This is a genomic window from Pontibacter rufus, from assembly GCF_015694705.1.
Taxonomy (GTDB): Bacteria; Bacteroidota; Bacteroidia; order Cytophagales; family Hymenobacteraceae; genus Pontibacter; species Pontibacter rufus.
Genome location: NZ_JADQDR010000015.1, coordinates 1 through 100,609, shown reverse-complemented (window position 1 = coordinate 100,609; position 100,609 = coordinate 1). Strand labels below are relative to the sequence as shown.

76 protein-coding genes are annotated in these 100,609 nt (G+C 49.7%); 34 read left to right on the top strand and 42 right to left on the bottom strand.

The window, feature by feature from the left end; translation table 11 throughout:
- The 8 genes from I2I11_RS20120 to I2I11_RS20085 all read left to right on the top strand — a co-directional run.
- The coding region (locus I2I11_RS20120; RefSeq protein WP_196269551.1) for a methyl-accepting chemotaxis protein at positions 1-2,008 on the top strand (2,008 nt) is incomplete at its 5' end.
- Entirely contained in the window at positions 2,008-2,601 is a 594-nt protein-coding gene (locus I2I11_RS20115; protein ID WP_230680492.1) for a chemotaxis protein CheW, read from the top strand. The genes I2I11_RS20120 and I2I11_RS20115, both read left to right, overlap by 1 nt.
- A 38-nt stretch (positions 2,602-2,639) precedes the next feature.
- Positions 2,640-3,008 (top strand): response regulator, encoded by a 369-nt coding sequence (locus I2I11_RS20110; protein ID WP_196269550.1) that lies wholly within the window; start codon positions 2,640-2,642, stop codon positions 3,006-3,008.
- A gap of 57 nt (positions 3,009-3,065) precedes the next feature.
- On the top strand, positions 3,066-4,175 hold the full coding sequence (locus I2I11_RS20105) for a chemotaxis protein CheB (protein ID WP_370583026.1): 1,110 nt from the start codon (positions 3,066-3,068) through the stop codon (positions 4,173-4,175).
- Positions 4,172-5,806, top strand: coding sequence for a chemotaxis protein CheA (locus tag I2I11_RS20100; protein WP_196269549.1), 1,635 nt, complete (start codon positions 4,172-4,174; stop codon positions 5,804-5,806). The genes I2I11_RS20105 and I2I11_RS20100 overlap by 4 nt, the downstream gene beginning before the upstream one ends.
- A gap of 42 nt (positions 5,807-5,848) precedes the next feature.
- Positions 5,849-6,484 carry a chemotaxis protein CheC gene (locus tag I2I11_RS20095; protein WP_196269548.1) on the top strand — a complete coding sequence of 212 codons (636 nt, stop codon included), beginning with the start codon at positions 5,849-5,851 and terminating at the stop codon, positions 6,482-6,484.
- A gap of 307 nt (positions 6,485-6,791) precedes the next feature.
- Positions 6,792-7,862 carry an agmatinase family protein gene (locus I2I11_RS20090; protein WP_196269547.1) on the top strand — a complete coding sequence of 357 codons (1,071 nt, stop codon included), beginning with the start codon at positions 6,792-6,794 and terminating at the stop codon, positions 7,860-7,862.
- 171 nt (positions 7,863-8,033) lie between these two features.
- On the top strand, positions 8,034-8,369 hold the full coding sequence (locus I2I11_RS20085; protein ID WP_196269546.1) for a phage holin family protein: 336 nt from the start codon (positions 8,034-8,036) through the stop codon (positions 8,367-8,369).
- Positions 8,370-8,456: 87 nt separating this feature from the next.
- Here the strand turns inward: I2I11_RS20085 and I2I11_RS20080 are convergent, their stop codons facing one another.
- Positions 8,457-8,792, bottom strand: a complete 336-nt coding sequence (locus I2I11_RS20080; RefSeq protein WP_196269545.1) for a four-helix bundle copper-binding protein — start codon at positions 8,790-8,792, stop codon at positions 8,457-8,459.
- A 181-nt stretch (positions 8,793-8,973) separates the two neighbouring features.
- On the opposite strand from I2I11_RS20080, the gene recQ reads away from it, so the two are divergent.
- The 3 genes from recQ (at position 8,974) to I2I11_RS20065 (ending at position 13,005) form a co-directional block, all read left to right on the top strand.
- Positions 8,974-11,109 carry a DNA helicase RecQ gene (gene recQ / locus I2I11_RS20075; RefSeq protein ID WP_196269544.1) on the top strand — a complete coding sequence of 712 codons (2,136 nt, stop codon included), beginning with the start codon at positions 8,974-8,976 and terminating at the stop codon, positions 11,107-11,109.
- A gap of 180 nt (positions 11,110-11,289) precedes the next feature.
- Positions 11,290-12,069 carry an XRE family transcriptional regulator gene (locus I2I11_RS20070; RefSeq protein ID WP_196269543.1) on the top strand — a complete coding sequence of 260 codons (780 nt, stop codon included), beginning with the start codon at positions 11,290-11,292 and terminating at the stop codon, positions 12,067-12,069.
- A gap of 216 nt (positions 12,070-12,285) precedes the next feature.
- Entirely contained in the window at positions 12,286-13,005 is a 720-nt protein-coding gene (locus I2I11_RS20065; protein WP_196269542.1) for a pirin family protein, read from the top strand.
- A gap of 176 nt (positions 13,006-13,181) precedes the next feature.
- Here I2I11_RS20065 and I2I11_RS20060 read toward each other — a convergent pair whose 3' ends face one another.
- The 6 genes from I2I11_RS20060 to I2I11_RS20035 form a co-directional block, all read right to left on the bottom strand.
- The gene (locus I2I11_RS20060) at positions 13,182-15,014 is read right to left on the bottom strand and encodes a M2 family metallopeptidase (RefSeq protein ID WP_196269541.1); all 1,833 of its coding nucleotides are present in this window, start codon (positions 15,012-15,014) and stop codon (positions 13,182-13,184) included.
- Between the two features lie 90 nt (positions 15,015-15,104).
- Positions 15,105-16,442 (bottom strand): DNA recombination protein RmuC, encoded by a 1,338-nt coding sequence (locus I2I11_RS20055; protein ID WP_196269540.1) that lies wholly within the window; start codon positions 16,440-16,442, stop codon positions 15,105-15,107.
- Between the two features lie 157 nt (positions 16,443-16,599).
- Positions 16,600-17,436, bottom strand: a complete 837-nt coding sequence (locus I2I11_RS20050; RefSeq protein WP_196269539.1) for a histidine phosphatase family protein — start codon at positions 17,434-17,436, stop codon at positions 16,600-16,602.
- A 250-nt stretch (positions 17,437-17,686) separates the two neighbouring features.
- Positions 17,687-18,673: a zinc dependent phospholipase C family protein gene (locus I2I11_RS20045; RefSeq protein WP_196269538.1), complete on the bottom strand. Its 987-nt coding sequence runs from the start codon at positions 18,671-18,673 to the stop codon at positions 17,687-17,689.
- 89 nt (positions 18,674-18,762) lie between these two features.
- Complete coding sequence (locus I2I11_RS20040) at positions 18,763-20,142, bottom strand: DEAD/DEAH box helicase (protein WP_196269537.1); 1,380 nt, start codon at positions 20,140-20,142, stop codon at positions 18,763-18,765.
- Between the two features lie 334 nt (positions 20,143-20,476).
- Positions 20,477-23,260, bottom strand: a complete 2,784-nt coding sequence (locus tag I2I11_RS20035; RefSeq protein ID WP_196269536.1) for a TonB-dependent receptor — start codon at positions 23,258-23,260, stop codon at positions 20,477-20,479.
- A gap of 454 nt (positions 23,261-23,714) precedes the next feature.
- On the opposite strand from I2I11_RS20035, the gene I2I11_RS20030 reads away from it, so the two are divergent.
- Positions 23,715-24,215: a DUF2062 domain-containing protein gene (locus I2I11_RS20030; protein WP_196269535.1), complete on the top strand. Its 501-nt coding sequence runs from the start codon at positions 23,715-23,717 to the stop codon at positions 24,213-24,215.
- Positions 24,216-24,337: 122 nt separating this feature from the next.
- Here I2I11_RS20030 and I2I11_RS20025 read toward each other — a convergent pair whose 3' ends face one another.
- The 3 genes from I2I11_RS20025 to I2I11_RS20015 form a co-directional block, all read right to left on the bottom strand.
- Entirely contained in the window at positions 24,338-25,216 is an 879-nt protein-coding gene (locus I2I11_RS20025) for an OmpA/MotB family protein (RefSeq protein ID WP_196269534.1), read from the bottom strand.
- Positions 25,217-25,478: 262 nt separating this feature from the next.
- Positions 25,479-26,222, bottom strand: a complete 744-nt coding sequence (locus I2I11_RS20020) for a tetratricopeptide repeat protein (RefSeq protein WP_196269533.1) — start codon at positions 26,220-26,222, stop codon at positions 25,479-25,481.
- Positions 26,223-26,415: 193 nt separating this feature from the next.
- The gene (locus I2I11_RS20015; protein ID WP_196269532.1) at positions 26,416-27,144 is read right to left on the bottom strand and encodes a tetratricopeptide repeat protein; all 729 of its coding nucleotides are present in this window, start codon (positions 27,142-27,144) and stop codon (positions 26,416-26,418) included.
- 186 nt (positions 27,145-27,330) lie between these two features.
- On the opposite strand from I2I11_RS20015, the gene parS reads away from it, so the two are divergent.
- Positions 27,331-27,753, top strand: a complete 423-nt coding sequence (gene parS, locus I2I11_RS20010) for a type II RES/Xre toxin-antitoxin system antitoxin (RefSeq protein WP_196269531.1) — start codon at positions 27,331-27,333, stop codon at positions 27,751-27,753.
- Positions 27,750-28,214 carry an RES family NAD+ phosphorylase gene (locus I2I11_RS20005; protein WP_196269530.1) on the top strand — a complete coding sequence of 155 codons (465 nt, stop codon included), beginning with the start codon at positions 27,750-27,752 and terminating at the stop codon, positions 28,212-28,214. The genes parS and I2I11_RS20005 overlap by 4 nt, the downstream gene beginning before the upstream one ends.
- Positions 28,215-28,504: 290 nt before the next feature.
- Here I2I11_RS20005 and I2I11_RS20000 read toward each other — a convergent pair whose 3' ends face one another.
- Positions 28,505-29,896 (bottom strand): MBL fold metallo-hydrolase RNA specificity domain-containing protein, encoded by a 1,392-nt coding sequence (locus I2I11_RS20000; protein WP_196269529.1) that lies wholly within the window; start codon positions 29,894-29,896, stop codon positions 28,505-28,507.
- 237 nt (positions 29,897-30,133) lie between these two features.
- A complete protein-coding gene (locus I2I11_RS19995) occupies positions 30,134-30,721 on the bottom strand; it encodes a hypothetical protein (RefSeq protein WP_196269528.1) in 588 nt (195 codons plus the stop codon).
- Positions 30,722-30,962: 241 nt separating this feature from the next.
- On the opposite strand from I2I11_RS19995, the gene I2I11_RS19990 reads away from it, so the two are divergent.
- Positions 30,963-31,493: a hypothetical protein gene (locus tag I2I11_RS19990; RefSeq protein ID WP_230680490.1), complete on the top strand. Its 531-nt coding sequence runs from the start codon at positions 30,963-30,965 to the stop codon at positions 31,491-31,493.
- 149 nt (positions 31,494-31,642) lie between these two features.
- On the opposite strand, the gene I2I11_RS19985 is transcribed toward I2I11_RS19990, so the two are convergent.
- The 4 genes from I2I11_RS19985 to I2I11_RS19970 all read right to left on the bottom strand — a co-directional run bounded on the left by I2I11_RS19985 (position 31,643) and on the right by I2I11_RS19970 (position 37,454).
- Positions 31,643-32,692: an N-acetylmuramoyl-L-alanine amidase family protein gene (locus I2I11_RS19985; protein ID WP_196269527.1), complete on the bottom strand. Its 1,050-nt coding sequence runs from the start codon at positions 32,690-32,692 to the stop codon at positions 31,643-31,645.
- A gap of 296 nt (positions 32,693-32,988) precedes the next feature.
- On the bottom strand, positions 32,989-33,396 hold the full coding sequence (locus I2I11_RS19980) for a DUF4625 domain-containing protein (protein WP_196269526.1): 408 nt from the start codon (positions 33,394-33,396) through the stop codon (positions 32,989-32,991).
- Positions 33,397-33,880: 484 nt separating this feature from the next.
- A complete protein-coding gene (locus I2I11_RS19975) occupies positions 33,881-36,787 on the bottom strand; it encodes a PD-(D/E)XK nuclease family protein (protein WP_196269525.1) in 2,907 nt (968 codons plus the stop codon).
- 238 nt (positions 36,788-37,025) lie between these two features.
- A complete protein-coding gene (locus tag I2I11_RS19970; protein WP_196269524.1) occupies positions 37,026-37,454 on the bottom strand; it encodes a VOC family protein in 429 nt (142 codons plus the stop codon).
- A gap of 341 nt (positions 37,455-37,795) precedes the next feature.
- Between I2I11_RS19970 and I2I11_RS19965 the strand changes: the two genes are divergently transcribed.
- Positions 37,796-38,656, top strand: coding sequence for an alpha/beta hydrolase (locus I2I11_RS19965; RefSeq protein WP_196269523.1), 861 nt, complete (start codon positions 37,796-37,798; stop codon positions 38,654-38,656).
- Positions 38,657-38,939: 283 nt separating this feature from the next.
- Here I2I11_RS19965 and I2I11_RS19960 read toward each other — a convergent pair whose 3' ends face one another.
- From I2I11_RS19960 to I2I11_RS19950, 3 genes are all read right to left on the bottom strand, one after another.
- Entirely contained in the window at positions 38,940-39,491 is a 552-nt protein-coding gene (locus I2I11_RS19960; protein WP_230680488.1) for a COG4315 family predicted lipoprotein, read from the bottom strand.
- Positions 39,492-39,699: 208 nt separating this feature from the next.
- Positions 39,700-43,101 (bottom strand): UvrD-helicase domain-containing protein, encoded by a 3,402-nt coding sequence (locus tag I2I11_RS19955; RefSeq protein ID WP_196269522.1) that lies wholly within the window; start codon positions 43,099-43,101, stop codon positions 39,700-39,702.
- A gap of 277 nt (positions 43,102-43,378) precedes the next feature.
- On the bottom strand, positions 43,379-43,921 hold the full coding sequence (locus I2I11_RS19950) for a hypothetical protein (RefSeq protein WP_196269521.1): 543 nt from the start codon (positions 43,919-43,921) through the stop codon (positions 43,379-43,381).
- A gap of 661 nt (positions 43,922-44,582) precedes the next feature.
- Between I2I11_RS19950 and I2I11_RS19945 the strand changes: the two genes are divergently transcribed.
- On the top strand, positions 44,583-46,406 hold the full coding sequence (locus I2I11_RS19945; protein ID WP_196269520.1) for a DEAD/DEAH box helicase: 1,824 nt from the start codon (positions 44,583-44,585) through the stop codon (positions 46,404-46,406).
- Between the two features lie 528 nt (positions 46,407-46,934).
- On the opposite strand, the gene I2I11_RS19940 is transcribed toward I2I11_RS19945, so the two are convergent.
- From I2I11_RS19940 to I2I11_RS19930, 3 genes are all read right to left on the bottom strand, one after another.
- Positions 46,935-47,387, bottom strand: coding sequence for a ferritin-like domain-containing protein (locus I2I11_RS19940; protein WP_196269519.1), 453 nt, complete (start codon positions 47,385-47,387; stop codon positions 46,935-46,937).
- Positions 47,388-47,425: 38 nt separating this feature from the next.
- Positions 47,426-48,691: a BaiN/RdsA family NAD(P)/FAD-dependent oxidoreductase gene (locus I2I11_RS19935; protein WP_196269518.1), complete on the bottom strand. Its 1,266-nt coding sequence runs from the start codon at positions 48,689-48,691 to the stop codon at positions 47,426-47,428.
- A 128-nt stretch (positions 48,692-48,819) separates the two neighbouring features.
- On the bottom strand, positions 48,820-49,638 hold the full coding sequence (locus I2I11_RS19930; protein ID WP_230680486.1) for an SDR family oxidoreductase: 819 nt from the start codon (positions 49,636-49,638) through the stop codon (positions 48,820-48,822).
- A gap of 109 nt (positions 49,639-49,747) precedes the next feature.
- On the opposite strand from I2I11_RS19930, the gene I2I11_RS21350 reads away from it, so the two are divergent.
- Together I2I11_RS21350 and I2I11_RS21345 are read left to right on the top strand one after the other, a co-directional pair.
- Positions 49,748-50,314: a phytoene desaturase family protein gene (locus I2I11_RS21350; protein WP_230680484.1), complete on the top strand. Its 567-nt coding sequence runs from the start codon at positions 49,748-49,750 to the stop codon at positions 50,312-50,314.
- Positions 50,271-51,197 carry a phytoene desaturase family protein gene (locus tag I2I11_RS21345; protein WP_230680480.1) on the top strand — a complete coding sequence of 309 codons (927 nt, stop codon included), beginning with the start codon at positions 50,271-50,273 and terminating at the stop codon, positions 51,195-51,197. Before I2I11_RS21350 ends, I2I11_RS21345 begins: the two co-directional genes overlap by 44 nt.
- A 134-nt stretch (positions 51,198-51,331) precedes the next feature.
- Here the strand turns inward: I2I11_RS21345 and I2I11_RS19920 are convergent, their stop codons facing one another.
- Positions 51,332-51,757, bottom strand: coding sequence for a nuclease A inhibitor family protein (locus tag I2I11_RS19920; RefSeq protein ID WP_196269516.1), 426 nt, complete (start codon positions 51,755-51,757; stop codon positions 51,332-51,334).
- Positions 51,758-51,960: 203 nt separating this feature from the next.
- Between I2I11_RS19920 and I2I11_RS19915 the strand changes: the two genes are divergently transcribed.
- Together I2I11_RS19915 and I2I11_RS19910 are read left to right on the top strand one after the other, a co-directional pair.
- A complete protein-coding gene (locus I2I11_RS19915) occupies positions 51,961-52,833 on the top strand; it encodes an SDR family oxidoreductase (RefSeq protein WP_196269515.1) in 873 nt (290 codons plus the stop codon).
- A gap of 158 nt (positions 52,834-52,991) precedes the next feature.
- The gene (locus I2I11_RS19910) at positions 52,992-54,452 is read left to right on the top strand and encodes an AAA family ATPase (RefSeq protein ID WP_196269514.1); all 1,461 of its coding nucleotides are present in this window, start codon (positions 52,992-52,994) and stop codon (positions 54,450-54,452) included.
- Between the two features lie 310 nt (positions 54,453-54,762).
- Here I2I11_RS19910 and I2I11_RS19905 read toward each other — a convergent pair whose 3' ends face one another.
- From I2I11_RS19905 to I2I11_RS19890, 4 genes are all read right to left on the bottom strand, one after another.
- Positions 54,763-57,966, bottom strand: a complete 3,204-nt coding sequence (locus I2I11_RS19905; protein WP_196269513.1) for an efflux RND transporter permease subunit — start codon at positions 57,964-57,966, stop codon at positions 54,763-54,765.
- 26 nt (positions 57,967-57,992) lie between these two features.
- Entirely contained in the window at positions 57,993-59,144 is a 1,152-nt protein-coding gene (locus I2I11_RS19900; RefSeq protein ID WP_196269512.1) for an efflux RND transporter periplasmic adaptor subunit, read from the bottom strand.
- A 17-nt stretch (positions 59,145-59,161) separates the two neighbouring features.
- Complete coding sequence (locus I2I11_RS19895) at positions 59,162-60,493, bottom strand: TolC family protein (protein WP_196269511.1); 1,332 nt, start codon at positions 60,491-60,493, stop codon at positions 59,162-59,164.
- A 436-nt stretch (positions 60,494-60,929) separates the two neighbouring features.
- A complete protein-coding gene (locus I2I11_RS19890) occupies positions 60,930-61,958 on the bottom strand; it encodes an aldo/keto reductase (protein WP_196269510.1) in 1,029 nt (342 codons plus the stop codon).
- 421 nt (positions 61,959-62,379) lie between these two features.
- On the opposite strand from I2I11_RS19890, the gene gltB reads away from it, so the two are divergent.
- Complete coding sequence (gene gltB, locus I2I11_RS19885; protein ID WP_196269509.1) at positions 62,380-66,894, top strand: glutamate synthase large subunit; 4,515 nt, start codon at positions 62,380-62,382, stop codon at positions 66,892-66,894.
- A gap of 8 nt (positions 66,895-66,902) precedes the next feature.
- Positions 66,903-68,372: a glutamate synthase subunit beta gene (locus I2I11_RS19880; RefSeq protein ID WP_196269508.1), complete on the top strand. Its 1,470-nt coding sequence runs from the start codon at positions 66,903-66,905 to the stop codon at positions 68,370-68,372.
- A gap of 95 nt (positions 68,373-68,467) precedes the next feature.
- Here I2I11_RS19880 and I2I11_RS19875 read toward each other — a convergent pair whose 3' ends face one another.
- The 3 genes from I2I11_RS19875 to I2I11_RS19865 all read right to left on the bottom strand — a co-directional run bounded on the left by I2I11_RS19875 (position 68,468) and on the right by I2I11_RS19865 (position 70,454).
- Complete coding sequence (locus I2I11_RS19875; protein WP_196269507.1) at positions 68,468-68,992, bottom strand: hypothetical protein; 525 nt, start codon at positions 68,990-68,992, stop codon at positions 68,468-68,470.
- A gap of 65 nt (positions 68,993-69,057) precedes the next feature.
- A complete protein-coding gene (locus I2I11_RS19870) occupies positions 69,058-69,660 on the bottom strand; it encodes a hypothetical protein (protein WP_196269506.1) in 603 nt (200 codons plus the stop codon).
- Positions 69,661-70,007: 347 nt separating this feature from the next.
- Positions 70,008-70,454, bottom strand: coding sequence for a YkvA family protein (locus I2I11_RS19865; RefSeq protein WP_196269505.1), 447 nt, complete (start codon positions 70,452-70,454; stop codon positions 70,008-70,010).
- 199 nt (positions 70,455-70,653) lie between these two features.
- Between I2I11_RS19865 and I2I11_RS19860 the strand changes: the two genes are divergently transcribed.
- Together I2I11_RS19860 and I2I11_RS19855 are read left to right on the top strand one after the other, a co-directional pair.
- Positions 70,654-71,211, top strand: coding sequence for an SRPBCC family protein (locus I2I11_RS19860; protein WP_196269504.1), 558 nt, complete (start codon positions 70,654-70,656; stop codon positions 71,209-71,211).
- Between the two features lie 354 nt (positions 71,212-71,565).
- Complete coding sequence (locus tag I2I11_RS19855) at positions 71,566-72,099, top strand: DinB family protein (RefSeq protein WP_230680478.1); 534 nt, start codon at positions 71,566-71,568, stop codon at positions 72,097-72,099.
- Between the two features lie 163 nt (positions 72,100-72,262).
- Here I2I11_RS19855 and I2I11_RS19850 read toward each other — a convergent pair whose 3' ends face one another.
- Positions 72,263-73,705: a PhoH family protein gene (locus I2I11_RS19850; protein WP_196269503.1), complete on the bottom strand. Its 1,443-nt coding sequence runs from the start codon at positions 73,703-73,705 to the stop codon at positions 72,263-72,265.
- Positions 73,706-74,005: 300 nt separating this feature from the next.
- Here I2I11_RS19850 and I2I11_RS19845 point away from each other — a divergent pair, with 300 nt between their 5' ends.
- Positions 74,006-74,461 carry a toxin-antitoxin system YwqK family antitoxin gene (locus I2I11_RS19845; protein WP_196269502.1) on the top strand — a complete coding sequence of 152 codons (456 nt, stop codon included), beginning with the start codon at positions 74,006-74,008 and terminating at the stop codon, positions 74,459-74,461.
- 109 nt (positions 74,462-74,570) lie between these two features.
- Here the strand turns inward: I2I11_RS19845 and I2I11_RS19840 are convergent, their stop codons facing one another.
- Both I2I11_RS19840 and I2I11_RS19835 read right to left on the bottom strand, forming a co-directional pair.
- Positions 74,571-75,209, bottom strand: coding sequence for an AlbA family DNA-binding domain-containing protein (locus tag I2I11_RS19840; protein ID WP_230680475.1), 639 nt, complete (start codon positions 75,207-75,209; stop codon positions 74,571-74,573).
- A 210-nt stretch (positions 75,210-75,419) separates the two neighbouring features.
- Positions 75,420-75,797: a DUF3127 domain-containing protein gene (locus I2I11_RS19835; protein ID WP_196269501.1), complete on the bottom strand. Its 378-nt coding sequence runs from the start codon at positions 75,795-75,797 to the stop codon at positions 75,420-75,422.
- Positions 75,798-75,977: 180 nt separating this feature from the next.
- Between I2I11_RS19835 and I2I11_RS19830 the strand changes: the two genes are divergently transcribed.
- Positions 75,978-76,919, top strand: coding sequence for an isoaspartyl peptidase/L-asparaginase family protein (locus I2I11_RS19830; protein WP_196269500.1), 942 nt, complete (start codon positions 75,978-75,980; stop codon positions 76,917-76,919).
- A gap of 23 nt (positions 76,920-76,942) precedes the next feature.
- On the opposite strand, the gene I2I11_RS19825 is transcribed toward I2I11_RS19830, so the two are convergent.
- Positions 76,943-77,836: a cyanophycinase gene (locus I2I11_RS19825; RefSeq protein ID WP_196269499.1), complete on the bottom strand. Its 894-nt coding sequence runs from the start codon at positions 77,834-77,836 to the stop codon at positions 76,943-76,945.
- A gap of 344 nt (positions 77,837-78,180) precedes the next feature.
- On the opposite strand from I2I11_RS19825, the gene I2I11_RS19820 reads away from it, so the two are divergent.
- Positions 78,181-78,672: a YciE/YciF ferroxidase family protein gene (locus I2I11_RS19820; RefSeq protein WP_196269498.1), complete on the top strand. Its 492-nt coding sequence runs from the start codon at positions 78,181-78,183 to the stop codon at positions 78,670-78,672.
- Positions 78,673-78,809: 137 nt separating this feature from the next.
- Here I2I11_RS19820 and I2I11_RS19815 read toward each other — a convergent pair whose 3' ends face one another.
- Complete coding sequence (locus I2I11_RS19815; protein ID WP_196269497.1) at positions 78,810-80,612, bottom strand: M1 family metallopeptidase; 1,803 nt, start codon at positions 80,610-80,612, stop codon at positions 78,810-78,812.
- A gap of 400 nt (positions 80,613-81,012) precedes the next feature.
- Between I2I11_RS19815 and I2I11_RS19810 the strand changes: the two genes are divergently transcribed.
- The 5 genes from I2I11_RS19810 (at position 81,013) to I2I11_RS19790 (ending at position 86,464) form a co-directional block, all read left to right on the top strand.
- The gene (locus I2I11_RS19810) at positions 81,013-82,758 is read left to right on the top strand and encodes a L,D-transpeptidase family protein (protein WP_196269496.1); all 1,746 of its coding nucleotides are present in this window, start codon (positions 81,013-81,015) and stop codon (positions 82,756-82,758) included.
- Positions 82,759-82,771: 13 nt separating this feature from the next.
- Positions 82,772-83,392 (top strand): plastocyanin/azurin family copper-binding protein, encoded by a 621-nt coding sequence (locus tag I2I11_RS19805; RefSeq protein WP_196269495.1) that lies wholly within the window; start codon positions 82,772-82,774, stop codon positions 83,390-83,392.
- Positions 83,393-84,084: 692 nt separating this feature from the next.
- Positions 84,085-84,510: a helix-turn-helix domain-containing protein gene (locus tag I2I11_RS19800; protein WP_196269494.1), complete on the top strand. Its 426-nt coding sequence runs from the start codon at positions 84,085-84,087 to the stop codon at positions 84,508-84,510.
- 56 nt (positions 84,511-84,566) lie between these two features.
- Positions 84,567-84,965: a FixH family protein gene (locus I2I11_RS19795; RefSeq protein WP_196269493.1), complete on the top strand. Its 399-nt coding sequence runs from the start codon at positions 84,567-84,569 to the stop codon at positions 84,963-84,965.
- Between the two features lie 155 nt (positions 84,966-85,120).
- Entirely contained in the window at positions 85,121-86,464 is a 1,344-nt protein-coding gene (locus I2I11_RS19790) for a DUF2254 domain-containing protein (protein ID WP_196269492.1), read from the top strand.
- A 172-nt stretch (positions 86,465-86,636) separates the two neighbouring features.
- Here I2I11_RS19790 and alr read toward each other — a convergent pair whose 3' ends face one another.
- From alr to I2I11_RS19765, 5 genes are all read right to left on the bottom strand, one after another.
- Positions 86,637-87,788, bottom strand: a complete 1,152-nt coding sequence (alr, locus tag I2I11_RS19785; RefSeq protein ID WP_196269491.1) for an alanine racemase — start codon at positions 87,786-87,788, stop codon at positions 86,637-86,639.
- A 5-nt stretch (positions 87,789-87,793) separates the two neighbouring features.
- Positions 87,794-88,960 (bottom strand): amidohydrolase, encoded by a 1,167-nt coding sequence (locus I2I11_RS19780; RefSeq protein ID WP_196269490.1) that lies wholly within the window; start codon positions 88,958-88,960, stop codon positions 87,794-87,796.
- Positions 88,961-89,119: 159 nt separating this feature from the next.
- A complete protein-coding gene (locus I2I11_RS19775; RefSeq protein WP_196269489.1) occupies positions 89,120-93,400 on the bottom strand; it encodes a PAS domain S-box protein in 4,281 nt (1,426 codons plus the stop codon).
- 413 nt (positions 93,401-93,813) lie between these two features.
- Positions 93,814-95,172 (bottom strand): sigma-54-dependent transcriptional regulator, encoded by a 1,359-nt coding sequence (locus I2I11_RS19770; RefSeq protein ID WP_196269488.1) that lies wholly within the window; start codon positions 95,170-95,172, stop codon positions 93,814-93,816.
- Positions 95,173-95,411: 239 nt separating this feature from the next.
- Entirely contained in the window at positions 95,412-96,251 is an 840-nt protein-coding gene (locus I2I11_RS19765) for a DUF1206 domain-containing protein (protein ID WP_196269487.1), read from the bottom strand.
- 743 nt (positions 96,252-96,994) lie between these two features.
- Here I2I11_RS19765 and I2I11_RS19760 point away from each other — a divergent pair.
- A complete protein-coding gene (locus I2I11_RS19760; protein ID WP_196269486.1) occupies positions 96,995-97,597 on the top strand; it encodes a DUF4136 domain-containing protein in 603 nt (200 codons plus the stop codon).
- 79 nt (positions 97,598-97,676) lie between these two features.
- Here I2I11_RS19760 and I2I11_RS19755 read toward each other — a convergent pair whose 3' ends face one another.
- Positions 97,677-99,665, bottom strand: coding sequence for a monovalent cation:proton antiporter family protein (locus I2I11_RS19755; RefSeq protein ID WP_196269485.1), 1,989 nt, complete (start codon positions 99,663-99,665; stop codon positions 97,677-97,679).
- 318 nt (positions 99,666-99,983) lie between these two features.
- Positions 99,984-100,609: HD domain-containing protein (locus tag I2I11_RS19750; RefSeq protein WP_230680472.1), on the bottom strand; the 626-nt coding region annotated here is incomplete at its 5' end.

Below are 100,609 nucleotides of genomic sequence, written 5' to 3'. Positions count from 1 at the left end.
AGGCGACCTGACGCAGAAAATTACGGTAGAGGCAAGAGGGGAGATTCTCGACCTGAAGGAGAACCTCAACCAGATGGTGGACTCGCTCAACATTTTTGCCGATGAGGTAACCAGGGTGGCCCGTGAAGTAGGCACGGAAGGAAAGCTCGGAGGACAGGCAGCGGTGCCAAAGGTACGGGGCACCTGGAAGGAGCTTACTGACAATGTGAATACCATGGCCAGCAACCTGACGCTGCAGGTACGCGATATTGCCAAGGTATCTACGGCTGTAGCCAAAGGTGACCTGACGCAAAAGGTATCAGTGGATGTGAAGGGAGAAATGGCGGAGCTGAAGGAAAACATCAACCAGATGGTGGATTCGCTCAACATATTTGCCGGTGAAGTAACACGTGTGGCACTGGAAGTGGGAACGGAAGGAAAGCTGGGCGGGCAGGCCAATGTGCCAAACGTAGCCGGTGTATGGAAAGACCTGACGGATAATGTAAACACCATGGCCAGCAACCTGACCATACAGGTACGTGGTATTGTAAAAGTTGTAACAGCCGTATCGAAAGGCGACCTGACGCAGAAACTAACGCTCGAAGCGAAGGGAGAAGTGGCCGAGCTGGCAGAAACAATCAACTCGATGGTAGTGGATCTGAACCGACTGGCAGGTGAAGTAAGCCGCGTGGCCAGAGTTGCCGGTGTGGAAGGAAAACTGACAGAACGTGCAACCCTGCAAGGTGTGGGCGGCAGCTGGAAAGAACTCGTTGACACGGTAAATGACATGCTGGAATCTATCGTAACGCCGATGCTGGATGTATCACGGGTGGTACGCGCTATCTCTGAAGGTGACTTAACGCAGAAAGTGGAAACACAGACAGCCGGAGATATTATGGACACGGCCAACGCGCTGAACCTGGCGGTAGAGAACCTGAATGCGCTCCTGGGCGAAATTAATGATTCGTCGCTCATAGTGGGTGGTTCCTCAGAAGAGATGGCCGGCAAAGGGCTGGAGATGAACAAAGTGACACTGGATGTTGCCCTGGCGATGCAGCAAATGGCGGAGGGTGCGCAAAACCAGGCCCTTAAAACCGACCAGGCCTTTAAGCTGATTGAGGAAATCATGAAAGCTACCAAAGAAACCGCCAATCGGGCAGAGGTAGTGAACAAGTCCGCTAAAGTGGGTGAGGAAACTTCCCAGCTGGGTCTGAAAACGGTAGCCGAGGTGGTGCGCAACATGGAGGAAATATCCAGTTCTGCGGTTCTCACGGCAAAAACAATTGAAGTATTGAGTACCCGTTCGCAGGAAATATCTAAGTCCCTGGGTGTGATTACGGATATCGCTTCTCAAACCAACCTGCTGGCCCTGAACGCTGCCATAGAGGCGGCCCGTGCCGGTGAAGCTGGCAGAGGTTTTGCCGTTGTAGCCGAAGAAATCAGGAAACTGGCAGAAGGTTCCCGTAAATCAGCGAGCGAGATTGCTACACTCGTAGAAGATGTGAAAAAAGATACTGCATCTGCTGCTACAGCGATCTCGACCATGGAAGGCCGCGTACTGAAAGGAAAGAACGCAACCTTTGAAGCCTCCGGGGCCTTTAAGAACATTGCCGCTTCCAGTGGCGAAACCTTGCGCACCGCACAGGATATCCTGACAGCGACGGAGGTGCAGAAATCCTCTATTGGCGATGTGGTGAAGTATGTGGAGGAAGTAGTGGCCATTGCCGAACAAACGGCCTCGGGCACGCAGCAGGTGGCCGGTACGGCAAAGCAACTGTCGGCCTCCATGCAGGAGCTGACCTCGTCTTCGCAGAACCTGAATGATATTGCTGCCGATCTGCAAATCAGTATTTCAGCCTTTAAGCTGATTGATGGTAACCTGGTCTTTAATAACGGCAAAGATCGCCGTTTGACCGCTGTACCTGTTAAGCAAAAGCAGCTGAAAGCATCGGCAGGCAACAGCAGACTGGCTACCAATTCCAAAGGGAAAGTTACATCTAAATACTCCGGGGAAGAAAGATCTAAATAATGACAAAGCAGATGAAGCAGGGAGGGGAAACTGCGGCAAAAGCTACACCAGGCCCTTCCGACACGCCCGCACCTGTCCACGCCGCAGACACAACCCCGGCAGAGGCGGCAAAACCGGCTGTGCTGGAGGAGATGGTGCATCTTATCGTGTTCAGGCTGGGCACAGAAAAGTATGGCATTAAAATAGAGCAGGTAAAGGAAGTGACAGTTACACCCAGTGTAACCCGTATGCCGCGCACGCCTGCTTTTATAAAAGGTGTAGCCAACATCCGGGGGGATATCATCGCGATCATGGATTTGGAGGAGCGCTTCGGCATCCGTCCGGCTCCCCTGTCGCCTGAAGCGAATCCCAATATTACCTATACTTTGGTGATCGAGGCAAAAGACTACAAAATAGGTGTGGTGGTAAAAGAAGTGCCGCAGTCGCTTAACCTGGCCATGTCCAAAATCAACAAGACCCCTGCCTTTCTGCAGGACATTAATATACAGGAAAGCTACATCGAAGGGATTGCAAAAGTCGGGGGCCGCCTGATCATCGTGCTCGATATGCTGAAAATCCTGACCAGTGACGAAGTGCAGCAGCTTGCCGGTTAGGCAGTTTACAATTAGAAGTTATACTTATACTTTAAAGTATGAAAAGAATATTAATAGTAGATGACTCCTTCTACATGCGCACCATGTTGAAGAACATGCTGACCGATGCCGGTTATGATGTGGTAGGCGAGGCACCTAACGGACAGACAGCCTTGGAACTGGCAAAATCCACCAATCCTGACCTGATTACGCTTGACGTAATTCTGCCGGACAACACGGGGCTGGATGTGCTGAAAGGCATAAAGGCCGAGCAGCCGGACATGAAGGTAATTATTGTAAGCGCCGTGGGGCAGGAGGTAATCATGAATGAGGCGATGGAGTATGGCGCACTGTCGTACATCGTAAAGCCTTTTTCTGAAGAGAAGGTGCTGGAAGTAGTGAGCAAAACGCTCGCCAGTGACGGGTAAGCGCAAAATCACAGCAGGTATACCGGATAGTATTGTTCAGAAACTATTGTAGAGCAGGTGCAGGCAGAACACATAAAAGTAGTTATTGCTGTCGAGTCGGGCTACAGCCGGTTAATGCTGGATGATATTATAAACACCGAGGCAGACATGCTCACGCATAGCCTGGCATCGGACGGAAGCGAACTGTTGCAGACGTTGCGCGATAATGCGGCGGACGTGGCTTTGGTTGACAATGACTTGCCGCTGAACAAAGAATTCCTGCTGCTTAAGCAGATTTTCAGTGAAGTGCCGGTACCTGTTGTACTGCTGGTAACCCGTTCTATGCTTTCGCTGCAACTGGTCAAGCAGGCAACAGAACTGGGTGTATACGCCATTATACTTAAGCCCGGCAGGGGCCAGTACATCAACTACAGAGGCATTGCGCCGGAGGTAATCAGCAAAGTCAGGGCGGTGCGGCAAACGTTGCACTGGGACACGAAAACACGCCTGGCACAACTGCAGCAGGAATTATTTGCCGGACCGCAGCTCCCCTTCCCGCACCTGCAGGCTACTGCCGGCACAGTAGTGGTAATTGGTGCTTCCACGGGCGGCACACAGGCACTTGAGATTATTGTAAAAGGACTTTCGCCGGCGTTACAGGCATCGGTGCTGGTGGTGGTGCATCTGCCAAAAAGCTTTACCAAAACGTTTGCAGCACGCCTGCAGGAGCTTACACAGCTAAAAGTGGCAGAGGGGCGCGAAGGCATGACGCTGAAGCGGGGGAAGATTATTGTGGCGCCGGGCGGCAAAAATATGGTAGTGGTACCGGTAATGGGCAATACCGCAAATTTAAAAATTGGCTTTTCCAGCGAACCTGCCGGTTCTTTTGATCAGCCGAACATCGATCTGGTGATGCAGACAGTGGCGCAGAGTTCTGTAAAGCAGGTGTTGGGCGTTATCCTGACCGGCATGGGCAAAGATGGTACCGCGGGCGCCGCTTACATACGGCGCAGGGGCGGGCTCATTGTTGCGCAGGACGAAGAAACATCCCTCATTTTCGGGATGGCCAAATCTGCCATAGACAGCGGCCTGGTCGGCAGGATATTGCCATTATCTGCGATACCGCATTACATCAACCGGTTAGCAGCGCAGCAGCCATCCGTCAGTGCAACTGACACAAGTGTATGAAATCGAGAGAAGAGGAGTATAAAGAGATATTTATTGCTGAGGCGCTCGAATACTACGATGCGCTGAACAGGCATATCAGCGTATTGGAAAAGCAGCCGCAGGACGATCATACCCTGGCTGAAATTTTCCGTTTGCTGCATAACCTGAAAGCAAATGCCAAAGCCATCGGCTACCTGCAAATCTCGGACGTGTCGCATAAGCTTGAAACAGCTTTCAGCCTTATACGCAACAAAGAACTGAGCTTTAGCGATGAAGTGGTAACCGTGCTTTTCGACGGCATTGACATGCTCGGCGACCTCATTCATAATATTGACAATACAACTGCCGGAGATCCGGATCCGGTGCTGTTGCGCAACCTCGATATTATTGTAGACAGCCTGGCTGACAATACGATAGAACTGGCGAAGGTACAGCGGTATCATACTTCCAAAAACCTCTCGCTGTCGGATTTGATCTATATTCAGATTAAAAAGCTCGACAACCTGATGAACCTGGTTGGCGAGCTGATAATAGATCGCGATCGGATTCTTTCTATCAGCCGCGAGCTTGACAACGATGAGCTGAAGAACGTGAGCTCTCACCTGTATCGTATTACGGACGATTTGCAGTACAGCGTGATGGATGCGCGGCTGGTAAGTATAGGTACCCTGTTCAACAAGTTCCCGCGGATTGTGCGCGATATTGCGGTGGCCGAAGGCAAGGTTATAAACCTGGAGCTGGCAGGGCAGGACATCCAGATAGACAGGAACATCCTGCAGATTATAACCGACTCGCTGCTGCACCTGGTACGCAATGCCATAACGCACGGCATTGAGCGGCCGGAGGAACGGGAAAAGAAAGGCAAACCCGCCACCGGTAACCTGAGCCTTGCCGCGCGGAGCGATCGGGAGAATGTGCTTATTACGCTGACGGACGATGGCAAAGGTATTGATCTGAAGCAGGTAAAGCGTGCGGCGATAGAGCGGCAACTGATATCGGCAGAGGCAGCTAAAGGGCTTCGGGATATGGATGCGCTCTCCTTTTTGTTTGAGCCGGGTTTTTCGATGGCCAAAGAGGTAACCGAGTTTTCGGGCAGAGGCGTGGGGCTGGACGTGGTGAAGAATGCCATTGATTCTATTGGCGGCCGGCTGCAGGTACATTCTGAAAAAAACAAAGGAACAACTTTCAGCATGCGCCTGCCTACCTCCATTGCGGTAAAAGGCGCTTTGCTTTTTGAAGTGGCCGGCATTTTCTTCGGTATTCCGCTGATACACACCGATCACGTAATTGCCATGGATATAGATGAACTGCATGAAGTAGGTAACGTATTGGTAGCAGACATCAAAGGAGAAACCGTAACCGTCGTATACCTGCACGAGCTTTTAAACGCTCCGGAAGCAGATATGCGGCTCGGAGACAAAAGCCGACTGAAAGGTATTGTACAAAATATTATTGTGGTAACGTATAACAACCGGAAGCTGGGGCTGATAGTAGACAAACTCTACAGGCAGCAGGACATTGTGGTAAAGCCACTCAGCAAGCCCCTCGACAGCATCGATTTGTATGGCGGGGTAACGCTGCTGGGTACCGGCAAAGTATGCCTGGTACTGGATGTGCCGGCAATTACGCGCAACTTTATTAACCGAAGATAATGGGCAACGGCGATGGGAAAAGATAAGAACAACCAGACAACTATGATGGAACCTTACATTTCGGAATTAGAGCGGGATATCGTTAAAGAAATCCTCAACATCGGCCTGGCCCGTGCAGCAGATTCCTTTGCTGTGATAGCCAGAGACAAGGTACTGCTTCGTGTGCCGGATATTGAGCTGATAGAAGTAAAAGATCTGCTGCTGCTCGTTGCCAAGTATGAGGATACGCATACCATTATTCAGTCCGACATCAGGGGAGAGTTTAACGGCTCCACGCTCATGCTTTTCTCCGATGACCACATTGCCCGCCTTTCCGAAGTATGCCTGAGTATGCTGGATGTGCAGAAGGGAGAACTTTCTGTTATGCAGGAGTCGCTGCTGCTCGAAATCAGCAACATTATAACGGGCGCCCTGGTAACACAGCTGGCCAACATTCTCAAAGCCGATATATACGGTTCCCCGCCCAAGCTCCCCAAAACCCATATCGCCGATTCCTTAAAAGATATTCTGGTGCAGCACCCGCTCTTTCAGCCGCTGGTGTTTACGGTGGTTACGCAGTTCACGCATAACTTTAAGCGCGTGGAATTGCCCCTGCTGTTGTTCTTCGATACGTCTACACTGCTGAAGATATTGGACATCATCCGCGCTTTTGGCAACGATAAAAACGGGTTGCTGTAAACGGAAGCAGGTATAAGCCATACTGCTGAGAATACCCGCAAGGCCGTAGTGTAGCGCCCGCAGTATGTGCCACTTCTGCCAGTGCCTGTATTGATAAATCGTGAAGTATAAAGCATTCCTGCGAAGTATAACGGCTCCTAAAACATTGCTTTTAAGTATAAAGGGATTTCCTTACAAGAACCAAACAGTTAGTATACCGACAGGCTGAGAAAGGGCTGTCAGCTTATCGCTTTGCAACTATCACGTTTTACCTGAAGTATAAAGTTTAACACAGAAGTATAATCAACCGCCTTTTCAGGTGCAGCCAATGAGTAGCAAAGAAGAAAAAATAGCCGGTTTCGATCCGAATGGTATGGGCGATGTGAGCGGCGGCCTGTTCGGGCTGCCGTTTGGTATAGACGAGGCGGAAGTCGTGATTATCCCCACTCCCTGGGAGGTAACTGTTTCTTACAGTGCCGGCACCGCGCAGGGGCCACAGGCCATAAAAGAAGCTTCGCCCCAGGTTGACCTGTTCGAGCCATGTATAAAAGACGCCTGGAAGCTGGGTATTGCCATGGAAGAGGTTTCGGAAGAATGGGCAACAACCAGTGAAGAGTTGCGGCAGAAGGCCGAACAATACATTGCGTGGCTGGAAGAAGGAAGTCCGGAAAACGGCAGAGCACAATTTGCGCAGCTCCCGGCTGAAATTACGGCCAAAGGCGCCCAAATGCTGCAGTGGCTTAAACAAAAAGCGCTTTATTACCTGGAACAGGGCAAGATTGTAGGTGTGCTGGGCGGCGACCACAGCACGCCGCTAGGCCTGATGCATGCACTGGCAGAAAAGCACGAAGAGTACGGTATACTTCAGGTCGACGCGCATGCCGATTTGCGGGAAGCTTACGAAGGATTTGAATTTTCGCATGCCTCCATCATGTATAACGCCCTTAAACTGCCGCAGGTAAAAAAGCTGGTGCAGGTGGGTATTCGTGACCTTTGCCAGGCAGAAGCCGAGCTGGCCCAGCAATCGAATGGCCGGGTAACCATTTTCTATGATGCCTCTCTGAAGGAAAACATGTATGCCGGCGACAGCTGGAAGAAAGAGTGCAAAAAAATCATCGCGCAGCTGCCGCAGAAAGTATACATCAGCTTTGATATTGACGGCCTGGACCCGAAACTTTGCCCCGGCACCGGCACCCCCGTACCCGGCGGACTGGAGTTTGAGCAGGCCGTTTTCCTGATAAAGCAATTGGTAAAGTCCGGCCGCGAGATCATCGGCTTTGATTTGTGCGAAGTAGCGCCCGGCGACAGCGAATGGAACGGAAATGTAGGCGCCCGCCTGCTGTATAAGTTGTGTAACTGGGCAGCTGCATCGCAGAAAAAGCTGGAAGCGCAGCTATAGTCTTCAATTCTTTCGCCGGAAGCCCGCAACCTTTTTGATTGCGGGCTTCTGTTATTTAGATAATGCGCCCGAAGTATGGCCTCGCTTTCTATCTTTCTTTTTATACTTCGCGTATGTATAGACTTATCAGAACAATAAAATCATACTATATATTCTTAACTCTATAAAACTATGGGATTCATCATCAGATTATTGGTAGTAGGCGCGGCAGCCATGCTTGCGGCTTATATTTTACCCGGCGTCACCATCGACGGCATTGTAACGGCTCTGATACTGGCGCTGGTACTGGCCATCCTGAATGCCATTGTCCGCCCTATACTGGTTTTCCTCACCATTCCGGTTACCATTCTCACGCTCGGGCTGTTTTTGTTGGTTATCAATGCTTTAATAATATTGCTGGCCGATTGGCTGATAGCGGGTTTTGCCGTAGACGGTTTCCTGTGGGCCCTGATCTTCAGCCTGGTGCTTTCTATTATTACCGCCATACTCGACGCTATTTTTGACTAAGTTTCTACAGGTATTATCTAAATAAAAGCCCCTGGAGCACCATATGGTACCAGGGGCTTTTGCATTTCAAAATTAAGGGGCTAAAAGTTATTTCTTCTCCATCCAGTTCTGGCAGGCATTGGCGGTTTCGGCACAAATGTCGGCGCAGTGCTGGCAATGATCTGTATGGTGCTTGCGGCATTCTTCGGCACATTTCCGGCAAATCTCGATGCACTCTTTCATCACGTGTTTGGCGTGGGCTGAGTTGCGTGCTACAAACTGCGCGGTAAGTATGCAAATGTCCGCACAGTCGCGATCAAGCATGATACATGGTACCATCATCTTCACATCGTCTTCCTGCAGGCAAAGCGTGGCGCAGGTTTCGCAGGCAGTCATACATTTTACCAACTGGTGTTCCAGGTTGTCTGTTATTTCTGATTTCATAGTTTTTTAGTATAGGTTTAATTCCGATCTATTCATTAAGGTACGGGAGCTATCTCTCATGGTTATTTGTTGGCCACGATAGCCGCTGCACAGCCTGCCTAAGCCGGATTTTATGGCTATCTTTGTATGAAGGAATAAAAGAGCGCAAGGCAGGCAAGGCCAGAAAGCGGGAAAATACAAAATGGATATACGAGCGGCACGCGAAGCACTTAAATTATACTTTGGATACGACCAGTTCCGGCCCATGCAGGAGCAAATCATCAGCAGTGTGCTGCAGAAGCAGGATGTGGTGGTGCTGATGCCGACCGGCGGCGGCAAGTCTGTTTGTTTCCAGGTGCCGGCCGTGGTGCTGCCGGGCATTTGCGTGGTAGTGTCGCCGCTGATTGCCCTGATGAAGGACCAGGTAGAAGCGCTGCAGGGCAACGGCATACCCGCAGCCTACATGAACAGCTCGCTTTCTCCCGAAGAACAATACAATATCGAGAACAAGTGCCTGGGCAACGAACTTAAGCTGCTGTACGTGTCGCCGGAAAAGCTGCTGTCATCTGGTTTTCTCTCTTTCCTGAAACGCCTCCATATTTCTCTTTTTGCGATAGACGAAGCACACTGTATTTCGGCGTGGGGCCACGATTTCAGGCCGGAGTATACGCAGCTCAAAATGCTTAAGCAGCAGTTTCCGCAGGTACCCGTCATCGCGCTCACAGCCACTGCCGACAAACTCACACAAAAAGACATACAGGAGCAGTTATACTTACAGAATCCGCAGGTATACGTTTCCTCTTTCGACCGGCCGAACATTAACCTGACGGTGAAGCCGGGCCAGAACCGCTTCAACCGCATCCTTGAATTTCTGGAAAATCACCCGGGGCAGCCCGGTATCGTGTATTGTCTCAGCCGGAAATCGACTGAATCAGTGGCTGAGAAGCTGAAAAGCAAAGGCTATAAAACAACCTGCTATCATGCCGGCATGAGTGCACAACTCCGTTCGCGGGCGCAGGAGGAATTTCTGCGTGACGACGTGCAGATTGTTTGTGCCACGGTTGCCTTTGGTATGGGCATCGACAAATCGAATGTGCGTTGGGTTATCCATTACAACCTGCCGAAGAATATCGAAAGTTATTACCAAGAAATTGGCCGTGCCGGCCGCGACGGCGCCAAGTCAGATGCTTTGCTGCTTTACAGTTTTGCCGATGTGATGAGCCTGCGTAATATGCTCTCGGAGGGAGAGGGCAGCAAGAATCAGTCAGAACTGCAGCTGGTAAAGCTGGAGCGGATGCAGCAATTTGCCGAAGCTTCTGCCTGCCGCCGCCGTATTCTGCTCCAGTATTTCGGGCAATCGATGGACAAAGACTGCGGCAACTGCGATATCTGCCGCAACCCGCCCTCCACTTTCGATGGTACCTTATTGGCGCAGAAAGCGCTGTCGGCCATCGCCCGCACGCAGGAACAGGTAACAATGGGGCTGTTGGTGGACGTGCTGCGCGGCTCCCGCAACAGCCAGGTGCTGCAGGCGGGTTATGATAAGATTAAGACCTATGGCGCCGGCCGTGATATCGGCCCGCTGGACTGGCAGCGCTACCTGCACCAGATGCTGAATGCCGGGCTGATAGAACTGGCTTACGATCAGAATTATACTTTAAAGCTGACGGACCAGAGCCGGCAGGTGCTGTTTGAAAACAGGAAAGTGCAGCTGGTGAAATTTGAGGAAGTAAAACAGCAGGAAGAGGAACGCTTTAAGCCACGGCCAAAGCGCGAGATCATTAAGGACGCTTTGTTTGAGCGCCTTCGTGCCCTGCGCAAGCGCATTGCCGACGAGGCCAACGTGCCGCCGTATGTGGTGTTTACCGATAGTACGCTGCTGGAGATGGCGGCTGAGAAACCTGCTAACAAGATTGCCATGCTGTCCATAGCCGGTGTAGGTAAGGTAAAGTATGAGCATTATGGCGATGCTTTTATCAACGAAATCATCGACTTTGTGACGGAGGAGCAGGCAAAGGGAAACACTATAAAAGGCGCTACGCACCTGGTTACGCTGGAGGCGTTTCAGAAAGGCCGTACGCCCGAGCAGATAGCCAGGGAGCGCAACCTGAATCCGGTTACCATCTACTCGCACCTGGCCACGCTTTACGAGCAAGGGTATGATATCCCGATTGAGCAGTACTTAACCAAAGCAGAGTATAAGGCCATATCTAAGGTAATTGAAAAGCACGGCACTGAAGGCAAGCTGAAAGAAATGTTTGAGCAGCTGGAAGGAAAATATGAATATTTCAAAATACGGTTGTCGGTATCTGTTTACAAAAAGGAGAATAGCTGGTAAGCCGGCAGTAAAGTATAGAAGTATCGTGGCACAGCAATTATGGACTATGAAACATGTTTGGTAATTAAATTTTATGCTAATAAAGTTAGTTTTATTTAAATAAATTAGTAAATTTACGTAGATAATCGCTGTACAATTTCGTATAGGAGTTTATACAACACTAAATTAATTGGCAAAAAGGTGCAACATGTAACTTCAAATATCAGGTATCTGCGCAAGGAAGCAGGTTATACACAGGCGCAACTGGCTGAAAAGCTGGATATTAAGCGTTCATTGGTAGGTGCTTACGAAGAGGGCAGGGCAGAACCTAAACTGAGCACGCTGGTAAATATAGCCGGGCTTTTTGGCATCACGCTCGACAGCCTGATAACAACAGAACTTTCCGATACCCCCGCACGCTCAGGAAACGCAGTTCCCGCTGCCAATGGCAAGCTGCGCGTGCTGGCGATCACGGTAGATGAGGATCAGCGCGAGAACATAGAACTGGTGCCGCTTAAAGCAAGCGCCGGTTACTTAAATGGCTACGCTGACCCTGAGTTTATTGAAGAACTGCCCCGTTTCAGGTTGCCGATGCTGGGCAGCAACGGCACTTTCCGCGCGTTCGAAATCAGCGGAGACTCTATGCTGCCGATTGCTTCGGGTACTGTTATCGTGGGCCGTTTCATTGAGGACTGGGGTACCATCAAAGACGGCACGCCCTGCATTATTGTGAGCCAGAAGGAGGGCGTTGTGTTTAAGCGCATCTACAACAAAATACAGGAAGCCTCTATGCTGCGCCTGCACTCCGACAACCCGGTTTACTCGCCTTATGAGCTGCACGTAGAGGATGTACTGGAGATCTGGGAGGCCAAATCCTATATCAGCTCTACGTTTCCGATTGCAGACCTGTCGCTGGATAAGCTTTCGTCCATCGTGCTTGATTTGCAGAAGGAAGTGCAAAAGCTTAAGAAAGTAGAATAAAACGTTGCCTTTCTGTAAGGACGACAGCATTGTAAAAGTTGCAGCTTCTTTTTTATACTTATGGCAGAATCCTGCTCCGCATCCGGAGCAGGATTCTGTTTTTCAGGGGGAATGTGCCGGCATTGCCGCGCCTTTTCTAACAAGAATTATACTCTCTGCGTAAAGCTTTACAAATAAGCCTCGTAAATTATTAAGTATAAACTAAAACTTAGCGCAATGATAAAAATTATTACAGCTGCCGAACGCCATCAAGCGAGGGCGGGAGACTGGCTCACCTCGCATTATCTTTTCTCTTTTGCCGATTACTACGATCCGGGCAATGTGCAGTTCGGCCCTTTGCGCGTGTTCAACGACGATGTGATAGGCCCGAAGGCTGGTTTCCCGTCGCACCCGCATGCTGATATGGAAATCATCACCATTGTGCTGGATGGCGCTATCCGGCACCACGACAGCCTGGGCACCGAAACAACTATTACGGCCGGCCAGGTGCAGCGCATGACTGCCGGCACCGGCATAACGCATTCTGAAAGCAACGAGGGCGAGGAGGCTGCGCATCTGTATCAACTGTGGTTCCTGCCGAATAAGCGTGGCCTGGCACCATCGTATGAGCAAATGGACGTGGATTTTCTGAGCAGCAAAGATAAGCTGGTGCCGCTGGCTACCGGCCAGAAAGTGCTGGAAGACGTGGTATTCCTTAACTCCAACTCAACTATCTATCATGGCAATTTCAGCGAGGGGCATGAATTTGACTTCCAGACATTTAAAATAAGAAAGACACTGGTATATGTAACCAAAGGCAACCTGCTGGTAAGCAACGTGGAACTGGGCCAGCACGACCAAATACGGCTGGAGGATATGGATGTTGTAAGCCTGCATGCAGCTTCTGATGCCTCTTTTATACTGATAGATGTGCCTGCTACAGAAGCCAATTATTAGGTTAGCAATTGAATGTTTTTATTACGATAAATATTTAAAGCAGGCGGTTCGTATACTAGGAAGTATGCATCAAGTATAAATTACCCTCATTCATACTTCAGGTATAAAGTATAAAAGAGAAGCCGCGCTATACTTAGCGCGGCTTCTCTTTTATACTTACTTAAGATGCAAGTATACTACAAAGTATACTTGCGGCCTTTGTTCTGCTCTTTCAGGTAATCCATCAGTGGCTGGAAGTAAGCTACCATGGCCCGGGCGCTTAGTTCCTCACCGGTTTTCTCCTTCAACATCTGGCGCCAGTCGGCTGAAGCGCCCGGATACATAATGTCGCGCAGAAACTTACCCACTTCTTTGTTGCCATAGTAGTTGGTGGCGTGCGGGTCCTGGTGCAGGATTTCCTTAGCGATATGGTCATGCAACTGGAATAGAAGCACGTAAGACAGCGCATAGTCGTAATACTGGGCCGGGTCGTCGTTGATGTGGGTTTTGGTTGCCGGGTCCAGGTAGTTTTCGCCGCGCTCTTCCGGCGGCACAATGCCCTGGTACTTTTTGGCCAACTCCCACCAGCGCTTGTTCAACTGGTCGGCCGGCAGGTTTTCCGCATAAAAATCATTCTCCCACTCGCTCATCACCCCCGACGAGAAAGGAATGAAGACCACATAGTTCAGTGCTTCTTTCAGCAGCGACTGCATCTCGTCAGTCTGTGTATTCCTGTCAATCAGGTCGAGGTTTGCCAGGAACGGCTTTTGCATGGCCGCCAGGCCCATCAGGCTGCCCATTGCCTCGTGGTAAGCACGGTTGGCGCCGCTCCGCAGCAGCACCGGCACATCGGGGTTAGTGTAAGTCATGTAATAATAAATGTGGCCGAGCTCGTGGTGTGTGGTTTCATACCATTCGGCGTTCGGCTCCACACTCATCAGGCTGCGCACATCTTTATCCAGGTCAATGTGCCAGGCAGAGGCATGGTTGTTCTTCTTATAATCAGCGCCAACCGGGGCAGGGTACAGGCTGGACTTTTCGTAAAATGAAGTGGGCAACTGCGGAAATCCGAGGCTCACGTAAAAGCGCTCCGCCTGTTCTACTTCCCACTCGGCGCCCTTAGGCTTCAGGGCAGCATCCAGGTCAATGCCTTTCACGTCCACCATTGCGCTCCAGTCCTGGCCCCAGCGGTTGGGCACCCAGTGCGCCGGCAGGTAATCCGGTACTTCCTTTGCGCCGTACTTTTTGGCCAGCTCATAGCGGGCATAAGTATGCAGCTCGCGGTAGAGCGGGCGCAGCTCCTCGTTAATCTGCTTCATCAGGTCCATCATCTCGGCGCGCGCCATGCCGTAGTCTGAGGCCTGATAGGTAAAGTAATCGTCGTAGCCCAGGCTCTGCACCGTTTTGTTGCGCAATTCCCGCAGGTTCAGCAGCCCTTCTTTAAGCGTCGGACCCACTTCTTTGCTGGCATTCCAGGCAGCTAGGCGCTTGTCTAAGTCCGTTTCATTCTTGAGGATGTCATCAATCTCGTTGGTGCTCACCGACTTCTTGTAAATGCTGTAATCGAAGCCGTACAGCTTCTCGGTTTGTTCCGTCTCGGCTTTGATGCGCGCTTTTACCACATCCGGAATAATCTGCGGGTTGTTGGCGCCGGAGTATAAGATAGCTTCAAACTGCTTGGCCTGCAGCGGCGTGAGCTGGTCTTTTTTCGCCAGCATGGCTTTGGCTTTGTTGATGTTTTCGGCACTGCCTGTAAAAGCGGCAAAGGCCTCGTTGGCCCTGCGTGTGGCTACGGCATTAGTCGAGTCGCCCTCTACAATATGCGTGTTCGAACGCCATTCTGCCTCCGCCGAAGCCGTATACAGCTGCTGGTATTGCTTCGAGTATTGGTCGAGGAAGGCCTGTGCATCCAGCTGGGTTTCTGTCAGATCAGCAGCAGATGCCTCCGTGCCAGCCGTATCAGTTTTCTGACTGGAGCAACCCGAAAGAAGTATGGCAGCGGTAAGGCCAGTATAGATAAGTTTTTTCATGAAGTGGTTTAAAGGATAATATTTTTAAGTATAAGTGTCATTAAAGGCAAATGCAAAACGCTACTATTTTCGAAAAGAATCAGCTGTCTTTTAACTCCCAGCTTCTTCAATTCCCTCCGTTACCTGCGCTTCCTGTAGCAAATTTCCATCTATCGTTTTGCTGGTTTTAGCGCCCAGTTCCCGCAGGATTTCCACGCGGCGAATGAGGTTGCCTTTGCCTTCGGTGAGTTTGTTCATCGCGGCGTTGTAAGAACTCTGGCTGTTTTCGAGGTGCTTGCCGATGGTTTTGAGGTCATCTACAAAGCCTACAAACTTGTCGTAAAGCTTGCCGCTTTCTTCGGCTATTCTGAGCACATTGCGCTTCTGATCTTCCTGCCGCCATACGCCGGCCACCGTGCGGAGCGTCGCCAGCAGGGTAGAGGTGGTTACCAGCACAATGTTGCGGTCGAAAGCGTCGGTAAAGAGGTCGTGATCATGTTGCACGGCCAAGTTAAAAGCGGGCTCCAGCGGAATATACATCATCACAAAATCAGGAGAGTTGATGCCGCTGAGGCGGTGGTAATTTTTGCGGCCCAGATCGGTGAAGTGCGTGCGTACCGAACTGATATGACTGCGCAGGTATACTTCCTGCTGGTTATCGTCCTCGCAACTGCAATACGCCTCATACGCCACCAGCGACATTTTGGAGTCGATGATGAGGTGTTTGCTGTCGGGCAGGCGCACGATGACGTCGGGGCGGTATACTTGTTTTTCGTCGTTTTGCCGTACTTCCTCGCGCTCGTAATGTACGCCTTTGCGCAAGCCGGATTTTTCCAGGAGGCTCTCGAGCAGGTATTCGCCCCAGTTTCCCTGGGTTTTGCTTTCGCCTTTCAGGGCACGTGTCAGGTTGATGGCGTCATGGCTCATCTGCTGGTTAAGGGAAGCAAGTTGGGTTATCTGTTCTTTCAGGGAGATACTGTCTTTCAGTGTCTTCTCATAGGTTTGCTCTACCTTTGCTTCAAACTCTTTGATGCGCTCTTTTAATGGCGAGAGGATGCGTTCCAGGTTTTCAGAGGAGGCTTTGTTGAAGTGATCGGCATTCGTCATCAGCACCTGGTTTGAGATGCTTTGGAACTGCTGCAGGAATTTTTCGCGGAGTTGTTCCAGTTCCCGGGCCTGTTCCTGCATGCGCTTTTGCAGGTGCTCGTAATCAGTTTCGGTTTTGGTAAGCGCGTTGGTGAGTTCCAGGGTTTCAGTCTGGGCTTCACGCAACAGGACTTTGAGCTGGTCATTTTCTTCGGCCTTCAGCTTTGCCTGCCCTTCCAGCACACCCTGCGTTACAGCAGCCTGGTTGGCCGTCTGCTGCAGGGCACTCAGCTTCCCCTTCAACGCCAGGAAAGCAATCACCAGACCTCCCAGAAATGCGGGTATTCCTACGATTATCTCCATAGAGGTAAAGGTATCATATTTTAGCATTTCCTGCTAACAAGGTTAGCTGAATTTATAGTAGTAGCTGCTGCTTTTCTTGCTGATATTCGCCTGAGTTCTCCTTAAAAATACGACTGCTTTGGTAGCACCTTAATTTAAAGTTGAAAACCAGACAATGCTACTGGCCTGTACCGGAAGCTAGCTGGCTTTCCTGCTTCTTCTCCGGCTCAAGTTTTACCAGGATGGTGGTGGCAAAATAATTACTGCCGCCGTCACGTACCAGGCGCCAGCCCATCTTTTCGAGTTCATCTTTGATAAACCGGTTTAGGAAGCCATGCGCTACCAGCACCACTTTGGGCTTTTCTTCGGTAGCGCTGACCAGGAGTTCCGCCGCCTTACGGGCTCGTTTTCGTGCTTCTGCAAAAGTCTCTATCCCGTTACCATCTATGCCCAGCAGCCATTTAATGCGGGCGCTTGTAGTCCATAGTTTAATGGGCATACGGATTTTAGGATTATGCCTGCCTACTGTGGTTTCAAATTCCCTGAAGTCCGGAGAAACAACCATATTAGCAGAATCTCCGAAAAGGTAATTGGCAGTGGCATGGGCCCGGTTGATGGAACTGGTGAAAATGGCTACTTCATCCGGCTTCTCAATCTTGAAAAAGGGCTTGTCCGGCACTACTATACTTACGCTGTCATAGTTCTTGAGGAACAGCCTGGCTTCATCATACGAAAACTTTCCTGTCTTCGTCAGGTCAGGCTCACCGTGACGGACAAGTGCAATCTGGTGGAGGCTGCTGTAGTCGGGTACCACTTTATCTTCCGGCTGAATAAAACGGGTAACCTTGGCTATAGGCACGCCATTGGCTTTAACATAGGGTGCTTTGGCATTCAGGGATTTATACTTTTTAGCGATGTTTTCAATAATCTGATTTACCCGGTTCTTTTTTTGTGCACTGGCCGGTAACATAGCCGAAAAAAAACAAATAAGCGTAGTCAGCACTATATTTTTCATACTTGATTTATTCTAGGACTTCAGGATGCCTGTTATATCAGGAGAAGACCGCATGCAGCGGGTACATTCTGGTGTTAAAGGCATCTATGAAAATTTATATTGATGCAGTGCCCGGAAGTCAGCATTGACTTATCCGGACAGCTTCCTTTATGATAAACGATGTGCCGGAAGTATAGGTTAAAAAAAACCGGCTACACTTGTTTTTGCAAGTATAGCCGGTTCCGCTTGTGACCTGAAGCTTGTATTAAGGTTAACTTGCAGGTTTTTTATTTGCGATAATCATGCCTTTCTCGAACAGCTGACCTCTTATATAAGCTTTCTTCTCTTTTCTGAGCGCTTTTTTCTCTGCCCTCGTCAGTGGCTGCTGCATCAATGCATCCAGGTCCGGTTTGCCGCCGTCTACCCAGCAGGTATACCAGAAGCTGGCTACTTCCTGGGCAGCAGCGTTGAGGCGCTGCTCCACCATAGATGCTATTTTCTCCTGGTAAGCTTTGGCAAAGGCGTCGGAGTAATACTGCCGTATTTTGCCGTTACGCTCCACGCGGTCATATTTGGTTTCATCTGTAAAGTTCCTGCTGGCTTCCTGCTCCAGCGCCAAGGTCTGCGGCGTAAGCGCGTAAGAGTCACGAACTATTTTCCAGATTTCCTTTTCTGCATCCGGCAGGTACCTGGCCTTGCCGGGGCGCAGCTTGTAAGTTCCGGCAAACATCTCCGGCACTTTAGATTCCCACAGGCTGTGCAGGCCACGCTGGCCCGTCATCTGGCCATCATAGTTCTGGGTAGTGTGCAGCGGCACATGCGCATCAGCTATATAGTGGCCCAGATCGGCAGAGTAATACAGGATGCTGTCCACGTTCTTCTGTCTGAAGGCATTGGTCAGGCGTTCTTTCATCACCATTACGTGCCAGGGCACAATACCATACTTCAGCAGGGTGTCGGCCGAATATTTCGCAGCGGCAGCTTTCCAGGCTTCCGGCATGGTATGCACTGCATCCGGGCCATACACATCTATATCGATGAAATGGCGTGGCGCCTCTGCCGGGTCGTCGTTGCGGCGCTCATCCGGGCGCGGAGCATTTGAAACAATGTAGTCCTGATACTTAAAGTAGAAACGCTCTAGTTCTTTCGGTAAATTGTAAATAGCCAGCTGGTGCACGAGTTTATGACCAAAAAAGCCCCAGCCATAACAGAAAACGCTGCTCAACAACAGGGCGGCAGCAAGCATTACTTTTTTCATTTAAAAATAAAGTATAAACAGTTTTAAAATTATAGAAACCAGATGATTAGCCACTGAGTCATAAAGTATGCCTTCTTAGCTCTTAACTCTCACAGCACCAGGCTTACCTTATACCTGCGGCCTTTGATTTTCCCGTTGCTGAGCCGGGTGGCCGCATGTTCGGCCTGTTGCTGCGGCACGGCTACAAAGCTGTTGCGATCCTGTACCTCAATTTTACCAATCTGATCTGCTGTCAGTCCTGCTTCTGCAATAAGCGCGCCTACGATGTCTCCGGCGCTTATTTTATCTTTGCGGCCACCGGCGATGTACAAAGTGGCAAAAGCCGGCGCTTGCCCGGCTTTTGCAGCAGCTGCTTTTTTGCCGAGCGATTCTGTTGTGAGCCACTCATCCATTTGCATCAGGTTCCAGTCATGCAGCTTCTGCTCGTCGCGTGCAGTAACCAGCGTATACACGGTGCCGTTTTTTCCGGCGCGCCCTGTACGGCCGCTGCGGTGCAGGTAAGGGGCGGCATCATCCGGCAGTTCGTAATGTACTATATTCCTGAGTTTATCAATGTCGAGGCCGCGGGCTGCCAGATCGGTTGCGACAAGTATGGGAATGCTGCCGTTGCGGAACAAGGTCATGGTTTTGTCGCGATCCGGCTGTTCCATACCGCCGTGCAGTGCTTTGGCGGTTACACCGAGTTCCTGTAGTTCTACGGCAAGCTCATCAGCTGTGGCGCGGGTGTTGCAGAAAACCACTGTGCCGGCATGTTGTATACTTTGCAGCAGGTTGGTTGCAGTTTTCTTCCGGTCATGGTATTCTATTTTTATACCAATCAGCCGCAGCTGTTCCGGAATGGCGTTGGCAGAGGCGACTATAAAGGCCGGATTCTGCAGGGAACCGGCAATCAGCTTTTTCACCGGCTCCGACATGGTAGCCGAGAAAAGTGCTGTTTGCCGCTGGCGGGGCAGGGCATCCATAATCATATCCAGCTCCTCCTGAAAGCCCATCTCCAGCAGCTTATCTGCTTCATCAAGAACAGTATAGCTTACATAGCTTAAATCTAAGGTTCTGCGGGAAAGATGGTCCGTAAGCCGGCCGGGTGTAGCTACCAGAACCTGCGGCGGATGCGCCAGCGAGGCGCGCTCCTGCGAAAAAGCATGGCCTCCGTAAAAGGCACTTATCTTAAGCTGCGGCAATTGTTTGGCCAGTTGCTTCAGCACCTGCCGCACCTGCACGGCCAGTTCGCGGGTAGGCACCAGCACAAGCGCCTGTACCTGCTGCAAGTCTGCATTTATACGCTGCAGCAGCGGCAAACCGAAAGCAGCTGTTTTCCCGCTGCCTGTTTCCGCCTGTCCTGCCACATCCTGGCCCTTTAGGAGCAGCGGAATGGCCTCTGCCTGAATAGGCGTAGGGGTGGTATAGTTGAGCTCCTGCAGGCTTTGCAGCAGGGCAGGGCTTAGTTTCAATTCTTTAAATGAAGGCATACATTGCGGATAGATTGCAAAAGTACGCAATTTAAATTGTCTGGCTACCTGCTTTCCGCCTGCATCCGGTAAGGATACCTCCAGGCATTATACTTGTCGGTTTCGTACTGTGCAAAAAGAGGAGGTGATACATAAAGTATAGCGCAAAAAGTATAAAGCGCAGCTATACTTTTTGTTATAATTCCGGCCGTTCAGGCTGCGGGTTATACTAAGGTAGCAAATCGCTGTAATGTTTACAAGGGCATCCTGTTGGGCCGGCGTTCAGCAGGTATAAAAGAGAAAAGGGCTGCAACATTGCAGCTCTTTTCTCTTTTATACTAAGTACTATATGATTTTAGTCGCGGTGACGTCCACCCCAGTCGCCTCGGGGGCCACCGCCGTTGTTCAGGTCATCTGGCAGCTTGCCGCCGAAATTGCGGATGTTGTACGAGAAAGTCAGCATAAAATAGCGCTGCAACACACTCGACTGCACATCTTCCACGTACTGCGCTGTTACATCGCGCTGCACGCTTACGTTCTGCTTCAGCAGGTCGTTTACGCTCAGGCTGATTTCACCCAGTTGCTTTTTAAATACCTTTTTGCTGATGCTCATATTCCAAAGCGTAAAATTGTTGTCCAGGCTCTCAGAAAGGCCAGAGTTATACTGGTGGTTGAGCTCGGTACGGTATACCAGCCCTTTCCAGAAAATCCAGTTCAGGCGCAGGCTGGTGCTTTGGTTAAAATAATTGTTGTTGACAGACGTTGTCGTCAGCGTGTTGTCTACAAAATTGTACGAGGAGTTGGTGGAGATATTAAAATCAATTTTCTTGCTGATGTTGCTGCTCAGCCCAATACCTGCTCTCAAATTGGTTGTGTTGGCATAGTTAATTTCCTCATCTATCATACCTGGTATTCTGGAATAACCAACGGAGCCGTTCAGGTTCAGGTTTGTTTTGATAAAATTGAGCGGCTGGCCATAATTAAAAAACGAGCGCACATTCCAGTAACCGTCCAGGTTAACGGGGCGGATAAAGCGGGCGCCCTGGCCGTATTCTTCGCCGTTGCTTAATGTAAAAGGCCCTGTGGTAGAACTGTTGGTGATGTAATTCTGCGTCATGCTGCCCATCAGGAAAGCAAAGAACACCTTGTTCGTTTCCGGGTTAAATGCCCGGTAGCGCAGCGCCAGCCTGTTCTCCGCTTCCTGCTCCAGGTCCGGATTTCCCTGACGCACCTGCAGCGGGTTTGATATATCGAGCACATCCTGCAATTCGTCTACAGACGGGGCATCGGTGTCGGAGCGATAGTCAATGCGTAAGTTCTTGTCTTTGCTGATTTTATATTCCAGTTCGGCAGAAGGCAGCACGCTGGTAAATGTCCGGCCCAGGTTATACGCTGTCGGGAACACCTGGTCGTTGTTTAAGGTGGCTTGCTGGTATTCGGCTTGTAACTGTAACCTGATCTTTTCGGAGTTGTAGTTATAACCGGTTTCAACACTTTGCGTCAGGTACTCGCTCCGGAATGTGTTGCTTTGCGGCTCATTCAGCTGGCTGTAAGTGCCGGTTTGTTCTACAAAATCATACGTTCTTCTATCCGAATCATTTATCCTGTTGCCTATGTTGTACTCAACCTCTACCCGGCTTTTCTCCGTGATAGGCTCGGTATAGGTTACGTTGCTCCGCCAGGATGTGCCGTTGCGATCAAGGCGCGTGTACTGGTCTCTTGTTTCGCTTTTGGTCTCATCCAGAAAGTCTGTAATGCTATACTCCTGGTAACTATCGCCTTCGCTGGCGCTATAGGTGGTGTTTAAACTTGCCGAAATGGTACGGCCCGGTTTGCCGAAACGATGCGAGAAGTAAATATTGTTGTTTAAATCATAGCTGCCATCATCCGAGGTGTTACTATTGCGGCTTTCATTCAGAGGCCCGTTGTCGTCAAAGGACTGACCTAACGTGAAGGAACTGGAACGGCTTTGCCGGGCATTGATGCTGGGTGTTATCAGCAGGCGGTTGTTTTCATTTATGGTATACTCCAGGCGCATCCTGAAACGGTGGTTCCCCGATGTATTGTTGCTCGTTCTGTCTTCCATGTCCACCTGGTTCAGCTCAGAATTTACATAATCTCTCACAGAGGTGCGGTTGTTATCGTTTTCTCTCTGGTAGAAGGAGTAGTTGCCGCTTACCTTTAATTTCTCGCCCCACTGGTCGCTATAGTTCAGGCCGATGGTATTGGTTACGTTAATGCCGTCGGGTGTGCCACCGCCCCAGCCGCCTCTGCGCCCGCGCATACCGCCGCCCGGCGCTTCGCCCACCGAAAAGTCGAACATGTTGATGTTGTTGGTAAGACCCGTAACCGTGAGCCGCCGGTCGTTGTTGAAAAAGTTGACGCTGGCGCCTACCATGTACCTGTTGTCGGTGCCATAACCGGCGGCTACTTTTCCAAATTGCCCTTTGCGGCTTTCCTCTTTGGTAACAATATTGATTGTCTTTTCCCGATTGCCATCATCCACGCCGCTAAACTCAGCCTGATCGCTTTTCTTATCAAATACCTGCACGCTTTCAATCACTTCGGCCGGCAGGTTACGCAGGGCAGCATCGGCGTCGTCGCCAAAAAAGCGCTTGCCATCGACCAGCACTTGTTTTACGTCTTCGCCCTGTGCCTGTATCTTGCCGTCCTGTATGGTTACGCCCGGCATCTTGGTTACCAGGTCTTCGGCGCTGGCATCAGGCGTTGTTTTAAAGGCTTTGGCATTGTACTGCGCAGTATCGCCTTTCTGCTGGCCAAGCGGCGCGCGGCCCACCACCTGCACTTCTTTTATAGTGGTGGTTTCTTCTTCCAGTTTCAGCTGGCCCAGGTTTACGGTTTCGTTCTGCACCTGCACTATGCGGGACAGCGGCTTAAAACCCAGGTACTTTACTTCTACCGTATACTTGCCGGGAACTACATTATCGAACCTGAAATTGCCTTCCATATCGGTTACCAGGCCTGTGGTAACAGCAGCAGCATTGGTTAGCAACACGCTGGCGCCCGGTAAGCCCGCGTTACCAGTAGCACTTTGTACTGTTCCGGTGATGGCCACGCCTTGCGCGTAAGCCTGCATAGCTGTGGTGAGCAGAAATAGAAGAAGTAGTAATTTTTTCATTGTGAGGATTACGAGCAATTCATTTTTAACTTTATTTGGACAAGCATTGATGAAAATGGTTTAATCCTCCCTGAAAATTAAAATGGAAGCAGCGCCGCAAGCCGGATAAAAATTCCGCCTCCATTGTTTAAGCATGGTAAAATTATCCGGAAAGCAATATCCGGAACCTGTAAAGCGGGCCTGCACAGCAGCAGCAAATCATTAAGTATCAATAATCCTGTCAGGCTGGTGCCGTGGCTATTGTAAGGAGTGAGATCTTATTTTGACGGTACCTTCTGTATTAATTTTATCAGAGGTTACTTTCCGGCTGGTTTTTGTATAAAGCTGTAGGCTGCCAACGAAAGTCTAACTTAAATATTTATGCAGCTCTTGCAACTATTTTCCTGTTCAGGAGTCTTCTTACTATAGTAGCTTCGTTGCTCCTTTTATAAATCAGTTTTCACCAGGCTTCCCTTTGAAATCATCACCTGTTATACTTTTTATTAAACGCCGCGTGTTTGCGCCTGTAAAGCACCTGCTAAAACAGGGTATGACGCCGCATAAACTGGCTGTGACGGTAGCGCTTGGCGCTGTGGTGGGTGTGGTGCCGGCCATTGGGGTAACCACCATTATGGGAACAGCACTGGCAGCACGTTTTAAGCTGAATATTGCGGCTACTGTCCTGGTGAGCTACCTGGTGCAGCCCTTGCAGTTGCTGCTGGCGCTGCCCTTTATCCGGGCAGGTATTTTTATGTTTGGGTTGGCAGAATTGCGGCTCTCCTTTTATGAAATTACAGCCATGTTCAGGAAAGACTGGCTGGAAGCGCTCAGCAAATTATGGATAGCCAACCTGGCAGGCGTATCGGCCTGGGCTTTGATGGCAGTTCCGGCAGGCGTGGTGCTGTATCTGGTCATGCTACCCGTTTTCCGGCTGGTATTGCCGAAGACCAAGCAGGCGGCTGCCCTTGTGCCTTAATTATTTTGTACGCTATACTGCTGAGAACTGTACCGGAACCCCTTAAAATGGAGGCAGGTATAAGTATAAAAGCCAGCTCCTTTTACAGGAGCTGGCTTTTCTGTGGGTAATAAAGTATAAACTCAGGTAGTTTCCAGTATCTGGAACAGCTCGTCCAGTTTGGGCGTCAGGATGATTTCGGTGCGGCGGTTTTTCTGGCGCGCCTCTTTGGTTTTGGCTTCATCCAGCGGCACATACTTCGAGCGCCCTGATGGGGTTACGCGCGTGGGGTCCACGCCGGCATTCGTTAAAATTCTTGTAATTTCGGTGGCGCGCAGCACGCTCAGATCCCAATTGTCCTGCATGCCTACGGTGCCTTTGGCAATCGGAACATCATCGGTATGGCCCTCCACCAGCACATTTACATCTTTCTGCTCCTTCAGCACAGCAGCCAGCTTTTTAAGGGCTTCTACCCCTTTGGGGTCTACTTTGGTGGAGCCGGAGTTAAACAGCAGCTGCTCTGCCAGCGACACGTATACTTTGCCGTTGCGCACATCTATGGTCAAATCCTTATCGTTGAAACCCAGCAGGGCATCGGCTACATGCTTGCGCAGGTTGGCGACTGCTTTGTCCTTTTCATCCAGTACCCGCTGCAGCTCGGTCAGGCGCTGTTCGCGCGCTTTCAGGTCGGCATTCAGACGATCGATTTGTGTCTTGCTCATGTTCAAATCTTCGCCCAGGGTTTTGCCTTTTTTCAGGGCCTGCGCCAGGCTTTCCTGGTATTCATTTTTCTGCTCTTCCAGTTGCGCGCGTTCGCGTTCCAGGTTGGCTTTTGCTTCTTCCAGGGCGGCTTTTTGCTCCTCCAGGGTAGCTTTCTGCTGCTCTAACCCGGATTTATCTATTTCCAGGGCGTTTTTGCGCGCCAGCAGGTCGTCGTACTTCTTTTTTGAGACTACACATGACGAAAGGGCCATGCTTCCGGCAAGCAGATAAAGGGAAGCGCTGCGTAAATTCTTTTTCATAAGGGGTTATTTTAGCATTAGATGTGCAAAGGGTGATGAACAAATATAGTAAAATATGATTTGTTGCGCCGGGTAATACCAAAGAAAAATCCCCCGCGTAGCTTAGAGCTATGGCAGGGGATTCGTCTTAACCGTTTTTTTCGGCTGTAAGAAGGCTTATACTTGATAAGGCAGCAAGTATAAGCCTTTCGTAATATCAAATTGAAATCAATCAGTAAAAAGTCTGGTTTCCTACGGCTGGATACCAGCACCGCTTAGCCATTTAGTTGCTTTTTGCGCTGGCATCCTTTGCGGATGCTCCTGTTGATTTAAAGAAGCCCTGCGGGTCCGGCATCTTCGCCATAAGCTCGGCCAGATAACCATAATCTATCTGCGTCAGGTTGATGGCGCGGCTTTTGTGCAGGTAGTCCCAGGCTTCATCGTACTCCTTCTCTAAAAACTTTACCTGCGAGAGGTTGTAAAACGCGTAGGCGTTGGTTGTGTCTGCCGCAGCAGATTCAGATAAAGTTTCTTCTGCTTTTCTAAGGGTTTTACGCTTGTCTCTGGCCTTGTATTCGGCCAGGTAAGCAGCGCCTAAGTCGGATAGCAGGAGAGAGTTTTTGGGGTCAAGCTGCAGGGCTTTTTCGTACAGGCCGATAGCTTCTTCCGGGTTTCCTTTTCCGGCTGTTACCAACCCGAAAGCCCAGTAAGTATCCTTGTTGTCTGGGTTCAGCAGCCACGCCAGGTTAAAGCGGTACATAGCCGTATCGACCTGCCCTTCGTTAAAATACTCCCAGCCGCGCTCCATAAAAAATTTACTCGCCTCCCGGCGGTTGGTAAAGCTCTTGTCGCAGCTCGACAGGAATTTCTCGTCTTTGCGCTGCTGCTCTTCCGATTTGGGCTGCTGGCCAAACATAGGTTGCACCAAAGGGCTGGGTGCCGGCTGCTGCGGTGCCGGTTGCTTCTGTGCAAAGCCAATTGTGGCGGCAAACATAAAAGCGACGGTGGCTGATAATACTCTTTTCATTTTATAGTTGGGTAAATAAGTAATCAGGTGAAGAAAACCAAATTGTTGTATATTTCGTTGTGGAATGTAATTGACTGTATACCAGTTAATTGTAAGCGATATAATTTAAGTATAATAGTCAAATACCAGTGCTCGTCTGCATAATTTTAATGCGGACGGCTAAAAATAAGCTTATCCTGGCTAAATAGCAAATTTATTGTACGTTTGCATTGTTGTAGATGCCCATCGGGTCCTGCTGCTTTTCGAGCAACGCCGAAATAAAGCTTTTACCGGCAATTTCCTTGTCTTGGCGCAGGCTTTTGTGCAGGTAGTCCCAGGCCTTGCCGTATTCCTGCATATAGTAGCTGTTAATTGCCAGTTTATAGTTGATGTCAGCTTCGTCGGGCGATAATACGAGCGCCTGCTCCAGCAGTTTCCGGCTTTGCCGCAGGTCGTCAGGGTTGCTGGTTGCATAAAAGCGGCCCAGGTAGCTGGTAGCTATATCGGTGAGCAGTTGCGGGTTCTGCGGGTCGGCTTCCAGGGCGTGGTAAAGTATAAACAAGGCCTTGTCGTACTGTTTCTGCTCGCCATAAATGCGGCCATAAGCCTGGTAAACGTCGTTGTTGGTGCTGTCCATCAGCCAGGCGCGGCCCAGTAGCCACTGTGCCGAATCTGTTTTCTGCTCCTCAAAAGTGCGCCTGGCCTGTGTTACATAATATTCCGACGCCAGCTTCCTGGACTTGAAACGTGTTGTATCTTCCTGCAGAAGCTGATCCTGCTTTGCTTTTTCCGCCGGCGTACGGGGCTGCATTACGGGCACTACATCGGCCAGGGTGAGAACAGGCTTTTCAGGTACCTGCATGTTTTCTACTATATTTTCTAAAGTGTTGCAGCCAGACAAGCCTATGCATAAAATGCCTGCCGCTGCTATCCAATTTCGCATGTTTTTGTTTGTATTACAGCAGCTATAACGCGTGGGACATTAAAATAGTGCTCCATGCGCAGATATTGTACCGCCATACTTGCTGTCACGCTGTATTTGTCTGGTTCTGCCGTTAAAAAACTTATTTACGACAAATGGCGTTTCAATAAAGACATATTTCGTATATTTGAAGTATAAACAAGATATATGACACAGGCAACTATCACAAACCTCAGCTATAAGCAGATTGATGACAGGGATGTGCTCATGCTCATCAGTTCTGTGCGTGAAGGTATAAAGTATGGCTTGTTTCAGAGCATAGCCAGCAACAGCCCGTTCAGCACGGCCGAGTGGTCTAATTTTCTGCACCTATCTGAGCGCACGTTCCAGCGTTACAAAAAGGAAAAGCGCACTTTTGATCCGCTGCACTCGGAGAAGATTCTGGAAATCACGCTGGTCTATAACAAAGGCATCGAAGTGTTTGGTGACAAAGGAAATTATGATGCCTGGCTGGAGACGAAGAACGTGGCCCTGGGCGGCATCAAACCAAAAGAGTTGCTCGACAGCACGTTCGGCATCGGCTTGCTGAAAGATGAGCTGACCCGCATCGAGCACGGCGTGCTGGCATGATGGTATACCGCCTTAGCAGGGGCAAATACAAGTATGATTTATCGGGCAAAGGCGCAGAAATGGCCGGCGGCCGCTGGAACAGTAAAGGTGTGGCCATGCTTTATACCAGCGAATCTATTGCGCTTTGTGCTGTGGAGATTGCCGTTCACATGCCGCTCGGCATTGTGCCCGCCGATTACTACCTGATTAAAATTCAGCTGCCGCAAGACGTTGCCATGAAAGAGCATCCTCTGGAAAAGCTGCCTGCTGACTGGAAAAGCTTTCCGCATGCCAACGAGACACAGGAAATAGGGGATGCCTTTGTGCTGGAGAACGAATTTTTAGCCATGAAAGTCCCCTCGGCTACCGTGCAGGGAACCTATAACTACCTTATCAATCCAAATCATAAGGACTTCCGGGCAATAACCATTGTGGAAGCTGTGCCTTTTACATTCGATAAACGGCTGTTCGTAAAAGAATAAATCACATTCATAAAGCAGCCACACCTGAACGGCATGGCTGCTTTGCTAAGTTCGGCACACAGGTAAGCTAACGTTTGCTGCACCAGGCTGCTGAAGCCAACGGTGCGCAGCGTTGCCGAAAGGATGCATCTGAGTTTAATCATAAACAGGAGAAAGCGATTTATGGTTATGCTATGCGCTCTGTCGCCAAAGCTTGTCCATACTTTAACGCGGCTATGCTAAAGTATGGGCAAGTTAATACAATCTAAAATAACCGGCCGGTTTATACTTGCGGCCATCATCCGTATACTTTATAGCTCGTATACTTTGTCCATCTCCGCCACTGTGACGGGCCAATTGTATTTTTCTTCAATCTTTTTCTTTAGCGTTTCTGCCGGTTCTTCTTCGCCGTGGTTCAGGAACAAGGCTTTGGGCGCATCGCGGAGGCTGCTCAGCCACCACATCAAATCTTCCTGATCGGCGTGCGCAGAGAGAGAGCCAATCTGGCTTACCCCGGCCCGCACAGTATAATTCTCGCCTTCAATTTCGATGGTAGCCTCGCCTTTGCTGAGCTGGCTGCCGCGGGTGCCCCTGGCCTGGTAGCCTACCAGCAACACTGTATTTTTTTCGTCACCAACCAGATGCTTGAGGTAGTGCAACACGCGGCCGCCTGTGGCCATGCCGCTGCCGGCTATAATAATTTTGCTCCTGTGGCCATTTTCATCCAGCACCTGCAGCGTTTCCTCAAAGCTGCGCACCAGGTGCACGTTTTCCGTCAGGCTGTTGCTTTCCGCTTCGGAGAGGTTGTGCCATGCTTTGTGTTTCTGAAAGAGTTCTGTCACATCTGTTCCCATGGGCGAATCGAGGTAAACGGGTAGGGCAGGAATGCTTTTTTCGCTGATGAGATTGTTGAGGAGCATGATAATTTCCTGGGCGCGCTCCACGGCAAAGCTCGGGATAATGAGGGAGCCGCCTTTCTCAAAAGTTTCATTTACTACCTCTTGGAGCGCCTGGTAAGGAGAAACGGACGTATCATGCAGCTTGTCGCCGTAGGTAGATTCCATTACAATATAGTCTGCAGCTCGGGGGCGTGCCGGCGAGTCCAGGATGAGGGGCGCCTGCTGCCCGATATCACCCGAAAACACGATTGTTTGTCCGAGGCACTCCAGTTCGATGGTAGCCGATCCTAAAATATGCCCGCTTTTATGGAAACGGAATCTCAGCACATCATCTATACTTATCCATTCCTCATCCTGAAAAATTTCGAAAAGCGCCATGGTGCGGCTAACGTGCTTCTGCCGGTAAAGCGGCTTTACAGGCTTTTTACCCGCTCTGGCGCGGCGCTCGTTTATTTCTTTGGCATCTTCTTCCTGTATGTGGGCGCTGTCTTTAAGTATAATTTCGGTGATGTCTCTGCTGGGCGCTGTGGCGTAAACCGGCCCGGCAAAACCTTTCTTTACGAGCACCGGCAGGTAGCCGCTGTGGTCGAGGTGGCCATGTGTGAGGATGACGGCGTTTAAATCAGCAGGGCTGAACGGAAGCTGCTTTACCTTGTTCAGTTTGCGCTCAGACTTGCTGCCCTGAAACAAGCCGCAGTCTATCAATATTTTACAATCATCAACCTGTAAGAAACTTTTAGAACCGGTTACAACACCGGCTGCACCTAAAAACTGCAACCGGATAGGGGGCTGTTGGTTTGCCATGAAAAGCGAAATAGATTAAAAAAAAAGTGTAATCAAAGTATGATTTGTATGGAGTGATAGTACGCTTGCAGGGAGCTTTCGGCCATTGCCCGGGCAGCTTTATTTATACTTATGGGGTAAGCGGCTGATACACAAAGCGGGAAATTATGCGCGGCAAAATCTGTATAAAGTAAAAAACCGCCCCACAAGCGGGAGCGGTTTTGCTAAACAAGGTGGTAATACCAAAAGAGGTATGATTTATCTGGTGCCAGGCAGGTATATCTGAAGGCCAACTCCGAGAGACAGACCGGCGGTACCTGAACCTACATCAATATCAGCATGGGAACGTGTATAACGAAGAACGCCCTCCAGGGCTACGTTGCTGGATATAAAATGCGCATACCCTGCGCCTACGCCATAAACCGAAGAAACAGCAGCATCTTCGTCGCTGTCTTTGGTCGAGCTGCCTGCAACGCCCACGCGGGCCTCACCAAACCAGCGGTGGGTCGGGGCCGCGCCTTCCGGAAAGTAATACCGTGCAAAAGGCGTAATGCCATACCTGAAGTTAGTGCCGTCATCGTAGGCTGTCAGGCCCAATTGTACTTCTGCACCCAGGGCGGCGTTGTCGCTTACAAAGTAGGCGGCATCAGGTATTACGTCAATGTTGAATTCATCGGTTTTGAAGTTAAAGCCAATAGACCCGATACCAGCCCCTACCAGCCAGTTGCCTTTCTGTACGGCCTCAAATGCCGAAGAAGATGTGACCTGCGGCAGTGTTACGTCCTGCGCAGCTGCACCAAAGGTGAAGGCTAAAAAGCAGGCGGATACAAGAAATAAGTGTTTCATAGTTCTGTGTTCATTAAGTAGATGAATGTGCTTTGTATTTAATTCTTTCTCTAAACGCTTTTAAGTTGCCTTTGTTCTGATCATACTTTAAAACAGTGCAATTTCAGATGATAAAACCTATGCCGGTGATACCGCTTCAGGCACGGTTAATTGAAGATCAAGTCACAGTTCCGGCCATCCGGCAGCAGAACGCCACGTACAACAGGTTATTGATCCATGTAATAAAAGTGAAACAAAGGCTATGGGAAAGAAACATCATAAAAAAAGGGTGCATCGCCCAACACGCGAAGTATCAGAATTCGGGCACATGGCCGGGGCGATTGGCTGCGGCATAATAGCAGGCCTGGCCGGCACCGCTGTGATGACAGTAGCTCAAATGATCGAGATGAAAATAACTGGCCGGCCGCCAAGCGATACACCTTACAAAGCGGTGAGCAAAGTGTTAGGTATCGAGGCGAAAAGCGATGAAGACAAAGAGAAACTGTCCAATATTATTCATTGGATGTATGGCTCCGCATGGGGTATTCCGCGCGGCTTACTGGCTGCGTCCGGAGCTGAAGGAGCAGCCGGAACAGGGGCTCATTTTGCAGCCGTTTGGGGTACAGAGATTGTAATGCTCCCCTCGCTGGGCGTAGCGGAGCCGATAACAAAGTGGAAGCCCAAAGCCATTGTGCAGGATATATTGTTCCATGCCGTTTATGCCGTAACAGTTGGTTTTGTGGCCGATGCGCTCACCAGCCGCCCGGCTAAAAAGCGGAAAAAGCAAAAGTAGCTAACACCACGGTATAGCTGCTATCGGCGGTTACATAGTTTTGCTGCATAAGCCCTAAGTCTCTTCCAGGTATAAAGTATACCTGGCGGAGGCTTGTAAGATATGCTCTGCGTGCCTGTTTGCTGCAGCTTTACCGTAGCAGCAAATCCTTATTTCTCTGTTGAAGCTTTAAAATCGGCTATGATGCCTTCTGTAATCCAATTGGCCAGCGCCTGGCGATTGTTGGCGATTACGAAGCGCCGCTGATCCAGATCGTTGCGGATGTTGCCCAGCTCAATAAACACGGTTGGCGGATCGCTGTACTTCACCACGTAGAGGCTGCTGCGTTGCGACACAGTTCCGGAATAATCGCGGTTAGGCTGGTGGCGGTTATACTTGGAGGTAAATGTCTGATGTATGCTTTCGGCCAGTTCCTGCCCGGCGGGGCTGTTCTCATGGTGGTAGAAAAATACATCAATGTTCTGGCTTTTACTGCGGCTGTCGACATGAATGCAGAGCATGCGCTGGTACGCGCCTTTGTGCGCTGCATATAGTTTATTTACAGCATTGGTGCGTTGCCGCAGCCGCTCCCGCTGGCCATACGACACAGGCTTGTTGGTAGGGTAAGTTATCTCATCTTTGTCCATTTTCAGGATATTTTCATCCCGGATGCCATCATCCGGATCCTGAATAATCATGTATACGGTTGCGCCGTGTTCCATCAGGGTACGGGCCAGCCGGGCTGTTACATCGTAAGCATATTCATCTTCGGCAAGCGCATAGGGGCCATACTTGCCAACTGCTCCGGGATCAGGGCCGGCGTGGCCTGCCAGCAGGTAATATATGGCGCCCTGTAATTGCTGGTCTACCACGTCCACACGGGCATACTTTTCGCCAAACAGCGGAACTTCCAGTTTGCCGGGCGTCGCCATTGCTTTGGCAGCAGCGCCAGCTGTAGTTTCCGGGGCTTTATCAGATGCCTCGGGAGCTGGCGAGGGAAGCAGGTATGTTTTGCCGGCATACAAACTGTTGCCTTTGCCTAAGTTCTCTTTGTTGAGCTGTATAAATGCTTTGAGCGATGCGGCAGGGCTGAGGCCGTGGCGGCGCAGCAGGGTAAGAATGCCATCGCCTTTCTTAGCTGTAACTTTAAGGTAATTGCTTTGGGAATGGGCTGTTAAAGTAAAAAAAAGCAGGAAAAGTAAGGATAAACAGGTTCGCAAGGTTTTAAAATTTATCTGCACATAATATCACTTCCGGCGATACTACTAAAAAAAATGTAAGTATAAAAATGAAAGCCGGTTTTAAACACGATGTGTTCTCCAGCCGTTGCCGGCCCTAGGGAGCAGGTTGCGTCTATACCTTGTCGCAGCCGGTAGTTTCTTTTCTTCTTTAACTATAATCAGCATATTTTATTGCCGGAATTGTTATAAACAAAAAGCCCTGTAAAATTTTACAGGGCTTTTTGTTTATAACAATTCCGGAACCGGGTTTATTGCCCCGGTAAATGTATGTCTGTTTACATTACAGCAACTGTAACTGACTTTGATCCCTTGTTATTCTGCTTATCTGTTGCTTCAACTGTAAGCACATAAGCACCGGCAACTGCAGTTGAATCCAGACCGATGTTCACTTCCAGGTCCTTGTTGGTCTTATCCTTCAGGAAATTAACGATGTTCTGGTCGGCTACTTCACGATCTGTTCCGCTTGGATCTGTAACAATCACCTTCAAGTTGTCCAGGCCTTCATTGTCCTCGATGGTAGCCTTTAACGGAATTACATCGCCTGCGGCAAAGGTCGCGTTTGCAGCCGGTGAAGTAATGGTTATAGTCGGTGCGGTGGTATCCAGGGTAACATCTTCTTCGTCATCACAGGAGAAGAATACAACAGCAAGAAACATCAGGAACAGCCAATTAAGTTTTTTCATAACGGTAAAATTAGTGATAGTTTAAAAGTTTAGATAATTGTAAAATGCAGCGTCAGGCAGTTGTTTCCGCCTTGAGCTTATGGGGTATATTAACTTTAAACGAGGACATTCAGCGAATGTTATTTTAAATTATACACAATATTACCTATGAAATATTATATATAATGAATAAAGTAGCATTAGGATGCTTTAAAGAATAGTAATGAAGAAGTTGTGTTTTGTTATTAAGGGATGGAAATCTGGAGTAGGCGGGTACTGTTTTCTTATCCAATGCGCCGCATGTTTTTTATCATAAGGCTTCCGTTTTCATACTTCAAAAGTTTTTATTATCAGTATTAGTAATCCGCTTTTTACTTAACCGGAGTTGGTAAACCTTTGCGGGATAATCTGTAGTGCATGGGATTAGGAATGCGTACAGCTTTGCTTTTTAAGATTAGGAATTCCGAAGAGCAAAAGCTGTAACCTCCTTTTGCATATCAGTTAATTACCGCGCGCAAATCCCCCGGTAGGGGCACCACTGGCACACATCCAAATCGTTCGTTTTGCGGATAGGTTCCTGCGGGTCAAGCATCCGGCGTACAAAATCTGAAAGCAATTCTTCCGAAGCAGCTACAAAATCTTTGGGCGTAGCATTATCATCCTCCACAAAATTAAACTCCGACGACAGGACGCCGGCATCCAGGTTGCGGAACGAAAGTATACCGGATTTAGGAGCTATACTTTGCGGGTTCAGGTGGCTGGCATTTTTTAGGATGATTTCCGGCTGCTCCTGCAGGCTGCGTTGCAGAATGTACTGGTACAGCCACAACTGGCGGGCCTTGTCATACTTGGGATCAGTGGTGAAATGCAGCGCGACCTCTTCCGGTTTTACGACCAGCTGATTGCGCTCTACTTTGCCGGTTTTGTAGTCTATCACGCGTAGCTCGTGGCCTGTCAGATCGATGCGATCCGCCTTGCCTGCTATGCGCACCTGTATTTCTTCGTCGCCTACCTGCACGGTCAGTATGGCGGACAAGGTGTCTTCGAGGCGCAGCACGTACAGCGGCAGTTCATCCGACTGCTTCAGGTTTTCGAGGTATTTTTCCAGCACCTGCACGGCTACTTTATACAACAGGTAATTCATGCCGCGATCAGGGCTGGCGCCGCGCGTGGTTTTCCTGAACTCCGACTTCACCTGATCAGGCAATTGTTGCAGCATTTGTTCTACATCGGCAGCTAAAATGGGGTTGCCGCTCTGCTCAAACGGGCGGAAAAAATCTTCGAGCACCTGGTGCACCAACGTCCCGAACTTATCGGTGCCGAGCTGTTCTTCCACCTCGTCCATTTCCTGTATTTTGGCGATGCGACTGAAATAATACTGTAGCGAACAGTTGATATACATGTTCAGGTGCGACGGATACAGGCCTTTTTGCAATTCCTTTTTCAGCTGCTCTAGTGTCTGCGCGTCTTTCTCAATCAGGATGTCTTCGTCATACTTCCTGGTTTGCTGCTGCTCTACGGCGGCAGTCAGGTCGCGGAATTTAATAAGTGGGTTGCGCAGGGCCAGATCGTTTTGCAGCTGCAGGATAAAGCGGCTTTTCTCGCCCGAGCCATACGTATCAGAGGGGAGCACATAGAGCAAATTGATGCGTTTGGCGCGCTGCAGCAGGCGGTAGAAAGTATAAGCCATGGCGCCTTCGGTTTCGGCATAGGTCGGCAGGCCAAACTCACGCAGTACATCATACGGCATCAGCGATTCATGGCGCTTCGGCGCGGGCAGCGTGTTCTCGTTCACCGACAGGATAATAACGTTCTCAAAATCCAGCGCGCGCGTCTCCAGCATACCCATAATCTGCACCTCAGAAATGGGTTCTCCGCTGAACGGAAGGCGGGTGGAGGCAATGAGCTCATACAAAAACTTGCGAAAGCTGCGCACGCCAATCTTGTGCTCGCGGCAATCAAAGATGGTGTCGAGCCGCTTTACCAAAGTATAAAAAATGTAGAGGTACTCCGTTTCGATGGTGTTGGGCTGATGGCTGTATACTTCGCGCAGCATGTCAATCAGGCTATACATAGCCGCAATGATGTCGTCGCAGTCGGCCCATGTTTTAAAGAGCGTCTCGAAAAGGGGATGCTGTTTGCCCATTTTCAGCAGGTCCTGCGCCGTTACCAGCACCCGGTTATCTGTTACAATCTTATCAATAACCTGCTGAATAAAGCCATGGTATTTTGCCTGCGCCGGCTGCTCATTCAGGTATAGCTCGTACCTGCGGATGAAAGGGTGGGTGAGCAGTTTGGTAACCGATAGGTGGTGGTACTGGTATACTTTATAGCCGGACTCCTGGAGTTGCGTTACGCCAGTCAGGTGCACCTCAAACAGCAGGTCGATGAGGTTGAACAGCGGCGTGCCTTTAAAGCTGAGGCCCATGGTTACGTTGTAGTTAGGCACCTCCTCCGGAATAGAGTGCAGCACCGGCAACAGCAGCGTTTCGTCGGGCAGGATAATAGCCGTTTGCGCGTGCTTGTCCTGACTGCGGATTTCCTGCAACAGTTGCCCCGCCAGTTTGCCCTGCATACTGGCGTTGGCCACGCCAATTACGTTTATCTCTTTCTCATCCGTCAATAACAAATTTTGTTGCCAGCGCCATTCGGGCAGTTTCCAGGTGCTTTTATACTTGCGCAGGAAAGTGCCGGCCCGGTTGGGCGTGCCGTCTTCCATATAAAAATCATCCGAATCGAACAACACTTCGGCTTTATCCTGCCTCAGCAGCGCTTTGATGATAACTTCTTCGGATTTGGTGAGCGCATTCAGCCCGATAAAAATGAACTTGCTGCAGCCGGTTTCGGTGGCAATACGGTTGATGTCTTCGGCCACTTTCCGGAAAGCCATACCCGTATACGCCTGCTTATTTTTGAGCAAACGCTTTTGGAGATTCCGGTAGGTTTTTTCGATGTTGTCCCAGAGGCTGAAGTATTTCTTCATGGTCGGGGAGATGGTCTTTCCGAGGAACTTCGGGTCCCAGCGCTCCAGCGCTTTTGCCTCCGACAGGTACTCAAACAGCTTGCCGGGGTCTACCAGGTTCTGATCAATGCGGCTGAAATCGTCGAGCAGGGTGCCGCCCCAGGTTACAAACTGATCGAAGTCCAGCAGCGGGTCCTGCTCCCGCATCAAATCGAACAGCTCCAGTTGCAGATTTATCGGTTCGAGCACATCCGTCTGGGCCAGCCGCGTAATAAAGTCCTCCATGCCCGATACTTCCGGCGACCAGATAGGCTCTGTTGCCGCCTGCGCCAGGGCATTCTTGAAAAAAAAGCTTGCCCGGCGCGAAGGAAGTATAATGCACAGGTCGCTGATGTTGTCTTTATACTTCTCGTAAACGTACTTGGCCGATAGCTCCAGGAAAGTCTGCACAGGACTAGGATTTCTAAGATTATTAGATTTTAGGATTTTTATCTGATCCTTTAATTTAAGCGATGAATGTGAAGTTTTGAAGTAAGTAGCCGGGCAGCATTAATTAAGTATCAAATGGAAGTAGGATGCCAAGTGGTTTTGCAGGCAATTTGCCTGATATTCTGCTTCATCAAGTATAAGCGCATCACTATAACAACATCTAAAATCCTTTCCATTACACAATCCTAAAAATCCTAGTCTAGTGAATGCTGCTGGTTGCCGGGCTGTTGTCTGGTTGCAGAAAAGGGTTGTAGGCTATTTCCCAGAGGTTATCATCCGGGTCGGCGATGTAGCCACTATAGCCGCCCCAGAATACTTTTTCGGGTTGCTTGAGCACGCGGGCGCCTTTCTCCTCCAGGGCTGCCACCAGTTCATCTACTTCCTTCTCGGAACCAAGATTATGCGCCAGGGAGAAGCCCCGGAAACCTTTGCCATCGGCAGGTACGCCCGCATCATCTGCCAGCGATTCCTGCGGAAACAGGGCCAGCTGGATGCCGTTCAGCTGGAAGAAGACAATCCCTTCGGTGCTGCTTGCCAGCGGTTGCCAGCCAAGCACTTTCTGGTAAAACTCTTTAGACCGCTGCAGGTTCTTAACCCCTAAAGTAATAAGTGTAATGCGTTGTTCCATAGTATGGCTCTTGTTGCCCGACATTTGTAGCTAAGTTAACACAAGCCTTTGTTTTTATTGCCATACCTCCATCAATTTATCCTGCTGTAACTTCAGGAGGCTGCGCATGGCAAGCTTTTGTATGAAGTTCTTTATACTTATCTCAGATTTGTGTATTATTCCGTCTGGATAGCGGAAAGGCTAAATAACAAAGCGGCTTTTTTGCATTCTGTCATCCTGAAAGGATCTTGTACTTTACCTACTTTTCATGCACAAGATCCTTTCAGGATGACATATTTGATAAATGTTAAGGCGTCATTCTTTTACACTATCTACTTAACTGCTAAACCAAACATCTGCATATGAAAAAAATTTCGCTCCTGGTGCTGTTTCTGGCAACGTCCACCTTACTGATGGCACAAACGGGTAAGGTGATGGAAAACCTGTCGCTGAAAAGTAAAATACTGAAAATGGACAGGAAGTACGCCATTTACCTGCCGCCTGATTACGATACTTCCAAAAGGACTTACCCTGTGCTTTACCTGCTGCATGGCAGCGGGGACGATCAAACCGGCTGGGTACAATTCGGCGAGGTGTTGCGCATCACGGATGAAGCAATCAAAGAGGGTAAAGCCACGCCCATGATCATTGTGATGCCCGATGCGGATACAGGGCAGAAAGGCTATTTTAATGATGTTTCGGGTAAATGGCGGTACGAAGATTTCTTCTTCCAGGAGTTAATGCCATACATTGAGAAGAACTACCGGGCCAAGACTGACAAGCGCTTCCGGGCGGTTGCCGGCTTATCGATGGGTGGTGGCGGCAGCTTTATGTATGCGCTGCATCACCCCGAGTTGTTTTCTGCCGCCTGCCCGCTGAGCGCTTATGTAGGCCCTTTGTCGCTTGAAGAAGCGAAAGCCCGTTTCGCAAAGGAAAATCCATCTGAGCCGGATGCGGATCTGACAGCTTACTATAACCGCCATAATGCTTTGTCTTTGATAAACAGCATGCCTGAAGACCAGAAAAAAGCAGTACGCTGGTATATTGATTGCGGCGATGACGACTTTTTGTATGAAGGGAATGCACTGGCGCACATTGCCATGCGCAAACAGGAAATACCACATGAGTACCGCGTGCGGGATGGCGGCCATACCTGGACGTACTGGCGAAGCGCCTTGCCGGAAGTGCTGGAATTTGTGTCGAAAGGGTTTCACCAGTTTTAAATAATACCGGATTGATTTGAAAAGATATACTTGTTTATGATAGGTTTGCTGGAATAGTGGCGCAACAAACCCGGCAGGTTTTAAAACCTGCCGGGTTTAGACATGCTTACGTCTCCTTTATTTCAATTTAGTATAAAGTGACACACGTATCACGATTTTTGTATAAACTATCAGGGCGCAGGCATCAGGACATGCATGTTACATGTAAAAACCCCGGCTACTAAGGCTGGGGTTTTTAGATAAAGTAATTTTCGGAAATCAGTACAGTGGTGATGGCTTTATGCTATTCTCCTTCAACTTTATTTCCGGCAGGTGAAATCAGGTACCATTCTGCGCCCATGGCTTCAATGTCTTGCCCGGTTGTTTCCCCTTCTGCCTGGTCTTTAACAAAATAATACAGCGGCCAGCCATTGTACGTTACCTGGGTTGTGCCATCGCTGCGCTCTATCGTGCCGATAAGGGCCGCATCCAAACCTGCCGCCGCAGTTGGTGTTCCATCCGACACGAGGGGAGGCCATGCCGTTGCACAATCACCGGAGCAGGTGCTGGTATTTGGTGAATCAGCCATAAAAATATAGAGACTGCGCCCGTCGGCATCGGTTAAATATTCACCCAATCCCTCTTTTGTCCGGGTTTCCAGACTCACAGCTGTCATATCAGATGGTGTTTCGGCTGCTTCATCAAGCTCAGTGGTTTCGGTGATCGCATCTGCCGTATCCGCCTCTGTTGCGTCTGTTTGATTCTGGTTACAGCCAGCAACAAAAAAGCTCAGGAGCAATGCACATGCAAGCTGATTTAAATGTAGCGTCCTTTTTAAAAAGCCGGTTTTCTTCATAGTTAATACGTTTAGAATATGATAAAACATTAAGTATAAATTATTTATACCCGAATAAACCGGAGATGTTAGGAATAATTTATAAAACGGCATTATTTGAAGGCGCTGGCAGTACCAAAAAGGTGCATACTTTATAGATAAGCAACAATTTGCACGATTGCTTTTAAAGGAGCAGGTATAAAGTCTTTAAATACAATCACAACAAGAGTTAAGCAAACCCCAATCCCATCTGCATACTTTTGCCGCCGTAGCGCCACTCCAGCACTTCTTCCGTATCGAAATAATAAAGTATACATTTTACTTTTTCGTAGCCCAGTTGTTTAAAGCGCACAGCGTAGTGATCCAGCTTGTAACGATGTTCGGGTTGTGGCGGTGGCAGCTTGAATTCAATTAACACCACCTGTTCTCCGTCGAATACCACGCGGTCTGGTTTGTAGAGGTAGGCGCGGGCATCCAGGAGTTCTTTTTCGTGCTCCACGATTACCCTGTCAGAGAAATAGCGCTGCAGCTTCGGGTGCTTTATAACCTCTTGCAGGCGTGCATGCAAAGCCGGTTTTTCGCGTTCACTGATGATGCCTTCATTTACCATCCGGCGCAGTACATCGTCCAGCTGCGGGGCCGTAATCACGCGCGACAACGCATAGTGCAGCTTCTTGTTCACGGCCCGCTGCCTGGTCTGCGTTTCAAAATCGAAGACGTTGTTGGCATGCTGTTTCAGTTGCAGCCGTTGCGCCCAGTCGGTTGTCACCAGGTGATCCAGCAAGTATGTTTTATCTGAAGCAAGTTCCGTATGATGCTGCCGGACACCACCTTTGTGCAGCTGATAACAAAACCGGCCCGGCTGCCACATTTCTTTATGCACCAGGAAGCGGTAAAGCAAATGGCTCACGTTTCTGGCATTGCCCTCCAGCGCTTTGGCTGCTTTCCGGTCATCCAGTAAATCTTTGCTGTTGCCGATGAGGTAGAGCCGGTCAATGGGGCGGGTAAGGGCCACGTAGAGCATGTTCAGGTTCTCGATAAATGTCTTTTCGATTTCGGTGCTGTACTGGCTGCCCAGAACGGTTGTCTCTAGTTTAGAACTTATGTTAACTGCCACGCTGCGCAGCTTGCCTGTTACGCTCACTTCTTCCGGCAGCTGGCTCCACATCAGCGCGCGCGTCATCGGCTCGGTACTCCAGTCGGCAAATGGAATGATGACGATAGGGTAGGCTAGCCCTTTTGCTTTATGGATGCTGGTGATGGTGATGGCGTTGCGGTTTTTGGGCGTGTTTATACTTAGCTTTTCTTTCTGCACTTCCCAGTAGCCCAGGAAATTATTCAGGTTGTTGCTGTTTTTCAGGCTATACTCCAGCACCAGATCCAGAAAACGGAACAGGTATTCGCACTCGTTATTTTTGCCTAGCAGGTCGAAGGTGCGGATCAGTTGCTCGGTCAGTTCGTAAATAGACAGGTTGCCGGTTTCGCGCTCTTTCACATCAAAGCCAAAGGTGCGCAGCTGGTCATAAAATGCCTGCGGATCAGGGGTATTGGCTATTTCGGCAATGCGCTGCGTCATACCTGTATCCGGAATGGTTTCCAGCGCCACGGCACAGATTAAGTATAAAGCCTCCGATTTGGCCAGGGTATCGTTCGGGCGGTTAATCACACGGAACAGGGCAATAAGCAGGTTGATAACCTCGGCAAACTGCAGCGAAAGCGAATCCTGCGAAATAATGTCGAACCGCCGCTCTTTCAGGAAGTTGGCGATGAGCTTGCTTTTGGCGTTGGTGCGGCAAAGTATGGCCATGTCCTTCAACGTATAGCCTTCTGCCAGGCCATGGTTTACGAGTTGCAGCACCATGTTCAGCATACTTTCGTCGTAGCTCAGGATTTCGGGACGGGTGTAGCTGTCGTACAATTCGTCGGTGCGGGTGCAGCCATCCAAATTATACTTGTAGTTGGAGTCATCGGGGTGCGTGAACATGATTTGGATATGACCGCCGCTTTTATCACTGCCTTCCGGTACTTTCTGCGTAAATTTTTCATCGTAAATCGACGCGAACATCCCAAAAGCTTCGTGCGCCTTGCTGATGAAAGTAAATAACTCGTTGTTGAAACCGATGATTTCGGCGCGGCTGCGGAAGTTGGTATTCAGTTCATCCGGCAGCAGCGCGTGATCCACCGATTCATACCTTTCGCGGATCATGTTGCTGTGCCTGCAGTTCTGGTACAGGCGTTCTGTGTTTTTCTTGTAGAGATGCAGGATCTGCTCCATCTCACCGCCGCGCCATCTGTAAATTGCCTGTTTGGCATCGCCCACCACCATGCTGAAGTGCCCCGAAGCCAGTGCATTGTCCACCAGCGGCAGCAGGTTGTTCCATTGCAGCACCGAGGTGTCCTGAAACTCATCAATCAGGATGTGGTTATACTTCTCACCCAACCGCTCATAAATAAACGGCACCGGCTCCTGCAGCACAATATCAATAATACGCTTGTTAAACTCCGAAATGTGTACCGTGTTCTTGTCGCGTTTAATTTCCTGCAGGCATTTTTCCAGCTCGTTCAGCACCGATACTTTATAGAGGTGCGGCACAACAGCGTTAATGAGCGTGGAAGTGCCGGCAAATTTTTCTTTGATATCCTCGATGTGGAAATACAGCTCGGTGAGTTCTGATTTTATATCATCTATCTGGCTTTTAGCGGCTGTGTTGGCTTTGCCGCCATACCATTTATCCTCCGTTACAGTGGTGCGGGCAAAGCTGTTGCCGTAGTTCAGATCTATCGTCCGGATCCAGGTGCTGAAGTAACTATAGATGCCGGTCTTGCCCCGAAACAGATCATCCGGCGAAACGCCGGCACTGTTTATAATTGCCAACGCCTGACCGGCCGCTTCTGCAATGGCTTCTTCAATTTTCTGCTTTGTGTCCAGCAACTGACCTCTTATCGTTCTGAAATCTTCCAGCGTCAGGCCCTGCAGATCGGTTACGGCTTCGTATACCTGCTCGTTCAGCAGGTTTTTGGCGAAATCGGAGAGGTCGGCGGGCAGGCTGTTCCAGCTGCGGCCTTCGCGTGCTTTTTCCAGGGCATACTGTTCCAGCGTTTCCGAGAGCAGGTCGCCTTTGCTGTTGCTTACCTTGTCGAGCAGCAACTGCACAGCCGTGTCTACCAGCGTCTGCGAATCCAGATCTACCTCAAAGTTGTGGGGAATGTTGAGCTCGCGCGTAAAAGCCTGCACAATCTTGTTCACGAAGCTGTCGATGGTGCTGACCGAGAAATCACTGTAATTATAGAGTATCTGGCCGAACAGCTTACCCGCTCTTCTTCGTACTTCTGCCACATCCAGGTTTTCCGCCGGGTATTCTTCCTGCAAATCTGTCGTTATACTTTGTAACAGTTCCTCGCTCTTCTCCCCGGCATTTTCCGACAGATTCGGATCGTTAAAACCACGCAAGGCGCCAAGTATGCGTTCCTTCATTTCGGCGGCGGCATCATTGGTAAACGTGATGGCCAGTATCGAACGGTAATAATCCGGATCGGCGGTGTGCAGCGCCAGCTTCAGGTATTCTTTGGTGAGATGGTATGTTTTGCCGGAACCGGCCGAGGAAGAATATATTTTAAAAACAGATGGCATAAGTAAGGTATCTATACTTAAAGATACAGCGAATGTATGCCTAAAGCCAAACCCGACTACAAAAGAATTGAGCCACAGCTTCTGTAAAGGCTTAAAATAAAATCCCCGCCATAAAACAATAGCGGGGATCTATAAAATTACTGTTGTAAAATATCAGGGAAAATCAATGAAGTGTAAAGGAAGGGCAAAGTATAAGATAATCATTTACAATAACCTATATACTTTAAGTCTTTTACTTTTTGTCCGCTAACTTCTCTACTAATCTGCAAGTATACATCTAAGCATAAGCAGGCGCTGCAACGCGCTGTTCTGTTTTGCTTTGGTTTGAGGCAAAATCGTTAACACATACATGGTACATAATGCGGGCCATCGACAGCGAATAATCTGTTATCAGGCACTGCTGTTGCTCTGCATGCGACAAAGCTTTGCTATCGCTGAGGTTAAATTTGTTCAGCTCCATCACCTCATCAAAATTCTGGCGCAGTAACCTGAGGGCTTTAAACGAAGGCTCGTTGTAATACATCGGGATAACCTGGCACACGGCGTAGCTGCCTTTGGCGCGTTCCGCAGCAATCGTATGGCACAGCGATTCTACATTTGTCCTGTCGAGGTCGGAGATAATAACGAAGAATACTTTTTTCTGCCCGGTGCTGCCCGATTTAGCCACACTGCTGTTGAGCAGCATATTGCGGTTAATTTTAGTGTTCAGGGTAAAAGATTCGTCTTTCAGTATCTTGTTGTGAATCTTGAAAGCCAGTGCACCTGAAGCAATCAGGTTAAAGTCTTTGCCTTTGGATGAGATTTTGGAAAAGTGCAGCATAAATGGAATGTTTGGATGTTATGATTATTTTGTATCAAATTTTCGCATTAAGGCAGCAGCCAACGCTGCTGGTTCGTGTTTCATAACTTGCCTGTAACAGACGCATCAACAGAGATAAAAGAAGAGGGGGCAGCTTATAAAATATTATTTACCAGCAGCTTAGGAGTAAGCTGTCGTGGCATACTAAATATTAGGTATTAGCTATTTTTTCGTTTCTACGTTTAGTGGCTGTTTAAGGTCGCTCTATAGTCGCATTACTTGGTAAATGTGTTATTTATATGGGTGAATTGGCTGCATTAACGTGCCGGTAAATTAATAGTTACCTTTTGCCAATATTTTTTTTAATTATACCACTTAAGTTAGTTATTAAATAAGAATAATGCTTTATAAAATGGTAAAATGTTTTTAAATAAAGGTAGTATGGCCGTTTGACAGAGTAAGTGGCTGCTCAACCCGATTATTATAGTGCCTATAGTTATTCTGATTAATTATGCGTAATTTTGCGCCCTGTTTGGAATCAGTCTGACTGCTGCATAACTGGAGAATCCATCTGTAGGCATACCCTGGTTGTTTTTTAGTTTTTCGTGTCGCTCTCTCGTAGAGAAAGGTTAAGGACGGACTGCCTCCAGATGTGTCATATTCAGTTTTATTAAGTATTCAGATGAACAACATCAGATTTGAAGAGCTTCCGCTTTCGCCGGAAGTACAGCGAGCGATCGCAGACATGGGCTTCGAAGAAGCCTCCCCCATTCAGACACAGGCTATTCCGGTAGTGCTGGAAGGCCGTGATATTATCGGCCAGGCCCAGACCGGTACCGGCAAGACAGCCGCTTTCGGTATTCCCGCCATTGAAGGTATAGACGAGCGCGACCGCAGTGTGCAGGTGCTTATCCTGTGCCCCACCCGCGAACTGGCTATCCAGGTTTCGGGCGAAATCCAGAAGCTGGCCAAGTATAAGCCGGGTATCAGCGTGGTGCCTATCTATGGCGGCCAGCCTTACGATCGCCAGCTGCGCGCTCTGAAGCAGGGTGTGCAGATTGTAATCGGCACGCCGGGCCGCGTAATGGACCATATCGAACGCGGCACCCTGGTGCTCGACAACGTAAAGAAAATCATCCTGGACGAGGCCGACGAAATGCTCGACATGGGCTTCCGCGAAGACATTGAGTATGTGCTGGAGCGTATCCCCGAAGATCGCCAGACCATCTTCTTCTCGGCTACCATGTCCAAGCCTATCATGGAGATGACCAAGCGGTACCAGACTGATCCGGTTATCGTGAAAGTGGTGCACCAGGAGCTGACGGTTGAGAACATCGACCAAGTATACTTCGAGGTGCGCAGCAGCATGAAAATGGAGGTGCTGTCGCGCCTGCTGGACATGTATAACCTTAAATCCAGCATTATCTTCTGCAACACCAAGCGGATGGTGGACGAACTGGTATCGAACCTGCAGGCACGCGGCTACTTCGCCGACGGACTGCACGGCGACATGAACCAGAACCAGCGCTCCAACGTGATGGGCAAGTTCCGCAACGGCACCCTGGAAATACTGGTGGCTACGGATGTAGCTGCCCGTGGCTTGGATGTGGAGAATGTAGAAGCAGTTATCAACTACGACCTGCCGCAGGACGAAGAATCTTACGTGCACCGCATTGGCCGCACAGGACGTGCCGGCAAGTCAGGCAAAGCCTTCTCGTTTGTAGGAAACCGCACCGACGGCTATAAGATAAAGGACATCATGCGCTTCACGAAAGCTAAAATCGTGCTGCAGCAGGTGCCGTCCTTAGAAGATGTAAACGAAATCCGCACAACGCTTTTCTTTGATAAAGTGAAAGAAGTGCTGGAGAAAGGCCATCTGGCCAAGCACGTAGCCCGCATAGAGCGCTTCGTGAACGAAACAGATGGCTATACGCCACTGGATGTAGCTTCTGCGCTGCTCAAAATGAGCATGAAAGAGGCGAAGGTGAAAGAGAAGGGGGCAGAAGTGGAAAAAGGCATGTCCGCTGCCAAAGAAGGCATGGACCGCCTGTTTATCACTATCGGCAAAAAAGACCGCATCCATCCGCGCGATATCATTGACCTGTTGAGCCAGAACAGCAACATCCCCGCTGCCAAAGTAGGCGATATCGACCTGTACGACAAGTTCAGTTTTGTGGAAGTGCCCACCGAGTATACCAGCGAAATCCTGAAAAGCGTAGGCCGCATAGAAGTGGATGGCCGCATGGTGGTGGTGGAGAAATCTGATAAAAAAGGCGCAGACAGCGGCAAAAGCCGTGGTGAACGCAGCGGCGACGATTTCGGATTTAACCGTTCCGGCGGCGAGGGCCGCGGCGGCAACCGTGGTGGCGGCTCGTTCAGAGATCGTCGTGGCGGAGGTGAGCGGTTCGGCAGTGACAGAGGCGGCGACCGCTTTGGCAGTGATCGGGGTGGTGATCGCAACGACCGTGGCGGTGACCGAGGAGGATTCCGAAAAAGAAGATTTTAATTTTGCAACCTCAGCTGCAGAGGCACGTATAATCAACTATACAAAAGGAAGTATAAAAAGCTTCTGAAATTGTAAGAAAAGGCCGGCTTGAAACGTCGGCCTTTTTGTTTTTGCGGCATTTTGTTCTTTATGAAAGTATAGCTCCCCTTCGTCTCATTATACATTTTACCGGATTTGCAATTCTCATAAAAGGCTGTCTCTAACTACCTGTACTTGGCACCAGCAAGTTATATACTTGCTGCATAATATATCTTGCTAGTGCGAGCTTGTAGCTCGTACTCATACATCTGCAGGAAAAGGTACGAGCTACAAGCTCGCACCAGCGGAGACAAGCCCTCATCATACTTGCTTAGCAATGCTACACAAACCTTCGTTGAATCTGTAACTTCTGATTCGCCGGGGTAAATAGGCTTAACAACTTTGTTGCCTGCTAAAAACTACTTTATTTTTGACCCACAGGCAAAGCATCAGACACAAAAAAAGGAGCCGGAGCTCCTTTTTATTGTTGTTATGACTATGCCAAAAGTATTATGCGTTTCTGGCTGCATCGCGCAAAGAGCGGATGTGGTCGTGGGCGTTTTTCACGTCGCTGTACTGCTGTTCTATTATCTGTTTTAAAGTGCCGGGTAAATCTTTTTTCAAGGCTTCCTGGTAAGCTTTTACGGCATAGTCTTCACCGCGCTCACACTCTTCCAGCACGCGCTTTCTGTCTTTAGAAGATAGCGCCGATTTAATGTCGATCCAGGCGCGGTGCACCGTTCCCTCAATAGAGCTCGACTCATCGTCCGCATGGCCCATTTTCGTTAGCTGGTCCTGCAACTCCGTAATCATGCTGTCGCGCTGCACGGCATACTTCTTGAACAAGTCCTTCAGGTCTTTGTCTTCAATGTCTTCAGAAGCTGTAAGGTAGCCTTTTGCACCATCCTTGCATCTTTCGATGAGATGATGAACTGTCGAGTATAATTCCTTATTAATTGTCATAGTTTTATTTTTTGAATGATCTTATGCTTTAATACTGATTACAAAGCATTTTTGTTACCAGCCACATTTCCGATGGTAGCGGCAGCCATCGAAGTGCCGGCCAGATAGCCTGTCGTCCAGGCAGCCTGGAAATTGAACCCTCCCGTGATGCCGTCGATATCGAGCACCTCGCCGGCAAAGTATAAACCGGGTTGCAGGCGGCTTTCCATGGTGCGCATGTTTATCTGGGCCAGATCGATGCCGCCGCAGGTTACAAATTCTTCCTTAAAAGTTGTTTTGCCTTTCACATCCACAGGCATGCGCAGCAGCGCTTCTACCAGCTTATTGGTATTTCTGGCGGGCAAATCTGCCCAACGCAGCTCCGCCGGAATTTCAGCCAGTTGCGTCAGGCTTTTCCACAGCCGTTGCGGCAGCCCGAAGAGGGTATTGGTACTGACGACTTTTTTAGGATGTGCCTGCCGGTAATGTTGCAGCTGCTCCCGCAAAGTTTCCTCAGTATAGTCCGGTACCCAGCTGATGAGTGCGGTGAAAGTATAGCCGAGATCATGAAAAAGGCGGGCGCCCCAGGCTGAGAGTTTCAGCACGGCCGGTCCGCTGTAGCCCCAGTGCGTAATCAGCAGCGGGCCTTCGTAGGCCAGTTTCTGACCGGCCACCTGCACCTTCGCTTTCGGCACCGAAACACCCTGGAGATCCAGGAGGGGGGAGCCCGGCACGTTAAACGTAAACAAGGAGGGCACGGGCGCTTTTACCGCATGCCCCAGTGCCCGCAGCCAGTCATAGCCTGTATCTTTCGGATTGCCGCCGGTGCTCACCAGCGCCTTATCAGCCATAATGCGCTCACCTGTACTGAGGTGAAGTATAAACTCGGTGTGATCGGCTTTTGTAACAGGCTCAACACGCGTTACGCCGGCACCGGTTCTTACCTGTATGCCTGCTTTCCTGGCCTCCTGCAACAGGCAGTTTACAATCGTCTCCGAATTGTCAGTAACCGGAAACATGCGGCCATCGGCTTCCGCCTTTAGTGGCACGCCCCGCTGTGCAAACCAATCAACTGTTTCTGCAGCGCCAAAGGATTTAAAAGCTTCTTTGAGTTGCCGGGCACCCCGGGGGTAATGTTGGGCAAGTATAGAGGGCACAAAGCATTGGTGCGTGACATTACAGCGCCCGCCACCCGAAATACGCACTTTTGCAAGCAACTTGTTCGATTTTTCGAGCAACAGCACCTGTGCCGCCGCGTTGGAACGGGCACAGGCAATCGCCCCGAAAAAGCCGGCCGCACCGCCGCCAATTACCATTACTTTCATGTAGTTAATTGCTAAATTGTTTGACTGTTAAAGGATAATGGTTGAATAGTTTAATTTCCGTTAAATGCATGGAGCCGGAAGCAACCATTCAGCCATATAGACAAGCTGCCTTTTAGCTGGCAAAGGTACTAAAAGAATGCCATGGGGTCGGGGTGTATAAAGGCATAGGCGAGGTCGTCTTTCAGTTTCTGGCTCTTGATAAGCTTGAAAGCGGTTTTTTCCATGTCTGCAAACTCAGGCGGCTCAAGCCCAAGCGCTTCAGCGGCCTTTGTATAAAATGTCTTCCGCAGCGGGTGCTCGTCGGCGCAGGCATTGTATACCTGTCCCCATTGCTGCTGCGTCAGCAGGCGCTCCAGTATGGCTACGCAGTCATCCAGGTGAATCAGGTTGACGGGAGCATCCCCGTTGGGCACGTTCTTTTTACCGGCCATAAAGCGGCCCGGCTGCCGGCTGCCACCTACCAGCCCGCCAAACCGTACGACAGTCGTTATCCAGTCTTCGCGCTCACAGAAAAGATTCTCGGCCTGCAGCAGCAAGTTGCCGGGCTGTTGTTCTTTGGTGAAAACAATGTCTTCTTCTGTCACAATACGGTTCAGATCCAGGTAAATGGCAGTAGAGGAAACAAACAAGATGCGGTTCACCGGAGCATTGCGCAGCGCTTTCAGGAGCAGGTGCATCTGGCCGAGGTAAGCTTCGCCGCCATCGGCACGCAGGCGCGGCGGAATGTTGAGCACCAGCACTTTGGCCTGCAGAAAAGTCATCAACACCTCTTTGTCATACTGCTCCTCCTGCAAATTGATGCAGAACGGGCGAATGCCCTGCTGTTGCAGCATAGGTAGCTTTTCGGGAGATGTAGTGGAACCGTTTACGCGGTATCCTGCCTGTACCAGTCTTTCGGCCAGCGGCAGGCCAAGCCAGCCGCAGCCCATAATGCTTATGTCCGCCATTTCAATCATCGTGCTTCTTTTCTGATCTTTTAAGGTTTACAGCTTCAACAAATCTGCTGCAGTTCTGTTAAAACTATCTTTATACTGGGAGCTGTAAAGTAACGCATAAATGAAGTATGATGTGGTGATAACCGGGTCCGGTTTCGGTTCGCTGACGGCCGCGGCGCTGCTGGCAAAGTGCGGGCTGCACATTTGCGTGCTGGAACAGGCAAAATATCCCGGCGGTTGTGCCTCGTCTTATAAAAGAAAGGGCTACCGGTTTGAAACAGGTGCAACCACGCTGGTGGGGCTCGATGCACACATGCCGCTGCATTACCTGCTGGATGAAACAGGGATAGAACTGCCGGTCATAAAGCTGGAAATACCGATGCAGGTGCATCTACCCGATGGACAACTGCTGACGCGCTACCCGCAGTCGGACGATTGGATTGCAGAGGCGGAGCGTGTTTTCGGCAAGTATAACCAGCGGCCTTTCTGGGAACATTGCTACAAAATCAGCCAACAGATATGGCGCACTTCGCTGCAGCAGCAGAATTTCCCTTTTTCAAACCTCAGAGATTTGTTGCATGCAGCCGTAAATGCACGACCGGCACAGTTAACTGCTGCCCGCCGCCTTCCGCACCATGCAGGATATGCTACACAGGTATGGCCTCCTGCAAAACAAACTTTTTGTTGATTTCGTGAACGAGCAACTGCTGATTACGGCGCAAAACCACCTGCACCAGGTAAACGAACTGTTTGGCGCTACGGCTTTGTGCTATACTTTGTACGGCAACTACTATGTGCCCGGCGGCCTGATAAATATGGTGAAGCCTGTGGTAAATTACATCAAAGCACAAGGCTCCGAAGTAAAGTACGGGCAGCAGGTAACAGCCATCGAAACAACGGAAACCGGTTACCGCACCACCACAGCAAAAGGAAGCTTCGATAGCCGGTTTGTTATCAGCGGTATTCCCCTGAACAATACCCTGGCGCTGTTTCAGAATAAATCAGTTCAGCAGAAGTTGCAAAAGTATGTGTTGCCTTCCGGGATGCTGAACGGCGCTTTTACGATGGGGCTGGTGCTGCAGCAAAAGTCCCCGGAGGTGCTGCACCACCAGGTGCATGTGGCCGGCGGATTGCCCCTCATCGGGAGCAGAAGCATTTTCATCAGCTTTAGCCATAACAGCGACAGGCAACGGGCGCCGGCAGGGGAGGTGGTGGCGGCCATCAGCACACATGTGCCGGACCCGGCAATCAACTACATCGGGCAGAAAGCGGTGCTTGAAGAAGCCATCTGCCGCGTGCTGGCAAACCGCGGACTTATCAGAATGGAAGACATAAAGTATAAGCAGGGCGCAACACCAGGTGCCTGGAATTTCTGGACGCACCGGGCCTATGGCGCCGTGGGCGGGTATCCGCAGTACCGGCACATCAAACCCTGGCAAATGAAAGACGCCCGGCTCGATCACTGGGGCGCTTATGTCTGCGGCGATACCGTATACCCCGGCCAGGGCATTCCCGGTGTTTGCCTGAGCGGCATTATTGCAGCCCGTAAACTTGTGCAGGATCAGCTGTAAGTATAACGGAAAGGAATCCCGGCACCAGCACATAAAACCTGCAACTCCTGACCAGCCTTTCAGGCGCTGTTCTTTGCCCCGCACTTCCGGTATAACTGGTTAAAACTACGACGCTTCTCAGGTATAAAATGCTTTTAATCGATGGTGGCCTCATCAATCATAGCCATTGTTCTCAGTCCTGCATACGCTCCGGTGCCGGTTTTGCCCAGCATGTATACTTCCGTTCCTATCTGTGTGATGCTGTAAACCTGCACGTCATCCAGCAACTCGTTGAGCTTAGCGGCCAGTTGCTGGTACAGGCTGGAGGTATCGCCGGAGGTGGCGCCCACGGGAACAATGCCTTTGATTTTATTTCTGAATGCCTCCGGGTTCTTTGTGTCCACGGCCATTCCGGCGGGCTTGCCGGCCCATTCGGCCACAGTTTCTGGGGCAAACTGCTGTCCGGGCCGCAAACTGTAGTAAACAAATTCAAAAGGTGCTTCAATTTCACTTTTTAGCAGCAGTCCGCCTGCCACTGACATCAGCTCTTGCTGCAATTCCTCTTTGCTCATGTTTCTCATCAGTAAAATGGTTTAGTTCAAGATAAAAATCATTAAACTTATACTTTCGTAATCAGAAAAAATATAGCCTGTAATTAAAATATTTTCCAGAAATAGCTTTCGGTTTTTACCATTTGTAAGCAGAAGCGTTTCCTGAATCAACTTTATACTTTGTTGCTTCCGCCGGCGCAATGCCCCTTATACCTTTATAACGATTTATACTTATGAAAGCAGAACCTATGTTGAAAGAAGGCGCCCTGAAAGGTAAAACCATACTCGTAACAGGTGGCGGTACAGGCCTGGGCCGGTCGATGGTAAAATATTTTCTGGAGCTTGGCGCCAATGCCATTATCTGCAGCCGGAAAATGGAGGTGCTGGAACAAACCGCCCGGGAATTGGCCCAGGAAACAGGCGGCCAGGTGCTGCCCCTGGCCTGCGATGTGCGCAAGTATAACGAGGTGGAGGCGGTACTACAAGCTGCGCTCGATAAGTTTGGCCGTGTGGATGTGCTGGTGAACAATGCCGCCGGGAATTTTGTGAGCCCTACCGAGCGGCTGAGCCACAAAGCTTTTGATGTGATAACGGATATTGTGCTGAAAGGCAGCTACAACTGCACGCTGGCGCTGGGCAAGCACTGGATTGCACAAAAGCAACAGGCGGCTATACTCAACATCGTCACGACGTATGCCTGGACGGGCTCCGGCTACGTGGTGCCTTCGGCTTGTGCCAAAGCAGGCGTGCTGGCGCTCACGCGCTCGCTGGCTTCGGAGTGGGCCAAGTATGGCATCCGCTCCAATGCCATTGCGCCCGGCCCCTTCCCTACAGAGGGTGCCTGGACGCGCCTGTTTCCGAAACAGCTAACCGACACGCTGGACCCCTTGAAGCGCATCCCCGTAGGCCGCTTCGGGGAGCACCAGGAACTGGCGAACCTGGCCGCCTACCTGGTATCAGATTATGCCTCGTTTGTGAACGGCGAAGTAGTAACCATAGATGGCGGCGAGTGGCTGTATGGCGCCGGCGAGTTCAACAGCTTCGACCAGGTGCCGCAGGAGCTATGGGACGCCATGGAAAAGCAGATGCGCGGCAAAGGACAGTAAAATTGTTTTGCTAAATTAGGGCAGGAATGAGGTTAAACCTTTATGGAACTTCTTAACTACTACCTGTATAGTATATTCATTAATGCACTTCCGTTTGTCTCGTTATATTCGGTAGTATAGCAGGAATAATTCCGTTTAGCACTACGTTGGCTGCAACTATGATTGAGAAGATTATAAGTATTAAGAATATTGGAACTTTTACAGACTTCATTCCCCATTCTAGGAATGGATGGAATGGAGTTTTTAGTAAAATAAACATTCTATACGCTCCAAATGGGACAGGGAAAACAACATTTGCTACAATTCTGAATTCAATCAGTAAGAACAAACCTGACTTAATTCGATTGAAACAATCGTTCAATAGAAATGAACCTGCTAACATAAAGTTGCTGATTAAATCAAATGGTTTAGTAGAGTATAAAGATAAAGTGTGGAGCACTCAAATAAAAAATATTGAGATTTTCGATATCCATTTTATTGAGGACTTTCTATTCCTGAGCTCTATTTCAAATGAAAAGAACACAGATAATTTATTGAAGCTAACTCTAGGAGACAAAGGAGTTGGATTACGAAATCGATTCAGGAATCTTCTAAAAAAGAGAACTCACCTATTAAAAAATTTAAAAAAACATGAATTATCAAAAGCCAAGGATAAGAGTCTACTTAATACAGCTAAAGCAAACGTCAAAACAAATGGTGAAGCCATCGAAAAAGTAATTAGTGAATTTAGTGCTTATGCTCAACCAATTTTTGAAAACTACATTCAAGTTACAAATAAAATACTTTCAAGATTTACAAATCACGTTCGGCTACATAGTTTAATAAATCCCGAACCTTCATTTGATGCTGAAAAATTAAAACCATCCTTAAACATTGAAATTAATGGTAAAATATTACGATTTAAGGCACCCGATTTATCAAAGAAAACTGGGAATGCGAAGTTCTCTTTAAGTGAAGGAGATAAAAACGCAATAGCTTTAAGTTTTTTTCTAGCTAAGCTTGAAATTTCTGGCACGACTAATAAAATTGTTGTAATTGATGACCCGTTATCGAGTTTTGACCAGGAAAGGAAAACAAGTACAATCAATTTACTCTCAAGTGTAGCAATAAATTGTGAGCAATTTTTCCTATTAACGCACGATATCCATTTTGCAAAGTCAATTAAAGATAAACTTGACTTCACGAGTGTTTTAAATTTAAAAATTGAAAAAGTTTCCAACTCGAGTGTTATAACTGAACATGATATCAATTTCGAGACCTTAACTGGCTACAAAAAAGACCTTCAAACAATAATAGAATTTGAGACGAAATCCGTTAGAACAGAAAATGATAGAAGAGAGGTTATCAGATGTATTCGTCCAGTTTTAGAAACACTGTTAAAAACAAAATATTTCGAGTTTATAAAAAATAATGATTGGTTAGGAGACATAATTTCTAAAATACGTAAATCTAATTCACCAGAACCATTATATGGCCTTAAGCCAATTCTTCCTGACTTGATTAACTTAAATGACTACACAAAGGAATTTCATCATGGAGAAAACAGATCTATTATAATTGACAATAACGAGCTCAACTTCCACTTGAACTTACTTAAAAAGACACTACTTAAAATATAATTACAGCCAACAAATGCATAATGAATGGAAGGGTACAGAGTGGATTAAATATTTATCTTCGTTTAGCGCTTTGAAACGGGGACACATTTGCCTTAAAAATTCGCCTTTGCTTATACCCGAAACGTTAGGTTGATTATACTGTTTATGAGATTAAGCTATGTCAACTCTACATATTAATGACAACTACCCTATAGAGCTGTTTTCTTAAGATTATTTGCTGGATTTCTCAGATATGTTAGGGGAGGGATAATACAAAAAGCCCCGACCAAATGGCCGGGGCTTTTTGTATTATCCAACTCCAGAAGTTCTGTTAGTGATGCGGGTTCACGTAAGCCGGGTCTCCACCTTCATCATCGGGATGTTGGTGCTGTCTTTCGCGGAGTTCTGCCAGCCCGCGCTTGCCGTAGGCCAATCGCGTAATTACTACAAACAGCACTGGTACCACGAAAATAGCCAGCAAGGTAGCCGCCAACATACCGCCGATTACGACCCATCCTATTGTCTGGCGCGATACGGCCCCGGCACCCGTGGCAGTTGCCAGCGGCACCACACCTAGTATAAAGGCGGCAGAGGTCATCAGGATAGGGCGCAGGCGTAGTTTTACGGCATCAATGGTTGCTTCAATCAGCTCCATGCCGCGGTCCACGCGCTCTTTGGCAAACTCCACAATCAGGATGGCGTTTTTAGCAGCCAGTCCGATCAGCGTAATCATACCTATCTGGGCATACACGTTGTTGTCCAGCCGTGGCAGGAACGTAAGCGCCAGGATAGCGCCAAACATGCCCAGCGGAATGGCAAACAGGATGGAGAACGGCACCGACCAGCTTTCGTACAAAGCGGCCAGCAGCAGCAACACCAATATAATCGACAGCGAGAAAATATAAACCGTGCTGTTGCCGGCTGTCAGTTCCTCGCGGCTCAGGCCTGAGAAGTCGTAGCTGTAACCGGCAGGTAATACCTGCGCCGCGACTTCCTGCAGCGCCTGCAGGGCCTGGCCGCTGCTGTAGCCCGGCGCCGCGCTGCCCATCACCTCAGCCGAGCGGAACAGGTTGTAGTGCGAGATAACGGAAGCATTCTCTACCACCGACGAGGTAACCAGGGCGCTCAGCGGAACGGATTCGCCCTGCCTGTTCATCACATAATATTGCTTCAGGCTTTCGATATCCATTCTGTAAGCCGTGTCGGCCTGGGCCACTACCCTGAAATTACGTCCGTAGCGGGTAAAGTCGTTGATGTAGCGGCTACCCATCAGGGAGGACATGGTGGCATAAATATCGGCAATGTTCACACCCAGCTGCTTTGCTTTTTCGCGGTTCACTTCCACATGGTACCCGGGCGTGCGGGTGTTAAAAAAGCTGTAAGCCCGTGCAATTTCCGGACGTTGGTTCACGGCGCCCAGGAACTGGCCCAGCACCGCCTCAAACTCCTTCAGGCTGCTGCCACCCGCCCGCTGCTCCAGCATAAAGCTGAAACCGCCGGAACTACCCAGGCCGGGGATGGCTGGCGGGGCTACCACAATTACAGTTGCTTCTTTCAGAGCTGCAAACCGCTGGTTCAGGGTAGCCATTACGCCTTGCAACTGTTCGGCCTCGTCCTCGCGCTGCGCCCAGGGCTGCAGCTGCAGGAAAATAGTGCCGCTGTTGGATTTAAAGGAGAAGTTGATGGCATTCAGCCCGCCAATAGCTGTATAGTTTTTAACAGCCGGAATATCAGCCAGAATCTCGCCCATGCGGGCCAGCTGCGCTTCGGTTCTGCTGGCAGAAGAACCCTCCGGCAACTCGATGGAAACAAACAGGCGCCCTTCATCCTCTGTCGGTATAAAGCCGGTTGGTTTGGTGGCAAACAGGCCTACCGTACCGGCATAAAGGCACACCAGCAGAATGAGCACCAGCGGTGTGGCTTTTATACTTTTGCGTACGCCGCGGGAGTAAGAAGCGGTTGTTCTCTCAAACCAGTTGTTGAACTTGTAGAAGAACTTGTTCAGCCCTTTGGAGTCTTTGTTCACGTTCATCGGCTTCAGCATCAGAGAGCAGAGCGCCGGCGTGAGAGTAAGAGCCACAAAGGCAGAAATGAGTACCGAAATGGCAATGGTGATGGCGAACTGCTGGTACAGGCGGCCCACAATGCCCGGTATAAAGCCTACCGGAATGAACACGGCGGCCAGTATAAGCGCAATGGCGATTACGGGAGCCGTAATGTCCTTCATGGCCTTGCGTGTGGCCTCTTTCGCCGACAGGCCCTGTTGATCGATATAATGCTGCACGGCTTCGACCACCACAATGGCATCATCCACCACAATACCAATGGCCAGCACAAAGCCGAACAGGGTGAGTGTGTTGATGGTGAAGCCGAGGGGGATAAAGAAGATGAACGTGCCCACGATAGAAACCGGGATGGCCAGCACCGGAATGAGGGTGGCCCGCCAGCTTTGCAGGAACAGGAACACCACAATGATAACAAGTATAAGTGCCTCCACCAACGTATGCACTACCTCGTTGATAGACACCTGCACGACCGATACCGTCTCGAACGACACCACATAGTCTACGTCAGCCGGGAAAGATTTTTTCAGTTCATCCAGAGCGGCGTAGATGCCTTCGGCCGTGGCGAGGGCATTGCTGCCGGGCGCCTGGTACAAAAGCAGGATAGCCGACGGCTCGCCGTTGATGGTTGCAGCCCGGCCATAGTCAAACCGGCCGAACTCAATGCGGGCCACATCCCTTAAGTATACCAGCGTACCGTCGGCAGGATTTGTGCGGATAATGATGTTGCCGAACTCTTCCTGTGTCTGCAGGCGGCCTGTTACGGTTATCGGGTACTGAAAAGCCTGATCATCGTATTGCGGCTTGGCGCCCACCGTGCCGGCTGCTACCTGCAGGTTTTGTTCCTGTATGGCAGCCGTTATCTCGCTGGCGCTGATGCTGTATTGCGCCATCTTATCAGGTTTCAGCCAGATACGCATGCTAAAGTCCTGGCCCAGCGCATTGATATCGCCTACACCCGGTACACGCAGCAGCGCCTCCCGCACAAAAATGTTGGTATAGTTATCCAGGTACTGAATGTCATGGGTTCCTTTCGGCGAGTAAATACCGATTACCATCATGATGCTGGGGTTACGCTTGCGCACGGTTACACCCAGGCGGCGCACCTCTTCCGGCAGGCTGGGCGCAGCTATACTTGCCCGGTTCTGCACATCCAGCGTGGCAATATCAATATCGGTGCCTACCTCAAAAGTTACAGCCATGTTCATCTGGCCGGTGCTGGTGTTGGTAGAGGTAATGTAGGCCATGCCCGGCGTACCGTTAATCTGCGTCTCCACGGGTGTGGCCACCGTTTGCTCAACCGTAAGCGCATCAGCGCCCGTATAGTTGGCCGAAACCGATACCACGGGCGGCGAAATGTCCGGGTACTGGGTAACCGGCAGGTTCATCATAGACAGAACTCCCACCAGCACAATCACAATGGAGATGACGATGGAAGTGACGGGCCTTCTTATAAATACATCTGAGATCATATTTCCTTGGGAAAATCTTTAAAAGATTACTGTTTTGCAGGAGCCTGCTGTGGCGCTTCCTGGGCGGTGCCCACCTGTACTTTGGCGCCTTCGCGCAGCTTCTGGATGCCTTCCAGCACAATGTCCTGGCCCGGTTCCAGGCCCTCGCGCACTACTACGTTGCCGCTGAAGCGGGTGCCGAGCTGCACGTTCTGCTGATGCACCGAATCGCCCTGGATGACATACACAAAGTATTCGCCAAGCTGCTCTGTTACGGCTTTGTAAGGTATAACCAGCTGCTCCCCGATGTCCTGGTTCAAAACGCGCACATTTACCGTCATGCCCGGTATCAGCCGGCGGTCAGGGTTCGGGAACTCTACACGCACAGTTGTGGTGCCGGATTGCCGCCCGATGGCTCTGTCTACTGTGATGAGCTTGCCAACATGCGGGTATACTTCGCCGTTATTCAGCGCGATGGTAAAAAGCGAATCCGGTTGCGATTTGGGATTGCTTAAATAATTGGTGAAACGCCCTACTTCCTGCTCGTTTATCACAAAGTCCACTGCAATGGGCTGCATGGAAGAAATAGTGTTGAGCAGCGGCTGGCCCGGCGACACCTGCGCGCCGACTCTTACATTAGAGATACCGATTACGCCATCAAAAGGGGCATTGATAACGGCATAACCCAGTTCGTTGGCGGCGCTGCTTACCTGTGCCTGCGCTGCGGCAACCTGCGCTTTGGCCGTCTGCACGTTGGTGCGGGCATAATCTACCTGCTGCCTGGCAATGGCTTCTTTAGCTTCCAGGGTTTCGTAGCGCTCCAAGTCCTTCTGGAATTTCTCGAGGTTGGCCTGGGCGCTTTGCAGGTTGGCCTGGGCCTGCCGGTAAGCTGCTTCGTAGCGGGTGCGGTCTATCTCATACATCTTCTGGCCTTTGGTAACGCGCTGCCCGTCCTGCACATAAATGTCAGTGATATAGCCGGATACCTGTGGCCTCAACTCCACTTCCTGCAGCGGTACCACGGTGCCCGGATAAGTATCGGTGCCGGTTACGTCCTGTTTTTTTACCTCGTAAGCATTTACCGGAACAGCCATGGCAGCGGGGTTCTGCTGCTGCTGTGCATTTTCTTTCCCGCCGCAGGAGGCAAGTATAGCCGGGCTCATAATGGCGGCCAGCAGCCATGCGTAATGTAGCTTCATTGTTTCTTCTTTGCTGATTATTGGATATTTATCGTACCTAAAGCGCGTTGATAGTCCAGCTTGCTGGCCAGCACATCATAGAGCGCATTATAATAGTTAAGCTGTGCCGTGCGGAGGTCTGTTTCTGCCACTACCAGGTCTACATATGCTTTGATGCCCTCGTTGTACTGTAGCCTGATGATGTCGTATACTTCCTGGGCCAGTTGTGCATTGTCGCGCAGCGTTATCCATTCATAATAATTGCTTTTATAGTTGGCCAGCGCTGCCTGGTATTCGGTATTGATGGCTTTGCGCATATTTTCTGCTTCCACCTCCAGGCGCTTTTCCTGTAATTGGGCAATCTTAAGGTTCTGAATTCTTCTGGTGCCCTGAAAAATGGGGATGGATGCCTGCAGTCCAACGCCCGAAGTAGGATAAGCCTGGCTGTAGAGACCAGCGAACGTATCACTAAAAAATAGCCAGTTATAGTTGATGTAGGAAGATATGGTAGGCAGGAAGTTCCATTTGTAATAGGCAGTGTTGAGTTGCTGCAACTGCTGCTGCGTCTGCAACTGCTGCAGCTCAATTCTGTTACCAAAGTTAACTACTTCGGTTGTGTCCACCAGTACGGCCTGTTGCATCACATTATAGTTGTAGGCCACTTCCAGGTCTGCCTCTATCGGGTAGCCCATCAGTTGCTTCAGCAGGGCATACTTCGCTTTTATACTTGCCTGCGCCCTGTTGCGGTCGCTGCGGATATTGGCCAGCGTAATAGCGGCACGCTGGTAATCTGTTTTATCCACCAGGCCAACCTCAAACCGGCTGCGGGCATCGTTGTACTGCTTTTCCTGCCTGGCCAGGTTTTCATCCAGAATCCGGAGTTGTTCCTGCGTCAGCAGAACATCGTAAAAAGCCTTGCTGACATCTACCACCGTATTTATTTTATTCTGGCGGATGTCCAGATCCAGTTGCTGCCGGGTATAGCGTGCTGCCTTGGAGGCTAGCAGCAACTCGCTGCTGTATAGCGTCTGGGTAGCTTCCAGCAAAACATTAGAAGTATACTTCTGGCCTAACGTGCGAATCTCGCCTGCAAACGGCTGCTGCTGCAATTTAAAGAGGTGGGTGCCGCCATATTTTGCAGAAACCTGCGGGAGCCAGCCGGCAAGGTTTGCTTTGATTTCCCGCTCGCCAATGGCCTCATCTATCAGGGCCTGCTCCACGGCAGCCCTGTTTTTAAGGGCATAAGCCACGCACTGGTCCAGCGTAAGGGAGTCATTGGGGAGCGCGGCGTTCGTTTGCGCCATTAATAGGGAAGCAGGGTAGAGCAGGAGCCCCAGTAGCAGCGGCATAAAACATTTCGTTGCATTCATGTATTCTGTATGCGCTTTATAGTGATAAAAACATAAAACCAAGGCTGATGCCTGGTAAAGTGCAGGTACGGCAGCCTGCTGGTTGCAGGCTGTTCAGGTTAAATCCGGGCAAAGTTAGCCTGATTTTATATAGGATGCAGCACCTCGTCATGTTCTTTATAAATAAAGGTGTAAACATTGATGTGGTTTTCCTATCCGATCCGGAGCATCTGTATGCTCATAAATACCGGCAGCGGCTGCCGGATAAAATGACAACCCAGCGGCTTCAGCTGCCCGGTACAGCATGTCACCTGCTGCCTTAAATAGATAAACTGTTAAGTATAGCTAGTATAACTATAAAAGGTATCCTTCCGAACCTGAGGAAAGATAAGTGACCAAAGGTAAGTATAGCCTTGCCGCACGTAAGCTTTAGCGCAGGCTATACCTAGACTGATCTTTATGATTCGGGATAGCGGTTACCCATCTGGCGCTCCACCATCCAGCCGGGATAGGTTTTAGGTGGCGCACTTACCTCATTCAGTTTCTGCAGTTCTTCCGCGCTAAGTTGTATTTGGGTAGAATGTATATTAGAGGTGAGTTGATCTGCGCGCTTTGCCCCGATAATGGTGCTGGTCACTCCCTGCTGCTGACGTACCCAGGCCAGTGCAATTTCGGCGGCTGACACGTCGTGGACTTCGGCTACTGCTTGCAGTACATCAATAATGTCGTAGGCTTTTTCTTTGTCGATGATCGGAAAATCGAAGCTGTCACGGCGCGAACCGCCGCCGGTGTTCTGGTTGTCGCGCGTATACTTGCCCGATACAAAACCGCCGGCCAGCGGGCTCCAGGGCATAAAGGCCAGGTGCTGATCCTGGGCCAACGGTAGCAGGTCGTGCTCCGAGTCGCGGTTGGCGATGGAGTAGAAATACTGCATCCCGATAAACTCATGCCAGCCATGCTTTCGGGCTATATCCTGGGCTTTCATCACCATCCACGCAGGCCAGTTGCAGACGCCAATGTAGCGCACCCTGCCCGACACCACCAGATCGTGCAGCGTGTGCATGATCTGCTCTACCGAGGTGGCCGCATCCACGCCGTGCACATACAGCAGATCGATGTGGTCCATTTGCAGGCGCTGCAGGCTGTCCTCCACCGACTGAAACACGTGGTAGCGCGACAAGCCGACCTGGTTTACGCCTTCAGCCATGCGGCTGCGCACTTTGGTAGCGATAAAAAGCTCGTTGCGTGCATGGCCGTTCTGCCGTAGTCCTTTGCCCAGCAGCTCCTCCGACTGTCCGAAAGAATAAGCATTGGCGGTATCTATAAAATTAATGCCCGCATCTACGGCAGTCTTCAGAAGCTCGTTTACTTCTTCCTGTTGTTGCTGGCCTATGGCTTCCCAGTAGCCTTTGCCGCCAAACGTCATGGTGCCCAGGCAGAGCTCCGAAACCAGCACGCCTGTATCGCCCAGTAAGTTGTATTTCATAGGTATAATTTAAAGTGTTAAAGTCTCAGGTTTTCTTAACCGCACAGCGGCATAAAAGTTTTGTGGAGGAGAGATAACGGGTAGCATTCCGGGCACTTTGATACAAGCCGCCAGCCCCTGTCTCTGCTGCCTTCACAAAATAAAGTTAAGGTTTAGCAACATATTTTTTCATTTTTGTAAAATTGTCCTTATATTGTTGATGTTTACGACACAAGTGCCCGTAGTTTTTAATAATCACACCATAAAATGTCTGTTTATTTAAATATCAGCATTGCTATTTTCGCGCTGCTCATACTATATTGCAGGGCTTTTAAATCCATTTACTTCAGGTGTTAAGTACCCCCGTCCTAATCGAAAGTGATCATTTAGTAAACAGAGGCCTCAGCCTTTATTTTGAGGTAAATTATCCTTGTACCAGACCATGACAATAGAAAAAGATAACTCGCTTTATCTCCCGCAGGCGGAGCATGATGCATGCGGCATTGGCTTTTTGACCAACCTTGCCGGGAAAAAAACTTATGCTACCATCGCCGACGCGCTCGTAATGCTGGAGAACATGGAGCATAGAGGAGGCTGTGGCTGTGAGCCCGAAACCGGCGACGGCGCCGGCATCCTTTTTCAGCTGCCGCATGCGTTCCTGGCCGAAGAGTGCCGCCAGCTTGGCTTTGAACTTCCTTTGCCGGGGCATTATGGAGTCGGGATGGTGTTTTTTCCGGCACAACCGGAATTGCAGGAGCAATGCCGGCAGGTAGTGCGCGAAGCTGCTGCGAAGCTGGGCCTGCTTATACTTGGCTACCGGGAAGTGCCCGTTGATCGCACCGGAATAGGCGCAACAGCACTGGCCAATGAGCCCAGAATTGAGCAGCTCTTTGTAAGGCCCGCAGATGAAAGCATTCATTCTGATGCGCTGGAGCGAAAACTATACGTGTTCCGCAACTACAGCACCCACACGGTGGGCAGCATGATGGGGGGCAACGAAAGCGAATTCTATTTCGCCAGCCTTTCCGGCCGGGTGATCATATACAAAGGCCAGTTGCGCACTGATCAGGTAAAGACCTATTATAAGGATTTGCAGGACGAACGCCTTGAGTCAGCCATTGCCCTGGTGCATTCCCGGTTCTCCACCAACACCTTCCCGCGATGGAAGCTGGCACAGCCGTTCCGGTTTATTGCCCACAACGGGGAGATAAATACCATCAGGGGCAACGTGAACAAGATGAAGACGAAAGAAGTGCTGATGGAGTCCGACCTGTTCACCAAAGAAGAGCTCAACATGCTGCTGCCTATCTGCGATGCCAGCCACTCCGATTCGGCTAACTTCGACAACCTGGCAGAATTGCTGGTGCTGGCCGGCCGTTCGCTGCCGCATGCCCTGATGATGATGGTGCCCGAAGCCTGGGAACACAACGACCTGATGTCGCCGGTGAAGAAGGACTTTTATAAGTTTCATGCCTCGCTGATGGAACCCTGGGACGGCCCGGCGGCGATCTGCTTTACGGACGGCAAAATGGTAGGAGCCATGCTCGACCGTAACGGCCTGCGTCCCTGCCGTTACTGCATCACCTCTGATGGCACCGTTATCATGGCCTCGGAGGCCGGCGCACTGCCCGTAGACCCTGCTAAAGTGATAAAGAAGGGCCGCCTGCAGCCCGGCAAAATGTTTATAGTGGATTTGGAGCAGGGCAGGGTTATCGAAGACGAAGAAATTAAAGATAAAGTAGCCTGCCGCAGGCCATACATGGAATGGGTGCGCCACAATCGCCTGAAACTGCGCGAGATGCTGCCGCCCAGAGTACCCGCTTTTGAACTGCAGGAGGACACCCTGTTGCAGCGCCAGCAGGTATACGGCTATACTTCAGAAGATCTGAAAGTGGTGATTGCGCCTATGGCCGGGGGCGGCAAAGAGCCCATCGGCTCCATGGGCGCCGACACACCGCTGGCTATACTTTCCAACCAGAGCCAGCACCTGTCGCATTACTTTAAGCAGCTGTTTGCACAGGTAAGCAATCCTCCTATCGACCCTATCCGGGAGCGTATGGTGATGTCATTGTTTACGCGGGTAGGCTCAGGACAGAACATATTGTCTGAATCGCCAAGGCATTGCAGCCAGATACACATTTCGCAGCCCGTGCTCACGCATGAAAATATGATTACCCTGAAGCAGTTGGATCAGTACGGATACCTGCACAAGGAAATCGCAATCGTTTTTAATGCAGACGGGCAGCCATTCCGGCTGGCTGAAGCCATTGCGCGGGTTTGCCGCGAAGCCGAAGAAGCCATTGCCGCAGGATATAATGTGCTGGTGCTGTCTGACAGAGCTGTTGACGACGCGCATGCGCCTATCCCATCCCTGCTGGCTACGGGTGCCCTGCAGCATCACCTTATCCGCCACCGCATCCGGACCAAAGCCAGTATTATTGTGGAAGCCGGGGATGTGTGGGAAACGCACCACTTTGCCACACTGATTGGCTACGGCGCCAGCGCTGTGCATCCTTATCTGGCTTTTGAAACAATCCTGTCGCTGAACAAACAAGAGGAGCTCAGGAGCGGCTTAACAGATGAAGAGGCGCTGCAAAACTACGTGAAGGCAATCGGCAATGGCCTGTTAAAGATCCTGTCGAAAATGGGTATCTCCACGCTTCAGTCTTACCAGGGTTCCCAGATATTCGAGTGCCTGGGCCTGAGCCCGGAAGTAATAGATTCCTGCTTCGAAGGAACGGTTTCCCGTATCGGCGGCATTGGCTTTGACGGCATTGCGCAGGAGGTATTGGTACGGCACAGGTATGTTTATGCGCAGCATTTCACCCCGAGATTGCCGGTAGGCGGGTTTTACCAGTGGAAACGCGATGGCGAAGCCCACCTCATGAACCCCGAAACCATTCACCTGCTGCAATACTCTACCAAACGCGGCGATTACGGGCTGTACAAGAAATACGCCCGCCTTATAAACGAGCAGAACAGGCATGCGATAACACTGCGCAGCCTGCTGGATTTCCGTGAGCGCCAGCCGGTGCCATTAGAGGAGGTAGAGCCAGTGGAAAGTATACTCAAGCGCTTTGCCACCGGGGCCATGTCCTTCGGATCTATCTCTTATGAGGCGCACAGCACGCTGGCCATTGCCATGAACCGTATTGGAGCCAAGAGCAACAGCGGAGAAGGAGGGGAAGATGATGTTCGTTTCGAAATAAAACCAAACGGTGATTCTGAGCGCTCTTCTATCAAACAGGTGGCCTCGGGCCGTTTTGGAGTTACAAGTTATTACCTGGCCAATGCAGATGAACTGCAGATCAAAGTGGCGCAGGGTGCCAAGCCAGGCGAGGGCGGCCAGTTGCCCGGCCACAAGGTTGATGACTGGATTGCACGCGTACGCCACTCCACGCCGGGGGTAGGCCTTATTTCGCCGCCACCGCACCACGACATCTATTCTATAGAAGACCTGGCGCAGCTTATTTTTGACCTGAAAAATGCAAACCGTGCTGCCCGCATCAACGTGAAGCTTGTAGCGGAAGCAGGTGTGGGCACGGTAGCGGCGGGTGTGGCCAAAGCCAAAGCCGATGTCGTACTCATCTCCGGCCATGACGGCGGTACGGGCGCTTCGCCTATCAGTTCTATCCGCCACGCCGGTGTGCCCTGGGAATTAGGCCTGGCAGAAGCGCACCAGACGCTGGTGAAGAATAACCTCCGCAGCCGTGTTGTGCTGCAGACGGACGGCCAGATACGCACCGGCCGCGACCTGGCGATTGCCACCTTGCTGGGCGCCGAAGAATGGGGCGTAGCCACGGCTGCCCTGATTGTGGAAGGCTGTATCATGATGCGCAAGTGCCACATGAATACCTGCCCGGTAGGTGTTGCCACCCAGAATCCGGAGCTGCGGGCTTTGTTTACGGGCAAGCCTGAGGATGTAGTAAACCTGTTCCTGTTCCTGGCTGAGGATCTGCGCGAGCACATGGCTGCGCTGGGCTTCCGCTCTATTAATGAGATGGTGGGGCAGGCCGATGTACTGAAAGTGAGAGAAGATGCCGGCTCCTGGAAAATGAAAGATCTGGATCTGAGCCGCCTGGTGTATAAACAGCCTGCAGGCCCTGAAGTGGGGCTGTATAAGCAAATGGAGCAGGACCATAAACTCGAGGAGGTGCTGGACTGGCAATTGCTGCAGGCAGCCGGAGCAGCCCTTGACCACGGAACACCTGTTCAGGCATCCTTCAACTTAAAGAACATAGACAGATGCGTGGGCACGCTTCTCTCGAATGAGATCTCCAAGAAGTATAAAAAAGCTGGCCTGCCTGAAAAGACCATTCATTTCAGGTTCAGAGGTTCGGCCGGTCAGAGCTTCGGATGCTTCGGGGCGCCGGGGCTGCACCTGGACCTGGAAGGGGAAGCCAACGACTACTTCGGTAAAGGTTTGTCGGGCGCACACCTGGTGGTGCACCCCGACAGAACATCCGCTTACAAACCCGAAGAAAACATCATCATCGGCAATGTGGCGCTGTATGGCGCTACCTCCGGCGAAGTATACATCAATGGCATGGCCGGCGAACGCTTTGCCGTGCGTAACTCCGGCGCCAAAGCTGTGGTGGAAGGAGCAGGCGACCATGCCTGCGAATACATGACCGGTGGTGTGGTGGTTATCTTGGGAGCCCTGGGGCGCAACTTTGCTGCCGGCATGAGCGGCGGGCTGGCCTTTGTATATGATCCCGATCAGCAATTGCAGGAACACTGCAACAGGGAGATGGTTGACCTGGACCCTGTAGCTTTTGAAGACCACCGGATGCTGCGCCAGCTGCTGGAAAATCATGTAAAGTATACCGGTAGTGCTGTCGCCGCTGCTATCCTGGAACGCTGGGAGCAGGCTGTAAGGGCTTTTGTAAAAGTGATTCCGCAGGAGTATAAAGCCGTACTTGCCGAAAGAAATAATCCATTGAGAAAAGCTATTTGAATTTAGCCATGGGAAAAGAGAGAGGATTTATGGAACTGGGTAGAGCCTTACCGCCTGCCAGAGATCCGAAAGAGCGTATAAACGATTTTAAGGAAATATACCTGGAGCCCGGCTACGAACTGGCCAACGAGCAGGCTACACGCTGCATGGACTGCGGCGTTCCTTTTTGCCACAGCGGCTGCCCGTTGGGTAATAAAATTCCGGACTTTAATGATGCCGTTTATAAGGAGAATTGGGCACATGCTGTCGAGATACTGAGCAGCACCAACAATTTCCCGGAGTTTACGGGCCGTATCTGCCCGGCTCCCTGCGAATCGTCTTGCGTGCTGAGCATCAACAAGAATCCGGTAACGATAGAGTTCATCGAAAAATCTATTGCCGAAAAAGGCTTTGAACTGGGACTGATACAAGCGCAGCCACCTGTAACAAGAACAGGCAGGAAGGTAGCGGTGGTAGGCTCAGGACCTGCGGGACTAGCGGCTGCCGCGCAACTGAACACGGCAGGCCATTGGGTGACTGTTTTTGAGAAACAGGACGTCATCGGTGGTTTGCTGGCTTACGGCATACCTGACTTTAAGCTGGAAAAATGGGTGATTGAGCGAAGAGTACGGTTGTTGGAAGAGGAGGGTGTCGTCTTCAAAACCAATGTGCATGTAGGCGTAACCATGTCTGCCGACGAACTGAAAGCGGATTTTGATGCCATTGTGCTCTGCTGCGGGGCTGAGGTGCCCAAGGAACTGCCCATAGAAGGGCATGATCTGAAAGGCATACATTATGCCATGGATTATCTGGTGCAGCAGAACCGTCGTGTGCGCGGCGTGGAGGTGCAGGAGGAACCTATACTGGCTACAGGTAAGCACGTGATCGTAGTAGGCAGCGGCGATACAGGTTCCGACTGTGTGGGCACTGCCAACCGGCAGAAAGCTGCATCCGTTACCCAGATTGCCCGCATGTATGAGCCGCCACGGCAGCGCCACGACCATAACCCATGGCCGCAGGTACCCATGGTGATGCAGACTTCCAGTTCGCACGAAGAAGGCTGTAACCGCACCTGGGCCATGCTCACCAAAGCTTTTGTAGGCGATGCGCAGGGCCATGTAAAAGGCCTGATAGTGGCTGATCTGCAATGTGAAGAAAGCGTAGCAGGCAAAAGATACTTTGAGATTGAAGGAACAGAGCGCGAACTGCCCTGCGATATGGCGCTTGTTGCCATCGGTTTTGCCTATACGCAACCCAAAGGTTTGCTGGAGCAGTTGGGAATTACCCTGGACGAATACGGCAGTATACTTGCGGATACGCGCTTCCAGACCAATGTGGAAAAGGTATTTACCGCAGGCGACGCCCGCCGCGGGCAATCGCTGGTGGTATGGGCCATCTCAGAAGGCAGAGAAGCGGCCCGCGCCGTAGATGAGTTTCTGATGGGCACCTCAGCCCTGCCATCCAAAAACCTGTCGGTGCTGGATTTGATGGCTTGGTAGGGTGAAGTTGTTTTGAGTTAGTGGCAACAGTTAGTATATGCAAAGCCCGCAGTGGAGCAAGGGTTTTGTGTATACTAACCATTGGCGAGATTTATTTATTCTAAATTGAATTCGTCTTGGATTTCTAAACCATTGGGTTCTAATGTTTTGCCTATTGGCTTTCTATATCCAAAATGGATAAAAGCTTCAATTATTTTCTTGAAATCGAAGTAATTGAATTGAACCAGCTCATAACTTTTTCCTTCCCTTGTATAGATTACAACTGTTTTCCAAGTTCCTCTCCCGAACTGCTTGTTGGAGCGAAAGATGCTTGAAATGTCACTTTTAGTTAAAATATGTTTTCTAAACTTTGTCAAGTTCCGAATTTCAATATGTTCCTCTGTAATCTTTATCCATAAGGTCTCTGTCAAGACACCTTTTACCATTTGGTATCCCCCTAATGAGAATGCCCAAATCACAAATATCGTGTAAAAGACAAATACCGCATCCTCTGAAAAGTTGCCCCATTCCTTGTCTCTAATCAAGAAAATCATAAGTATTATCATTCCAATTGATACACCGAGAAAAGCTATTCTTAAAATAGGGATTAGCAAATTCAGTTTGAGAGTATACTTTTTCATTATATTAAATCACAGTCAACGGTTAGTATAAAAAACGTGCGAGGCCGTCGGCCGAGGCATGGTTTTTATACAGTGTTAGCCAATGCTTTTCTTTTAAATATTTTAAATGTCAATATAAAAGCTAAAATAGTAACAACAACACAAATTTGGGCTACTAAATACCCGAAGTCGGAGTGATTAAAGCTAAATATGTTTAACAGAAATAATAATATTATAACTTTCTCTATTATATTCAAATCTTTCCATTGCAGTATCCCACAACAGATAGTAGCAATCCAAAAACCCCAAGCTATCAATCCTGCTGAAGCAATCGGCCGGTTTAATTCATTGCCATAGTTGATTATAGTAAACAATAATCCTCCAAGTAAAGCTGAAATTAAAATTATGGTAACAAGAATATTGTTATTGGTTCTTTTTTCTATGATATATCCTGCTGGTAAGATTATTAAAGCTATTCTAAACCAACCAAATAATCCAACACTTTCAAGCGGGTAAGTAAAAAATCTATACCAATGCAAAGGTTGAGATAAATTGCTTGGGAATAGAATTAGATAAGCACCTATTTCCTTTTCAAAAATCATTTCTATTGTCCTGATAATAATTGTGCTTACCAGAAGAATAATTAAAAATTTTATTGTAAAAGTTGGTTTCTCTTTTATCAAAATCATTTTTTAAGTTTTGGCTAACTACTAGATAGCAGGACTTACTCCTGCTATCTGCACTATGTATAGAGGAGGTGAAGTCTATTTATACCATATCTGATGCTCCTTCATTTCCTGTTTTGCTGGACAAGGGTATACAGATTCTTTTACACAATATAGGAGAATTGCAGATAAGAAGTATACAGGTAAGTTTATCTTAAGCGCAAAAGGTCTTTCTTCTACATTTCCGGGGCTTCAGGCTGATTTGTGCAGCAGGGCCAACGAAAAAAGCTACGTCTTGCGCAGAAGTAGCCTTTCATAAACAGCAATACCTGTCACTTCCATTCAACCATTTTGAATCCCATCACTCATCCCTACAAAGAGCCGATATGTTCGTAGCTGGTATCGGTTTCCCAGTCGCGGAAGCGCTGGATTTCCTTTTGAAATGCGTTTACAAACCAGGCCATCAGGCTTAGATCGTCGAGCAGGCCCAGGCCGGGGATAAAATCGGGGATAACATCAAGGGGCGTTACCAGGTACAGGAGCACGGCCACACCCACCAGCAGCGATGAGTTCGACACCTGGCGGTAAGAGCCATTGATGTAAGCCCGCACCAGCCGGATAAACGTCTGCATGATTTCTTTCACCTGTTGAAAACCATCTTTTGAGCTGCCGGTGTCTACCAGCTTGCCGTAGGCGGTGGTAAGCAGTATGCCCAGCTTAACAGGTTTGGCCAGCAAGCCGCCGGCTCTGCCCAGAAATTTTTTGAACACAGGGGTTTGCGAAAGCACGAGCCCCTTCTTGATCCAGTCGTATAGCATAATGAATAGTGTCTTTTAGAGCTTCATACGGTGCAAAAGGCTAAAAGGCTTTGCGCTACAGCCATACACCGCGTTCCGAAGTATAATTTACAAAATATTTATGGTGATGCGCTTGATTCCTACGAAAATCCTTCTTTAAATTGGTGTACTTTATCTGATGATAGTACAAGCCTGTCATCACCTTTTATAACAGGCCTTTATGAAGCTGATTTGGAAAATGGTTTTGCCGCTTCCGGTGCTGGCAGCGGCCTTTTGCGGCATAGCTTACCGTTTGCCTACGCAGGTGCAGGCCGAGCACCGCGTCGTGCTGCGCGTCAGCCCCGAGCAGGTATACCCCTACCTGAATAACCCCATGGAATGGCCAAAGTGGAGTGCCCTAAGCAAGGCAGCAGACCCCAGTATCATATACCTGTACGGCGGGCCAATGACGGGTGTGGGCGCGCGTATGCAGTGGAGCGGCGACAAACTGGGAGATGGCAGCCTGCAACTGACAGCAAGCACCAGTCCCAATTCCATTGCTTATGTGCAACGCGAAACCAGCCTGCCGGATAGTGTTTTTGGTGAGTTTACTTTAACGCCGGCCACCGGAGGTACAGAAGTAACCTGGCGCCAGACATCTGCAATCGGTACCAACCCGCTTGATCGCTATGTGGGGCTGTACAGGCAGTATAAAAAGCAGCAGGAAGTAGAGCAGGGCCTTGAAGGCCTCAAAATGCTGGTGCTGCAAAACGCGAAGCGAAGCGCCTCGAAGGATTAAATGACATAAATATACATACTTAATGATTGTATGAAGTAAAAGGACATCAATACCAGGCAGAGCATCCCGCGCATCAGGAACATGAAACAAAAAGCTTGATTTTAGCTTATAACTGATTGTACGGGCGCTAATATTTGATGCTTAAGATACAGCATTTATTTTGTCGGATTACTTAGCCGGATAAGCAGGAATCTAGTTTGAAGTATCAAAGAAGTTTGGTCAGGAAACTGGCTATTTGCTTTGAATAATTTAGGACTGAAAGGCTATTGGTTGGATTCCATTATCCTGTTACTGATGTCAATATTGTACCAGGTATGGCGTGCGCCATGCGGTATTAAATTAAATCTATAGAAGATGCCTATCACCATCAACAGGCCCGGCCCGGACGAATATCCCGAAACCTACCAGCACTACATGGATCAGCTGCCGGAAGGCGACGTCATGTACCTGCTGGACAAGCATAGCACAGACCTCCGCCACATGTTCCGGCATATTTCAGACGAGCGTGCGGAGCAAAGCTATGCGGAAGGAAAATGGACGATAAAAGAGTTGCTGCAGCACCTGATAGACACGGAACGCATTTTTACTTATCGCGCCCTCTGCATTGGCCGCGGCGACAAGCAACTGCTGCCCGGTTACGATGAGAACCTGTATGCCTATAATTCGCTGGCAAACATCCGGCTGCTGGAAAGTATACTGGAGGAGTATGAACAGGTGCGCCGCTCCAGCCTGCTGCTGTTCCGCAGCTTTACCTCCGAAATGCTGGACCAGGTAGGTAATGCCAATGGAAAACCAGTCTCGGTACGGGCTATCATTCACATGGTGGCCGCCCACGAAATGCACCACATCAACATCCTGCAAACCCGCTATCTAAAGCGAAAAGACTGAGGAAATGGGTATAAAGGTATAGCTGACTTATCTTGTTCGTCCCCGATAAGTAAGTAGACGAAATCAGTTTAAGCTATACTTCTTCTGTCATCCTGAAAGGAGCTTGTGGTCTGATTATAAGCAATTCACAAGCTCCTTTCAGGATGACAAAAGAGAAAAAAAGTTACAACAGCTCATTTGCCAGGTTGGCCAGTTCGGAACGCTCACCTTTCAGCAGTGTAATATGGGCGTAAAGCGGGTGGTTTTTGGCCCGATCTATCAGGTATGAAAGGCCGTTGCTCTGCGAGTCGAGGTAGGGCGTGTCTATCTGGTAAATGTCACCGGTAAAGATGATTTTGGTATTTTCGCCGGCACGGGAGATGATGGTTTTCACCTCATGGGGCGTCAGGTTCTGGGCCTCATCCACAATAAAGATAATGTTGGACAAACTGCGCCCGCGGATATAGGCCAGGGGCGTAATCATCAGTTTCTCCAGGTCCAGCATGTCGCGGATCTTCTGAAACTCCTTGCTGGTTTCCGAAAATTGGTTTTGAATATACTTCAGGTTGTCCCACAGCGGTTCCATATAAGGGTTCAGCTTCGATTTGATGTCGCCGGGCAGGTAACCAATATCCTTGTTGCTGAGCGGCACCACGGGCCGCGCCAGGTAAATCTGCTTATACTCGCGGCGCTGCTCCAGCGCGCTGGCCAGTGCCAGTAGCGTTTTGCCGGTACCCGCCACGCCCTGCACTGTCACCAGCTTTATATCAGGGTTGGTGAGCGCATGTATGGCGAATGTCTGTTCGGCATTGCGCGGTTTAACCCCGAAAGCCGAGAGTTTGTCAACCCGCTCCAACTGCTTGCTGGCTGCATTATAAAAAGCTAGTATAGAGTTCTTAAAGCTCTTTAATATAAAGTAATGGTTGTCAGCTGGCGGTACTGCCATAACCTTTTCCGTTTCGCAATGCCCTTTTTCATACAGCTCATTTATGATGTTAGCGGGCACATCTTCCAGGGTGTCGTTGCCGGTATACAGCCCGGCTACGTCCTGTATTTTTCCGGTTTCATAATCTTCCGACACCAGGTTCAGGGCGCGTGCTTTCAGGCGCAGGTTAATGTCTTTGGTTACCAGCACCACCTTACTTTCGGGGCGTTCCCGCTGCATCTGCAGGGCTGAGTTCAGAATGCGGTGGTCGTTTTTATCGCCAAAGATTTCCACAGCATCCAGCGAAGAGGCATTGTTCATCAGCACCTTGAAATGGCCTTTGTTTTTACCGTTAAGCGGCAGCCATTCCTGCAGCTTATGTTCGGCAGAAAGCTTGTCGATAAAGCGGATAAACTCGCGGGCCTCAAAGTTTTTGATGTCATTGCCCTTTTTAAAGTTATCCAGCTCCTCCAGCACCGTAATCGGTATGGCTACGTCGTGCTCCTGAAAGTTCTGAATGGCGCTGTGGTCATACAGAATAACGGAAGTATCAAGCACAAATATCTTTTTGATATTATGGGCAGGTGCGGCGACGGCAGCCGTTTCCGGTGCTGCTGCTTTAGAAGCCTTTGCGGGGCTGGCTGATTTTGTTTTTTTTGTTTTATCGGGTGATACTTTGGGTGTTTCGCTGGGATTTGGCATACGCATTGGCTTAGGGTAAAACGGTGTGTCCGGGCGCTTAACGGGCAGCACGCAACGGTGTTGCCCAAAGCAATTTTTGTTATTTACGTGAGATTTTCTTTAGTGGCTGCCACTTGGGAAGCCCTTGTGTCAGGTATAAGTGTCGCGGAAAAACAAAAAATGAATAACGAAAATTATCTTCCTGAAAGCTAATAGGTTATATAGATAATAAGACAACTAATATTTTAGTTATAAGTATATATTTTATATCTTGTAACAGGCATTCTTTAAAAAGTAATTTTAAACAACGCAATTTTTAGGATGATGAAGCGATGCATATACTTCTTTTTGCTCATAAGTTTGCCTTTACCGGCGGTGGCGCAGCAAAAGCCAAAGGGCATCTGGCCCTTCAGGATAAACCGTTTCGATAAAGAGGGAAGGTTTCAGGGCCGCTGGAAAGTGCGGGTAGGCGATGAGAAAACACTCGTCCGGAACGGCCGCTTCCGGCATGGCCGGGAAGTAGGCACCTGGAAATACTATTATCCCAGCGGTAAACTGCTGATGGTGGAAAAGCACAAACGCAATCTGGATTATATACTGGTAAAGCGCTATCACGAGAACGGGAAGCTGGCCAAAGAAGGGCAGGCCCGGCTGGTTACGTCAGGCAATGTTGTCCGCTACTTCTGGTTTGGCGACTGGAAAGTATACGATGAGCATGGAAAATTCAGCCACCGGGAGTATTACGAAGATGGTAATGAGATTTCACTGAATTTATAGCTAACGGCATGCTGTCCTTCCGGGCGGCTTCTGAAATATTTACTTTTATCTATAACCTGCCCTGCTATACATGCAGTCAGGCAAAAGCCAGTTGTTGCGGATTCATTTCTTAGCTAAGCGTATAGTATTCCTCTTTTTCTTTGTCGTGCAGGCGCAGATAGCCGTGCAGCACGAGCTTAACCAGCGTGCGGTAGGCGCGGCGCTCCGAAAAGTTCGCCAGTTTCATGTACTGTTTCAGGGTGATGCGCGGCTGCTGCTTCAGGTAGTCCAGCACTGCATTCTCGTGCCGATCAAGGGGCAGATGCTCGAACGATGGCGCTGCTGCCTGCAGGGATTTATCGACCATTTTGCTGGTTTGCACGTTGGTGTCTTTTACGCGTACATAGCCGCGCCAGTCGTCGTCCTTGATTTTGGCAAAATGTGGTTTATGCCTGCTTTCGGGCACGTATACCACCAGCACAACATGGTCATCCGCTTCAACCTCCTCGTACTGCACCGCCACGGGCGGGTCGCAGTAAAAATCAGCTGCCATTTGCAAAGTATGTTTTTCTTCTTCAGGATCTATTCCGGAAATATACCCATTGTCTTTCACGCCTACCAGGATGCGGCCGCCACGGGTGTTGGCAAAGGAAACCAGGGTGCGCGCTATCTTCTGAGGCTGTGTTACCCGTTGCTTAAAATCAACCGTGTCGTTTTCGCCCTGCAGAATGAGGCGCTGCAGATCATCCATAGAAAAGTTCTGGCCCATAAGTATAAACTATAGTATAAAAAGGCGGCTGTTTCAGGCCTTCCCCATACTTATACTTAGGTGAACGGCACTTTTGTTTTAGGGAATGAAAGTATAAAAGTGCATCTCCGGCAGCAGGTATCCTGTACAGGCACCGCCTCAGCAAAAGAGCAGAAACAAAAAAGCGGACCCTGAGGGCCCGCTTTCCTGCTTTTATCTGGTATGCTATACTTAGAAAGGCAGATCGTTGTCGGCGTCGCTGCTGTAAAATGTCGGTGCATCGGCTTTGGCAGGGGCACCGGCCGGACCTCCGCTAAAGCCGCCATTGCCGGCTGCCGGCTCTATGCGCCATGCCTGCAGGTTGGTGAAGTACATGGTAGTGCCATTTTTGGTAAACGGCTTGCCCGACAGGTTGAAGTTCACTTTCACTTCGTCGCCATTTTTGTAGCTGTCCAGCAGGCTGCACTTGTCCTGCGTCAGCTGGAACTTAACATATTGGGTATACGAACCATCCGGAATTTCCAGCACAAACTCACGCTTTCTGAACTTGTCGCTTACCTGTTGTTCCTCAAATATTTCATACAGCTTTCCTTGGATATCAAATGCCATAATGCTTTAGCTTAATAAATAGAAGGTTTATTTTAAAACAAAGATAATCATTTTTCGCCTGAATCAGGTCCTGTCAGGGCAGGAATAAACAGAAAAATTACAGGAGAAGGAGAGTGGCGGAACTGCATTTACAGTGCCTGCGTAAAGCTTACCTGAACGATACCAGACACTTACCAGCTGATGAAAAATATAGCCATTGCCATACATGGCGGCGCCGGAACCATTACGAGGGCATCGCTTACACCCGGAAAGGAAAAAGCTTACAAAGATGCTTTAAAAGAGGCTGTAGAGGCCGGGCACCGGCTGCTGGCCAGCGGCGGAACCGCCCTGGACGCTGTGGAAATGGCGGTAGCCAGCATGGAAGACACGCCGCTGTTTAATGCCGGCAAGGGAGCGGTGTTTACAAATGAAGGCAGGCACGAGCTGGATGCCGCCATAATGTGGGGCAAAACTTTAAAGGCCGGCGCCGTGGCCGGTGTGCGAAGTATAAAAAACCCGGTGAAGCTGGCGCGCGCCGTAATGGAGCACTCGGAGTATGTGCTGCTGGGCAGCTACGGCGCAGAGGAGTTTGCCCGCACACAGAATCTGGACTTTGTACCGCAGGACTATTTTTATGATGCTTACCGTTACGAACAGTGGATGGATGCGCGCGACAGCGGCACTACTTCTTTAGATCATTCTGAGAAATCCGGAAAGAAAGAGAAGAAGTTTGGCACCGTAGGGGCAGTAGCCGTAGATGCTGAAGGCAATGTAGCTGCCGCCACGTCCACAGGCGGACTGACGAACAAGAAATATAACCGCATCGGCGACTCGCCCCTTATTGGGGCAGGCACCTATGCCAGCAACCAGACCTGCGCGGTTTCGTGCACGGGCAGCGGCGAGTTTTTTATACGCGCGGTGGCAGCTTATGATGTTAGCTGCCTGATAGAATACAAGGGTTATACGTTGCAGCAGGCCTGTGAGGAAGTAGTGATGAACAAACTGGTGAAGCTTGGCGGCGAAGGCGGCCTGATTGCCATTACCCCGGCCGGCGATATTGCCCTGCCTTTTAACTCAGAAGGTATGTACCGCGCCAGCAAAAAAAATGAGGACGAGACATTTACAGCTATTTATAAAGATTAACAGCGCAGCTGCCCGGATTTATTTTACTCAGCTACTTCCGGAAGCTGCGCATGTTTCAGCGCCGTGGCATCTTTAAAGAACCGGCGTGATTCCATATCAAAGATGTTGCCTTTGGCGAGCACATGCATTATCATGTTTTCGATAGCTATGGGGCGCCCTTTTTCAACTTCGGCTATGTTGGTGTAACCAATATTGTAGCCGTCGGCAATCACTACCAGGTTAGAGCCGATGGTTTCTATCATTTTACCGTTGGTAATCAGCACGCCCGTATCTTCGCCCAGCCCGATACCGATTGTTTTGTGGTGCGTAGCCACCGCTTCCAGCAGCCTGCCGAAACGGCCCCGCACCACAAAATGCGTATCTATCACTACACTGTCTAAGAAATCTAATCCGATGCCCATCTTTACGGCCCCTTTCAGAAGTGAGGCTTTGGCGCTGCCGCCCTTAATCATGGTTCTGGACATAGCCATGGCGCCGGCGCTTGTTCCGGCTATTACAAAATCCTCCTGCCAGTAGCGCTGCTTCAGCAACGCCAGTATTTCGGTGTTCAGGAACATGCGGGTAAGGCGGGACTGATCGCCGCCACTGAACATCACGCCGTCTGCCTGGCCGATGCGCTCCACATAATCCGGTTGCAAAGCATCCTCTTCTGTTTTGATGTGCATGAGGCGCACGTTGTTTACGCCCAGAATTCCGAAGGCACTCAGGTAGCGCTCGCCCACTTCTTCCGGAATCATGGAAGCTGTCGTAATTACTTCAATCTGCGGATCCCTGGCGGGAATTTCTTTTAAAAAGCGCTTCAGGATGCCTAATTCAAAGAAGTCGAGATAGTATTTTTTTCTGGAACTGGGATTTGGGTACGTTCCTTTGTCTTCGTTTCCGCCGATAGCAATAAGTTTTCCTCTGGGTACGTTCACGGGGTTCTGTAATTTTAAAGTGATGCGGCTGCAGTACAGCTCAATTGGGAGTCGTAAGAAAGCTTTAAATTTTATGGATGCGGCCTGCTCATTAAATTACCTGATTTAAGCGAAATCGTTTCAAAAATTATTTCTGCACATCTGTACGCTACGGCAAATGGCTCCTCAAGTATAGCTCAATTTATATGGAGTATATACTTAATATTATATGTTCAAGCCTGTAAAAGGCTGAAACAGGACTTCGGGCTCATAAAAGTAATATTTAGCTTAACCTCCTTGGCAAGGTGCCGTATAGTAAAACTCACAAGTATAATTGAATTTTTAACGCGCAACCTTTCCAAGCTATGAAACTTAATAATTTAAATGATCTTTTAATCCATGAGCTCAAGGATATCTACAGCGCCGAGCATCAGATAACCAAAGCGCTGCCTAAAATGATGAAAGCTGCCTCATCGGACAAGTTGCGTGCTGCTTTTCAGGAGCACCTGCAGGTAACCGAGCAGCAGATTAAGCGCCTGGACAAAGTTTTTGACATAATGGGTAAGAAAGCCGAGGCAGAACATTGCAAAGCCATGGAAGGCATTATTAAAGAAGCAGACTCTATGATGAGCGAGCGTGCCGATGCAAGTGTAATGGATGCTGCCCTCATCGCTTCTGCCCAGCGTGTGGAGCATTATGAGATTGCCGCCTATGGTACCGTTTGTACTTATGCCAAGCAACTGAACATGTCCGATGTGCTGGACCTGCTGGTAACAACCCTTGAAGAAGAAAAAGCAACAGACCAGAAACTTACCTCCATTGCCGAAGGCTCCATCAACCTGAAGGCAGAACATTAAGCAACGGCGCTTAAATCAATACGAAAAAAACTCTGTACTTTCGCCTGGCTCTCATCAGCAGGTTATGAAAGTGACAGAGTTTTTTGTTTTTATACTTGTCAAGCCCCGCACAACCTGCGGGGCTTGGTGTTGCACGCCTATTTCAGTATCTCGTCCAGCGTAACCGTAGAAACAGCATGGTAGTTCGGCTTTGACCTGGCGTAGATAGCCAGCGCTCTTTCTTTACCCGCTGGTGTGGCGCTGAGCGCTTTGTAGATAGGGACCAGAAATTTGCGTCGCCCCACGTTGGCCAGGAATGTTTCCAGGGCCTCGTCTGCGGCGGTATAGCTGTTGCGGATGGCAAGCAGGAGCCAGGCTGCCAGCACTTCCGAGTTACCTGACGTGGTGAAGTGAAAGGTATGGTCCAGATCAGTCATCTGCGCTGCCGTCATTTGTTCCGGCAGCATCCGGATAAAGTGCAGCCATTCGTGGCTCGACCAGTTTTCGGTATTTAGTTGTGCCGCAGGTTGGCCATTTTTCCAGCCCCTGTACGTTTCCTCCACTTTGGCAAAGCGACGAGATGTCGGCTTCACAAAGCTTTCTGGCAGGCCCGGCGCAAAGATCCATGCCGCCGGGTTAATCTGCTGCGCCAGCTCCTTGTTTCCTTTTATCAGCTCCTGGTGCAAAAAGTTCAGGAACAGATCGGTGCTGGTGCTCTGGAAGGCGAACGCATTAAAATATTTATTCACAAACTCATCAAACTGATCCCGGCCTGCCACGTGCTCGATATGGCGGAGAAAGAGATTTCCTTTTTCATAGGCAATGTCGTTCAGGCCCTCATCCGGATCACGTCCCTGCAGATCCAGTTTCAGGCAGGTGTCTTTGCTGCCGGCTCCTAAGTCCTGCATCGTTTTCTGCAGATCCTGGTAGCCCAGTACCTCCAGCATGTCGGCATAATCCTTTCCGTAGAGCTCCTCCATAATGCGGCGCTCAAAGTATACCGTAAAGCCTTCGTTTAGCCAGAAATCATTCCAGGTAGCATTGGTGACCAGGTTGCCGCTCCAGCTGTGTGCCAATTCATGGGCAACCAGGCTGGTCAGGGAGCGGTCTTTTGCCAGCACGGTAGGAGTAACAAAGGTCAGCCGCGGGTTTTCCATGCCGCCAAACGGAAAGGAGGGCGGCAGCACCAGCAAGTCATAACGCTCCCACCTATACCTGCCGTAGAGCTTTTCGGCGGCAATCAGCATCTTGCCCATCTCGGCAAACTCATAGGCTGCGGCATCAATGGTAGCGGGCTCCGCGTAAATGCCTGTCTGCGGCCCGAGTGGCCGGAACACCAGATCGCCCACAGCCAGGGCCATCAGGTAAGACGGAATGGGCTGCTGCATCCTGAAAATATATACCCCTTCGCCGTTTTTTTCCTGCGGATTTTCGGCGCTCATCACAGCCAGTAGTGTTGCCGGCACTTTTACGCGGGCGCTGTACGTAATGCGGATGCCGGGGCTATCCTGTATCGGAATCCAGGTGCGGGCAAGTATGGCCTGCGACTGCGTAAACAGAAAGGGGTGCTGCTTGCCGGCTGTCTGCTGCGGGTTAAGCCATTGCACAGCGGCGGCTCCCGGCTGTGTGGTATACTTTATCGTTACGATGCTGGTGTGTGGTTTTATACTTATAGTCAGCGGCCTGCCCAGGTATTTGTCTTCTTCTCCAAGCCCAAACGTAGTTGCTGCCCTGTTTTCGCCGAGGTATACCTGTTCGATGTTTAGGTTGCGGGTATCAAAAATAATTTTATCGGTACTGGCAAGGTTTTCGATCTGGTAAGTAGCCAGCCCGCTGATGGTATGGCTATGAAAATCTACGGCAATGTCGAGATCCAGGTGCCGGGCAACAGCTTCTGCGGGCCGGGCATAACTGTGAACATCGGCCGGTGCCGTTGAGTTTGTATTTTGTATGATGGTCATAGTTTGGTTGTGTTTGGCTGACAGGCATGTATAAGCGGGTTGCCTGTCTGTACCTAACAAGCAACGAAGGTAAGATAACATAGGTTATCGGTTGCCCGGGGAGGGCTTCCGGCGTATACCCGGAAAAACTTCCTGCAGCAGCGGGTTAACCGCTTATGTGCCTGCTGGCAATGCTTATACTTCCGGTATACGGGCTGCCGATGCATGATTTACCGGTCATATCACTTTTATGAGCGGCTATAACATTTTACCTGAAGTAGGAGTACATACAGCTAAAATGCCCGGTACGATGATCTCCGCTGTTAGATTATTGTATATTTCTAATATTTAACATTTCGTATTATTGCTGTAACACTTAAGTTTAAACAGGCAGCAGTTTTCCCTTATTAACCTGATAAAAATGATTTCTGATATTTTTAAATTTCCCATACTATCTTTTGCAGCCCTGGTAAGCCTGGCAATAGTAACAGGCTGCAACCAATCGACAAGCGAAGGCCAGACTGCCGGAGACACCATAAAGGGGCTGCTCGGCAAAGAGGAGCTGCCGCAGGCTAAGACAGACAGCCTTTTTGTATTAAACTATATCAAACAGGAGCCAGCCTTTAAGAAATATGAAGACCTGATGTTTCTTTTCTACGGCGATCGGGATTACAAACTGGCCTGGTTCCGCGACAACGAACTGGTGCCCGAGACGCAAAACTTCCTGGAGGCAGTGGAGCATGCTTCCAAAGAAGGCCTAGATCCGAAACAGTATAAAATTATAGATTTCGATAAGCTGATACAGGCGTACAAGGAAAAAGATCCGCAGGACTCGAGCAGGCTGGCCCTGCAGCAGCAGATCGATGTGGGGCTTACCGCATCATACTTTAACTTTGCTTCTGACTTTTACAGGGGCCGCGTAAATCCCGAAGATGCTGCCTCCGTAAGCTGGGATGTAAAAAAGAACAAAATAAAGCTCAACAAGGCGCTGCAGACCATTCTGAAGGAGCGGGAAAGCACCTATCCTTACTATGAGTTTGAGGCGCTGCATGCCGGATACATGCGCCTGCGCGACAAGCTACAGGAATTCCGGCAATTGGAGGCAAAAGGGGGCTGGCCTAAAATTGATTTAGGCAACCTCAAGTCGCTACAGAAAGGCGATACCGCTGCCGCCGTGCTGGCGCTGCGCAAGCGCCTGAACCCGGCGCAGCAACTGGACCCTAATAACAAAAGCCTGCGCGTGTACGACGATAAACTGGTGCAGCAGGTAAAACATTTTCAGATGCTGAACGGACTGGAGCAGGACGGCATTGTGGGCGGCAATACCCTGAAAACGCTGAACGTGCCCCTGGCAGATCGCATCCGCCAGATAACCATCAACATGGAGCGCTGGCGCTGGATACCCAAACGCATGGTGCCGAAAGATCTCGACCAGAAGTATATATGGGTAAATATCCCAGAGTACAAGCTGTATATCTATGAAGATCCGAACAATGATCCGGAGGCTGAAAGGGAATACAAAGAGGTGATGGAGATGCGCGTAGTTGTAGGCAAAGTCCTGCACGAAACCCCTATTTTCAGTGATAAGATGGAGTACGTCGTGATGGCACCTTACTGGAACCTGCCCAACAGCATTGTGGTGAATGAAGTGAAACCGCACATGCTGTCAAACCCCGGATGGCTGGCCCGGCAGAATATGGAAATCGTAACCAAAGAAAAAGACCCGAAGCCGGTGTCGCCTTCGTCGATAGACTGGGCCAATGTTACGGAAAAGAACTTTAAGTATATGGTGCGCCAGAAACCGGGCCCGAAAAATGCCCTTGGATCTATCAAATTCCTGTTCCCGAACCAATATGCAGTATACCTGCACGATACACCTGCTGATGCCCTGTTCAGCCAGACACAGCGGGATTTCAGCCATGGTTGTGTGCGCCTGGAGAAGCCTGTCGAGCTGGCCAAGTATATACTCCAGGACATGCCCGAATGGGATGAGGGGCGTATACGGGAAACGATGAATGGCAATGAGGAAACCTGGGTTACGCTGCCTAAAAAGGTACAGGTATATATTGTATACTTTACGGCCTGGGTAGACGAAAATGGAGACACCCACTTCAGGCCCGATTTATATGGACAGGACAAAGAGCTGGAAAAGGCATATTTTGGTTAAGAGAAAGGCAGCAGTGTATCTGATAAAACAAAAGAGAACGAGCCTCAGGCGGCTGTATGTGTTGCCTGTAGCCGCCGCTATGGCAGTGCTGGCAGGTTGCAATACCGGTCCCGCCACCGATGCGGAAAACGGGACGCTGGCAGAAACGGATACAGTTACTGCTATACATGCTGATACAACTGCTGCTAAAGCCGATACTACAGCGGCAGGCGCTTCAGGCAGTATGGCTGATGCTGATTCAGCAGCCAGGCAACCTGTGAAAGAACTGACACTGCACGCCATAGGAAATAGCCCTGAAGAAATGCATTTTGATCTGGATACCCTGAAGGCAGAAGCAGGGGCTTTGATAAAACTGCAACTGACCAATGAAGCGCAGGATATGCCCATGGTACACAACCTTGTTATCACGGCGCCTGGCAAGTACAGGGAAGTGGCGCTGGCAGGAGAAGAGGCCGGTGCTTCGGGCAATTATGTTCCCGCGAGCCAAAACGTTATTGCGGCCTCGCCGATAGCGCTGCCAGGGCAAACCATAGAACTGGAGTTTACGGCTCCGGCCAGGCCCGGCGTCTACGATTTTGTTTGTACCTATCCCGAACACTGGCAGCGCATGCACGGAAAGTTTATTGTAGAGTAGAGCCGCCTTGTACCATTAGTTTGAAAAGGGAGAGCACCTGCACAGGTGCTCTCCCTTTTTTGTGCCAGGCTAAATACCTCACCTGAATATAGCAGGTGTCAAAGTTAGAGTGCCATTCCATACTTGCTGCTATTAGAACCAGAGATACTTCTGGTCCATGAACCCATCTCCTGTAACACATCAACAGAAGTATGCTTTCCTATAGCATCAGCGCAGCGACACACGAACGGAAGCCTTTATACACGTTGGCGGATCTGCTAAAAGAGCAGGTTGCTGAAGCTTTAGCGAAACGGCAATACAAGCCTCATCAACAGGTGATTAAGCAATTGTGGATAACTCGAATTATCCACATTACTTTTTTATTCGGCTGACATACTGTCAGATGTGAAAACCGGGCTTAATCCTCCAGCTGCATATAAATCTGTAAACAGGGCGCTGTTACCATTTGTAAACGAGCATAAATTCGGTTACATTGCTCCTAATCCAATCTGTTTACAAATGTATATACAATTGTAAACAGATTTTGTGCTCTGTGATATACGTACATATATATATTTAGCATACAATAAGTTATGTAGTAATTATAAAGTATAAGTTAAGAAGCAATAAGTGCTTTAGGGATTAGTGCCAATAAATTAATTTACTTTGTTTACATTTGTTAATTGTAATGTAACCCCAGATTTGTCTCTTGTATGATAGAAAGAATCCGCCAGTTGATGGACTATAAAAACCTGAGTGCATCCCAGTTTGCTGATGAGGTAGAGGTGCCCCGGGCGGTTCTGAGCCACATACTTAGCGGCAGGAACAAGCCAAGCCTGGATGTAATGCTGAAGATAATTCAGGCACATCCCGACATAAGCATGAACTGGCTGCTGCTGGGTGAAGGAGAGATGCTAAATACATTAGCAGCAACGGCGAAGCCATCTGCTGCTTCGCCTGAGCCCGAACGAAAGGCAGCTAAGGCGAAACCTGGCGATACGGAAGCTGCAGAACCGGTTGAGCAGAGTCAGCAGGTAAAAGCAGCACAGACGCCGGCAGCAATACAGAAAAAAGTAGTGGAGCAGGTGATTATTTTTTATACTGATAAAACATTCTCTGTTTATACTTCTGCCTCATAATTTGTTAAGCTGGCTTCTAACCTTCTGTTTATTTGTAACCTGCGTAAAACCAAATTATGGCACATCAGCATAAAAACCGGAAAACCTTTACCCGATGGGCCATGACCATTGTGGCAGTGCTGCTGGTAGCCCTGATCGGCTACATGGCGCTACGGATATGGCTGCCCGGAAACCAGGAAGCCACAGACGAAATAACGGTTACCTACAGCGCCGAAGAACAGGCGGTAATTTTGCAGCTGCCTTATACTTTAGAGGGCTTACCTATAGCCGGTAGCGTAACCCTCCGGCATCCCTCAGACAGCGGGCATGATTTAAAACTCCGGCTAAAGCCAGACTGGAATATGCGGCAGAAAGTGATGGTGGCCGGACTGGAGAAGGGACACTGGCGGGTAAGCCTGTTTTTTACGGCAGGTGAAGAAAGTTACTTTTCCGAAAAGGCCATTCTAATAGAATAGCATTAGGTGCTGTGCAGGTGCCTGTAATTTATACTTGTCTTTTCTCTTATCAGGCTATACTTAACCCTGCAGCTTTTCAGGCGCCCAAAACCTCAAACTCCTGCCGGCAGTAAGAAGGGCTGTTATTCTGTTTTAAATAGTGCCACCGCTAACGTATGAAATCCATCCTGAGCCGAATTAAGTTTGTTTACCAGTACATTATCAGCAGCATGGGGTTTTATACCACACTGGTGGCGCTTAGCTTCTTCGGACTTGCTTTTCTGATGCTGTACCTGGAGCGGCATGGTTTAAGTGAACGCCTCCTGCACTCAATGCCTTTTTTTATTATCACCAATGGCGCATCGGCGCGGCTCATACTTAGCTCAATTACCACCGGCGTTATTTCGCTTACCGTTTTCAGCTTTACCATGGTAATGCTGGTGCTCAACCAGGCGAGCGCTAATTTTACACCACGCGTTATTCCGGGCCTTATTTCTTATAAATCAAATCAGGGCGTATTAGGCCTGTACTTGGGCACGCTGATTTATACTTTGGTGGTGATGGTAAATATTCGCTCTGATGCTTACAGCGAATTATTGCCAGGCTTCTCTATTTTCCTGGCGATGTGCTTTACCATTCTCTGCCTGGCCTTTTTCGTGTATTTCATACATTCCATCTCTCAGACTATTCAGATCGAAAGTATACTTGAGAGCATTTACCAGGTTACGCACAACAGGCTCCGTAAAGACATAGAAAACGATAAAGGAACGGACATGCCGCCTCTATTCTCAGACAACCAGGACTGGCATTATCTCAGCAGCCCCAGAACGGGCTACCTGCAAAGTCTGGATAGCGATGCTGCCCTAGAAGTTTGTGCAAAGCATGATATTGTCCTGAGCTTTGAACAACCGTTGGGCAGTTTCGTTATCCGGGGAATACCATTTGCCCGCATTAACAAACTGTTGCCCGATAGCGGTGGCTTTACGGAAGAGCTGCTGGAGCATATTAATTTTTACCGTGAAGAACGCCCTGAAGTAAATTACCTGTTTGGGTTTAAGCATATTACCGAGAGTGCGGTAAAAGCGCTCAGCCCCGGCATCAACGATCCAGGCACAGCTGTTAAAGCAATTGATTACCTGACAGATCTTTTTGCCCTGCGTATGGAACTGACAGATGAAAAAGTTTTATATGACAGAAAGGGCACCGGTCGCATCCGGTTTGCGCATGAAACTTTCGAAAACGTGTATGCGCTGTGCCTGAGCCCGCTTCGCAACTATGGCAAAGGGAGTGTGATTATTCTGCTGAAGCTACTTTACATGCTGCAGTGCCTGCTCTACAAGGCTTCCCAATACCCGCAGTTCAAGCCAGTGCTTTATGAGCAGGCGGTGCTGCTGGTTTATGATGCAGGTCAGCAGATACACAACCCCGGCGACCGACGGAAAATAAACAGAATGCTGCAACAGCTCAACAAAATGAACGCCCTTGACAAGCCATTGCCGCTATTAAGCCTGCAGCAATAAAGGTGGTAGGGCAAGCAGTATATTTTTACAGTGAGGCAGGAGCCACATTTTTCCTGAAATAGCAAAAGTATGGTCCGGAGAAGCTGATTGGCCGCTCTTAAACATCCGGCGGCGCTCCTATTCCAGAGCAGGATGTATATTTCCTATATATGCCTTTCTATACCTGCGGTACTCAGTCAACAATAGAACGCGGGATGTTGGCGGGGAGCCGGGTGAGCAGTTCATAGTTGAGTTGGGTGCTGAGCTCACCAAACGAGGCTACTGTTATACTTTGTTCCCCTTGCTTGCCCAGCAGTACTACTTCATCATTTTGCTGTACATCCGGTATGTTCGTTACGTCCACCATCATAGCGTTCATGTTCACGATGCCTGCCACGCCGGCGCGTTGCCCTCTTACCAGCACCTGCCCCTGGTTGCTCAGGCTGCGACTGTAGCCCCAGGCATAGCCAACGGGTACCACCGCCAGCAGTACATCGCGCGGAGCCTGGTAAGAGGTGCCATAGCCGACATAGCTGCCTTTAGCCACGTGCTTCAGGCTCATGATGCGGCTCTTCCAGGTAATGAGGCGGCGTAGCGGATCTTTGTTAACCTGATGAGCGCTGATGTACTGGTTGTACGTTTCGGGGCTGGGCCACAGGCCATACTGCATAATGCCAACCCGCACCATGCCCATATGGGTTTGGGGATAAGATATCATGGCGGCGGAACAGGCGGTGTGGGTGATGGGTGCTTTAATACCCGTTCGGGCAAGTTCCTGTACTATTTTATTGAATTTGCTATACTGTGCCAGCACACGTTCGTGGTTCTGCAGGCTTTCGGCGCCGGCATAATGGGTGCAAATACCCTGCAGCAGCACATGCTCCCGGTGTGCCTTTAGAAAGGATATAGCTTCAGGCAGCGCAGCGGCGTCGAAGCCTGTCCGGTGCATGCCCGTTTCGAGTTCAAGATGTATTTCTGCCCGGCTGTTCAGTCGTTTTGCTGCCGCCGCTGCCAGGGCAAGGCGCTCTGGCTCAAATACAAAAAACTGAATCTTATGCTGAATGGCCCATTCTATTTCGTCTTTGTCCAGGTAGCCCATTATCATAATCGTGGCGGGGCGGGGCAGTACAGCAAGCAGGCGCTGGGCTTCGTCGGCGCTGAATACTGAAAAATGATCCACGCCGTTTGCCTGTGCCAGAGGTGCAAGCTGCTCGAGGCCGTGGCCGTAAGCATTGCCTTTTACCACAGACGACAGCCTTACGCCCGGCCCGATTTGCTGCCTGACAAAACTGATATTATGCTGAAGTGCTGATTTACTTATCTCGATGTAGGAACTGTGCAACATGGGTTTTAAGGATTCAGGATTTCTTGCGCAATGGCATAAAAAAGAGAAGCGCCACTTGCCAGCAGCTCGTCCGGAAAATCGTAGTCGGCGTGGTGTAGCTGGGGCTGCGAAATGCCGGCCCCTAAACCGAAGAGCGCGCCTTTGTACCTGTTCGTAAAATGCCCGAAATCCTCTGACCACCGGAACGGCTGTCCGGCCTCCTGCACCTGAAGGCCGGTTTTATGCGCTGCCCGCTGTATCACGCCAACAGCGTCAGAGTTGTTGATAGTAGCCGGGAATTCTTCCTCAAAGCATATGGTAAAGGCCAGCTTATATCTGTTTGCCAGACGTGTCGCTGCTTGCTGCGCCTGTTGCCTAAGCAGTTGCAGATCCCGGGGTTTATAGGCGCGGAGCGTAGCCATCACCGTCGCGAATCCAGGATTGGTCCCAAAAGCTATGTCGCCGAGCCGGGCATGTATAATGGTAAGCAGTGTAAGGTCTTTAAACTGCGCTTTGTTTGCTGCTACCCGGTTCAGGACAAGTATGATTTCTGCCATCGCCTCACCCGGATTAAGGCCATTTTCCGGTTCTGCCGCATGCGATGATTTGCCCTGCAACGCGATGACCATACCCGTGGAGGCGGCAGCGAAAACCTCCTGCCGCACCACTACCTGGTGCAACGGTACGCCCGGCAGGTTGTGCAGCGCGAAAACATAATCAGGCAGCAGATCCGTGAAAGACTTGTCCTGCAGGACAGCCCAGGCGCCTGCGCCCGTTTCTTCGGCAGGCTGGTACAGCAGAATTACCCTGCCGGTAGCGGGTTTTTGCCGGTGCAGCAGACTTGCCAGACCAGCCAGAATTGCCATGTGTCCGTCATGCCCGCATGTATGTGCAATCGTTGGATGTATTGATTTATAGGGGAGGCTTGAATTTGCCTCGGCGATTGGTAAAGCATCCAGTTCTGCCCGGAAGAGCACTGTGGGACCTTCGCTCAGGGCTATCCCGTTAAAGACGGCGGCTACACCTGTTCCGCCCAATCCGATTAGCAGCTGATCCGGATGGTATTGTTTCAGAAAAGCTGCAATCCTTTCAGCCGTTTCCTGCTCCCGGCCCGACAGGTCGGGGTGCCGGTGCAGTTCATGGCGGAATGCGGTAAGGGCATTATGGTGGGGGAGCTTTAACTGGTTCGTCATCTATACATTGCATTTTGCAGCAGCATGTGCCACGTTTCTGTACAGGATATACGTACCCCAAAGCGCATACTTTTGTTTATCAGAAGTGTAAAAGGGGAGCTTCATCCGGAAAACTCCCCTTTTACACTTCCACAGCGCCTATCTTGGAGACTGGCAGTGTTAATTCAGTTCTGCCCGGAGCTGTGCTATCACCGCATCCATAACCTCGGAGGTCAGGTGGACGTTGGCTGTAACGAGGGGCAGGTTTTCTGCTGTTTTGGCATCCTGCTCAATCTGACGTACCACATCATGTAGCTTTTCAATGCGCATCATGTCAACGCTGGCTTTAAGTTTATGAGCGGCGGCACTGACGCCGATCCAGTCTGCCTGGCGGCTTTTTTCCTGCATATCCAGGATAGTCAGCGGCACGGTGTCTACAAAGAGTTGCTTTGCCCGGTTCAGAAAGGCCTCGTTGCCCCGCGACATTTTAAGTAGCATTTCCAGGTTGTAGAGGGGGGCTTCCGGCGTTGGCGGTACTACAGTTGGAGTTGCTGTAAGTTGTTCTGGTTTCGATTTTAACAGGTGCGGCAGCACAGACGCTATCTTCTGGAACAGCTTGTCTTCTTCAAAAGGCTTGGACAGATAAGCATTCATGCCGCTGCTCAGGTATTTTTCAGCGTCGCCTTTCAGGGCATTGGCCGTGAGTGCAATGATAGGCACGCTTGCCATGGCATGATCCGGCAGTGACCGGATAATTTGGGTGGCGTCGATGCCGCTTAGCTCCGGCATTTGTATGTCCATCAGTACAACGTCATATACATCCTTCCGGGCCAGTGCTACCGCTTCCAGGCCGTTATGTGCCACCGCTACCTCAAAGCCCCAGCCTTGCATAATGGATTGCGCCAGGAAGACATTTATTTCATTGTCTTCGGCCAGCAGCACGCGTAAGGAGCCCAGGCTGCTATAGTCTGTTTTATCCTCCTGCTGGTCCAGATCGGTTTCTTCTGTAGACTTGCGGTAGGTGAGGGTAAACTTAAAAGTGCTGCCTTCACCTTCTTTGCTTTCCACCCAAATCTGTCCGCCCTGCATTTCTACCAGATTTTTACAGATGCTCAGGCCCAGGCCGGTGCCGCCATACTTGCGGGCAGTGCTGGTATAAGCCTGGGTAAAGCCTTCGAAGATGTATGACTGCTTGTCTTTGGGTATACCAATGCCTGTATCCGTTACCGAAAAGGCAATGGTCAACTGCTCGTCGTCCTCTTCCAGTACTTCGCCGCTCAGTGTTACACTGCCTTCTTCTGTAAACTTGATGGCGTTGTTGAGGAAGTTGAGCAACAGCTGGTTAAGGCGGTACGGATCACCGATAAGGACAGGTTGTTTTAGGCTTAGCGGCCTGAGCAGGTAAGCTATTTCCTTTTCTTCTGCTTTGTAGGTGAGGGTCTGGAAAGCGGCTTTTACAGTATCGTTGATGTTGAATGGGATTTCCTCCAATTCCAGTTTGCCGGCTTCTATCTTGGCAATGTCCAGAATGTCGTTGATAATTACCAGCAGGTTATCGGTGGACTGCCGGATTATTTTAAGATAATTCTTCTGGTAATCGTCCAGGGGAGTTTTAGACAAAAGCCCGGCCATACCCATAATGCCGTTCATAGGCGTGCGGATTTCGTGGCTCATGTTGGCCAGGAAGTTTTCTTTTACGCGGGCAGATTCTTCTGCCGCCTCCTTGGCTTTTACCAGTTCACGCTCCGCCAACATCCTCTCTGTAATATCCTGTGCAATGCTCACCACGTAAGAATCATTTTTGGCTTCCTCTACTTTATAGCTTTGGAAGTATAAGAAACGTTGCTCATTTTCCTTGTTGAAAATGGAGAGCACACCGTCTACTACGCTTTTGTTTGTAAACTCCTGCATATACTGCGGAAAGTTGTGGCGGTGCTTTTCCGGGACCAGGTTTTGAATATAGGAGCCCTGCAGCTCATCCTCTTCGTAGTTGAGCATCTTCTTAAAGTATGGGTTTACGGAGAGAATATGCCCTTGCAGGTCGTGGGTGCAGATGTAAGCCTGGCTGTAGGTGATGAGGTCGCGGTATTTTTTCTCGCTATACTTGAGGGCCTCGTCTGCGGCGCGGCGCTTGGTGATATCGCGTGAGGCAGATTGCAGTTTTACGATGAGGCCATCTTTCCCGCGGACAGGTTTCATGTTCGTTTCAAGCCAGATAATGCTGCCATCTTTTCTGATAGCGCGGTGCACTACTGTTGCATTTTTATTGTCGCGGATAGCACGCAGATAGCCCTCCTGGCGCACCATCTGCAGGTCATCCGGGTGAATAATGTCCGCAGGCTGCATCTGGAGCAAATCTGCTACCGGGTAGCCGTACATCTCTTCTGCCGCCTGCGACACATAGCTGTAGCTGCCATCCAGGTTATGCAGGCTAATGGTGTCTTTGGAGTTTTCGGAAAGCAGGCGGTAGAGTTCTTCGCTTTGCTGCAGGCGTTGGCTGGCCAGGCGCTGCTCAGTAATATTGGTAGAGATGCCCAGCACATGTACTCGCCCATCGCTGGTAATAAGTGGTCTTTTGATGGTGCTGAGCCACAATACCTCCCCATCAGGCTTTGTAAACCTGTCCACCACTTTCATCTCCCTGCGCTCCCGGATCACCTCCAGGTCTGTGGCAAGCAAATGCCGGGCATCTTCATCGTTTGAGGTAACATCGAGCGTATTCAGGCCGGTAACCTCCTCCGGAGGCACGTTAAATAGATTTGCTATTTCCTGGTTGGCCAGTATAAAGTTGCCTTTTTCGTCCTTCACATAAATCATGCTGGGACTGGTGTCGATTACGAGGCGTATAAATTCATTTTTCTCGCGTACCTCCTGTGCTGCCTTGTGCTCTTCGGTGGTATCACGGACGATGATCATTACATAGTCCTGGCTATACTTTATCAGGCGCGCTTCGTAGTAGCGTATGCCGCCGGGTAGTTGCAGATCGAAATGCGTTACTTCAGGGGCTCCCATATCCAGTACCTTCCGAATCAGGTGCTCCATCTGTTCTCCTAACCCGTCGGGCAGCAGCTTTAGGATGCTGCTGCCTATCACCTGATCCTGGGGTATGAGCAGGTGCTCCTGGCCCACATTTTTTGTGTCCAGGCAAATACCTTCACTATTAAAAATAAAGATGAGATCCGGAATAGCAGCAAGTATGGCCCTGTTCTTAGCCTCACTCAGCTCAATTGCCTCCTGCGCCCTGCGCAAATCCGTGATATTAAGGCCATAGCCAATGATTAACTCTACTTCGCCGTCTTTATTTATGCTGGGGCTTAAGTTCCGGATATGATAGGAAAAATTCCCTTTTTTATCAGGCAGCCGTTCTTCAAACGCTACTTGCTTTTTCTCCACCAGGGCGCGGGTCAGGTAGCTGCCTCTCTTCTCCAGGCGCTCCAGCGGCACATTGCGGTAATGGCAGTACTCCTCGTTGGTTTTACCAATAATCCACTCGCGCAACTGTACGTCGGGTATGGCCGCAGGATTAACAAAGAGATAACGTAAGTTTTTGTCGTAAACGGCTATGTCGGAGGGTATCAGGTTGAGGATAGTTTCATAAAAATTTTTCTGGCGCTCCAGTTCCTGGTTTTTACGCCACAGATCTGTTACATCGTCAGCCGCACCGATTACCTGCACCACCTGACCATCGCGACCCCTTTTAAATACACTTTCGCGGCAAAGCAGGTGCCTTATGCTTTTATCTTTGTGCTGTACCTGGTATTCTGTTTCCTCTATGTCGCTGTCCTGCGCGTGCAGCATGCGGTAGGTATGGTTATAGAGGCGCTGCAGGTCTTCGTACACAACGATTGAGGTGAAAAAGTTACCTTCCATAGCGGCAATATCAGCGCTGGTATAGCCCAGCACCTGCGTAATGCGCTCGTTCAGGTAAATGCATTTATCTTCTTCTATATCATAAATATAAGTGATGCTGGGACTGGTGCGGGCAATGTTCGTGACAAAGTTCTGGCTTTCGTATAAGGCAAGTTCGGCTTTATGCCAGGCCGTAATGTCGGTCATATAAATGTTTACATACCCTTTACCTGGCAGCGGCACCAGGAAAAGCATGTAATAGTGTTGCGCAATGTATGATTTGAAGGTAGCAGGTGTATTCCCGTGACCCAGCTGGCAGACTTTACGGCGCAGCAGCCTGCTAAAGCTTGGGTGCCGGTGCTGTATCTGTGTGTGGAGCAGGTGCTGGCCTGCTGTATTGGCGTAGATTACCTGACCGGTATAGTCAACCCGGAAAATAGGATTAGGGTATTCTTCCTGGAATCCGGACTGGAGTTCCAGCAGATCTTGGTTCTGGCACTTTTCCGTTATATACCTGCCTCGCTCTTCTGCCAATTCTTCGGCAGCTATTCGCGCTTGCCGCTCCTGATCCAATTGCTGGCGCAGCTGCGTTATTTCCTGTAATAATTCCATATCCGGGCTAATTGTACGGCAATATAAGGCATTTTATAATTTAGAGTTCACTTTTAACCTTTCTCGCGGCTAAGTTTTTTAGGTTCAGCAAAACCAATAGAAATTGCTGCGTAAGCCGCACTTACAGAACATTCCCTGCCATACTGGTGGTTACCGGGGCAGCCGGACAACAAAAGGAGTATAAACTCATGCAAGTGGTATGCACCTCAACAGGATATAAAAAGCGGGACGAAAATCCTGGTACAAAAACCGTAAGACACGAATAAATCATACTCCTATTTTTTCTGCCATACTTTGTTCTTTCAGATCCTGACCTGTCCGCTGCTTTATACCTGCTGCAATCGGAAATAAACTAATTTGCGGGGTGACCTGCTTTGATAAAAGGTGCGTTTTGCCTGTACCCGGCCCTGAGTTTATTTTATGCGGAGTTCCTGGTTCTGAATCATTCTGTAGAGCGTGGATTTGCCCACGTCGAGCTTTTGCGCTACCAGCAGTACATTGTAGTCATACTTGTCAAGAAAATGCTGGATGATAGCAATAGTATAATCTTTAAGCGAACGTTCCGTTGCCAGGAAATCTTTTTCCGTGGCATTGGCAGTAAAATTTATTTCCTGCTCCTGTATTTCTTCTTCATCCGACAGTACCACGGCCAGCTCTGCCAGGGCTTTCAGCTCGCGCACATTACCAGGAAAAGGGTAGGAGAGCAGTTTTTGCTGGGCTGCTTCAGAAAGCGTTTTTTTACCCAATCCATTTTCCCGGGCAAAGTTATCTATAAACGTTTTGGCTAGTACCAGAATGTCTCCGCCGCGCTCACGGAGCGGCGGCAGGTGGATAGGCAATCCTAGCAATCGATAATATAAGTCTTCCCTGAAATTGCCTTTCTTCACTTCCTCTGGCAGGTTTTTGTGCGTAGCTACTATAATGCGCCCTTCAACCGGTATTACTGCATTGCCGCCCACACGGGTTATTTCCTTCTCCTGAAGTACGCGCAGGAGCTTGGCTTGCAAACTGATGTCCAGCTCTCCGATTTCGTCCAGAAAAATAGTACCCTTACCGGCCTCTTCAAACCTGCCCAAGCGGCGCGCTGTAGCACCGGTAAAAGCGCCTTTCTCATGGCCGAACAGTTCACTTTCAATGAGTTCGCGTGGAATAGCTGCTATATTTACGGCTACATAGGGCATATTTTTTTTTGGGCCATTGTAATGTATGGCTTTGGCCACCAGTTCTTTGCCTGTTCCTGTTTCGCCATGTATGGAAATCGTAATATTGGTTTTAGCGGCTTTGTCCATCATCTCAAAAACATGCCTGATGGGTTCGCTGTTGCCGATGATAACCTTGCTGAAATCATACTTTTGGCCTACCTCATCGCGCAGCCGGCTGATTTCTGCGCGCAGCGATACGTTTTCGCGGATCTTGTGGATGGCATTCCAAAGCCTTTGAGGGGTCTCGTCGTCTTTTACAAGGTAATCGTAGGCGCCTTTTTTAAGCAAATCCACAGCCGTTGCCACGTCGTCCTGGCCTGAAATAATTATAACCTGGGTATCCGGGTGGAGCGCCTTGGTTTTTTTGAGTACGTCCGTGCCGCTTTTGTCAGGCAGCGAATAATCCAGTGTAACTATATCCGGGCACTCGTGCATGCCGGCAAGGCAGTCGCTGGCAGTATGAAATATTTTAAGTTCGTAATCCGGGTTTAGCGACAGGTGATATGCCAGTAACTCACTGTACCACACATCATCATCCAGGATAAAGATTTTGAAGGAAGCGTTTTTCATGCAGGTTAAAACAGCACCTATTCTGTGCAATTCCAAAGTTACAATTTCCTGTGAAGCTAGAAAATTTTATTTATTCTGCCGCCTCTTATGGCTATCCGGGTATAGCAGGAAATATATAGCCGATTTCTATGTATTTCTGCGTAGTACAATTTTATAAGAAAACCCGTACATGAAAAAGCCACTGTTTTGTTATATGCTAACAAAGCAGTGGCTCCGGAAAAAGGAAATAACTCTTGTACTTACGCGCCGTTGATGGCCTGGTACTTGGCACGCATAAACATAAATATACCGTAGCATATCAGGCCCAGCGCTACGGCTCCCAGGATGTACGACCCGTAAGATGAATTTTCGAGCCACTGGAAGGCGCTGTCGCTGCCACCGGCCTGGTTGGCATTGGCCTGTAAGGCGGCTTTCAGAAACAGGTAGCCGATTACGATCCAAACAATGCCGCGGGCCACATACCCGATTTTGCCAGCACGAATCATCATCGCTTCCTTGTCATGTGCCAGGCCTGATTTCTGCACTTTCTCTTTGTACTTATCTGAAAGGCCCAGGTATATCTGATATAAACCGGCAAGCGCAGTGCCTACTGCCACAATGCCCACCAGCCACTGCCCGAACGGCTGGTGCAACAGTTCGCGTGCCATTGTTTCGCGCGAACCGCCGCCGCCACCGCCGCTACTACCTGATCCGAGGACGAGTTTAGCGGCATAGAAGGCCAGCGCACCATAAACAAGCCCGCTAAAGGCATAGCGCAGGCGCACGGCTATACCTTTTGCATCATTTCCTTTGCGTTCTGTATCCTTTATAGCTTCTATCAGTCGCCAGATGCAGTAGCAAAACAGGCCGAGCGCCACAATGGCCAGCAGCACTTTTCCGAAAGGTTGCTGAAGTATAAACTGGAATACTCCTTTTTTACCGGCATCCTGTGTAGACTTGCCGCCAAGTTCGAAAGCGGCCATAAAGGCGAGGATGCCTACCAGACAATATACCACGCCCTTGGCGATAAGGCCAATTCTGGCGAACTTTTTTACCCACTTTGGCGGTGGGGCAGGAACATGAGCAGCAATATCAGCCATATAGATATAGTTTAGTTTGAAGATTTATTTAATTAAGTACCTTCTCATACCCGTTTTTAACTTTTATAGTTATATAATTTAAAGATCCCACAGACACCTGAAGCGGTTGAAAGCTTCTTTCCTAAGTCTGCTGTGGTAATCCGGCCGGGCCATACTGATGTATGCGCCGGCGTGCTGCCATGTATAAACACCCTCCAGCCGGATTTAATACTAAAAAGAACTTCTTCGGCGGTGTGGTAATTCGGGGTTGTAGCCAGCATCGGCAAAATAGTTTTTTGTGTTTTACCTTTTTAGCCAGCGATTGTATATCCTTATATACAGGTAAGCCAAAAGGAAAAACAGCGCTGTAAAATGATTTAGAATTATATCTTTGGCGCAACATATTATTTTTGTAGCAGCTTAAGAACGTAAGTTGCGTAAAGAAAAAGGCCGCCAGATGGTGCTGCTATATACACATCTGCCGGAGGTTGCATAAGAGGTTTCCGCCTGATTTTAATTTGCTTTCTGCCCGCCGTGCCCGGCAGTATGACCGGTTTTTACTTTGCCGGAAAATCCATGTATGGTGCTCTGTACTGTTTTAACGGGCTAAGCAGGCAGGTTAAAATAACATATATCTATACTTGATACAATTGATAATAGGCATTTGATTATCAGGTATGAACATGAGGTATAGCGCCCGGAATATTGCTACGTATACTTCAAAGCTGTAAATTTATTATGACCGTCGCCCTATATTAAACAAAATGAGAAAAGATCTGTCTTTTGTTTGCCTGTACCTGCTGTTGCCATTTTTGTTGAGCGCCTGTGTGGTTGGTTCGGGTATAGTGCATACTACTGCCATAGCAGCGCCAGGCGCAAAGCCGGCTATATATACAACTTATGCCTGGTACCAGGAGCAGCCGCTAGCTCCGGCCGCTTACGACGAAGGATTTAACGCCAGTCTCGATAAAAATATCCGGAAAGCGGTGGAGGAGGAGTTGCAGCAAAGAGGGTATAAAAAGGTAGCTGCCACTGCCAATCCAGATGTGTTGCTGGCTTACGATGTAAGTGTGTCGGTGCCGGTGGAGAAAGACAAACCTGAAAATTTTGCGCCTGGCTTCGGGTATAGTTATGCTTATATGAGTGGTTACCGCTATCATTACAAAGACGCCGGCCTGCCCGGCTACCGCCCTGTGGATCTGTTTAAGGAAGGTACCCTGATCATCGACATGATAAATCCGGCAACAGGCGCATTGGTGTGGCGCGGGTGGTCGGAAGGGGCTATCTCAAACTTCAGGGCCGGCTATCGTAAAGTGCAGCAGCAGGTAGAAGAAATATTGGGTAAATTGCCGCAAAAGAAGCCGTAAACCTGACAATGCAACTTATACTTTCAGCCATACGGGACAGGTACAAACCGGAAAATAAACAGCAGGGAAAGTGTGCCTGTCAGTCGTTTTTCAGGTAATTGCTGAAGCGCATTACATCATCGGGCCTTCCTACCACGTATACCACATCCCCTTGCTTTAATACTGTCTGGGCGTTCACGTTCAGAATAGTATTACCATCCCGCTTAATGGCGACCACCGTGATACTGAACTGCTTGCGGATATCCATTTCATGTATAGGTTTATCTATGATATCCTTGTCATCGGTATAAACGCGCAGGCTGGCAACTTCAATGTCGGGCAGGTCTGCTTCAAAATCGCCCATACCGGTGTTGCGTCCCGCCAGGCTGCGCAGCATGTCGTAGTTGTCGGCGCGTATTTTGTGTGTAAAGGCCTCTATCTGGTCGCGGGGCATCAGGTATTTGGAGAGCACCCTGGTAAATATCTCGATAGACGTTTCAAACTCCTCCGGAATCACTTCGTCAGCGCCCAGCCGGTAGTTTTCCTCCATTTCCTGCACAAAACGCACACGCACAATCACGTGTACTTTATCAGAAAGCTGGCGGATGCTGGCCGTAATCCGCCGCGTGGCCTCCGGGTCTGAGATGGCCACCACCACCACCCGGGCCTGATGTATGTTTACATGATGCAGGATATTGCCGTGCACGGCGTCACCATAAAGTATAGGTTCGCCCTGCTGGCGTTCATGCTTCACTGTTACAGCATTAAGCTCTACTATAACATAAGGGATATGGGCAAACCTGGCTGCCCTGGCCACATTGCGGCCGTTTATGCCAAAACCTATAATCACGACATGATCGCTCAGGTTGGGGAGGTCGGATGCTGCGTCGGTAGGGGCGAAGGGCACTTCCTCCTGGTTGGCGCTGAGGAGCGAACTTACACCCAGGGCCAGTTTTTGGGAGTACCCGATGATAAAAGGTGTGATGGCCATACTCAGCAGCGACACGCACAGGAAATATTGGTAGGTCTGCTCTGTAAGCAGCCCGTAAGTGGTACCAGTTTTGGAAAGTATAAAGGCAAATTCACCCACCTGGAAAATAGAGAGGCCAACCAGCAGCGAAATGCGGAGCGGATACTGCAGCAGGCGGGTGGCGATGGTGGCTACCAGGGTTTTGATAAGCAAAACAATCAGCGTGAGGCCCAGGATAACGGGAAGGTGCCGGATCATAAAATGAAAGTCGAGCAGCATGCCGATAGAAACGAAGAAGAAGCTGGTAAAAATCTCGCGAAAGGGAAGTATGTTGCTGGTAGCCTGGTGACTGTACTCCGACTCCGAAATAATGAGGCCGGCCATAAAAGCGCCCAAAGCCAGCGATAGGCCTAAACTGGAGGTGAGCCAGGCTACAGCAAAGCAAATCACCACCACCGAAAGTATAAAAAGCTCTTTGCTCTTGGTGCGCGCCACCAGGTACAGCAGGCGCGGCACCAGGTAGCGGGCACTTACCAGCATAAATATAATAATGAATGCTCCTTTTAAGGCCATCAGCAGCAACTCCAGGGCAATATTCTGCGATCCGCCTGCCATCAGCGGCGCCAGCAGCATCATCGGCACCACTACAATGTCCTGGAAAATGAGGATGCCCAGTACCACACGCCCCTGCGGGCTGTTTATTTCTCCTTTGTCCTGGAGCAGCTTTAATACGATGGCTGTGCTGCTCAGCGCAATCAGGAAGCCCATGAAAAATGCCTCGCCCATACTATAGTTAAACAGCAGCATTACCAAAGCTATGAGACCAATAGTAGCCAGCACCTGGGTGGTGCCGCCCAGCAACACTGTGCGCTTAATAAGGGCCAGGTTACGGAGCGAAAACTCCATACCAATGATGAAAAGAAGCAGAATAACACCGATTTCAGCCAGTATTTCAATGTCGTGGGTAGCCGTTATCAGGCTCAGCCCATGCGGCCCCGCGATAACGCCTGTAGCCAGAAAGCCAAGTATGGTAGGCAGCTTAAACCGCTGAAACAGCAGAATCACTACCACCGACAGGCCTAGTATAATGACGATGTCAGAGAGTAAGGGTATTTCCATAGGTTTAATTTTGTAAGTGCTGAATTCGTATGCCGCAGTGCTACCGGCCACAGGCATATGCTTTTGTTCGCCGAGTATGGTAACTGTAAAACTAAGCTGCCATGACCCAAGTATGGCGCGGCAATGTTGTATGCATTACGGATTACGCTTCAGAATAATCATTGGTGAATAAAAGCAAATATCAATTTCCCTGTTGAGTCCTGTCTGAGAAGCAGCGTTTATACTTCAGCATAAAGGTTATACTTTGTTGATGTTCTTTAAAACAACAGCTTACCAATAGCAATCACCAGGCAACCATCAGCTTTGTCTGTCAGGCATTTAACGTAACCCTTGCCACTCCGCATCAAACTGGTCCAGAAAAGTTTCCATGTATTGATGGCGCTGCACGGCCAGCTGCTTTGCCATGTCAGTATACATCCGGTCTTTCAGCAACAGGAGCTTTTCATAGAAGTGATTGATGGTGGGAGCGGCGCTGGCTTTATAAGCAGCAAAGCTCTCGTGCAGCTCCGGCGGAATTTGCGGATTGTACAGTTCGCGTCCTTTATGGCCGCCGTAAGCGAAGGCCCTTGCAATGCCAATCGCTCCAATGGCATCCAGCCGATCGGCATCCTGCACCACACAGCCTTCTCTACTGCTCATGGCAGAGGATGTGCCCGCTCCTTTAAAGGATAGTTCCTTTATAATCAGGCATACATGCTGTGTAATCTCAGGTGATACCTGATGCTGTTCCAGCCATTCCTGCGCCATACGCGGCCCGACCATTTCGTCCCCGCCATGGAACTTATGGTCGCCGATATCGTGGAGCAGGGCTGCCAGCTCTACTACAAAAAGGTCTGCTTCTTCATGAGCTGCAATAGCTCTGGCATTGTTCCGGACACGGTTAATATGCCACCAGTCGTGCCCGGACCCTTCGCCCGATAAAAGTTCTTTTACGTAATCTGCCG

Coding starts and splice junctions, on each gene's coding strand:
- I2I11_RS21345 (WP_230680480.1), top strand. CDS start 50,271: ATGCTACACAGGTATGGCCTCCTGCAAAACAAACTTTTTGTTGATTTC.
- I2I11_RS19865 (WP_196269505.1), bottom strand. CDS start 70,454: ATGCTATACGACTGGATCAAGAAGGGGCTCGTGCTTTCGCAAACCCCT.
- I2I11_RS20060 (WP_196269541.1), bottom strand. CDS start 15,014: ATGAAAAAACTTATCTATACTGGCCTTACCGCTGCCATACTTCTTTCG.
- I2I11_RS20015 (WP_196269532.1), bottom strand. CDS start 27,144: ATGCGAAATTGGATAGCAGCGGCAGGCATTTTATGCATAGGCTTGTCT.
- I2I11_RS20000 (WP_196269529.1), bottom strand. CDS start 29,896: ATGGCAAACCAACAGCCCCCTATCCGGTTGCAGTTTTTAGGTGCAGCC.
- I2I11_RS19775 (WP_196269489.1), bottom strand. CDS start 93,400: ATGGAATTATTACAGGAAATAACGCAGCTGCGCCAGCAATTGGATCAG.
- I2I11_RS19935 (WP_196269518.1), bottom strand. CDS start 48,691: ATGAAAGTAATGGTAATTGGCGGCGGTGCGGCCGGCTTTTTCGGGGCG.
- I2I11_RS19990 (WP_230680490.1), top strand. CDS start 30,963: ATGGGAAAGAAACATCATAAAAAAAGGGTGCATCGCCCAACACGCGAA.
- I2I11_RS19970 (WP_196269524.1), bottom strand. CDS start 37,454: ATGGAACAACGCATTACACTTATTACTTTAGGGGTTAAGAACCTGCAG.
- I2I11_RS20100 (WP_196269549.1), top strand. CDS start 4,172: ATGAAATCGAGAGAAGAGGAGTATAAAGAGATATTTATTGCTGAGGCG.
- recQ (WP_196269544.1), top strand. CDS start 8,974: ATGGATATACGAGCGGCACGCGAAGCACTTAAATTATACTTTGGATAC.
- gltB (WP_196269509.1), top strand. CDS start 62,380: ATGACAATAGAAAAAGATAACTCGCTTTATCTCCCGCAGGCGGAGCAT.
- I2I11_RS19840 (WP_230680475.1), bottom strand. CDS start 75,209: ATGGGCCAGAACTTTTCTATGGATGATCTGCAGCGCCTCATTCTGCAG.
- I2I11_RS19940 (WP_196269519.1), bottom strand. CDS start 47,387: ATGACAATTAATAAGGAATTATACTCGACAGTTCATCATCTCATCGAA.
- I2I11_RS19950 (WP_196269521.1), bottom strand. CDS start 43,921: ATGCTGCACTTTTCCAAAATCTCATCCAAAGGCAAAGACTTTAACCTG.
- I2I11_RS19895 (WP_196269511.1), bottom strand. CDS start 60,493: ATGAATGCAACGAAATGTTTTATGCCGCTGCTACTGGGGCTCCTGCTC.
- I2I11_RS19830 (WP_196269500.1), top strand. CDS start 75,978: ATGAAAAATATAGCCATTGCCATACATGGCGGCGCCGGAACCATTACG.
- I2I11_RS19955 (WP_196269522.1), bottom strand. CDS start 43,101: ATGCCATCTGTTTTTAAAATATATTCTTCCTCGGCCGGTTCCGGCAAA.
- I2I11_RS19875 (WP_196269507.1), bottom strand. CDS start 68,992: ATGAAAAAGTATACTCTCAAACTGAATTTGCTAATCCCTATTTTAAGA.
- I2I11_RS19995 (WP_196269528.1), bottom strand. CDS start 30,721: ATGAAACACTTATTTCTTGTATCCGCCTGCTTTTTAGCCTTCACCTTT.
- I2I11_RS20005 (WP_196269530.1), top strand. CDS start 27,750: ATGATGGTATACCGCCTTAGCAGGGGCAAATACAAGTATGATTTATCG.
- I2I11_RS19755 (WP_196269485.1), bottom strand. CDS start 99,665: ATGGAAATACCCTTACTCTCTGACATCGTCATTATACTAGGCCTGTCG.
- I2I11_RS19810 (WP_196269496.1), top strand. CDS start 81,013: ATGATTTCTGATATTTTTAAATTTCCCATACTATCTTTTGCAGCCCTG.
- I2I11_RS19820 (WP_196269498.1), top strand. CDS start 78,181: ATGAAACTTAATAATTTAAATGATCTTTTAATCCATGAGCTCAAGGAT.
- I2I11_RS19945 (WP_196269520.1), top strand. CDS start 44,583: ATGAACAACATCAGATTTGAAGAGCTTCCGCTTTCGCCGGAAGTACAG.
- I2I11_RS19965 (WP_196269523.1), top strand. CDS start 37,796: ATGAAAAAAATTTCGCTCCTGGTGCTGTTTCTGGCAACGTCCACCTTA.
- I2I11_RS19900 (WP_196269512.1), bottom strand. CDS start 59,144: ATGAAGCTACATTACGCATGGCTGCTGGCCGCCATTATGAGCCCGGCT.
- I2I11_RS20050 (WP_196269539.1), bottom strand. CDS start 17,436: ATGAAAAATATAGTGCTGACTACGCTTATTTGTTTTTTTTCGGCTATG.
- I2I11_RS19800 (WP_196269494.1), top strand. CDS start 84,085: ATGATAGAAAGAATCCGCCAGTTGATGGACTATAAAAACCTGAGTGCA.
- I2I11_RS20095 (WP_196269548.1), top strand. CDS start 5,849: ATGATGGAACCTTACATTTCGGAATTAGAGCGGGATATCGTTAAAGAA.
- I2I11_RS20045 (WP_196269538.1), bottom strand. CDS start 18,673: ATGAAAAAAGTAATGCTTGCTGCCGCCCTGTTGTTGAGCAGCGTTTTC.
- I2I11_RS19915 (WP_196269515.1), top strand. CDS start 51,961: ATGAAAGCAGAACCTATGTTGAAAGAAGGCGCCCTGAAAGGTAAAACC.
- I2I11_RS19880 (WP_196269508.1), top strand. CDS start 66,903: ATGGGAAAAGAGAGAGGATTTATGGAACTGGGTAGAGCCTTACCGCCT.
- I2I11_RS19815 (WP_196269497.1), bottom strand. CDS start 80,612: ATGACCATCATACAAAATACAAACTCAACGGCACCGGCCGATGTTCAC.
- parS (WP_196269531.1), top strand. CDS start 27,331: ATGACACAGGCAACTATCACAAACCTCAGCTATAAGCAGATTGATGAC.
- I2I11_RS19855 (WP_230680478.1), top strand. CDS start 71,566: ATGCCTATCACCATCAACAGGCCCGGCCCGGACGAATATCCCGAAACC.
- I2I11_RS19930 (WP_230680486.1), bottom strand. CDS start 49,638: ATGGCGGACATAAGCATTATGGGCTGCGGCTGGCTTGGCCTGCCGCTG.
- I2I11_RS20115 (WP_230680492.1), top strand. CDS start 2,008: ATGACAAAGCAGATGAAGCAGGGAGGGGAAACTGCGGCAAAAGCTACA.
- I2I11_RS19870 (WP_196269506.1), bottom strand. CDS start 69,660: ATGATTTTGATAAAAGAGAAACCAACTTTTACAATAAAATTTTTAATT.
- I2I11_RS20090 (WP_196269547.1), top strand. CDS start 6,792: ATGAGTAGCAAAGAAGAAAAAATAGCCGGTTTCGATCCGAATGGTATG.
- I2I11_RS20020 (WP_196269533.1), bottom strand. CDS start 26,222: ATGAAAAGAGTATTATCAGCCACCGTCGCTTTTATGTTTGCCGCCACA.
- I2I11_RS19860 (WP_196269504.1), top strand. CDS start 70,654: ATGAAGCTGATTTGGAAAATGGTTTTGCCGCTTCCGGTGCTGGCAGCG.
- alr (WP_196269491.1), bottom strand. CDS start 87,788: ATGTTGCACAGTTCCTACATCGAGATAAGTAAATCAGCACTTCAGCAT.
- I2I11_RS19910 (WP_196269514.1), top strand. CDS start 52,992: ATGATTGAGAAGATTATAAGTATTAAGAATATTGGAACTTTTACAGAC.
- I2I11_RS20035 (WP_196269536.1), bottom strand. CDS start 23,260: ATGAAAAAATTACTACTTCTTCTATTTCTGCTCACCACAGCTATGCAG.
- I2I11_RS20025 (WP_196269534.1), bottom strand. CDS start 25,216: ATGAAAAAGAATTTACGCAGCGCTTCCCTTTATCTGCTTGCCGGAAGC.
- I2I11_RS19905 (WP_196269513.1), bottom strand. CDS start 57,966: ATGATCTCAGATGTATTTATAAGAAGGCCCGTCACTTCCATCGTCATC.
- I2I11_RS19890 (WP_196269510.1), bottom strand. CDS start 61,958: ATGAAATACAACTTACTGGGCGATACAGGCGTGCTGGTTTCGGAGCTC.
- I2I11_RS19790 (WP_196269492.1), top strand. CDS start 85,121: ATGAAATCCATCCTGAGCCGAATTAAGTTTGTTTACCAGTACATTATC.
- I2I11_RS19980 (WP_196269526.1), bottom strand. CDS start 33,396: ATGAAAAAACTTAATTGGCTGTTCCTGATGTTTCTTGCTGTTGTATTC.
- I2I11_RS20040 (WP_196269537.1), bottom strand. CDS start 20,142: ATGCCTTCATTTAAAGAATTGAAACTAAGCCCTGCCCTGCTGCAAAGC.
- I2I11_RS19920 (WP_196269516.1), bottom strand. CDS start 51,757: ATGAGAAACATGAGCAAAGAGGAATTGCAGCAAGAGCTGATGTCAGTG.
- I2I11_RS19780 (WP_196269490.1), bottom strand. CDS start 88,960: ATGACGAACCAGTTAAAGCTCCCCCACCATAATGCCCTTACCGCATTC.
- I2I11_RS20065 (WP_196269542.1), top strand. CDS start 12,286: ATGATAAAAATTATTACAGCTGCCGAACGCCATCAAGCGAGGGCGGGA.
- I2I11_RS20085 (WP_196269546.1), top strand. CDS start 8,034: ATGGGATTCATCATCAGATTATTGGTAGTAGGCGCGGCAGCCATGCTT.
- I2I11_RS19770 (WP_196269488.1), bottom strand. CDS start 95,172: ATGAAAAACGCTTCCTTCAAAATCTTTATCCTGGATGATGATGTGTGG.
- I2I11_RS19795 (WP_196269493.1), top strand. CDS start 84,567: ATGGCACATCAGCATAAAAACCGGAAAACCTTTACCCGATGGGCCATG.
- I2I11_RS20110 (WP_196269550.1), top strand. CDS start 2,640: ATGAAAAGAATATTAATAGTAGATGACTCCTTCTACATGCGCACCATG.
- I2I11_RS19765 (WP_196269487.1), bottom strand. CDS start 96,251: ATGGCTGATATTGCTGCTCATGTTCCTGCCCCACCGCCAAAGTGGGTA.
- I2I11_RS21350 (WP_230680484.1), top strand. CDS start 49,748: ATGAAGTATGATGTGGTGATAACCGGGTCCGGTTTCGGTTCGCTGACG.
- I2I11_RS20080 (WP_196269545.1), bottom strand. CDS start 8,792: ATGAAATCAGAAATAACAGACAACCTGGAACACCAGTTGGTAAAATGT.
- I2I11_RS19835 (WP_196269501.1), bottom strand. CDS start 75,797: ATGGCATTTGATATCCAAGGAAAGCTGTATGAAATATTTGAGGAACAA.
- I2I11_RS19760 (WP_196269486.1), top strand. CDS start 96,995: ATGAGAAAAGATCTGTCTTTTGTTTGCCTGTACCTGCTGTTGCCATTT.
- I2I11_RS19850 (WP_196269503.1), bottom strand. CDS start 73,705: ATGCCAAATCCCAGCGAAACACCCAAAGTATCACCCGATAAAACAAAA.
- I2I11_RS19845 (WP_196269502.1), top strand. CDS start 74,006: ATGATGAAGCGATGCATATACTTCTTTTTGCTCATAAGTTTGCCTTTA.
- I2I11_RS19960 (WP_230680488.1), bottom strand. CDS start 39,491: ATGAAGAAAACCGGCTTTTTAAAAAGGACGCTACATTTAAATCAGCTT.
- I2I11_RS20055 (WP_196269540.1), bottom strand. CDS start 16,442: ATGGAGATAATCGTAGGAATACCCGCATTTCTGGGAGGTCTGGTGATT.